The sequence below is a fragment of the Rhodopseudomonas sp. genome (assembly GCF_013377015.1).
GTDB lineage: Bacteria > Pseudomonadota > Alphaproteobacteria > Rhizobiales > Xanthobacteraceae > JARJEH01.
The window spans coordinates 1,283,912-1,385,490 of sequence record NZ_JACABA010000001.1; the positions used below are offsets into that span (position 1 = coordinate 1,283,912).

The window sequence follows — 101,579 nt, forward strand, 5'->3', positions numbered from 1 at the left end:
GGCCAAGGCCGAACGCGAAGCCAAGAAGCGATTCGGCGAAGCCGAAGCCAAGGCTGCCGCCGAAGCCAAGCCCGTAACGACAGCCCGCGCACCCGGCGCCGCCGTGCCTCCGGCACGTGCGCCCGGCGTTGCCGCCGACGCTACCGATGAGGATGAAGGTCCGCGCCAGATCCGCCGCGGTCCCGGCGGCGTCGCCCGTCCGGTCACCCCGCCGAAGACCACCGCCAAGCCGGCGCCTGCCAAGCAGCGCGGCCGCCTGACCCTGGTCACCGCTTTGTCCGCCGACGACGTCCGCGAGCGCTCGATCGCCTCGTTCCGTCGCCGCACCCAGCGCCTCAAGGGCCATCAGTCCAACGAGCCGAAGGAAAAGCTGGTCCGCGAGGTCATCATTCCGGAAGCTATCACCATCCAGGAACTCGCCAACCGTATGGCCGAGCGCGCCGTGGACGTGATCCGGCTGCTGATGAAGCAGGGCCAGATGGTGAAGATCACCGACGTGATCGACGCCGACACCGCCCAGCTGGTGGCCGAGGAAATGGGCCACACCGTCAAGCGCGTCGCCGAATCCGACGTTGAAGAAGGCCTGTTCGATATCGTCGGCGACGACACCGACACCGAACCGCGCTCCCCGGTCGTCACCGTGATGGGCCACGTCGACCACGGCAAGACCTCGCTGCTCGATGCGCTGCGCCACGCCAATGTGGTGTCGGGCGAAGCCGGCGGCATCACCCAGCATATCGGCGCCTATCAGGTCACCTCGCCGGAAAGCGGCAAGAAGATCACCTTCATCGACACCCCCGGCCACGCCGCGTTCACCGCGATGCGTGCCCGCGGCGCCAAGGTCACCGACATCGTTATCCTGGTGGTGGCCGCCGATGACGGCGTGATGCCGCAGACCATCGAGGCGATCAATCACGCCAAGGCGGCGAAGGTGCCGGTGATCGTCGCGATCAACAAGATCGACAAGCCCGACGCCAAGCCGGAGCGCGTCCGCACCGAACTGCTGCAATACGGCGTGCAGGTTGAATCGCTCGGCGGCGACGTCGTCGATGTCGAGGTCTCGGCCAAGAACAAGACCAATCTCGACAAGCTGCTAGAAATGGTGGCGTTGCAAGCCGAGTTGCTCGATCTCAAGACCAACACCAAACGTCCGGCCGAAGGCACCGTGATCGAAGCCAAGCTCGATCGCGGCCGCGGTCCGGTCGCCACCGTGCTGGTCCAGCGCGGCACCCTGCGGATCGGCGACATCATCGTCGCCGGCGCCGAAATGGGCCGCGTCCGCGCGCTGATCTCGGATCAGGGCATCACCCTCACCGAAGCCGGCCCCTCGGTGCCGGTCGAAGTGCTCGGCTTCAACGGCCCGCCGGAAGCCGGCGACCGCATGGCCGTGGTCGAGAGCGAAGCCCGCGCCCGCGAAGTCACCAGCTACCGTGCGCATCAGAAGCGCGAGAAGTCCGCCTCGGCCGTGTCCGGCCTGCGCGGCTCGCTCGAGCAGATGATGAGCCAGCTCAAGACTACCGGCCGCAAGGACTTCCCGCTGATCATCAAGGCCGATGTGCAGGGCTCGCTGGAAGCTATCCTGGGCTCGCTTGAGAAACTCGGCACCGACGAAGTCACCGCCCGCATCCTGCATGCAGGGGTCGGCGGCATCTCGGAATCCGACGTCACGCTGGCGGAGGGCTTTAACGCCGCGATCATCGGCTTCAACGTCCGCGCCCATAAGGAAGCGGCCGCGGCCGCCAAGCGCAACGGCATCGAGATCCGCTACTACAACATCATCTACGACCTCGTCGACGACGTGAAGAAGGCGATGAGCGGCCTGCTCGCGCCGACCTTGCGCGAAACCATGCTCGGCAACGCGCTGATCCTGGAAGTGTTCAACATCTCCAAGGTCGGCAAGGTCGCTGGTTGCCGCGTCACCGACGGTTCGGTCGAGCGCGGCGCAAACGTCCGCTTGATCCGCGACAACGTCGTGGTTCACGAGGGCAAGCTGTCGACCCTGAAGCGTTTCAAGGACGAAGTGAAGGAAGTGCAGTCCGGTCAGGAATGCGGCATGGCGTTCGAGAGTTACGGCGACATGCGCGCCGGCGACGTCATCGAATGTTATCGCGTGGAGACGATCCAGCGCTCGCTGTAAGTCCAAATCTTGCAGCGAGCCGTCGATCGATAATGGGCGTCATGGACGGACTTGGTCCGGCCATCCACGTCTTACCTAAGACAAAGACAGGCGTGGATGCCCGCGACAAGCGCGGGCGTGACGCCAATTTGAGAGACGACAATGCCTCGCCATCACGAAAAGAGCACCAGCCCCGGCGGCTCGCAGCGTCAGTTGCGGGTCGGCGAGTTGGTGCGCCATGCCATCGCCGATATTCTTTCGCAGGGTGGCGTGCACGATCCGGTGCTGGAGACTCACTTGATCACCGTGCCGGAAGTCCGGATGTCGCCGGATCTCAAGCTCGCGACCGTCTATGTGATGCCGCTCGGCGGCCGCGACACCGACATCGTGCTGAAGGCGCTGGCGGCCAATAAGCCGTTCATCCGCACCGCGGTGGCGCACCGCGTTAATCTGAAATTCGCACCCGACCTTCGCTTCCGCATCGACGAGCGATTCGCCGAGGCGGAACGAATAGAGAAATTATTGAGAACACCCGCGGTGCAAAAGGACCTCGAACCGGATTCGGACGGAAATTGATGAACGTGACCACGCCAGACGCCCTTCTCGACGCGCAGCATGTCGAATCGAACGGCGCTGATGAAAATATTTCTTCGCAGCCGATTCGTGCCGATCGTTCGCACAACGATCCGCGCAACAACGGCCAGCGCGGCGGGAAGCAGCGCCAGAACAACCAGCCGCGGCGCGACAAGCGCGATGTCCATGGCTGGGTGGTGCTGGACAAGCCGATTGGCATGACCTCGACCCATGCGGTGGCGGTGGTGAAGCGGCTGTTTTCGGCCAAGCGCGCCGGCCACGCCGGCACGCTGGATCCGCTCGCCTCCGGCGGGCTGCCGATCGCGATGGGCGAAGCCACCAAGACCGTGCCGTTCGTCATGGACGGCCGCAAGCGCTACCGCTTCACGGTGGCGTGGGGCGAGGAGCGCGACACCGACGACACCGAGGGCCAGGTCACCAAGTCGAGCGAGCTGCGCCCGACCCCGGAGGCGATTCGGGCGCTGCTGCCGCAGTTCACCGGGCGGATCGAGCAGACCCCGCCGCAATATTCCGCGATCAAGATCGCCGGCGAGCGCGCCTACGACATGGCGCGCGACGGCGAGGTCGTCCCGCTGGTCCCCCGCCCGGTCGAGATTCACGAATTAATCCTTACGGAACAAACAGATAGTGACCATTCGGTGTTCGAGGCGGAATGCGGCAAGGGCACCTATGTGCGGGCGCTGGCGCGGGATCTGGGGCGGCTGCTCGGCTGCTACGGCCATATTTGCGAGCTGCGGCGGACCCTGGTCGGCCCGTTCCGCGAGGCGGACATGATTCCGCTGGAACAATTGCAGGCTTTGTGCGATAGAGCCGCGTCTGGCGAGGGTAGCCTCGCCGACGCGCTTTTGCCCGTTGAGACCGCGCTGGACGACATCCCGGCACTGGCCGTCACACGGGCTGATGCGGCAAGGCTCCACCGGGGCCAGGCCGTTTTGTTGCGCGGACGGGATGCGCCCAATAGTAGCGGCACAGTCTATGTCACGGTGGCAGGCCGGCTTTTGGCCCTCGCCGAGATTGGCAATGGCGAACTCATCCCCAAGCGCGTGTTCAACCTGTCCGGACTGACCAGTTCGGCACGCAAGGAAAGTATCTGACGATGTCGATTACCGCAGAACGCAAAGCGGAAGTCATCAAGACCAATGCCAACAAGGCCGGCGACACCGGCTCGCCCGAGGTTCAGATCGCGATCCTGTCGGAACGCATCGCCAACCTCACCGGGCACTTCAAGACCCACGGCAAGGACAATCACTCCCGCCGCGGCCTGTTGAAGCTGGTGTCCACGCGCCGTTCGCTCCTCGACTACATCAAGAGGAAGGACGAGGCGCGCTACAAGGCGATGCTCGAGAAGCACAACATTCGCCGCTGATCGAATTTTCGCACGCGTAAACGACGCAGTCTGGAAGCGGAAATCCGTTTCCATTCAAGCTGCGTCCGATTGTACTCCGTACAGGCGGAATCTGATTTGCCTGTACGTTTTTGCTCAGCAGCATTCCGGCCGCTGGGCGACAAACGGGCCAAGTGCCCGCCGCGCGGGTTGATACCCGCACCGGGAGGATCGACGCCATTCTGGACCTGAAGACCATGGCAGGATCGCCGGACGCTGACGCAATCGCTCGCTCAGCGTCTCGCAATCTTGCGCATGGTCTTTTGGTATTTGGCGTCGCTGCCTTTCGTGAACCCATGAAAGAAACACGCAATGTTCAATATTCATTCAGTCGAGATCGATTGGGGTGGTCGTCCGCTCCGGCTTGAAACCGGCAAGATCGCCCGTCAGGCCGACGGCGCCGTGCTCGCAACCTACGGTGAGACTGTGGTGCTCGCCACCGTGGTGGCCGCCAAGACCGCCCGCGAAGGCGTCGACTTCCTGCCGCTGACCGTCGATTACATCGAGAAGACCTACGCCGCCGGCCGCATTCCCGGCGGCTATTTCAAGCGCGAAGGCCGTCCGACCGAGAAGGAGACCCTGGTCTCCCGCCTGATCGACCGTCCGATCCGTCCGCTGTTCGTCGACGGCTGGCGCAACGAGACCCAGGTCATCGTCACCGTGCTGTCGCACGACATGGAGAACGATCCCGACATTCTGGCTCTAGTCGCCTCCTCGGCGGCGCTGACCCTGTCGGGCGCGCCGTTCAAGGGCCCGATCGGCGCGGCGCGCGTCGGCTTCATCAACGACGAATACGTGCTCAATCCGGTACTCGACGAGATGATCGAGACCCAGCTTGATCTCGTCGTCGCCGGCACCGCCGACGCGGTGCTGATGGTGGAATCGGAAGCCAAGGAACTCAACGAAGACATCATGCTCGGCGCCGTGATGTTCGGTCACCGCCACTTCCAGCCGGTGGTGCAGGCGATCATCGAACTCGCCGAGAAGGCCGCCAAGGAACCACGCGACGTCAAGGTCGTCGACGAGAGCGTGCTCGAGAAAGAGATCTTGGGCCTGATCGAGACCGAGCTGCGCGCCGCCTATGCCATTCCGGTCAAGCAGGATCGCTACGCCGCGGTCGGCAAGGCCAAGGAAAAGGTGATGGCGCACTACTTCCCGGAAGGCCAGGAGCCGCAATACGACAAGCTCCGGATCGCCGGCGTGTTCAAGGAGCTGGAAGCCAAGATCGTTCGCTGGAACATCCTGGACACCGGCAAGCGCATCGACGGCCGCGATTCCAAGACCGTGCGCCAGATCATCGCCCAGGTCGGCGTGCTGCCCCGCGCCCACGGTTCGGCGCTGTTCACCCGCGGCGAAACCCAGGCGCTGGTGGTGACCACGCTCGGCACCGGCGAGGACGAGCAGTACATCGACTCGCTGGCCGGCACCTACAAGGAACAGTTCCTGCTGCACTACAACTTTCCTCCCTACTCGGTCGGTGAAACCGGACGCATGGGCGGCACCAAGCGTCGCGAGATCGGCCACGGCAAGCTCGCCTGGCGCGCGATACATCCGGTGCTGCCGCCGCATCACGAGTTCCCCTACACCGTGCGGGTGGTCTCCGAGATCACCGAGTCGAACGGCTCGTCCTCGATGGCCTCGGTCTGCGGCGCGTCCCTCGCGCTGATGGATGCCGGCGTGCCGTTGAAGCGGCCGACCGCGGGCATCGCGATGGGTCTGATCCTGGAAGGCGAGCGCTTCGCGGTGCTCTCCGACATCCTCGGCGACGAGGATCATCTTGGCGACATGGACTTCAAGGTCGCCGGCACCGATGTCGGCATCACCTCGCTGCAGATGGACATCAAGATCGCTGGCATCACCGAAGAGATCATGAAGGTCGCGCTCGGCCAGGCCAAGGACGGACGCATTCACATTCTCGGTGAGATGTCGAAGGCGCTGACCAACGCCCGCGCCGAACTCGGCGAATACGCGCCGCGGATCGAGACCTTCAAGATCGCCACCGACAAGATCCGGGAAGTGATCGGCACCGGCGGCAAGGTGATCCGCGAGATCGTCGAAAAGACCGGCGCCAAGGTCAATATCGACGACGACGGCACCGTCAAGGTGGCGTCCTCCGACGGTGAATCGATCAAGGCCGCGATCAAGTGGATCAAGTCGATCGCGTCCGACCCCGAGCTCAACGCGATCTATGACGGCACCGTGGTCAAGGTCATGGAGTTCGGCGCCTTCGTGAACTTCTTCGGCGCCAAGGACGGCCTGGTCCACATCAGCCAGCTCGCTCCGGGCCGGGTGCAGAAGACCTCCGACGTCGTCAAGGAAGGCGACAAGGTCAAGGTCAAGCTGCTCGGCTTCGACGATCGCGGCAAGACGCGTTTGTCGATGAAGGTGGTCGATCAGGTCACCGGCGAGGATCTCGAGGCCAAGCAGAAGGCCGCCGAGGCCGCCGCGCCCCGCGAAGCTGCCGGCGAGTAACGCGCGCAGCAATTGCCAAATAGCGATGGGCAAGGGGGCGGCCGAAAGGCCGCCCCCTTTTTTGCAGGCGTCCGCGCTATATCGTCGCTTGGCCGCAATCCGATTTCGGTGCGGCAGGCGATGCCGCGGAATAGCGCGGACACTTACCTCGTATGACTACCAGTCATCAAATTATTCCGCCAGCGGTTGCAATGCAACACGACTGATCGGCACTCCATTTGCCATCGAGCGTCATCAATTATCAACTGGGGGTTGCTGGGGGTTGCTGCAAGTTTCGCTTTGGTACACGGCACTACACGTCAATTATCAACCAGGCGCCCACAGCGCATTGGGTGGGGCGGTATTTGAGCTACCCGTGTCATTACGGGGCTAGTTGAAAGTTAAGGCAATTCAAACACACTCAAACCATTGCGAACAGAGCATCTCACGTCATTGCCGAGCGTCGCGAAACCCATCCACTCCCGAGGTCCCAGCCAGATGTACCCGTTCTCGAAACGCGCCGGTGGCGATCACACCGCGGCTATGCTCGATGCGATCAACCGCTCGCAGGCGGTGATCGAATTCGACATGAATGGCACCGTGCTCACCGCCAACGAGAATTTTCTCAATGCGCTCGGCTACACGCTTGATGAGATCAAGGGCAAGCATCACAGCATGTTCGTCGACCCGGCGATGCGCGACAGCGCCGAGTACCGGGATTTCTGGAGCGCCCTGAACGCGGGCAAATATCAAGCCGGGGAATTCAAACGCATCGCCAAGGGTGGCAAGGATATCTGGATCCAGGCGTCATACAATCCGATCCTCGACAAGCAGGGCAAGCCACTCTGCGTCGTCAAATACGCCACTGACATCACCGCGGCAAAGATGCGCAGCATGGAGGATGCCGGCAAGATCCAGGCGATCGGCCGCGCCCAGGCGGTGATCGAATTCGCGATGGACGGCACCATCCTCACCGCCAATGAGAACTTCCTGACGACGCTCGGCTACACACTCGCCGAGATCAAGGGGAAGCACCACAGCATGTTCGTCGAGCCGGCGCTCCGCGACGGCGCCGCCTATCGTGACTTCTGGGCCAGCCTCAATCGCGGCGATTATCTGGCCGCCGAATACAAGCGGATCGGCAAGGGCGGGAAGGAAGTCTGGATTCTTGCTTCCTACAACCCGATCCTCGACGACAGGGGCAAGCCGTTCAAGGTGGTCAAATTCGCCACCGACGTGACGGAGCAGAAGCTGGCGACTGCGGATCTGGCCGGTCAGATCGCCGCGATCGGCAAGTCGCAGGCCGTCATCGAGTTCAACATCGACGGCACAATTATCAGCGCCAATGACAATTTCCTGCACGCGCTGGGATATTCGCTCGGCGAGATCAAGGGCCGGCACCACAGCATGTTCGTCGACCCGGCGGAGCGCGACACGCCGGCCTATCGCGAATTCTGGGCGGCGCTGGGCCGCGGCCAGTACCAGGCCGCCGAGTACAAGCGGATCGGCAAGGGCGGACGCGAGATCTGGATTCAAGCGTCCTACAATCCGATCCTCGACCTCAACGGCAAGCCTTTCAAGGTGGTGAAATACGCCACCGACACCACCAGGCAGGTGCTGACGCGGATGGGCAACGAGCGCGTCCGGGGCATGATGGAGTCGGTCGCCGCCGGCGCCGAGGAACTCAACGCCTCGGTCCGGGAGATCTCGGAAGCGATGACGAAATCGCGGCAGACCGCGCTGTCAGCGGTCAGCGAGGTCGAGGCTGCTGATACCCAGGCGCAGCGGCTCAACGACGCGGCGCAGGCGATGAGCGGCATCGTCGAACTGATCGGTCACATCACCGGTCAGATCAACCTGTTGGCGCTGAACGCGACGATCGAATCCGCCCGCGCCGGCGAGGCCGGCCGCGGCTTCGCGGTGGTGGCCTCCGAGGTGAAAAACCTCGCCAACCAGGCCAAGCAGGCGACCGACAAAATCGGTCAGGAGATCGAGAATCTGAATGGCATTTCCGGCGATGTCGTGGGGGCGCTGAACAAGATCAAGACGGCGATCCAGAACGTCAGCGAATATGTCACCACTACCGCGGCAGCGGTCGAGGAACAGAGCACCGTCACCGCCGAGATGTCGTCGAGCATGCAGCGCGCGGCATCCGAGGCAGCCGCGATCTCGAACGGCTAGGACCTCACCCGCCCGCGCGGCGGGATTCCAGCAAGCACGGGCGGCCGCAAGGTCGCCCGTTTTGCGTCCGCGCGCTGCCGACCGCGGCCGGGCGACCGTCGCGAATTGCGCTCGGCGCGGCCCAATGGCACAACAGCCCGGTAAAAACAAAACAGAAGCCGCGACAAACGGCCGGCAAGGCTGCCCGCCGAAGTGTCGCCGGACTTCCATCCGGAGGAACGATATTGCGTGACGAGCATGCGCCAGGCGTGGTGGGACCGTTTGCTGGCCTTGATGTGCCGTGGTTGCTGCGGATGCAGGCCGAACTGCGCCGCGATCATCCATTCCTGATCTGGGCGCCATTCGACGCACCGGCACGGAGCTGGAGTTACGGCGAGTTTTACGACCGCGTCGGCGCGCTCGCCGCGGGGCTGGCGAAGCGCGGCATCAGGCCCGGCGAATACGTCCTGATCCATCTCGACAATTGCATCGAGGCGATGCTGACCTGGTTCGCCTGCGTCGAACTCGGCGCCGTCGCGGTCACCACCAACACCCGTTCGGCGCCGGCGGAAATCGAATATTTCGCCGAACATTGCGGCGCTGTCGCCGCCATCACCCAGCCGGCCTATGCCGAGCTGGTCGCCGGCAATTGCAGCAAGCTGCGCTGGATCGCGGTGATCGCGCACGACGCCGGCGCGGCGCCGGCGCAAGGCCACGGCGTGCCGCCCGCCGAGCGGTTCGAGGCGCTGTTCGCCGACAGCGCCGACCGGCCGCGCCGACCGATCGATCCGATGGCGCCCTGCAGCGTGCAGTACACCTCCGGCACCACGTCGCGCCCGAAGGCGGTGCTGTGGACCCACGCCAATGCGCTGTGGGGCGGCAAGGTCAACGCCGCGCATCAGACGCTGCGCGCCGACGATGTGCACATGGCCTATCTGCCGCTGTTCCACACCAACGCGTTGGCCTATTCGATGCTGTCGACGCTGTGGGTCGGCGGCTCCTGCGTGATCCAGCCGCGGTTCTCGGCGCGGCGATTCTGGAGCACCGCGCGCGAGCATCGCTGCAGCTGGAATTCGACCATCGGGTTCTGCATGAAGGCGCTGCTGGAGCACGACATCCCGAAACAGCACAGCTTCCGGCTGTGGGGGACGGCGTTCTGCGAGCCAGCGGCGTTTGCGGCGTTCGGCATCAAGATCGTCGGCTGGTGGGGGATGACCGAGACCATCACCCACGGCATCATCGGTGAGGTCGACCAGCCCAACATCCCGATGGCGATCGGCCGTGCCGCCACCGAATATGGCATCCGCGTCACCGACGACGACGGCCGTCCGACCGCGGTCGGCGGCACCGGCAATCTGCTGATCAAGGGCGTGCCCGGGCTGTCGCTGTTCAAGGAGTACCTGCACAACGAGGCCGCCACTCGCGATAGTTTCGATGCGCATGGCTATTTCATCACCGGCGACCGCGTCACCTTGCTGGAGCGCGGCTTCATCAAATTCGGCGATCGCGCCAAGGATATGCTGAAGGTCGGCGGCGAAAATGTCGCGGCGTCGGAGATCGAGCAGGTGGTCGCCACGGTGGCCGGCGTGCGCGAAGCCGCTGTGGTGGCCAAGAAGCATCCGATGCTCGACGAGGTCCCAGTGGTGTTCGTGATCCCGAGCGCCGGGGTGGCCGCGGCGGCGCCTGATCTGCAGGACAGGGTAATAGCCGCGTGCCGCGGCGCACTGGCGGATTTCAAGGTACCGCGTGAAATCCGCCTGGTCGACGAAATGCCGCGCTCGACCTTGGAAAAGGTGGCGAAAGCGGAACTGCGCAAATTGCTGGAGTGAGCACGGCTATGCGGCGGCGCCTCAGGATCCGAACGCGACCGGACGGAATGCCTGCAACAGCCGCTGGTCGATCTTGTCGCCAAGCGATTCCATGCGGGCGAAGGCCCGCGCGCGGGTCAGGGGCTCATGCCCGGCCCGCTTCGCCACCATCGAGGCATAGATGTCCACCACGGTGGTGATGCGGACGATATCGCTGATCTGATCGCCATGCAGGCCATCGGGATAGCCGCTGCCGTCGAGCAATTCGTGATGATGCAGCACGACGTCGAGGGTTTCGCGCGGGAAACTGCCCTGCGCCACCAGTGCGTTGAAGCCGAGCCGCGGGTGTTCGCGGAACGCCGCGAGTTGATCACCGGCCAGATTATCGTAATTGTCGAGCACCGCGACATCGACATACGCCTTGCCGACGTCGTACAGCAACGCCGCGCGGGTCAGCCTGCGCTGATCCTCCTCTCGCATGCCGAGGTGCTGGGCGAACGCGACTGAAAAGCCGGTCGCGAACAGGCATAGCCGATAGCTCTCATTGTGATGCCGGCCGACCGCGGCGAGCCACTCCCGCAGCGACGATTTCTTGATCGCCTTCAGGATATGGCCTTCCGCCTGCTTGATGTCGTCGAAGCTCAGCGCCCGTCCGGCCGGCAGCCGCTCAAACATTTTGACCAGCACGGCATGCGCCGCGGAGACGCCCTTGTTCAACGCCTCGGCGCTGGCGGCCTCGGTGTCTTCATCCGGGTCAGGAAACGCCGCCTGGATCCGCAGCAGGATGTCACGCGCATCGAACGGCCGCGCGATGGTGTCGGTGGCGCCCAGCGCCCAGGCCTGCATCGAGCCGTGATGCAACTCGTCCGCGAGCACGAACAGCCGCGGCACCGGCTTGTAGGCGCCGGCGAGCAGCTTGCGACGAATCTGCTGCACGCTGTCGGCCGATCGCAAATTGATGTCGACCACGATTCCGGAAAGCTGTTTCGAGGGGGCGTCCGGTAGCTCGGCGGTCGGGACCACTTCAACGTCAGCGACGCGCGCCAGAATCCCCGCCAGATCCCGACTGCGATCGCCGCGGTCGGAGGCGAGCAGCAGACGCCGTCGCGCCGCAGGTTGTTTGGCTATTGCAGATTGCTTGGCTAAAGCCGTCATGTCTTCGACCCGATGCAGCAAAACGCTGCCGCACCGTGATAACCACAAATGTGTTCCCGGGGATTAAGACACATCATTAACGCTTGATTGCCCGCCCCTATCAAATGATACCGATCGCGAACCGCACGCGACTCCGTGGAAAACAAATCCGCCGGAGGCAGCGCCTCCGGCGGATCGATTACTGTTTGCGGAGATGCTTTACGCCTTCATACCCGCCTTCACCGCTTCTGCTGTGATCGGCAGCGAGCGGACACGCGCGCCGCAGGCGTTGAAGATCGCATTGCCGAGTGCGGGCGCCACCACCGTGACCGCGGGCTCGCCGACGCCGGTTGCTTTTTCGCCATTGGCGATGACACTGACGGCCACTTCCGGCACCTGACTCATCCGCAGCGGATGGTAGCTGTCGAAGTTGGTCTGCTCGATGGCGCCATGCTTCAGCGTTGCCTTCTCGTACATCGCCAGCGAAAGCCCCCACAACGCCGCGCCCTCGACCTGGGCCCGGACGTTGTCCGGGTGAACCTGGGTGCCGATATCGGTGGCCACGGTGAGCTTCTTCACCTTGACCTCGCCGTTCGACGCGACCGCGACATGTGCAACGCAGGCGGTCCAACTGGCGGTCGCCCGTTCCTGCGACGAGACACAGGCGACGCCCATGCCTTCGCCCTTCGGCAGTTGCCTGGCGCCGTAGCCGGCCATACCCATCGCCGTCAGCAGGGTGTTGCGCAGACGCTGCGCGCCACCGTCCTGTTTGCCCTTGCCGTCCAGCAACGCGATCCGGAACTGCGCCGGATCCTGCCCGGCGGCGTGCGCGAGTTCATCGACCATGCTTTCGACCGCCCAGAACGTCCAGCCCGGTGCGACCGACCGCAGCTGGCCGGACGGGGTGGCGTTCTGCGCCATCTCGTTGAGAATGGCGCGGACGCTGTGATTGGGCACGGAATAAAAGAAGTCCGCGCCGTTCACCGTGAACGCGTCGAGCGCGCCCTTCTTGTCGACCGACGGAGTCAGGAAGTCGGGGATGCCCCAGCGCTTGGTCGGCCACGCACTGACAACATCGTGCTGCATCGCGACGAGCTTACCGTCGCCATCGAGACCCGCCTTGATCTTCTGGAAGGTGAGCGGACGCGAGAAGTCCATCGTCATATCGTCTTCGCGCGAGTAGATCACCTTGACCGGTTTGCCGACCGCTTTCGCGGCCTGCACCGCCGGCACCATCATGTCGGCGTCGAGGCGTCGGCCGAAACCCCCGCCCAGCCAGGTTTGATGCATCACCACGAACTTCGGATCGACTCCGGCGGCGCCGGCCGCGATCGCGCCCGAACGTGTCGCGAACTGGTTGCCGGAATAGAGATGCCAGATGTCGCCCTGCAATTGCGCCGTGGCGTTCATCGGCTCCAGCGGCGCGTGGATATTGATGCTGGTGGTGTACTCCGCCTCCAGCACCTTGGCGGCGGTCCCGAGGGCCGCGGCGGTGTCGCCATCCTTGACGAAGAACAGTCCAGACTCATCCAGCGCCTGCAATCGTTTCGCTTCAGCCAGCAGTGAATCGCTGGACAGTTCGGCGTTCGGGCCGCGATCGTAGCTGATCTTGAGCGCGCGTGCCGCCTTGCGGGCATTGGCATAGGTGTCGGCCACCGCCACCACCCATCCCGTCGTGGTCGCGGTCTTGTCGTCGAGGATGACGGCCTTGATGAAGCCCGGCACCTTCTTCGCCTCGCTGTCGTCGACCGACTTGACGGTGGCGCCATAGCGCACCGGCGGGGTAACGGTCTTGCCGTACACCATGCCGGGCAGCATGGTGTCGATGCCGTATTTGGCGGAGCCGTTGGTCTTCGAGGGGATATCGAGCTGCGGCACCGAGACCCCGATCATGGTGTACTGGTCGGGCGTCTTCAGCTTGATCGCCTTCAGTTCGTCGGGCGTGAAAGTCTTGGTGATCTTGCCGCTCTTGACGATGTCGGCGAAGCTCATCGACTTCTTCGACTTCGGGTGCATGACCATGGAGTCACGAACCACCAGTTCGTCCTTGAAATAGGGCGGCACGCCCATCGCCGCCACCGCGGCGTCGACCAATGCCATGCGTCCCGCGGCACCCGCACGGCTCATCGCATCGAAGTTCATCATCGTGCTCCAGCTGCCGCCGGTGATCTGCGCTCCGAGCACGGGGTCGTTGAACTTCGGATCGTTGGAGGCGAGCTGGACCCGCATGTCTTTCCAGCTGGCGCCGAGCTCTTCGCAGATGATCTGCGCCATGGTGGAGGCGATGTGCTGGCCCATGTCGGCCTTGCCGCAGGTCACCGTGACGAGGCCATCCGGTCCGATCGAGTACCAGACGCTGGGATCGAAACTGGCGGGCGCGGCGAGCGCCTGATCGGCCCCCAGCAGTCCGGGAACGCCGGAATAGCCGAGTGCGAGCCCCGCAGCGGCGGTGCCGACCAGGAACGAGCGGCGGCTGAGATCGGCGGGTTCGGTCGAGGTGATTTTCACGTGCTTGTTCATGTCGCCCTCCGCTCGGTGCCGGTGTTGGAAGCGGTCCGCATTTCGGAAGCCGCGCGCATGATCGCCTTCTGAATCCGCGAATAGGTCATGCAACGGCAGAGATTGCCGTCCATATGCGCCACCACTTCTTCCTTGGTGGGGTTGGGATTCTTGGCGAGCAACGAGGCCGCCTGCATGATCTGGCCGGACTGGCAGTAACCGCATTGCGGCACCTGCTCGGTGATCCACGCCTTCTGCAGCGGATGATCGCCCTTGGCGCTTAGGCCTTCGATGGTGGTGATCTTCTTGCCGGCGACATCGCCCAGTGCTGTCTGGCAAGACCGCACCGCCTCGCCATTGACGTGGACCGTGCAGGCACCGCACAGCCCGGCGCCGCAGCCGAACTTGGTGCCGGTCATCTGCAATTGCTCGCGGATGGCCCACAGTAGCGGCGTGTCGTTGTCCGCCTCGACGGACATGGTTTTCCCGTTGATGTTGAGTTTGAGCATGTCTCTCCCCTGCCGGTGCATGAAGCCGCTTACGGCGGCTGTTCACTCCTGGCTCATGGTCTGACACCCACCGGATCGGCGCCGACCTTGCCGCAAGAATGAGCGAGTTCCGATCCCGGGGCAATGCAAATTGGAATCGATAAATACAAAGTGAGGCGATTAGTAACGCCGCAAGTAGCAGATCAGCTTTGATTTGTGCGACGCGATAAATCGCGCGGGCAATCTCCAGATGTCGTCATGCACTGGCGAACAAGCTGCGAAGACTTGCATTTCCCATCCGGAGGGGGATCGGCTAGAATGCGATCGCAACGCCGCAGTCGGGATCTACCGCAATGCCAGAACGCAACCGCAACAAAATTGGCAGTGACGACGACCTGCGCAGCAGCGGCTCCGCGCCGCCGATGTGGCGGGGCATGGTTGGAGCGCCACGCAGGCTTCGCATCACCAGGCGGCGCATCCATGCGGTCCTGGCCGGAATTGTCGCGGCGGCCACCGTCGCACCGGCGAGCGCGCAACAACCGGCACCGTTCAGCGGCGTCAAGGCGCCACCGTTCACCGCGACATTGTCGAACACTACGCCGCTCGCCTTCGGCATGGATGCGGAGGACGCCGCGCGCGCGCTCGGCATGCCGCTGCACTACATCAGCGGTCGGCCCGGCGATGAGATCTATCTGGTGTTCCGGCCGATCGGCGGCAGCGGATTTTTCAACCGGAGCGACCGGCTCTTTCTGCAATTCCGCCGCGGCCAGCTCGCCGGCTGGAAGGGCGACTGGGGCCGCAACTGGATGTGGCACTAATTCGCGCCGGAACCATCACCCCCCAATCATGATCGCGCAACAAGGATGACCCGTGGGACAACACATCACGCTGACGGTCTCTGACAATTTCAAGCTCGGCGCCTACCGCGCCGATCCCGCTGGCGCTGGGAGCGCCGCGGTGGTGGTGATCCAGGAGATCTTCGGCGTCAATCACCACATCCGTGCGATCTGCGACCGGCTGGCGGCACATGGCTATGTGGCGATCGCGCCGGCAATCTTCGATCGCATCGAGCCCGATTTTCAAAGCGGCTATTCGCCCGACGAAATCGCGGTCGCCCGCAAATTCGTCGCCAATCCGGATTGGCCGGCGATGTTGCGCGATACCCAGGCGGCTATCGACGCGGTGACGGATGTCGGGCCGGTGGGCATCATCGGATTTTGTCTCGGCGGCAGCGTCGCCTATGCGGCGGCGACCCAACTGACCGGACTGCGGGCCGCGATCGGCTATTATGGCGGCGCCATCGTGCGTTTCGCCGACGACCGGCCAAGCGTGCCGACGCAACTGCATTTCGGCGAAAAGGATGCGGGGATTCCGCTTGCCGATGTCGAGACGATTCGCGGCAAACGGCCCGAGGTCGAGATCTTCATCTATCCCGGCGCACAGCACGGCTTCGGCTGCGACGAACGCGCCAGCTACGACAAGCCCAGCGCCGATCTGGCCTGGCAGCGCAGCCTGGCCTTCTTCGACCAGCATCTGAAAGTCTGAGTCAGAGTGCCCGCAACAACGCAATAAGTCGAAGTTCGTCATGGCGAGGAGCGCTTGCGACGGAGCAATCCGGTCTTCGTCCGAAACTTCGGGATTGCTTCGCTTTCGGTCGGCGCCTCGCGCCGACCTCAGCTCGCAATGACGGTGTTCTCAGCGAAGAGTGACAATCAGAACCAGCGTTCGCCGACCAGCACGGTATCGCCGGGGCTGAGCGGGGTGCCGAGCGGAACCACGGCGCGCACCGAGCCGGCGCCCTCGGGATGGGTCACGGTGACGCGGTCGCGCCGGGCACGCGGCGAGAACCCGCCGGCGATCGCCACCGCGCTCTCGACGCTCATATTCGGCACGTAGGGATATTGGCCGGGAGCGGCGACTTCGCCGAGAATGAAGAACGGCCGATAGGTCTCTATCTCGACCGCGACCGAGGGATCGCGGATGAAGCCGTTGCGCAGCCGTCCGGTGATCTCGGAAGCGAGGCCGGCGGGGGTGCGGCCGCGCGCCGGAACGCCGCCGATCAGCGGCATGGTGATCGCGCCGCCGGCGCCGATCGTGTAGGTGTTGGTGAGCCCTTCCTGACCGTAGACCACGATCCGTAGTCGGTCGCCGGCGTCCAGCCGGTATTCTGGATCATAGATCGGCACCACTTGCGGTGCGGCGGCGTAGACCACCGGGAGATCGCTGCGATACGATCGCGACATTCCGGAGCGAAGCGCGGCCAGGGCGCCGTCTGAATTTTGCGTCGGCGCGTAGGCCGGCTGCGGATAGCCGCCCTGGCCGTACGCCATCGAATCGAGATCGCTTTGGGGATTCATCATCGCGACCGGCGCGGAGCGTCGCATACAGCCTGCCAGCGCCAGCGCGGCCAACACCGCAATCATCGACAATCGAAACGCGCGCAGCAACGACACCGGAGCTATCCCTCACAACGAGACAGCTCCGTTAATGCACCATTAGGGTTAATAAACCGTGAGTCCGAATGCGGCAGCCTGCTTCGAATCCGATCCGGTTTCGAAGCAGCCGAACGCCTGCCGGATCAGGCGCCGACGCCAGCGCCAATCGGACACGAAACGCCCGTGCCGCCGAGGCCGCAATATCCGGCGGGGTTCTTCGCCAGATATTGCTGATGATAGTCCTCGGCGAAGTAGAATTCGCGCGACGGCGCGATCTCGGTGGTGATCGTACCCAGGCCTTTCGCCGCCAGCGCCTTGCCATAGGCCGCGCTGGAGGCATCGGCGGCTTCGCGCTGCGCGTCACCGAAAGTGTAGATCGCCGAACGGTATTGCGTCCCGACGTCGTTGCCCTGGCGCATCCCCTGGGTCGGGTTGTGACTCTCCCAGAACGTCTTCAGCAACCGGTCGTAGGAGATCTTGCTGGGGTCGAACACCACCAGCACCACTTCGGTGTGGCCGGTTCGGCCGGAACACACCTCCTCATAGGTCGGGTTCGGGGTGTGGCCGCCGGCGTAGCCGACCGCCGTGGTGTAAACGCCGTCGCCCAACTCCCAGAATTTGCGTTCGGCGCCCCAGAAGCAGCCGAGCCCGAACACCGCCTGTACGAACCCTTCGGGATAAGGCGGCTGGATCTGGTGGCCGTTGACGAAATGAGTTTTCGCGGTCGCGATCGGCGTGGCGCGGCCCGGCAGCGCCTCGGCGGCACTGGGCAATGCGGTGGTCTTGCGCATGAAGAACATCAGATCCTCCCGGCGCGGACAGCAGCGATCCCGCGCATTGAATGTGGACCGAGCGCTCGCGGCCGCACCGAAGGTTCGGCAGCGAGCGCCCGGCTGAAACGTCGATATAGGGATTTACGCGCAAACCGTCAGGGTGTTACGGGCCATACCCCGAATCTGCCGCCGCTGCGGCGACCGGATCAATCGCGCGCATATCCGATCAGCGGCTTGCGGGCCCGAAACAGCAGCATCAGCAGGATTCCGAGGACGCCGAGCACCGCAAAGGTTGGCTGGCCGAGCAGCAGTTTAACCGCATTGTTCCAAAGCCAAGGCGAGGCCCCCTCGACCATCACCTTGAACGCCTCCTGGCTGGATTGATGGATATCGTTCCAGGACTCACCGAGCCGGGTCCAGCGCAAGCTATTGTCCGCCACCGACCGGGCACCGTCGTAGACCAGGAAGATGAACCCCCCGGTCAGCAGCAGCAGTCCGATCAGACGAAAGAAACCGCGGATCATGCGTCACCCCAATTTGCGTTACCGGCCCGCGCCCCGGGATTACCGGGGCGGCCGGCAAAATTCAACCTCGCCAGCAACTTATCGGGGCCCAGGCGATCGCGGCCCGGCCCCTAAGGGGGTTTCGAGGGCGTTGACGCTGGAAACCGGGGGCTCTATAAGACGCGGAATGGCGGTGGGGCGATCCTGCCGCCGCTGTTCTTTTGGCGGCGTTGCGTTCTGAGCCGGTCATTCGAGACCTGTTCGGCTCCAAGATCGGCACCAAGACCAGCTCTGAGAATAGCATTTTCAGGAACACCCGGAACACACCGGTCGCGACATTGAAGCGGCTGCCGTCAATCAGCCCGGTCCTCCGCGAGGGATGGCCGCTGTAGGATTTGAGAGAACATGGCCAATACCACTTCCGCCAAAAAAGCGACCCGCAAGATCGCCCGCCGCACCATCGTCAACAAGTCGCGCCGCACCCAGATGCGCGGCTCGGTGCGGACTGTCGAAGAGGCGATTGCCAGCGGCGACCGCGATGCCGCGCTCAAGGCATTCGCCCTCGCCGAACCGGAACTGATGCAGGCCGCGCAGCGCAACATCATTCACAAGAACAGCGCGAGCCGAAAAGTTTCGCGGCTGTCACATCGGATTGCCAAGCTCGCGAAATAGTTCTTCGCACCATAGCGACCACGCAAGCCCGGCAGTGCCGGGCTTTTCTTTTGTCGGGTGTTTTCATTTACCGCGCCGTCGGTTTCGTCAGGCGCCTTGGTGCACTCGTAGTGTTACGCGAAAGATCCGCCGCGTCGATCGCATTGCTGCGAGAAACATTCGCTCTGCCGTTTTTGCGCTGCGAAAGCTTTTTCTCCGGTCGAAAAAACCGCTGCGGCACAGCCCCGGGTTGACCGCGCTGCACGCGCGACGACGTTTCGAAAATGCAACTGCGCAGAATCCCCATGCGTCTCGTCCGCCGGGAGTTACCCTGTTCGAATGCTCAGGAAAAAACGCGCGCTGCGAACCACTTATTGGCATAGCGAGGATCAGCGCTTTGAAAAAGCGGACGCGCCAGACTCAAAAGTAAACGAATTATGAATTTATTTTGGGCAATCGCAACGAATGTCACACGCCACCGGCGTTTCGAATCTGCGCTTAGATTCAAAACCTTGTCGTTTGTCACAAAAACCGTCGACGGATCTCGCGTCGGCCAAGCGCAAATCTGAGCAGCAGCTGCAAAATCAATTCCGTTGCGGGAAGCAAGGCGTCGTGTATTTCTTAGATCGTTCGCGACGCCTTCGGTTCTTCAGATCAGCGCGGTTTGAGAATCTCGGGCGGACATGCAGATCGGCGGCGGTATGCATGTTGGCGGCGCTTTCCAATCGATGGTCGGGTTGCAACTCATAGCAATATGAGGCGGGTCGTGCTGTGCCAAATTTCTCCAGTGGGCGTTCGCATCGCGAACGGTTCCGAGAAGAGGGATGGTATATGCGATCTGCAAACCGCATCGCGGAACGCGCGGCTGCAGGACGAAACGAACGGGCGACATTCTAGGTGTGACGACCTGAGCAGTTTCGATGCAAGACGCGGGCACAATTATCGAACGGGTTTGACGGCAGCTTGGCGCGAATGATTGCGGCGGGCGGGGGAGGTTTTATGCGCGACGAAATCACGATTTCAATCGATCGAACCGGATTGCGGACAGAGTTGTTTTCTTACTCTTCGGCGTGTTCGCCACCTCCCGAGCGAGTTCCGGACCGACTGTCGAATACGCGCTGACCAGCGAAAGCCATCCTCGAGGTACTGATCTGTTCGCGGCGTTTCGCCGAGCCGACGATCTTTGCCTGATGGGTTCGCCAATGGTCTCGCCGCGGCATCGATCGCAAGACGATCCAGCTGCTCCGACAAGCCGGAAAATTACTCAGTCTGAAAAGTTACCGAAGATGGCAAATATCGAACAGGATCGCTGGTCACGCGTGAAAGGCCGACTGCGCTCAAGCGTCGGAGAAGACGTCTATTCGAGCTGGTTCGCCCGGATGGATCTGGAGAGCGTGCAGCCCGAGAGCGTGCACCTTTCGGTGCCGACGCGCTTTCTGAAAAGCTGGATCCAGACGCATTACTCCGACAAGGTTCTGACCTGCTGGCAAGCCGAGATGCCGGAGGTCCATCGGATCGATCTGACCGTACGGACCGCGATGCGTTGCGCCGCGCCGGTCAAGGAGGCGCCAGCGCCCGTCGAGCAGCGCCGCGACGATGGCCGCCCCGCGCCGGAATTGCGCGCCACGGCGATCGCGCCGGTGTCAGCCAGTCATGACGCGCTCGGCGGTTCGCCGCTCGACCCGCGGCTGACCTTCGGCAGTTTCGTGATCGGCCGCTCCAACACGCTGGCGCACGCCGCGGCCCGACAGGTCGCCGAAGGCCGCCGCGGCGACGCGGTGATGTTTAACCCGCTTTACATCCACGCCGGCGTCGGCCTCGGCAAGACCCATCTGCTGCAGGCGGTGACCTGGGCCGGCAATTCCGGCACCGAGCGCAAGGTGCTGTATCTGACCGCCGAGAAATTCATGTACGGCTTCGTCGCCGCGCTGAAGACCCAGACCGCGCTTGCCTTCAAGGAAGCGCTGCGCGGCATCGACGTACTGGTGATCGACGATCTGCAGTTCCTGCAGGGCAAGACCACCCAGGCCGAATTCTGCCACACCCTGAATGCGCTGATCGACGCCGGTCGCCAGGTGGTGATCGCGGCGGATCGCCCGCCATCGGATCTCGAAAGCCTCGACGAGCGGGTGCGCTCGCGGCTGGCCGGCGGCCTGGTGGTCGAGATGGCCTCGCTCGGGGAAGAATTGCGGCTCGGAATCCTGAAATCACGGGTGCTGGCTGCGCGCGCGCATCACGCCAGTTTCGACGTCCCGGCGCCGGTGCTGGACTATCTCGCCCGCACCATCACCCATAATGGCCGCGACCTCGAAGGTGCGATCAACCGCCTGTTGGCGCACTCAAAGCTGAACGCCCAGCCGGTGACGCTGGAAATGGCCGAACGCGAAGTGCGCGACCTGATCCGGCCGCAGGAGCCGAAGCGGATCAAGATCGAGGATATTCAGCGCGTCGTCGCCAGACAGTACAATGTCAGCCGCTCCGACCTGTTGTCGTCGCGCCGCACCGCCAATGTGGTGCGGCCACGGCAGGTGGCGATGTATTTGGCCAAGACTCTGACGCTGCGCTCATTGCCGGAAATCGGCCGCCGGTTCGGCGGCCGCGACCACACCACGGTGCTGCACGCCGTACGCAAGATCGAGGCGCTGGTGGCCAAGGACGTGGCGCTATCCGACGAGGTGGAGCTGCTCAAGCGGCAACTCCAGGAATAGCCTTGGACAGTTGCGCCGGACCGCGCCACCTCCGGCTAAAATGCGGGGAAATTCGCCTCTGGCCGGTGCGGCGCACTTGCGTCCGCCGGCCATCCACGCCACCTTGCGAACCCCCGCGGGTTTGAGCAAAGTCCACGGGGCCTCAATCGCCGCGGCGCCGCTTCCGGCCGCCGGGCATTTCCATCCCATGATGTGGATTCGGATCAGGCGGATTTTGCAATGAAGGTCACCGTCGAACGCGCGCAACTCTTGAAGTCGCTGGGCCACGTTCATCGCGTGGTCGAGCGCCGCAACACCATACCGATCCTCGGCAACGTTCTATTGCGCGCCGAGAATGCCCGGCTGTCGCTGAAGGCCACTGACCTCGACCTCGAGGTCACCGAGACGCTGCCGGCCGAAGTCGCGACCGGCGGCTCGACCACGGTGCCGGCGCATATGTTCTACGACATCGTCCGCAAACTGCCGGATGGCTCGCAGATCGTGCTGGAAGGCGACGGCGACCGCTCGGTGCTGGCGATCCGCGCCGGGCGCTCGCGCTTCACGCTGCAGACCCTGCCGGAGAACGATTTCCCCGATCTCGCCGCCGGCGAGATGACGCACTCCTTCACGCTGGCGGCTGCCGACGTGAAACGGCTGATCGACCGCACCCAGTTCGCGATCTCCACCGAGGAGACCCGCTACTATTTGAACGGCATCTATCTGCACAGCGCCGGCAGCGCAAAGTCCGCGACGCTGCGCGCGGTCGCCACCGACGGCCATCGCCTGGCGCAGATCGATCTGCCGCTGCCGAAGGGCGCGGAGGGTATGCCCGGCGTGATCGTGCCGCGCAAGACCGTCGGCGAAGTGCAGCGGCTGATCGAGGATGCCGAGGCCGAAGTCGGGATCGAGCTGTCGGTCGGCAAGATCCGCTTCAGCATCGGCGACGTGGTGCTGACCTCGAAGCTGATCGACGGCACCTTCCCGGACTACGGCCGGGTGATCCCGCAGAACAACGATAAGGAACTGATCGTCGACAAAAAGGATTTCGAGGCCGCGGTCGATCGCGTCTCGACGATCTCCAGCGAGCGCGGCCGCGCCGTGAAACTGGCATTGAGCCCGGGCAAGCTGGTGCTGTCGGTAACCAATCCGGATTCCGGCAGCGCCACCGAGGAGCTCGAAGTCGAATATGCCTCCGACGCGCTCGATATCGGCTTCAACTCGCGCTACCTGTTGGACATCGCAGCTCAGATCGAGGGCGAAGTGGCGGTACTGAAACTAGCCGACCCCGGCTCGCCGACCCTGGTGCAGGACCGCGACGCCAAGGGCGCGCTCTACGTGCTGATGCCGATGCGGGTGTAGGGCGTCTACATCATTCCGTCGTCGCCCGGCTTGACCGGGCGACCCAGTATTCCAGAGCGCTTCGGCCTGGCAATGTTGCTCTGGAATACTGGGCCCTCCGCTTTCGCGGAGGGTGACGTCGGAATGTCCCGCGGCTCATTGCGACGACATTAGCAAAGCCCCCGCGCCCATGACCGCCTCCCGCATCCATCGCCTGACGCTGACGCACTTCCGCAATTATCGCGCGGCGACGCTGCAAACCCGCGGCGACATCGTCGTGCTGGTCGGACCGAACGGCGCCGGCAAGACCAATTGCCTGGAGGCGATCTCGTTTCTGTCGCCGGGCCGCGGCTTGCGTCGCGCCACGCTCGACGATGTCGCCGACAACCAGGGCGACGGCTCCTGGGCGGTGTCGGCCGAAGTCGAGGGCGCGCTCGGCCTGGCCACGCTCGGCACCGGGATCGATCCGCCTCAGCCCGACGCCGCGACCACCCGGCGCTGCCGGATCGACCGCGAAAACGTCGGCTCCGCGGCGGCATTCGGCGACCATCTGCGGATGGTGTGGCTGACGCCGTCGATGGACGGCTTGTTCATGGGCGCCGCCTCGGAGCGGCGGCGGTTTTTCGATCGCCTGGTGCTGGCGATCGACAGCCAGCATTCCTCTCGCGTCTCGGCGCTCGATCGCAGCCTGCGCTCGCGCAACCGGCTGCTGGAAGAACGCAATGCCGACTCGCACTGGCTCGATGCGATCGAACGCGAGACCGCGGAGCTCGCGGTCGCGGTCGCGGCGATGCGCGGCCAGACCGCGACAAGGCTTGCGGCCGCGCTGCACGCACGCGGCGCCGCGTCGGCCTTCCCGTCGGCCCTGATCATGCTCGACGGCTGGATGGAAAGTGCGCTGATCAGCGAGCCGGCCACCGCGGTGGAGGATCGCTACCGCCAGATCCTGCGTGACAATCGCGGCCGCGACGCCGCCGCCGGCCGCACGCTGGACGGCCCGCATCTGACCGACCTGCAGGTGGTCTACGCGCCGAAGGCGATGCCGGCGCGCGACGCCTCCACCGGCGAGCAGAAGGCGCTGCTGATCGGTTTGGTCTTGGCGCATGCGCATCTGGTCGCGGAGATGACCGGCATCGCTCCGCTGCTGCTGCTCGACGAGGTGGTCGCGCATCTCGACCCAATGCGCCGCGTCGCGCTGTTCGGCGAACTCACAAACCTCGGCGCTCAGGTCTGGATGACCGGCGCCGATCCCGCGGCGTTCAAGGATGTTGGCCCCGGCAGCGAAATTTTCGAGGTCGAGTCAGGGCGGATCTCGCAGCGCGAGTGAGCCGAATTTCACGGCCTCGAAATGGCCTTTTGCTGCCTTGAAAAACGGCCAAAAAACCCCATTTATTCAATGCGTTGTGAAGCTCGACTTTGCGCTAGGCGCAAGTCTCCTTTCATGGCACAAATGAACGTTGAAATCTGATTTTTGCGCGTTGATTCGACGCGCCTTCGAAGGCCCCCGCATGACAGAACCCGCCCGGCAGCCGATCGCCGAATCCGAGACCGCTCCTCCGATTGAATACGGCGCGGAATCGATCCGGGTGCTGAAGGGGCTTGATGCCGTGCGCAAGCGGCCCGGCATGTATATCGGCGATACCGATGACGGCTCCGGCCTGCACCACATGGTCTACGAAGTGGTCGACAACGCCATCGACGAGGCGCTGGCCGGTCATGCCACCGCGGTCGAAGTGGTGCTGAACGCCGACGGCTCGGTCACGGTGCGCGACGACGGCCGCGGCATCCCGGTCGACATCCACAAGGGCGAAGGCATCTCGGCGGCCGAGGTCATCATGACCCAGCTGCACGCCGGCGGAAAATTCGACCAGAATTCCTACAAGGTGTCGGGCGGTCTGCACGGCGTCGGCGTCTCGGTGGTCAATGCGCTGTCGAGCAAGCTGCAGCTGCGGGTCTGGCGCGACGGCAAGGAGCACTTCATCGAATTCGCCCATGGCGACGCGGTGGCGCCGCTCGTGGTCGTCGGCGACGCCAATGGCAAGCGCGGCACCGAGGTGACGTTCCTGGCCTCGCCGGAAACCTTCACCCACATCGAATATGATTTCGCCACGCTGGAGCATCGGCTGCGCGAGCTCGCGTTCCTGAATTCCGGCGTCAACATCGTGCTGTCCGACATGCGCCACGCGGTCGAGAAGCGCGAACAGATGATGTACGAGGGCGGCGTCGAGGAATTCGTCAAATACCTCGACCGCAACAAGAAGGCGATCGTGCCAGCGCCTATCATGGTCAACGCCGAGCTCAACGGCATCGGCGTCGAGGCGGCGCTGTGGTGGAACGACAGCTACCATGAAAATGTTCTGTGCTTCACCAACAACATCCCGCAGCGCGACGGCGGCACCCATCTGGCCGGATTCCGCGGCGCGCTGACCCGCCAGGTCAACGGCTATGCGGACGCCATCGCCAAGCGCGAGAAGATCGCGCTGACCGGCGACGATTGCCGCGAGGGCCTCACCGCGGTTCTCTCGGTGAAGGTGCCGGACCCGAAATTCTCGTCGCAGACCAAGGACAAGCTGGTGTCCTCGGAAGTCCGTCCGGTGGTCGAGAACGTGCTGAACGAGGCGCTGGCGGCGTGGTTCGAGGAGCATCCCGCCGAAGCCAAGGTGATCGTCGGCAAGGTCGTCGAGGCCGCCGCGGCGCGCGAGGCTGCGCGCAAGGCGCGCGAACTGACAAGGCGCAAGGGCGCGCTCGACATCGCCTCGTTGCCGGGCAAACTCGCCGACTGCCAGGAGCGCGACCCGGCCAAGTCCGAACTGTTCATCGTCGAGGGCGACTCCGCCGGCGGCTCCGCCAAGCAGGGCCGCAACCGCGAATTCCAAGCCGTCCTGCCATTGCGCGGCAAGATTTTGAATGTCGAGCGCGCCCGCTTCGACAAGATGCTGGGCTCGGAACAAATCGGCACGCTGATCACCGCGCTCGGCACCGGGATCGGCCGCGACGATTTCGACATCGCCAAACTGCGCTACCACAAGATCATCCTGATGACCGACGCCGACGTCGACGGCGCGCATATCCGCACGCTGCTGCTGACGTTCTTCTTCCGCCAGATGCCGGCGCTGATCGAGGGCGGCTATCTCTATATCGCGCAGCCGCCGCTCTACAAGGTGACGCGCGGCAAGTCGGAGCAGTACCTGAAGGACGAGCGCGCGCTGGAAGACTATCTGATCGCCACCGGGCTCGACGACTGTGTGTTCAAGCTGGCGTCGGGCGAGGATCGCGGCGGCCGCGATCTGCTGGCGCTGGTGGAGGACGCCCGCGTCATCCGCGGCACGCTGCACAATCTGCACAGCCGCTATAACCGCAAGGTGGTGGAGCAGGCCGCGATCGCCGGCGTGCTGAGCCCGCGGATCACCGGCAATCTGGAGACCGCCAATGCCGCCGCCGGCTACATCGCGCGGCGGCTCGACGCGCTGGCCGACGAGGTCGAACGCGGCTGGATCGGAAGCTTCACCGAGGGCCAGGGCTTCGTATTCGAGCGCACCGTGCGCGGCGTCAAGGACGTCGCGATGATTGACGACGCGCTGCTCGGCTCGGCCGACGCGCGCAAGCTCGACGAATTTGCGGCGAAGCTGCAGGAGGCCTATCCGCGCCCCGGCCTGCTGCGCCGCAAGGACACCGAAACCCCGATCCACGGGCCCGTGAGCCTGTTCGAGGCAGTCACCGACGCCGGCCGCAAGGGCGTCGCCCTGCAGCGCTACAAAGGCCTCGGCGAGATGAACCCGAGCCAGCTCTGGGAAACCACCCTCGACACCAACGAGCGTTCATTGCTGCAGGTGAAAATCCGCGAAGTCGACGAAGCCGACGACATCTTCACCAAGCTGATGGGCGACGTGGTCGAACCGCGCCGCGAATTCATCCAGGAGAATTCGCTGGAAGCGAATGTGGACGTGTGAGTTGATCGTGCTGCGGAGGCAGACGCAACACCATCGCCAGCAGCAACATTGACGCCGGGAAGCTGACGATCCACGGCGCCACGGCGTAGACCAGCCACGGCCACGCCAGCTGGCCGAGGATCATCGGCGCGAACAAGCCATTGACGATCAGGGCGTAACGCAGCCATCGCCGCACCCCATTGCCTGGAAAGGCCGGCGCGAGCAGCAGGCTCGAGGCGCTCATATAGGTGTAACCGAGCAGATCGATCGCGGTGGTCGGCATCCCCGGTGCGCAGCAGGCCGCGAAAGCGGTCTCGTGCCCCTCCCCCCGCAGATCGTGCGGGATCACCACGCCGAGCTGAACCACATAGACCAAGCTGACATCGGCGGCATACAGGATCGCCAACGCCAATGCCGACAAGCTCCACGCCCGCAGCTCTTGCGGAGTCGCCGCATGCGCGGCGGCGATCGTGAGCACGAAGGCCGACGCTAACGCCAGCGACGGCGCAAAGATCAGGATGCGGTCCCAAGGATCGGACAGTACCCCGATCACCTGAAGAATTTGCGGAATGTCGTAGCCTATCGCAGCGATCGCGGCCGCAAGCGCCGCCCCGACTCCGAAACGTCTCGTCAGGTTCGAGCGGCCGTTCATCACCGGCAACTGAGGGTCACGCCGCTTCCATCGCCGGCACCGGCAGCGCGGTCACCGATTTGATTTTCTCCATCGCAAAGCGCGAGGTGACGTTCTTCAGCGCTACCGCGCCGATCAGCTTCTTGTAGAAAATATCGTAGGCCCGCATGTCGGCGACCACGACGCGCAGCATGTAGTCGACGTCTCCGGCCATGCGGTAGAACTCGATCACTTCGGGCATCGCGCTCACCGCGTCGGCGAATTTCTTCAGCCAGGCCTCGGAATGATCGCCGCTCTCGATCGAGACGAACACCGATAGCCCCAGCCCGATCTTGTTCTGATCGACCAGCGCGACCCGACGCATGATGATACCGTCGGCTTCCAGCCGCTGGATTCGCTTCCAGCACGGCGTCGACGACAGCCCGACGCGGTCGCCGATCTCGGCGACCGACAGCGAGGCGTCCTGTTGCAGCACGGTCAAAATCTTGCGGTCGATGGCGTCGATTCGGCGGATCGATTCAATCGCCGGGATGGCAAGGTCGGTCATGCGAAAGAACTTTCTTCCAAATTGGATGCTGTTGCGCACCATATCTGGAAAATTCTTTCTCGCAAACTGGATTTTGACTGGAATAGGGGTCCGAAAGTCGAGCGGGGCTCTGCCCGACCGCGGCGGGCCGCCGGCCCATTCGTCAGGCGGTTTGCAGCCGCGACGAGCGCTCGCCGACCCGCGTGGTCGCGAGCTCCGCGGCATGGCGGATGGCGGCCTTCTGCGCCTCGCCTGGCGAGCTGAAGCCGCGTCCGTCGAGGCCGTTGAAATCATGCGTCGCTGCATGAAAACGGAAGAAGCGGCCGTCGCGCACCACGATCCCGGCGGCCTGCGATTTCACTTCGATGATGAATGCATGTGACATGGCGATCCCGTCGCCTGGCTGATAGCCGGCGCCTGTATCAGTTCGATGAAAGAGAGCTGAAGGTTTTGCTGTGGCCCGCGGCGTCAACAGCAGGACATCGGCGGGAACATCGGCTGCAAGCGCCTCAGCGCGCGCCAGATTCGGATCGACAATCTTCTTACCGACATAGACAGCCCCCGCCCGGACGGCAATGCGACCTCGTCGCTCGCCGCCGCCTCGGCCGTTCGCGTGTCAGCATCACCATCCGCGATCGGCCGCATGCCGCTATCTCGTTCGATCCCACGACCGGAGTCAATTGTGCCCGGAAAATAAGCCGATCCTTCCCCAGCCGACAGCGGGAGCGAAACGGCGTCATCCCGGCGCGCGACCGCCGCGAAATCATATGCTGCGAGGCCGGCGCGCAAACCGCCCTGCAAATCTTCACTCGGCCTGTCGGTGAGTCGGAGCGCGGTCACGTTAGCCTCGTTCGATCTGCGGCGGCGTCGGAGCCGGCGGCAGCGGCGGTAGATCGTCGTCGGCGATCGCGCGCCAGGCGGCGCCTTCGAGATCGTCGTACTGGCCGGTCTTCAGCGACCACAGAAATGCCAGCAGGCCCAGCAGTCCGAGCGCCAGCGCCAGCGGAACGAGAATGACCATCACTTCCATCAGGTAAATCCCCGACGGACTCGGCGGGCCCGCATTGCATTCAGCATCACCAGCAGCGACGAGCCCGACATCGCCAGCGCCGCGATCAGCGGCGTCGCGAGGCCAACAATCGCGATCGGCACGGCTAGGATGTTGTAGCCCACCGCCAGCCACAGATTCTCCCGCATCAGGCTCATCGCCTTGCGGGAGTAATCCACGGCGGCCAACACCGGCGCCAGCTCCTTGCCGAGAAACACCAGATCGGCGGTGGCCTGGCTGAGATGGGTGGCGCTGATCGGCGACATCGACACGGTGGCGGCGGCGAGCGACGGCGCGTCGTTCATGCCGTCGCCGACCATCATCACCTTGCGGCCCTGCCGCTTCAGATCCTCGATATGGGCGATCTTGTCAGCCGGCGTCACGCCGGCGCGCCATACCGTGACGCCCAGCGATTCGGCGGCGTGGCGTACCGCGGCTTCGCGATCGCCGGACAGCAATTCGATGCTGATGCCGCGGCTGCGCAGCGCGGCGATCGCCGCGGCGGCATCCGGCCGCAGCAATTGCCGGACCGCGAAGACGTAGCGCTCCTGGCCACGGCTGAAGGCGACCACCGAGACCTCCGGGTCCTGGCCGAGGATTTCACTGGCCTGACGCTCCGCATCGCAGAATACCGGGCTGCCGAGCCGCAGCTCGACCCCGTCGACGATGGCGCGAACGCCGTGGCCGGGTTGTTCCACCACGTCGCGCAGCGGCGCCTTGGCCTGCGCGGCGCGCGCGACCGCCGCGGCGACCGGATGATGACTGGCGAGCGCGAGGCGTCCGGCGAGTTGAAACACCTCCTCGGGCACGCTGGCGGCGTTGACCACGTCGAGCTCCGGCAAGGTCAGGGTTCCGGTCTTGTCGAACACGATGGTGTCGACCCCGGCGGCGCGCTCGATCGCGTCGCCGGAATTGAGCAGCACCCCGGCTCGGAACATCGCGCCCGCCGCGACGGTCTGTACCGCGGGGATCGCCAGCCCGAGTGCGCAGGGACAGGTGATAATCAGCACCGCGATCGCGGTGACGATGGCGTCGTGCCAGCCGGCGCCAAGCGCTACCCAGCCCAGCATGGTGAGCAGCGCGGTGGCGTGCACCACCGGCGCATAGAGCCGCGAGGCGCGGTCGGCGAGCTTGACGTAGCGCGAGCGCGCCTGCAGCGCATGCTCGAGCAGCCGGGTGATTTCCGCCAGTAGGGTGCCTTCGGCCGCCGCCGACACCCGCACCCGCAGCGTGCCGGACATGTTCAGCGTGCCGGCATAGACCTGGGTGCCGCGCTCGGCATGGACATGCAGGGTCTCGCCGGTGATCAGGCTCTGGTCGATCTCGGAGCGCCCTTCGATCACGATGCCGTCGACCGCGCAGCGTTCGCCCGGCCGCAGCAGCACGATGTCGCCGGCCCGGATCGCTGCGATCGGCACTTCGCTGATCTCCTCCGGGCTGACGAATTTGGTCGCGGTCTCGGCCTTTAGGGCCGCGAGATTGCCGGCGACCGCGCGGGTGCGCTGGCGCATTTTTTGATCGAGAAAGCGCCCGGCCAGCAGGAAGGTCAGCAGCATGACGGCGGCGTCGAAATAGGCATGCTCGGCGTGGTTAATGGTTTCGACCAGCGACATGCCGAGCGCCAGGATCACCCCGATGGTGATCGGCACGTCCATATTGACGCTACGAACGCGCAACGCCTGCCACGCCGACTGGAAGAACGGCTGGCCCGCATAGGCGGCGCAAGGCAGCGCCACCAGCGCGGACAGCCAGTGGAAGAAGTCGCGGGTCACCGGCGTCATGTCGGAGCCGGCCCATACCCCCACCGACAGCATCATCACGTTCATCGCGCCGAACGCCGCGACGCCAAGGCAGCGCAGCAGGAACTTCGAGCGCTCGATCTCCATCGATTCGACGCGCAGCGGTTCGAACGGATAGGCCTTGTAGCCGAGCTCGGCGAGGCGATCGATGAACTGCGCCGGCTCCAGCACGCCCGGCTTCCACTCGATGGCGAGGCGGCGATCGGTCAGATTAACACGCGCCAGCGTGACATCGGGGATCGCCGACAGGCCGCGCTCGATCTTCGACATGCAGCCAGCGCAATTGACGCCTTCGACCGCCAGGTCGATGTGGGAGATCCCGGAATCCAGTTCCTTGACGTAGTGGGAGAAATCCCGCGTCAACAACATGCGCCGTTCCTCTTCACGCAACAGTCGATCAGTTCAGCATCAGGCGGTTCTTCGACAGGAACATCCGGATTCCGGCCTGGTCGCCCTCGAGCACAAGGTCCCATAGTCCGGCGCCGACGCCCGCAGCGTTTCCCCGGTAAATTCCACTGTCCACTTCGGCCAAGGCGACTTCCAAGTCGGCGCGCTTGTCGGCGGGCCGCTCGAGACGGCCGAAGAACTTCAACCCCTGTAGCGGCGCGCCGTTCTTGTCGCGCGCCTCGACCCGCAACAGCGCGGACCCGTCGGACCGGCGCTCGACCTTAGCGTCGACGTTCCAGGCACGTTGGGTTTGCTCGCGCGCCGCCGCGATCTCGCCTTCATAAGCGATGCTCGCCGCATAGGGGCTGTCCACCTCGGTGCCGGGCAGGGTTCTGATCGCGAGCGTCATCATCAGCAGGTTGACGCCGATCACCAGGCCGAAAAACCCGAGCAGCGACGCGAGAACAACTCGCCCTGTCAAAGGCCTTGGCGTGGAGGCTTGGTTGCTCATGAGTCGGCTCCGTTATCGAATTCAGGGCGTGACGAACACGTCCTTGTTGGCGGCGACCTCGCCGAGGCCGATGTCGGTGACGCGAAACGTGATGGGCATCGACTTCGGCAGTTCGGCGTCGGTAGTGGAGGTCACCAGCACCCGCAGCTCGGTACTGGCGTCGCGGCCCAGAATGATCATCGGACGGTCCTGGGTGATCGAGTCGGTGCCGATGACATGGATGATCGCGTTCGGCGGCCCGTCGACATCGACCGCCACGACGCGGTCGAACCCGCGCTTGTTGAGGAAGCGCAGCGTATAGCCATTGCGGATCGAACCGTCGCTCAGCCGCACCGCCAGCGGGTTGCGGTCGTGCAGCACGTTGACGTCGAGCAGGCTGCGGGTCAGCATTGCGTACAGCATGATGCCGCCGACGCACGCGATCAGCGCGCCATAGACCAGCGTTCGCGAGCGCACCGGCTTGAAGATTTCCGGCTTGCCCTCCATCCGGCGATGGATGTTGATGTCGTTGTCGTAGCCGATCAGCCGGGTCTCGCGGCCGACCTTCTTCATCACCGCGTCGCAGGCGTCGATGCAAAGCCCGCACTGGATGCAGTCGAGCTGCGAACCATCGCGAATGTCGATTCCGGTCGGACACACCGCAACGCACTGATTGCAGTCGACACAGTCGCCGACGGTTTCACCCAGCGCCCGGGCCTGCGCGGCCTTCTTCAGCGAAGTGCGCGTTTCACCGCGGTCGTATTTGTAGGTGACGTTGAGCGCCCACTCGTCGGTCAGCGCGGCCTGGATCCGCGGCCACGGACACATATAGACGCAGACCTGCTCGCGCATGAAGCCGGCCAGCAGATAGGTGGTGGCGGTCAGGATCCCGATCCAGATATAGGCGATCATCGGCGCCTGGAAGGTGACCAGGTCCTTGATCAGGGTCGGCGCGTCGCTGAAATACAGCACCCAAGCGCCGCCGGTCCACCACGCGATCAGCAGCCAGATCGAATGCTTCAGCACCAGTTCGGCGCCGCGCTGCATCGACAGGCCTTCGGCGGCCTTCTTCATGCGCTCGCGACGATCGCCCTCGATCATGCGCTCGACGGCGTAGAACAGGTCGGTCCACACCGTCTGCGGACAGAGATAGCCGCACCATACCCGGCCGCCGAGCGCGTTCATCAGGAACAGCGTGATCGCGGCGAGGATCAACAGGCCGGTGAAGTAATAGACTTCCTGCGGCCACAGCTCGATGAAGAAGAAGTAGAATCGGCTGTTCGGTAGGTCGATCAGCACCGCCTGATCCGGCGCGCCGAGTCCGCGGTTCCAGCGGACGAACGGCAGCAGATAGTAGACCCCGAGGCAGAAAGCCATCAGGTACCATTTGATTCGACGAAAGGTGCCGGAGACGCTTTGCGGGTAGATCCTCTTCTGGGCTACGTAAAGCGGCCCATCGTCATCCGGTTGTAGATCGGTTGCCAGCAGTGGTTTGTTCATAACGAGGGTTCATTTCGCTTCTGTCGTTGAGCGCAGGCTCAACCTCATGGGCGCAATTGATTAACCTCAAGTGTCGCACACCCTGCAGGTTTTGTTGCGTCCGGCGGTGGACTTATTTGCCACCGCCGAGCGAATGTACATACACCGCCATCGCCTTGATGGTGGCGAGATCGAGACGGTCGGTCCAGGCCGGCATCACGCCGGCGCGGCCGTTGGTCACGGTTTCGATGATCGTGGCCTCATCCGAGCCGTAAAGCCAGATTTTGTCGGTCAGATTCGGCGCGCCGAGTTCCTGGTTCCCCTTCGCGTTGTCGCCGTGACAGACCGTGCAATTCTCCGTGAAGATGGTCTTGCCGGCGGCGAGATCAACTCCCTGCCTGGTCGATAGGCCGGACAGCGATCTGACGTAATTCGCGACGGTGACGATTTGATCCTTGGTTAAGGTGCCGGATTGGCCGAACGCCAGCATCTGGCCCTCATGTCCCTTGTCGTTGCCGGAGCGGGCGCCGAACTGGATGGTCTGCATGATCTGATCGAGCGTGCCGCCCCACAGCCAGTCGTCGTCGTTGAGGTTCGGGAAACCCTTCGCGCCGGTTGCGCCGCTGCCGTGGCAGGCCGCGCAATTGTCGCCAAACACCACTTTGCCCTTGGCGCGCGCCAGCGCCAGCAGCGCCGGATCCTTCTCGATGTCGGCCAGCGGCGCGGTGGCCAGCGCCACCATCTTGTCGCCGCGGATCGCCTCGAGCTTGGACAATTCGACCGCCACATTGGCGCGTGACGAATAGCCCATCAGGCCCGGGAGATAACTCTGCGCCAGCGGCCAGGACGGGTAGACGAACCAGTAGCCGACCGCCCAGATGATGCAGGCATAGAAGGTCAGGATCCACCACCGCGGCAGCGGCGTGTTCAGTTCCTTGATGCCGTCCCATTCATGACCGGTGGTCGCGGTGCCGGTGTGCTTGTCGATGTCGATGTCAGCCATGATCCTGTCAGTCCTCTCGCAGCGGCATTTCGGCAGCGGCGTCGAATTGTGCCTTGTTACGGGGCCACAGCGCGTACGCTACGATGGCGAAAAAAATGACCATGAACAGCGGTGTCCACCACGTCACGACGAATTCTGACACCCAGCTCTCGGCGTTGATGATTGCTTTCATGTCCCTGCCTCAGCGCAGATTGGCTTTTTCGTTGTAGAGCTTGAAGTCGACCAAGGTGCCGAGCATCTGCAGATAGGCGATCAGCGCGTCGAGTTCGGTGGGATTGCCGGGCTGGCCGTCGAAGTTGCGCACCACTGCCTTCGGATAGCGCTTGGTGAACGCGGCGACATCGGCGCTGTCCGGGTCGGTCTGGGTCTTCAGATCGGCGACCGCATTGGCGATCTCGTCGTCGGTATAGGGCACGCCGACGATGCGGCTGGTGCGCAGATGATCGGGAAGCCTCGAGGCATCGACCTCGGTCCGGGCCAAGAAGGAGTAACCGGGCATCACCGACTGCGGCACGATCGAGCGCGGGTTCTTCAGATGCGTCACATGCCAGTCGTCGGAGTACTTGCCGCCGACGCGGGCCAGGTCGGGTCCGGTGCGCTTGGAGCCCCACTGGAACGGATGGTCGTACATGCTCTCGGCGGCGAGCGAATAGTGGCCGTAGCGTTCGACCTCGTCACGCAGCGGACGGATCATCTGCGAGTGACACAGATAGCATCCCTCGCGGACGTAGATGTTGCGGCCGGTCAGTTCGAGCGGCGTATAGGGCCGCACGCCGTCGACCACCTCGATGGTGCTCTTCAGGTAGAACAGCGGCGTGATTTCGACCAGACCGCCGATCGCGACCACGAGCAGAATTCCAACGATCAGGACGAGCGAATTCGTCTCGAAGATCTTATGCCGATTCCAGATGGACATTTATTCGTTCCTCACTCGGCTGCCTGAAGAGCAACGCGCGGTTGCGCCTCGGATGTCTCGCCGACACGTACCGTCATCCAGAGATTGTAGGCCATGATCAGCGAGCCGATCAGGAACAAGCCTCCGCCAGCAGCGCGGATGATGTAGAAGGGGTGCATCGCTTCGACGGTCTCGATGAAGGAATATTCAAGGAAGCCGAGCGAGGTGTAGGCCCGCCACATCAGGCCCTGCAGGATGCCGGAGACCCACATCGCGGAGATGTAAAGCACGATGCCGAGGGTTGCGATCCAGAAGTGCCAGTTCACCAGCCTGAGGCTGTAGAGCTGCTTGCGGTTCCAGACCCACGGCACCAGGCAGTACAGCGCGCCGAACGAGACGAAGCCAACCCAGCCGAGCGCGCCTGAATGCACGTGGCCGATGGTCCAGTCGGTGTAGTGGCTGAGCGAATTCACCACCTTGATCGACATCATCGGCCCTTCGAAGGTCGACATGCCGTAGAACGCCACAGACACCACCATCATGCGGAGCACCGGATCGGTGCGCAGCTTGTCCCAGGCGCCGGACAGCGTCATCAGGCCGTTGATCATGCCGCCCCAGGACGGCATCCACAGCATGATCGAGAACGTCATGCCCAGCGTCTGGGTCCAGTCCGGCAGCGCGGTGTAGTGCAAATGATGCGGACCGGCCCAGATGTAGAGGAAGATCAGCGCCCAGAAGTGGATGATCGACAGCCGATAGGAATAGATCGGCCGCTCGGCGCGCTTCGGAATGAAGTAGTACATGATGGCGAGGAAGCCAGCGGTCAGGAAGAAGCCGACCGCGTTATGGCCGTACCACCACTGGAACATCGCGTCCTGCACACCGCCCCAGGCGATGTAGGACTTCGAGCCCAGGAACGACACCGGAACCGCAGGGTTGTTGCCGAGATGCAGCACCGCGATGGTGATGATAAAGGCAAGGTAGAACCAGTTCGCCACGAAGATATGCGGCTCCTTGCGCTTCATCAGCGTCGCCAGGAACACCAGCAGATAGGTGACCCAAACCACCGTCAGCAGCAGGTCGGAATACCATTCCGGTTCGGCATATTCTTTCGATTGAGTGACGCCGAGCAAGTAGCCCGTGCCGGCGATCAGGATGAAGAAGTTATAGCCAATCGCCACCACCCATGGCGCGAGGTCGCCGGCGAGCCGCGCCCGTGAGGTCTTCTGCACCACATAGAACGACGTCGCCAGCAAGACGTTACCGCCGAAGGCGAACACCACGGCGGAGGTGTGCAGCGGCCGCAGCCGTCCGAAGCTGGTCCATTGCAGATCGAAATTCAGCGCCGGAAAGGCCAGTTGCGAGGCGATCAGCAGCCCGACGGTAAATCCGGCGATGCCCCAGAACATCGCCATGAACGAGCAAAACTTGACCGGGCCGAAATTGTAATTTGGTCGGCCATCGATTTCCTGAGGCGGCAAGGCCGATCGGCCCCGATACCTCGTGATGATCGCAAAAACGGCCCAGAAACTCACGGCGGCGCCGAGAGCGGTATGGAAGGCGAAGGCGCTATCCAAGGCGTTGATCGCAGCATAGACGCAAAGCAGCGCGGTCAGGGCGAATACGACGGTCAGACCGCCCTCGCCAAGGGTGATCCGTTTCGAATTCAGGGCTTGATTCATTTGATCAATCTTTTTTCGGCGGGCTATCTGGGATGACAAAACCCGGTTTCGCATCTGCACATTTGATCGAAATCAAATTGCACAAAATTACGTCAAACGCACCACTGTTTCGGGAGAGCGGTGAGCTTTCCTTAAATATCAACGATAAACCGGCAAAAGGCGAGGCGCGCCTCGTACGATTACAAAATCTTGGAAATCGAACCTAGACGAAAGTCGTAGTCAGCGCGGCGACATCAGGCAACGCCCCGGCCGACAGGCAGAGTGAAGTGCACCGCAAAGCACACGCCGCGGCTGTCCTGGCCGGCCGAGATCAGCAATTCGCCGGCGATTTGCTGCACCAGCGACTGAACGATTCGCATCCCCAGCCCCTTCTTGCCGGCCAGGTCAAATCCGGCGGGCAATCCCGGCCCCTGATCCGACACCGAGAGCGAATAATTGTTCGGTGACAGCGCTTCCAGCCGGATCGTGATCTTGCCCGCGGCGTATTTCACCGAATTGGTGATCAGCTCGTTAATGATGAAGCTGAGCGGAATGGCGGTCGCGGTTGGCAGCTCAAGCGGAATTGCTTCGATCGCAATCGCGCAACCCGGCTGCTGCCACAGCAGCAGCGCCGAGAGATCCGCGCACAAATGCGCGAGATATTCGCTGAACTCGACCCTGTCCTGATGATCGAGCAGATGCAGCCGGCGATTGACCTGACCGAACGCGACGATTCGGCTGATCGCGATCGACAGTTGAGCGGCGGCTTCCGGCGTCGCCTGCCGGCTCTGCGCCGACAGCAGGCTGGCGATCGATTGCAGGCCATTGAACAGCCGGTGATTCAATTCCCGGATCTGCAGCTCCCGGCGGCTTTCGAGATCGACGATCTTTCGAATCAGCGCCTGCTCGCGCGCCAGCGCGGCGCGCAGGTCGGCGGCCAGCACCGCCTGCTCCGACAGTGCTGTCGGGCTCAAAGCTTCGAGGCCGGGAAAGGGAAATTCGGATTCAGCTGCGTAAGTCTGGAGGTTCATGATGCTCGCTCCGCTGGATAAAGGCAGATCGACGCTTTGACTTACATTACCTTAGTACCAGAAACGCTATGCCCTCCAACCTTTCTGCTTCGCGGTTTCAAAGGGCTTTGCAAAGCGCATCCACCCCACGGGACGCTCTGGATAATCCATAGGATCTCACTTGCCTGCCCCGGCGGCTGATCAATACAGCTCGGATCTGGAGCGAAATTTGGCGCTGTCCTAGTTGGGGCGCGAATGCCCGCGCCGCGGCGTCAGCCGCGTTGCCGCTCATAGGCCTTCAGATGGGTGTAGATCACGCGCAGCCGCGGGACCGGGACTTTCGCGGCGTCGCCGCGCGCGATCAGGTCACCGATGACATGATCCGCCTCGATCGGCGCGCCGCTCTTGATGTCGCGATACATCGAGGCGGTGAGCTTGGAGCCTTCCGCCAACATCATGCCGCGGGAGCGTTCGAGCAGCGCGTCACGCGGCGCGAAGCCGGCGGCGGCGGCCACCGCGGTGCATTCGTCGAGCACGCCGAGCATGAAATCGGCGCCGCCCGGCGACGCCAGGATGTCTCCGGTCGGCGCCCGCATCAGGCTGGTCACGCCCGCCAGCGTCGCCAGGAACGTCCATTTTTCCCACATCTCCTGCAGGATGTCGTCGCTGGGATGAACGTCGAACATCGCGCCACCGAGCGCCGCCGCGATGGCGCGGACCCGGTCCGACAGCTTGCCGGCGCGCTCGCCGAAGGTGATGGCGTGCATCGGGGCGAGCTGAACCACATGGCGTCGCGAATCGAGCGTCGCGGCGACCACGCATTGCCCGCCGATCACCCGCTCGCGGCCGAATCTGGCATCGAGCGTTTCGAGATGCCGCATCCCGTTCAGCAGCGGCAGCACCTTGGTCGTCGGCCCCACGGCGGGCGCGAACGACGCCATCGCATCGGTGAGGTCGAACGACTTGCAGCTCAGCAGCACCAGATCGAAAGGCGTCTTCAGATCGCCGGCCTGCACCGCCGGCGGATCCTTCAAGGTGACGTCGCCGACCGGGCTCTCGATCACCAGGCCGTCGCTGGCCAGTTCGGCGGCGCGTTTCGGCCGCACCAGGAAGGTGACGTCGCGCCCGGCCTGCAACAACCGGCCGCCGAAATAGCCGCCGATCGCGCCGGCTCCCACCACGAGAATCCGCATTGGTCTTTTCCTCTGCTCTTGGGGCGGCTGTCAGCGCCGTGTCCGCTGATCCTGAGATCAGACCAAGGATTCAACCAACACTATCAGGCACCTGATCCAACCCGTCTTAGCGGTACACTTGTCCCATCCAAGACGCCGAGAGCAATCGATTGTTTCCGAAAACTCGTAACCTCACCGTTACCACTTCTCGCCGAACGGACGGATTTCCATCTCGAAGGTCCAGGCGCTTTTCGGCTGCTGGTACAGCTGCCAGTAGGAAGCGGCGACCGAAGATGGCGGCATCAGGAGATCGGGGTTGTTCAGCGCTTCCTTGCCCCACAGCTGCTCGCGGCGTTCGCGCACCCAGGCGGTGTCGACCCCGGAATCAATGATCAGATGAGCGACATGGATATTCTTCGGTCCCAACTCGCGGGCCATCGCCTGCGCCACCGCGCGCAGCCCGAATTTGGCGCTGGCGAAGGCGGCGAAGCCGGAGCCGCCGCGCAGGCTGGCGGTGGCGCCGGTGAAGAAAATGTTGCCCTGCCCGCGCGCCAGCATCAGCCGCGCCGATTCTCGGCCGGCCAGAAAGCCGGCCCAGCACGCCATCTCCCAGACTTTGCGGAACACCCGGTCGGTGGTCTCCAGGATCGGGAAATTGACGTTGGCGCCGACGTTGAAGATCGTAACTTCCAGCGGCGCATGGGCGTCGGCGTCGTTGAGGAATGCGGTGACCTCGTCTTCCTTGCGGGCGTCGAGCGCCCGCGCGACAATTGAGCCGCCGGCCAGCTCGATCTCGCGCACCAGCGGCTCCAGCTTGGCGCCGTCGCGCCGTCCGGCGAACACGGTGAACCCTTCAGCGGCGAATTTCTTCGCGATCTCGGCGCCAATATAGTCGCCAGCGCCGATCACCGCGACGGTAGCATTTCGCTTCAGCAAAGTAATTCTCCCGGATTGAATTGTCAGGACGATTCGGCCGCTACGACGAAAGCCCCTCATCTTGAGCAGCGGCGTCTTCGCCGCGTCTCGAAGGATGAGGAAAGAACAGGCTCATGGTTCGAGACGGCGCAAAAACGCCTCCTCGCTATTAGGCGTCGCGATTCGCAGCTAGGCGTACATCTCCTCAACCTCGCGCAACTGCTCCTTGCCGAAGAACATTTCGTCGCCGACGAAGAAGGTCGGCGAGCCGAACGCGCCGCGCTTCACCGCATCTTCGGTGTTGGCGATCAACCTGGCCTTGACCTCGGGCTCCTGGGCGCGGGCGAATAGTTTTGCCGCATCGAGGCCGGACTCGGTCAGCGCCTTCGCTGCCACCTCCGGATCGTCCATCTTCTTCGGCTCGACCCACATGTGGTGAAACGCGGCATCGACATATTTCTCGAACACGCCCTCGAGTTGCGCCGCGACCGCGGCGCGCATCAGGTTCAGCGTGTTGACCGGGAAATACGGGTTCATGACGTAGGGCTTGACCTTGAAGCGCTTGGTGAAACGCTCGGTCTCGATGGCGTGAAACTCGCGCTTGTTCTTGACCCCGGCCAGGGTTTCGACCGGCGACTTGTTGTTAGTGGCCTTGAAGATGCCGCCGAGCAGCACCGGCAAATAGGCGAATTTCACGCCGATCCGCGCCTCGATCGCGGGAATCGCCTCATGACTGAGAAAGGCGTTGGGACTGCCGAAATCGAACAGGAATTGCGGGGTGGATTTGCTCATGGTCTCTCCCGGACGGCGGCGGATTCGTGGAACGGTCCTGCCTTATATGATTGCTATCATTTCATGCCGGCCGGCGGTTGGCAATCGGCGGATCGGGCGGTGGTCGCGGCCTGATCTGGCGATGGCGCGAACGCCGCCGTCGCCAGCGCGCGCGCGTGATCGCGCACATCGATGGGCCAGCCCGCGGTCCGTTGCGCGAAACGCGCCGCATCGCCGGCGAATAGCGCGCGCACCACCTCCTCATAGTCCGGCTTGTCTCCCGCCAACGCCGCGATGAAGCGATAGGTCGCTTCCTGCGCCTGCCGAATCCTGTCCTTGTCCTTGTTGGCGTGCCGCGCTTCGTCGACCAGCCGGCGCAGCGCCACCGATGCGCCGCCGCGCTGCTGCGCCAGCCACTCCCAGTGCCGCGGCAGCAGCGTGACTTCGCGCGCGACCACGCCGAGTTTCGGCCGGCCCGGGCCGCGCGGCGACGGCGGATCTGGCTCGGGCGGCGCATCTGGATCGCTCGGCACTGCGGCGTTCGGCAATCGTGCCAAAATCTCATCGAGCGAGCCGCGCAGATCCATTTCGACCAGATGGCTGCTGGTACTGTCGAAGATCAGCAGCGAACCGTCGCCATGATCGAGACGCTCCTTGGCGAGTCGCGCCATGTCGCGGAGGTCACCCGAAGCGACGCGGCGATCGCCCTCGAAGGCAATGCAGCTAGGGCTGGCCGACACGGGCATGGCGAACTTCTCCTCGACGGTTCGCCTCCCTTAGCCGGCGCGGTGGACTTCCGTCAATATCACCCGGGTAAAACATCGGGCATCCCTGCTCGCCGACGCTCGACATTCCGGCGGCCGGCTGGCACGACGGAACTTCACTGCGATCCCGAGGTTCAGCATGCTCACCGTCCATCATCTCAACAATTCCCGCTCGCAGCGCGTGTTATGGGTGCTGGAGGAGCTTGGGGTCCCGTACGAGATCAAGCGCTACCAACGGCTGCCAAGCATGTTCGCGCCGCCGGAGCTGCGCGCGGTCCACCCGCTGGGCAAGTCGCCGGTGATTACCGACAACGGCAATACCGTCGCCGAGTCCGGCGCGATCATCGAATACATCATCGACACCTATGGTGAGGGCCGACTGATCCCGCCGCCGAAGACGCCGGAACGGCTGCGCTACACCTATTGGCTGCATTACGCCGAGGGCTCGGCGATGTCGCCTTTGCTGCTGAAGCTGCTGTTCACGATGATCCCGCAGCGCGCGCCGGCGCTGATCCGGCCGCTGGTGAAGCTGATCACCACGCCGGTGCTGGCCACCCTGGTCGATCCGCAGCTGAAGCAGCACATGGCGTTCTGGGAAGGCGAGTTGGCGAAGAGCGAGTGGTTCGCCGGCGGCGACTTCACCGCCGCCGACATTCAGATGAGCTTCCCGCTGGAGGCCGCCTCGGCCCGCGCCGGGCTTGATCAAACCTATCCCAACGCATTGGCCTGGCTGGCGAAGATCCACGCTCGACCTGCCTACAAGCGGGCGCTGGAGCAGGGTGGCCCTTATACGGTGGGCGGCTGAGCGCCAGCCCTACCTGATATTACCCGGGTAAAATTGACAATCCGGCTCGAGCCTGTTACGGACATCGGCAACCAATCCCGCGACAGGACCGCCGATGCAGAAGGACAACCGAAAGGCCGCGATCGCGGCCTACAAGGAGCGCAAGGCCTGCGCCGGAATCTATGCGATCCGCTGCACGGCGTCGGCCCAGGTCTGGGTCGGACAAACCCCGCACCTCGACACGATCCAGAACCGGATCTGGTTCAGTTTGCGTCAGGGCAGTCATCCCAACCGCGCGCTGCAGGCGGCGTGGACCCTGCACGGCGCCGATACTTTCGCATTCGAACCGCTCGAGCAATTGGCCGAAGAGGAATCGCGCTATGTGCGCGATGCGCTGTTGAAGGAACGCGCCGGCCATTGGCAATCGACGCTCGACGCGCGGGCGATGTAACCGCCGACGCCCTACTTCGGCCCGGCCGCTTCCGGAGTCACCGTCGCCGCTATCACCTCGCCGACCAGTCGGCCAAGACCGCGAATGTCGCCGGTCGGATCGACCGCATCGCCGAGCCGCACAATGACCAGATGCTGCGTCGGCAGCACGACGATGCGCTGGCCGAGATCGCCGGACGCGAAGAAGGCATCGCGGGGAATACCGAGCCTCGCCCGCCCCTTGGCATATTGATGCTCGCTGCGATTGGTCCAGAACCCGGCGCCGTAATCGGTGTCGAGGGTCGCGCGCGCGGAAAATTCCACCCAGTCCTCAGGCAGCATACGCTGGCCGCCGACCACGCCATCCTGCAGATAGAGCAAGCCGAACCGCGCCCAGTCGCGCGCACTGGCGTACATGTAGGACGATCCCTGCATTGTGCCGGTCGCGTCGAATTCCAGCGTGACGTTGCGCATCCCGAGCGGATTGAACAATTCGCGCCAGGCGAATTTGAGGGTCTGCTCAGGCCCGCCGGTGAGCTGGTTGATGATTCGCGCCAGCAACTGCGTCGACGGGCTGCTATAGGCCCATCGCGTTCCCGGCGCGGCAATCGGCGGCGCCTTCGCGGCGAACGCGGCCATGTCGTCGTGCAGATAGACCATCTGGCTGGAGGGATCGAGACCGCTGTTGGTTTCGTCGAGTGCTAATCCGGTGGTCATGCGCAGCAGATGCTCGACCTCGATCTCGCGCCGCGGATCGGTGGCGCCGCGCCATTCCGCGATCGGCGCCGGCAGCGACGGCGAGGTGAGGCCCTTCTGGGTGAGAATGCCGATCAGCGCATTGACCACCGACTTGGTCAACGAGTAGCCGAGCAGCGGCGTCTCGGTGCTGACGCCCGTTGCATAGCGCTCGGCAACCACCCGGCCGTCATGGATCACGACGACCGCCTTGGTTCGCCGCAACGGCGGCGCCAGCGGCTCCTCGAAGGCATGATCGAGCGCCGCCTTCAGTCTCGGATCGGCCGGCTCGACCACGGCCGGGCCGGCGATCTCGGCCAGCAGCGACGCTGGACCGGACGCCTTCAGCGCGGCGATGTCGGCCTTCGGCAGATAGGGCTCGGCGTCGGCGTGCAGCAGGATGCAGCCGAATCCCTCGCGATATAGGGCTCGGCTGCTGAACAAGCCCAGCAACGACACCTCGATGGTCTTGCCGACGGCATCGAATTTGTAACGCAGCATCGGGCGAATCGCGCGCACCCCCTCGCGTTCGTTCACCTCCGCATAGGCCGTCGCCGGATCCTGTCCGGACACGAACGCCTTTGCGCAAGTGTTGTGCGCGACCACCGCGGTCGCGACCCGGAGCGCGCGGTCGGGACGATACTTCGTCGCCGACACCGCCAGGAGGACGCCGATCAGGGCGGCCACGACTAACCATCGCGCTCTCATCGGCCGTCTCCCACTATCAGCCCGGCCCGGCGCGCGATTTGCACCACGCTACTTCTTTGCCTGCGCCGCATCGACCGAGGGCAGCGCCATCACGCTGACGCCGGGCGGCGGCACATCGTCGTCGGGGACAAAGAAATCCGACATCAGCGGCACTGTCTTGTCGACCCGGTAATGCTCGAAGTCGGTGACCCCGGCGGCCGCCAGCACCTTGTCGTCGATGCAGAACTGGCCGGTGAAATCGCGCGACGGCTTTGTGAAGATCTCGTAGGCGGCGTCGCCCATGATCGCAGGCGTGCGACTGGCCCGCATCATGGCGTCGCCGCCGAGCAGATTGCCGACCGCGGCGGTGGCGATCGTGGTACGCGGCCACAGCGCATTGACGGCGACGCCGGCGCGACGCAATTCGCCGGACAGGCCCAGCACCACCATGCTCATGCCGAACTTCGCCATGGTGTAGGCGGTGGAGTGCTCGAACCACTTCGCTTTCATATCGAGCGGCGGCGACAGCATCAGGATATGCGGATTGTCGGCCTTCTTCAGATGCGGGATGCAATATTTCGACACCATGAAGGTGCCACGGGTGTTGATCCCCATCATCAGATCGTAGCGCTTCATATCGGTGCGCTGCGAATCGGTGAGACTGATCGCGCTGGCGTTGTTGACGCAGATGTCGATGCCGCCGAATTCCGCCACGGTGGCGTCGATCGCGGCGATCACCTGGGCCTCGTCGCGGATGTCACACAGCACCGGCAGCGCCTTGCCGCCAGCGGCGCGCACCTCCTCCGCCGCAGTGTAGATGGTGCCCTGCAATTTCGGATGTGGCTCGGCGGTTTTCGCCGCGATCGCCACATTGGCGCCGTCGCGCGCTGCGCGCAGCGCGATCGCCAGCCCGATGCCGCGGCTGGCGCCGGAAATGAACAGCGTCTTGCCCTTCAGTGAAGCCATGTTTCGTCCCCTCGTCAGTGGCGCTCTTCGCGCGTCGATAGTGTACAGCCCCGGTGATCCAAATCGAAGCGCTTCGACAGCAGCGCCCGTCTCCGTGTCATGCCCGCTAGTTTCCCACTGCCGCCGCGCCGCGGGTGCGCGGATCGGGCGCGCCGAGCAGGCTGTCCGGCATCACCACGATCGAATTCGCCGAGGTCTGGCCCATTGGTGCGACCACCTTGTGCCCCATCGCCTGCAGCGCCGCGACCGTCTCGGCACTGAACCCCTGCTCAATCCGCACTTCGTCCGGCAGCCATTGATGATGCAGCCGCGGCGCCGCTACCGCCGCGGCGATGTCCATCTGGTAGTCGAGCACGTTGACGACCACCTGCAGTACAGTGGAAATGATCCGGCTACCGCCCGGCGAGCCGGTCACCAGCACGACGCGGCCGTCCTTCAGCACGATGGTCGGCGCCATCGACGACAGCGGCCGCTTGCCCGGCCCCGGCAGATTGGCCTCGAAGCCGACCAGGCCGAACGCGTTGGCGGCGCCCGGCGCCGCGGTGAAATCGTCGAGCTCGTTGTTGAGCAGCACGCCGGTGCCGTCGGCGACCAGGCCGACTCCATAGGAAAAATTCAGCGTATAGGTGTTGCTGACGGCGTTACCTTCGGCGTCGACCACCGAAAAATGCGTGGTGTTCTGGCCCTCGCGTGGCGGCAGCGCCGGCAGCGCTTCGGTCCATGGCGTCGCGCGGTTGGGATCGATCCCGGCGCGCTGCTTGGCGGCGTAGTCCTTCGACAACAATGCAGTCAGCGGCGCAGCGACGAAGGCCGGATCGCCGAGGTAGCGCGCGCGGTCGGCATAGCCGCGCTTCATCGCCTCGATCAACAGATGCAGCGAGGCGGCCGAACCCTGCGGGTTGTCGCGCAGCGCAAAGCCTTCGAGAATGTTCAGCGTCTCGATCAGAACGGTGCCGCCGGACGATGGCAGCGGCATCGCCACGATGTCGTAGCCGCGATAGAGACCATGCACGGGCGCGCGAACGATCGGCTGATAGGCTTTCAGATCGTCGACCGTCACGATCCCGCCGGCCGAGCGAATGCCGTCCGCCAGTTTGCGCGCGACGTCGCCCTGATAGAATCCGCGCGGCCCCTGTGCGGCGATTGCCGACAGCGTCGCGGCGAGATCGGCCTGCACCAGCGCGTCACCACCTTGCAGCGAACTGCCGTCGGCGCGTGAGAAGATTTTCAGCGATGACGGCCAGCGCGCCAGCCGCTTGTGCCATTGCGGCATTGTGTCGGCATTGTCGTCGGCGACAATAAAGCCGTCGCGTGCCAGCGCGATGGCCGGCTGCAAGATCTCCGCCAGCGAAAATTTCCCGGAGCCGTATTTTTCCAACGCCAGCGCCAGACCCGCGATGGTGCCGGGCACGCCGATGCCGAGCGCGGAGTCGCGCGATCGGGCGTTGTCGGGCTTGCCGTCGGGCCCGAGAAACATGTCGCGCGTCGCCGCCATCGGCGCGGTCTCGCGATAGTCGATCGCCACGTCCTCGCCGCGCGCGGCGGCGTGAATCATCATGAAGCCACCGCCACCGAGATTGCCCGCGCGCGGATAAGTGACGGCCATCGCAAAGCCCGTCGCGACTGCCGCATCGACCGCGTTGCCGCCGCGCGCGAGGATATCGGCCCCGACTCGCGCCGCGAGCTTCTCCTGCGCCACCACTATGCCGTGCCGCGCGGCCACTGCCGGCGCCGCGACTATCCGCGCGTCGGCGCCGCCACGGATGTCCTGCGCACCGACAATGCCGATTGCCGCGACCAGCACCGATGCGGCGAGCAGCGCCGTCACCGCTTTGCGACGTAAAAGCGTCATAACGACCATCGAGATTCCCGGCAGTTGTCGCGGCATGCAGACTGCTTCGCCCGCCGGGATGCTATATGGCTTTCGATGCGATAGGCAAAACGCCTGCGGGCGAGGAACGAGAACATGGGGTCAACGATCGCGGCCGACACAAATCGCGCCGCCATACCGACCACCTATCCGCCGCGCCGCGCCGTGGTCGGCTGGATCCTGTTCGACTGGGCGGCGCAGCCGTATTTCACGCTGATCACGACCTTCATCTTCGCGCCGTATTTCGTCACCCACGTCGCGCCGGACCCGGCCACCGGACAATCGATCTGGGGTTTCGCCACAGCGGCTAGCGGAATTGTGATCGCATTGGCGTCGCCGGTGCTCGGCGCCATTGCCGACGCCAGCGGCCGGCGCAAGCCATGGATCGCCGCATTCGGCCTGATGCTGGTGATCGGCTCCTGCCTGATGTGGTTCGGCAAGCCAGGCGACACCGGCGCGATCCTGCCGCTGCTGATCGCCTTCGGCATCGCCACCATCGGCGTCGAATTCGCCACCGTGTTCAACAACGCGATGATGCCGCATCTGGTGCCGCCGGACAAAATCGGCAGGCTCTCCGGCACCGGCTGGGCCACCGGCTACGTAGGCGGGATTCTGAGTCTCGTTCTGGTGCTTGGCTTTCTTGCCGCCAGTCCCGAGACCGGTCGTACGCTGTTCGGTCTCAAACCGCTGTTCGGGCTCGATCCGATGTCGCATCAGGGCGACCGCATCACCGGGCCGCTGACCGCGATCTGGTTCGTGATCTTCGTGTTGCCGATGTTCGTGTTTACCCCGGATTTCCCGGCCAAGCTTGCGGCCGGCGCTGCGGTGCGCGAGGGGGTGCGCGAATTGCGCGAGACGCTGCGGGAACTGCCGCGACATCGCTCAATGGCGGCGTTCCTGCTCGCCAACATGATCTACACCGACGGGCTGGTGTCGCTGTTCGCGTTCGGCGGCATTTATGCTGCCGGAACTTTCGGCTGGCAGACCATCCAGATCGGCAGCTTCGGTATCCTGCTGGCGATCGCCGCCACTTTCGGCGCATGGCTCGGCGGCAAGCTCGACGATGCGCTCGGGCCGAAGCGGGTGATCGCGGGAAGCATGCTGCTGCTGTTGGTCTCGATCATCGGCATCCTGCTGGTCGATCCCGGCCACATCCTGTTCATCGCGGTGCCCCCACCACGGCCGGGCGGCGCGTTGTTCGCCTCTCCCGCCGAGCGTGCCTATCTGCTGCTGGGATGTTTGATCGGCATCGCCGGCGGTCCGCTGCAGGCGGCATCGCGCACACTGCTGATCCACATGGCGCCGAAGGATCGTATCGCGCAGTATTTCGGGCTGTTCGCGTTGACCGGCAAGGTCACGTCGTTCATCGGGCCGCTGCTGATCGGCGTGATCACCGCGATCACCGCGAGCCAGAAGGCCGGCATGGCAGTGCTGGTGCTGTGGGGCATCGGCGGGCTCGTGTTGCTGGGGAGGGTGCGAGATCCCCAGGTTGAATCGATGACCCCAACCTGATGGGTCGCCCCGCCGCGGGCAACTGTTCCGGACAATGTGACTTTGCGCACAGTCGATGAAATCCCCTGCTGCCTATAACGCGGCATCAGGGGGCTCACATGATGCTGACATTGGTCTTGGTTCTCGGCCTGCCGCTCGCGGCCTATTTCTATTTTCGCTATCGGCGCGACATGATCAGCGGGATCGGCCCGGTCGCGCACAGGTGTTCACGCTGCCACGAGGAGCTGCCGCGCTTCCGGATGCCGAAATCCATCAAGCAGGCACTGCTCGGCGGGTGGACCTGCAAGCGATGCGGATCAACGATTGACCGGCACGGATTGGTCAACGAGAGCTGATCAGTGCCGGAAATGCCGGGCGCCGGTGAACACCATGGCGATGCCGGCGTCGTCGGCAGCCTTGATCACCTCGTCGTCGCGCACCGAACCACCGGGCTGGATCACCGCGGTGGCGCCGGCCTCGATGCAGGCCAGCATGCCGTCGGCGAACGGAAAGAACGCATCCGACGCCACCACCGAACCCTTGGTCATCGGCACCGCCAGCTTCAGTTCGGCCGCCGCATCCTGCGCCTTGCGCGCCGCGATCCGCGCCGAATCGACCCTGCTCATCTGCCCCGCGCCGATGCCGACGGTGGCGAGATCCTTGGCGTAGATGATGGTGTTGGATTTCACGTGCTTGGCGACGCGGAACGCGAATTTCAGATCGCGCAGCTCGGCCTCGGTCGGCTGCCGCCGGGTGACGACCTTCAGCGCCATGTCGTCGACCACGGCATTGTCGCGGCCCTGCACCAGCAAGCCGCCGGCGACGGTCTTGTAGGTCAGGCCCGCCGCGCGCGGGTCCGGCAGGCTCCCGGCCAGCAACAGCCGCAGATTTTTCTTTGCGGCCACGATGGCGATCGCCTCCTCGGTCGCGTCGGGCGCGATGATGACTTCGGTGAAGATCTCGGTGATGGCACGCGCGGCCTCGGCGTCGAGCGTCTTGTTCAGCGCCACGATCCCGCCGAATGCGGAGGTCGAGTCGCAGGCCAGCGCCTTGCGGTAGGCGTCGAGCAGGCTAGCGCCCTCGGCGACACCGCAGGGATTGGCATGCTTGACGATGACGCAGGCCGCGGTGCGCGCGGCGTCGAATTCGCCGATGCATTCATAAGCCGCGTCGGTGTCGTTGATGTTGTTGTAAGATAATTCCTTGCCCTGCACCTGCCGCGCGGTGGCGACGCCGGGGCGCTTCTCGGGCGTGCGATAGAACGCCGCGCTCTGATGCGGGTTCTCGCCGTAGCGCAGGCTCTGGATCAGCCGGCCGCCGATGGCGCGGAAATCCGGCGCTTCGGTCTTCAGCTGCAGCGCGAACCAGTTCGAGATCGCCGCGTCATAAGCCGCGGTGCGGGCATAGGCCTTGGCGGCCAGCCGCTTGCGCAACGTCAGCGTGGTTGCGCCAGCGTTGGCGGCGAGTTCGTCGAGCACGGCGGAATAGTCCGACGCCTCGACCACCACCGCGACGTCGTCATGGTTCTTCGCCGCGGCCCGGATCATCGCGGGCCCGCCGATGTCGATGTTCTCGACGCAATCCTCGTAGCCGGCGCCCTTGTCGACGGTTTCCTCGAACGGATAGAGATTGACCACCAGCAGATCTATCGGCGCGATGCCGTGATCCTTCATCGCTTTCGCATGTTCGGCGTTGCCGCGGATCGCCAGCAAGCCACCATGCACCTTCGGGTGCAGGGTCTTGACCCGCCCATCCATCATTTCCGGGAAACCGGTGAGATCGGAGACGTCCTTGACCGCGAGCCCGGCCGCCGCGATCGCCTTGGCGGTGCCGCCGGTCGAGACCAGCTCGACGCCGTGGCCGACCAGCGCGCGGGCGAAGTCGATCAGGCCCGATTTATCGGAAACGGACAATAGAGCGCGGGTCACGCGGCGCGGATGATCGGTCATGGAGGGTCGGTCCTTCGGTAGAAGGACGCCGCCGTAGCACGGTTTGTCGGGACATGAAACCGGGCCGATCGGCGGTCCCGGCCTGGCCACAGCCAGCCTACAGCGGCAATTCCGGTTCGCGGCGGGCGTTGCGGCGGGCAGTGGTCGCGGAGGCCGAGGCGCTGGAGCGGACGAAGCTCCAGCGGACGCTGGAGGCCTGCGTCGCATTCTGCCGGATCACGATCTGGGCGGTGCGGCGCGGACCGTCGTTTCCGGCCAGGAACACGCTGTCCTCGAGATCGACCTTGTCGTCGAGCGCCTCGAAGGTCCAGACGTCGCGGTTCGGCAGCACCAACATGACGCCGCGGGCATCGCTGAGCCGGCTGGCCTTGACCGAAGGGTGCAGATGAAACCGCACCGCATAGTCGGTGTTCGCGCCCTTGATCTTGGCGCCGGGCGCCGGCGACAGCGTGTCCTCACCGTCCAGCCTGCTGCCGTCATGCGCCACCATCAGCACCCGGTGATGCACCACGCCGAAACGGTCGAGATAGCCGTCATGCGAGGTCGTCAGCAGCACGCCGTTGGTCACGATTTCGCGGAAATTCTCCACATTGACCGGGCCGCTGACCACCGGCGCGCCCTGCAGGAACCGCTTCATCGCCGAGCGTTCGACGAACTGGCACGACGAGGTGTCGTGATAGGTGACGGTCGAGTGCGCCGCCGTGCCGCGCGCGAACACCCGCCAGTTGTCGCGGCCGGTCGTCGGCATGCCGCAATTGACCACGATCCGGCTGAGGCCCGAGGACAGTTCGAACGACAGGCAGCCGGCATGGGCGTCGTGGCTGAGATTCGGCGGCGGCGGCGCGCCGGTATCGACGATCACCATCATGTTGCCGGCGTCGATGCGCTGGTAACCGGTGTGCGGCATGCTCGACATCGGACTGCCATGGGTGTCGTCATAGGCCAGCAGCGTCGCCAGCAGGTCGGACGGTGCGCTGCTCATGCCGTTGAACAGCGCGAAACTGCCGTCGCCGTGGCGGAAGAACCGCAGCATCGGCATCATCCGGTCGATCGCATTGAGCAACGCCGGCGGCGGCGCGATATTGCGCGCCGCAAAGGTCTGCCGCAGCGGCAACAGGTCGATCATCAATTCGATCAGCGCGCCGGGATTGCGCGAGATGTGGCCGCCGTCCGGCAGGATCTGGCGCGCCAACTCGTCCGACAACTTGCGGGTCGCGGTGCGGATATGGCGGGCCTGGTTGGCGAGGCAGAGCGAGGCGTAGCACAGCGCGATCAGCACCTGCAGCCGCGGCACGCCGTCCGGAATGTCCAGCATGGTGTAGCGCAGATAGCGAATCTCGCGGGTCAGCCCGCGCAGATAGCGGCGATAGAACTTGCCGTCGGTATCGCTGAGCACCAGGGGCGCCTGCGACAACAGCGAGATTACCCGGCGCGCCAGCACGTCCGGGCGCCGGCCGACCGGCCGATTCCGCGCCTGGTTGGAAATCCAGTCATCGACCAGCGAGCGGGCATTGGCGCGGGTGATCGCAGTATCAGCCGCACGCAGATGCCGCAGCCAGCCGAACCCGAGCAGCGATATTTCCCAATCCTCCGACGGCGGCTCGAGATCGAAGATCGAGCGGCCATGGCAGGTCACGATCTTGCCGGCGAACACGAAGCGGCCGGCATAGATTTCGGCGGCGCGGGTGGCATCGGCGGTGCGCAGATCGTGCGGCGCGATGATCAGCCGGTCGGTGCGGCCCGGCCACAACCGAGACAGCGACACCGAACTGCTCGACGCGCGCGCCATCACGTTCCGCGCGAAGCGGCCCATGACGAGCGACGAGATGCGTCTGCGATAAGCGACCGACACGCGCGCTAGTGCCCCGGATCCAAAGTTCGCGTCACGTTGCGGCACCCTCTGTTGCGAACTTCAGATTCAAAAGGACGTTCGACACCTTCTTGACCCGGTCCGTTTCGACTCAAAAGTTCATCTGGCGTCCCCGACGACGAAGGGACGCCTTGAATCAAAGCAAACCTCAATTTACCGAAAATTCGTTGCAATTCCTTTTAGTCCGGAAATTCGGCTGGCACACCCCGTCGATTGCGATCCATGCAAGATCGAGAACTGGTTCCGACCGGTGTCGGACATAGGGCAGCGCGCCCCTGGCTTGAATCGCCATCGCCCCCGCCAGACCGAAGTATTTAAATTATTTTACAATGACTTAACAAGCCTTGCGGCGAAAAACCCATCGAGCCCGCCGAGCCGCGGGTCAGGATGCGGCAGGTGGCACGGCAGCGTGCGCAGATCGCCGTCGGGGGTCACGATGTCGGCGAGGCCGGCAACTTCGGCGGCGTCGATCGGGACCCGTTTGACGCCGGATTCCGCCGCCAGCAGCGCAGTGATGGCGTGTTCGCCCTCCTCCGGTTCCAGCGAGCAGGTACAATAGACCAGGGTTCCGCCCGGCTTCAGCAGCGTCACCGCCTTCCGCAGCAGCCGCTGCTGCAGCGCCGTCAACGCGCCGATATCGTCCTCGTGCTTGAGCCACGCCACATCCGGATGACGCCTGATGGTGCCGGTCGAAGAACAGGGTGCATCGACCAACACGCCGTCGAAACCGGCGTCGCTGCACTCGCCCTGCCACTCGGTGGCATCGGCGACCGCGGTCTTCACTTCGAGCGACAGCCGCGCGAGATTGTCCTGCAACCGCGCCACTCGCGCGGGCGAGCGGTCGATCGCGGTGACCTGAGCGCCGGCCTGTGCCAGCTGGGCGGTCTTGCCGCCTGGCGCGGCGCAGAGATCGGCGATGGTCTTGCCCCGAAGTTCGCCAAACAGCCGCGCCGGCAATGCCGCCGCGGCGTCCTGCACCCACCACTGGCCGTCGCCGAAACCCGGCAGCATCTTGATCGAGCCTTGCAGCAAGGTGCGCACGGTTCCCGTCGGCAACACTTCGCCATGCAGCCGCGTCGCCCACGCCTCGGCATCCGACTTCACGGTCAGATCCAGCGACGGCTCGTAGCTGATCGCCAGCGCGATCGCGCGTGCGGTGGTCTCGCCGTAATGCGCGATCCAGCGCGCCATCAGCCACGGCGGCACGTCGAGCGTCTGGGCTTGCACTTCGTCGATCAGCGGCTGGCCTTCGCGCGCGCAGCGGCGCAGCACCGCGTTGACGAGGCCGGCATATTTGGCGGCGCGCCGGTCTGATTGTACCAGCCGGACCGACAGGTCGACCGCGGCATGATCGGGAACTTCCATCCACAGAATTTGCGCGGCGCCGATCAACAGTGCGCTTTGCGCCCGCGGCGCGTCGGTCGGAATGCCGCGATCGAGCAGCCGCGACAGCACATGGCCGAGCGTGCCCAGCCGCCGCAGGATGGTGGCGACCAGCCGACGCATCAAGGCGCGGTCGCGATCCGACAGCGTTTTCAGTCCTGGATGCGCGCCCGAGCCTTCAAGCTGCTCGTCCAGCGTCCGGTGCTTCTGCAGGACGCCGTCAAGAATATCGGCGGCGATCCGGCGCGCGGCGAGGCCGGGCACCTCAGTAGGCAAGGCGAATCTTGGAGCTGGCATGACGTGAGAGTATCACAACTGAAAGGATGATGGTTGGCTCGCGCCATTCGTCGCGACATCGGCATTGGTGACATGCGAATATGCCAAATGTAAGAAACGCTCATTTCGCTCCATGCTCTCGTAGTCCTCGCATGCGTGCGACAAATCGAATCGGCCGTGGCCGATCTCGCGACCGGAAATTCGACGATGAAGCATGATCCGCCGCCGCTCCCGACCGCTGCGCCCGAACCCGCGCGCAAGCCACTGCCTGAAGCCGCCAAGCGTGCGCTCGCCGAGGCCGAGGCGCGCCGCGCCGAAGCGGCCAAGCATACAGCCGCGCGCGAGAAGGAATTCCAGGGTCCGAAAGGGCCGGAGCCGACCCGCTATGGCGACTGGGAAACCAAGGGAATCGCCTCGGACTTCTGACGGCCACGACGGCGATCAAAATCGTCAGATACAATCTGAAGTTGTGCATTGACTTGCGCGACACCGCGACTCAGTTTATCATAGGAATATGTACCCATATTCCAGAACAAATGCGGCACGGGCGCAGCCATGGCGCAGCCGGTTATCGGCGGCGCTGCCTTGGGTATTCGTGCTTGGGATGGCGGCAGGAACCATGCTGCCGGCACGGCATTGGCCACATTGGCCGGGCTCGTTGACCGACGCGTCGCAGCCGTCCTCGCGATCCGCCGGCAATGACAGCGACGCGGTCTGGCGCCGCGCCGGCAATCCGAGCGTGCGGCATCCAGTCGACGTTCTACGCACGATCGATGGCGATACGTTCGAGGCGCGGGTGCATCTGTGGCCCGGCCTCGACATGATCACGCGGGTGCGGTTGCGCGGCATCGACGCGCCGGAATTGAAAGCGCAATGCGCGCGGGAATTGCAGATGGCGGAAGCCGCGAGCGACGCGCTGCGCGGCCTGCTGCGGCAAGGCGAGGTGACGATCTACAATATCGGTCCGGACAAGTATCAGGGCCGCGTCGTCGCCGACGCCGCCACCCGGCAGACCCCGAACGTCTCCGCCGCGCTGCTCAGCGGCGGCTTCGCCCGCGCCTATGACGGCGGCCACCGCAACGGTTGGTGCACGGTACGGTAAGCGCGCGTCGGCCGTGGCTTGCGCAGCCGCACCCGCAGGCTCAGCCCTTGTCGTTCTCGAGTTTCGGGATGTGGGAGCCCTCGCCGGCCGACAGCAAGCCCATCTTGACGTAGAGATCCAGCTTGGCGCGGGTATCGGTGATGTCGAGGTTGCGCATGGTGAGCTGGCCGATCCGGTCCGCCGGCGTGAACGGCGCATCCTCGACCTTCTCCATACTCAGCCGCTCCGGCGCATAGGTCAGGTTCGGGCTCTCAGTGTTGAGAATCGAGTAGTCGTTACCGCGGCGCAGTTCCAGCGTCACCTCGCCGGTGATGGCGCGCGCCACCCAGCGCTGCGCGGTTTCGCGCAGCATCAGCGCCTGGGAATCGAACCACCGACCTTGGTAGAGCAAGCGACCGAGCCGCATCCCGCTAATCCGGTACTGCTCGATGGTGTCTTCGTTGTGGATGCCGGTGACGAGACGTTCATAGGCGATATGCAGCAGCGCCATGCCGGGCGCTTCGTAGATGCCGCGGCTCTTGGCCTCGATGATCCGGTTTTCGATCTGGTCGCTCATGCCGAGGCCATGGCGGCCGCCGATCGCGTTGGCCTCGAGGAACAGCGCTACCGGATCGGCGAAGCTCTGGCCGTTGAGCGCGACGGGCTGACCGTCCTCGAACCGCACCACGACCTTCTCGGCCTTGACTGCACAATCGTCGCGCCAGAACGGCACGCCCATGATCGGGTTGACGATGGTGATACCGCAATCGAGGTGTTCGAGATCCTTGGCTTCGTGGGTGGCACCGAGCAGATTGCTGTCGGTCGAATAGGCCTTTTCCGAACTCATCTTGTAGGCGAAGCCGTGCGCGGTCATGAACGCCGACATTTCCGCCCGCCCCCCCAGTTCATCGATGAACTGCTGATCGAGCCAGGGCTTGTAGATTCGCAGGTCCGGATTGGTCAGCAGTCCGTAACGATAGAACCGTTCGATATCGTTGCCCTTGTAGGTCGAGCCATCGCCCCAGATGTTGACGCCATCCTCCTTCATGGCCGAGACCAGCATCGTGCCGGTCACGGCGCGTCCAAGGGGGGTCGTGTTGAAATACGCGATGCCGCCGGTCGAGATGTGGAAGGCGCCGGACTGGATCGCGGCGATGCCTTCGTGCACCAGCTGCGTGCGGCAATCCACCAGGCGCGCCTTCTCGGCGCCGAACTCCATCGCCTTGCGCGGAATCTCGTCGTAGTCGGCCTCGTCGGGCTGCCCGAGGTTCGCCGTGTAGGCATACACGCGGGCGCCTTTCTGCTTCATCCACAGCAGCGCCGCGCTGGTATCAAGCCCGCCCGAAAAAGCGATGCCGACGTTTTCCCCTTTGGGCAGGCTTTTCAGGATCGTCGTCATAGGGCTTCCAATCGGCTGTGTCGGTTTGCGGCCTTGGGGGCGCGAATATCAAACTTCGTGCCGACGGGCACGCGTTTAATCATGTCCGGCATCATCAATTTCGCTCACGTCGCCGGCGCTGGTCCAACATCGCGGCCGCGCCACTTCTTCAGCCGCAGCCGGTACAGCGGCCAGGCGAACCGGGTCAGCGCCGCGTCGACCCGCGCATCGGTCAGCCGCGTCCGCGACCAGCGATAGATCAGCCCGTGCAGCAGCCAAATCACCAGGAAGGTGACCAGGCCGGCGATCGCCACGTCGGTGAAGAAATGCCCGCCGAACGCCATCCGCAGCCCCGAGGTGACGACGCCGAACAATGTGGCGGCGGCGTAGGCGGCGGGCCGCCACGGCGGCGGCGCCAGCGCCGCCGGCGCATAGGTCCAGAACGCGGTGGCGCCCTCGCCGGAGAAGAACGAACAGTTCTTCGGGCACGAGCCGCGCGGGTCCCACCACGGCACGAACTGGTTGGCGCCGGAGAACTCGGTGACGAAGATCGGTCGCGGCCGGCCCCAATGGCTCTTGAAGGTGAGGTTGGTGAGGATGCCGGCGGCGAGCGTGATGCTGATCAGCAGGAACGCCACGGTCCGTCCGGCGACCAGCAGTGGCTTGTCGGGTCGCGCCAGCTTCACGATCAGCGCGACGATCGACGGCGCGGCGAAGCCCCAGGCGATCCACATCGCGGCTTCGCGGGCGAAATTGGCCGCGGTCACCGCCCTGAGCGGAAAGGTTCTGGTGGCAGGGTCGTAGAACAGCCCGGCCAGCCAGAGGTCGAGCCCGGGAAACAGCCCGAACAACAGCCCGACCACGGCGAACAGCCCGAGCGCTATGAAAAGTCCGGTCCGGTTCATGGCGGCGGTTTAGCCGAGGCCACAGCGGATGAAAAGGCTGCGCCCGGGCCAGGACGGGCGCGCCATCCCGGCGGGCCGACCCAATTCGCGACGTCGATCGCGCCTGGTCAGTCGAAAGCCCGTTCGGCCGCTGACGGCCGCTGGTCTCTGGGCCTCGTTCGCGGCGCGCGCCGGCGGCCCTCGGGTGCCGCGGGCACATCCGCCCTCAACGCGCCAATCCGCTTCAGTGCGGCCTCGGCTGTCCGCTCGCCGGAGTCCCAGGCGCCATGGACCGTTCCCCACAGCGTCTCATGGGTGGCTTCACCAGCCAGAAACAGACTGCCGAGCGGCTCGGCCAGAACTTTCCGTGAAGGCTGCCCGCCGGGTGCCGCTGCCGACATCGCGCCGAGCGCGAAAGGCGCCGCGTTCCAGCGTGTCGCGCTGGAGCGCCTAACCGACGCGGCGATGTCGCTGCCGAACAGCTTCGTCAGCCATTCGACCGCGAATGCCCGCATCGCCGCATCGCCTTGGGCCGACAGATCGCGGCCGAACCCGCCGGCGACATCGAGCATGCACAGCGACGAGTCGCCGATGTTGGCAAACAGTGCGGCAGTGCGCGCCCCGGCGCTCTGCTCGATCATCACCTCGTCCTTGGAAAGTCCGAGCGGATCGCCCGACAGTTGCAGCGCGATGCGATCGAAACTGCCGAGGCTGAGCTTCGTGACGGCATCGACCTGCCGCTTCGGAAGCTCAGGTGTGAATTTGATCGCGCCGGAACTGAGCACATTGGTCGACGCCGTCACGATCACGGCGCGCGCGGAAATCTTGCCGGCCGGCGTCTCGACGCTGACCTCGCGTCCGCCCCACACGATCCGCGTCGCCGGCGTCGACAGCGCCACCGGCACCGGCTCCGCGAGCTTTCCGATCAGCGTTCCCACCCCTTGGCGGCACGCGATCAAGGCGCTGCGGTCCTGCGCGCGAGCCTGGTCCATCGCCGACAAGTCCTTCAAGTCCTTGCCGGAGGCATAGGGACCGAGCACGAATTCGACGGTCGCGGCCCAGTTGCCGAGATCCGCCGGCAAGGCCGCGGCGCAGGCGACATCGGCCTTGCCGTGCGATGCCTCGTCGATGGCGCGGTTGGCGCGGACCAGCGTTGCGAGAAAGTCCTCGGTTTCGCTGGCCCTGGCATTGCGTCGACCGACCCTAATCCGTTGTCCCGGCGGCGCCGGAGCGATGTCGAGTCCGACCGAACGCGCCAGTTTGACCATCGGATTGGTGTCGGGATTATGCAGCCATCGCGCGCCGCGATCGAACGGCAGCCCGAAACTGGCGGTATCGGTCTGGCATCGCCCGCCGATTTGCCCGGTGGCCTCGATGACGATCACCTTGCGGTTCGCCGCCATGATCCGCCGCGCCGCGGCGATGCCGGCGGCGCCGGCGCCGACTACGACCACATCGGCCTCGCGCGGCACCGGCACCGCGCGGGTCCGGGTGCCGAACATCGGCGTCAATGCAAGACTCGCGGACGCCGTCAGGAAGCCGCGGCGCGAAATTGTCATGTCATGGTTTCCGAAAATTTGAACATCATGGGAACGCTCTGGTGTCGCGGCTCAGAATTCTCGCTTCGCCCTCGCTGCCAGTCCGTGACGCCAATTTCCGAACCAAACCCGCACCAAGACCTTTGTTTTCCGGTATTTTTCGATTTCCCGTGTCGTTTCGAATCCGAATTTCGCGCAACGACCGTGCCGCAAAGCAGGCAAACTTCCGATTCAGGACACCGAGAACTTGCCGTAACGTCGAAGCCGCCGCAACCGTATTGGTAAATCAATCGCAACCAACGAACCCGGCCAATGAACCAAATTGCAATGGCTTTCGACCATCATGAAAGACGACAGCGGCAGAACGACCGCGGGGGGTGACCATCATGGGCTTCATGCTCGATACGGTCGGGAAACTGATCTCCGGCTACCTTCAGAAGGAGGTGCCGGGATACGAGCCGTTCACGCCGAGCGATCCGGAACATTTGCGCAGCATCATGCAGCCGGGCGACGTGCTGCTGGTGGAAGGCAACAGCCGGATCTCCGGCATCATCAAATATCTGACACAGTCGACCTGGTCACACGGCGCGCTCTATGTCGGACCTATCGACGGCGCGGTCGAGCCGGACGGCGAACCGCACGTGCTGATCGAGGCCAATATCGGCGAGGGCGTCACCTCATCACCGCTGTCGAAGTACTTTCCCTATCACACGCGACTGTGCCGGCCGGTCGGGCTGTCCTTCGAGGACCGCCATACGGTGTGCCGCTATGCCATCAACCGGATCGGCTTCGGCTATGACACCAAGAACATCCTGGACCTGATGCGATATCTGTTTCCGCTGCCGGTTCCGCAACGCTGGCGCCGGCGCATGATCGCGATCGGATCGGGCGACCCCACCAAGATCATTTGCTCGGCGCTGATCGCGCAGGCGTTCGACGCCGTGCGCTACCCGATCCTGCCGAAGATCACCCGCGCCGGCAGCCGCAAGGCGCGCCGCGAGATCCTGCACATCCGCGATTCATCGCTGTACATGCCGCGCGACTTCGACATCTCGCCCTATTTCGAGATCGTCAAGCCGACCATCGTCAGCGGCTTCGACTACACCTCGCTGCATTGGGCCGACAAGCAAAAGCCGCTCGGGGAGGTAGCGGGTCTATTCGATCCGTTTCAGCATGCAGTGGAAGCCGCGCCGCCGCTCGTTCCTGAAGCGCCTGACCCGGAAACGCCGGCTCCGGCCAAAGAAGTGAGCTTCGTCGAGCGGGAGCGGAGCATCGAGGATTTTTCCCGGATCGACCGGGTTTCGGCGCATCAGCCGGATCGCGTCGCCCCATGCGGGCGAGCGCTAGAACGGGTGGCTTGAGCCGCCAAAGACGACCGACGACGCTGCGGCCTGAAATACAACCCGCAGCCCATTCGCGGTGAGTTCGGGAGTCAGGCCACCTGAGCGGGCGCGGTTTCCGCCCCGAATTGGCCGACTGTCGCCGCGCTGCTCTGCAGGCCCAACAATCCGACGATTTCCTCGTTCGGCCGCGCCTGGCTGAATAGAAAACCCTGCGCCTCGTGGCAGCCCTCGGCGCGAAGCCAGCTCAGTTCCGCTTCGGTCTCGACGCCCTCGGCGGTGATGGTGACGCCGAGCCCCATGCCGAGGCTGATAATCGACCGCACGATGGCCTGCGATTCACGATTGCCGCACAGATCACGAATGAACGACTGGTCGATCTTGATCTTGTCGAACGGAAAGCTGCGCAGATAGCTCAACGATGAATAGCCGGTGCCGAAATCGTCCATTGAAATCCGCACACCCAGCGCCCTCAGCGCATGCAGTGTCGCCAGCACTTGGCTGCTCTTTTCCAGCAACAGCGTCTCGGTGATTTCGAGCTCCAGTCGCCGCGGCGGCAGGCCGGAATGCTTCAGTACATCCATCACTACCGACAACAGGTTGCCGACCCGGAACTGCAACGGCGACAGATTGACCGCGACCCGGACTTCGTCGGGCCAGTTCGCGGCATCCTTGCAGGCGGATTTCAGGATCTGGGCGCCGAGCATATTAATCAGCCCTGTGTCCTCGGCCACCGGGATAAATTCCGCCGGCGATATCATGCCTCGCTCGGGATGCGGCCAGCGCACCAGCGCCTCGCAGCCGGTGATACGGCCGTCGGCGAGGCCGATCAGCGGCTGATAATACGGCCGCAACACCTCGTCTTGAATCGCGGAGCGCAAATCCAGCTCGATCTTGCGGCGGGATTGCGCGCGCGCATCCATCCCCGGCTCGAAGAAACTGAACGTCCCTCGCGAATCTTTCTTCGCCCGCGACAGCGCCATGTCGGCGTTCATCAGCAGCTTTTCCGAATCGTCGCCGTCGCCGGGCGCGACTGCGATGCCGATGCTGGCGCCGATCACCACCGATTGGCCGTCCAGCAGATACGGCTCGGCGACCGCGTGCAACAATCGCTTAGCCAGCAGGACCACATCTTCGGGGCGGCTGATCCCGCCCTGAACGATCGCAAATTCGTCGGAGTTGAGCCGGGCGAGCGGGTCCTCCTCGCGCAGCGTAGAGCGCAACCGCCGCGCCACGCCGCGCAGCAGCTTGTCGCCGACCGCGTGACCCAGCGTGTCGTTCACCGCCTTGAAATTGTCGATGCCGAGAAACAGCACCGCGATCTTTTCCGAACTGCGTCTAGTGTGGGCCAGCATTTCGTCGAGACGCTTGCGCAGCGAATTGCGGTTGGGCAGTCCAGTCAGCCCGTCATGCTGGGCCATGAAGGCGAGACGCATCTCGGCGCGCTTGCGCTCGGTGATGTCCATCAGCGCCAGCAACACCGCAGGCTCGTCGCCATAGGTCAACTGCCGGGAATAGATCGCCAGATCGATCAGCGACCCGTCAGCCTTGACGTGCTTCCAGGTCCGCGCGGCGCGCTCGTCGCTGGTCTGATCCCCGGCCCACGGCAGCTCGGTTTCGAAGGCCTGCAGGCGGCGGATCGTGAGCGACGCGAATTCCGAGGACGAATAGCCGTAATGCTCGACGGCCGCGTCGTTGACGGCGAGAATCCGTTCGTCCTTGAGCCCGCAGACGATCATCGGCACCGGATTGCTGTCGAACATCAGCCGGAACGACGCCTCGCGCTGCTTCAGCTCGGTGATATCGACCCGCAGGCCGACGATGCCGCCGTCGGCGGTGACCCGCTCTTCGATCTGGATGCAACGGCCGTCGGCGAGAATTTGCTCATGACGCTCGCCTGGATGAAACAAACGGTCGATCCGTTCAGCGATCCATTCCTCCTCGCGGCCCTTGGCCTCGGGATAGTCGCCGCGCTCGACGCCGATCCGGATGGTGTCCTGGATCCTGGCATCGGGCGCAAATAGATCGGCGCTGCGATTGTAGATTTCGGCGTAGCGCTTGTTCCAGAGGATGTAGCGTCCCTCAGCGTCAAGAAACACGATGCCCTGCGGCAGGATCTCGATCGCCTCGCGCAACCGTTCGTGCGACTTTCTCGCCTCCGCGATCGCGGCATCTGCGGCTGCGCGCTCGCGCACGATGGCGCCGGCTTCGGACTGCAGCGGCCGCGCTCTGATCAGCAATTTCGTGCCTGATTTCAGCAGCCGGCCGCACGTGGTCGCCCGAACCCGCGCCACCCGTTTGAGCAGCTTCTTTCGTTTTGGCCGAACTCTTGGCATTCCCACGCCCCACTCGCATTCTGCCATTCGGTTGTGCGATAAGTGTCTGAAAAAACTGTGAAACACCGCTGCGAACGATTTCCATCGGCAAGCCCAGGCGACGCCATTGCCTGTTTCCAGGGCAGCGAAAGAAGCACAATGCGCGAACAATCGCACGAGTACACGTGACTTGGCTTGAATAACCGTACAATTACGAGGATTGCATTCGGGCCTGCACAGCGCCTAGGCGGCTGTAAGATCCACCGCACGAAATTTTTGCAGCTATCGACAAGGTTACTAATTAGTTACGACGCCGCGCCGGATGCGACTCAGACGGACCGTTGGCGGATTAATTGGATATTTCGATCCGCGTATTACGCGGACCATCACGTTGCACCAGATCGAACAGCGCCGCGGCATGCGCTGGGTGCAGCCGGACGCAGCCGTGCGATGCCGGCCCGCCGAGCCGAGACAGTTCGGTGGTGCCGTGGATGGCGTAGCCATGATGGAAGAAGATAGAATTCGGCATCGGTGAGTTGTAGTACCGGCGCGAAAACCAGCGCCGCGCCATGCTCTGCGGCCGGAATACGCCGGTCGGCGTGCCGAAGCCCCGGCGCCCGGTCGAGACCGGCCAGTTGTAGAGCATCGTCCCGTCGACCATCACCGTCATTTGCTGGGACGACTTGTCGATGTGCACCACCACGCCAGCTCGCGCCGGCGTGATCGCCAACACCGCCATCACGGCGATTGCCAACACGCCGGCAACCATCAGTTGGGGCCGCCACCAGCATGAGTCGTTTTTCGCCATGCTTCACGCCGCCCTGTTGTCGTTGCGGTCATGATGTCGTTGGGAAGGCCGCGCTGTAAAGATCGCGACGCCTTCGCGACGCTGGCAATCGAGGTTAAACTTAACCTCGGCGGTTGAGGCGTCATCGTCACAAGCATCGCGCTGCTCCCGTCAACGCGACCCGGCCCGGCTGATTTCGTCGCCGATTTGCGCTATAGAGGTGGCGATGAGACCTCGTCTGATTCTCACATTGCTGATGTTGCCTGCTGCGGTCGTCACAGCCGCGGTTGCGTTGGCGCAGGACAAGGGAACCATTGATCCGAAGCCGCTGCCGCCGCTGACCAATCCCAACGATCCGAAACTCGCCGCCAAGGAGCTGTTCGGCCGCATGACCAAGCCGACGGCGGCTCCGGCGCAGGCGATCGGCTTCTATGCCAAAGGCTGCCTCGCCGGCGGCGAAGCGCTTCCGATCAATGGCGACACCTGGCAGGTGATGCGGCTGTCGCGCAATCGCAATTGGGCGCATCCGGACGTGGTGACGTTGCTGAAGCGGCTGTCGCGCAAGGCCCACGATCTCGCCGGCTGGCCCGGCATCCTGGTCGGCGACATGGCGCAGCCGCGCGGCGGCCCGATGATCACCGGCCATGCCAGCCATCAGGTCGGACTCGACGCCGATATCTGGCTGACGCCGATGCCGAACCGGCCATTGTCGCGCAACGAGCGCGAGGAGATGTCGGCGGTGATGATGGTGCGGTCGGACCGGCTCGACATCGACCCGAACAACTGGACCCCGAGCCATCTGTCGGTGATCCGTGCCGCGGCGCAGGAACCGGCGGTGGAGCGGATCTTCGTCAACGCCGCGATCAAGAAGGCGCTGTGTCGCGAGGCCAAGGGCGATCGCAGCTGGCTCGCCAAGGTGCGGCCGATGTACGGTCACGATTACCACTTCCATGTGCGGATCAAATGCCCGGCCGGCAGTCCCGAATGCGAGTCGCAGCCGGTGCCGACGACGAGCGAAGGCTGCAGCGCCGGCGACTTCGCCTATTGGTTCAGCGAGCCGGTGCTGCATCCCAAACCGCCCACGACGCCGCCAAAGCCGAAGCCACCGATGACTTTGGCGGAGCTGCCAGCGGCCTGCCGTCAGGTCCTGCAGGCGCGCTGATCGCGGCGCATCGCGATCAAATTCCGATAAGCGACGCCCAAGTTTCCCGAAGCTTGCTCTTGAACGAGGCAATCCGGGTCGGCGGCGGCGCGTCTTCCTCGTCTTCCGGGAGCCTCAGTCCGACGACATTGACCCGACCGCCGCCGATGCTGCGCGCGACCAAAACGATGGAATCCAGCGGCACCGTCGCGCCTTCTTTCGGAGCGCGATCGAGGTGGAGATCGAAATAGTCGGCCAATGTCAGCGCCGACTGCGCCGGGTCGATCGAAACGCCGTAGATGGCGGCGATGTCACCCAGCGTGATTTCCCCGGAGACCACGAAGTCGCCAAGCAGATGCGGATCCGGTGCCGAACTCGGCGGCATGTCGACAAAGAATCGATCCAGCGCTTCGGCCTTTTCGGGCGGCGCCAGCAAATAGACGTAGTCGCCAGCGGCGACCGGTTCGGCCTCGGCGGGCGACAGGATCCGTTCGTCGCGGATCACCAGCGTCGGTTTCGACCAGGAGGGCAGCAGGCCGCGGCGCAGATACAGACTCTTCGGACGGACCGCATAGCCGACGAGTTGCTGTTCGAGCTGACCCGGCAGGTCGAGCTCGACGCGGCGCGGGCCACGGTCGGAGCGCGGCAACGCCACGTGCAGGCGCCGCGCCGCGGCGGCCAGCGTCCAACCCTGCAGCAGCAGCGAGGTGATGACGACGACGAAGGCGACGTCAAAATACAGATAGGCTTTCGACAGTCCCACCAGCATCGGGATCGACGCCAGGAAGATCGCGACCGCGCCGCGCAGCCCGACCCAGGCGATGAACAGCCGCTCGCGCCAGTTGAACCGGAACGGCGCCAGGCAAAGAAACACCGCCACCGGTCTCGCCACCAACATCAGCACCAGCGCGACCAGCAGCGCCGGCCCCATACTGTCGAACAGCCGCTGCGGCGAGACCAGCAATCCGAGCAGCACGAACATCACGATCTGCGCCAGCCAGGTCGCGGCATCGAGAAACGCCACCACCGAATTATGCGCGCGGGTCGGCCGGTTGCCGATAATGATGCCGGCAAGATAGACCGCGAGGAACCCCGACCCGTGCGAAATCTGCGCGGTGCCGAAGATCACCAGCGCCGCAGTGGCGACGAACGGCGCGTGCAGGCCTTGCGGCAGCGCGACGCGATTGAGTGCCAGAACCACCAGCCGGCCGCCGACGAAACCGATGATGGCGCCGAGAATGGCCTGGCGAAGGAATTCGAGGCCGACATGCAGGGCCGAGCTCTCGCCGATCGAAATCAGCTCGACCAGCATCAAGGTCAGGAATACCGCGAACGGATCGTTGGTGCCGGATTCAACTTCAAGGGTGGCGCCGACGCGCGGCCGCAGCCGCAGCCCCTGGGCATGCACCAGCAGAAACACCGCGGCGGCGTCGGTGGAGGCGACCACGGCGCCCGCCAGCAGCGCTTCGGTCCAGTTCAGGTCGAGCGCATATTTGGCCACCGGCGCAGTGATCAGCGCAGTCAGCAAGACGCCGAGGGTGGCGAGCACGATCGACGGCGCCAGCACCGTGCGGATGGTTTGAAATCGTGTCCTCAGCCCGCCGTCGAACAGGATCAGCGCCAGCGCCACCGAGCCGACCAGATAGGTGGTTCCGACATCGTTGAATTGCAGGCCGCCGGGGCCGGAGTCGCCGGCAATCATGCCGACCACGAGGAACACCAGCAGCAGCGGCGCACCGAAGCGCAACGCCAGCAGGCTCGACATGATTCCTGCCATCACCAGGCTCGCGCCGAGAAGAATGGCTATGCTGACCGAATCGAGTGACCCCATTGGTGTTTCGCAATCGCCTGAATAGCCGCTGTCGCATCCTTATCGTCGCCACAGTTCGACGCCAACCCCATTCGCACCCAGGCGCGCTCCTGCTTCCTTGATAAGTCGCCACGCGCAGATGTTCTAACGATGGCGGATGGGTAAGGAAATCTGGCCGAACTCGGAATTGGCGGGTATTGAGAAGCGGCCAACTGCCCGAGGTGAGTCTTTGACCACAGTCGACTTCAACCAATTCTACGAAATGCTGCAGGCCGCGGCCCGTTCGGTCGGCGCGGAAATCACCTCGCCCTGGTTCTATCTACAGCTCGGCATCATTCTCGTCGGCGGCGGCGTCGGCCTCGCCGGCGGAGCCGCGATCCGCTCGCGGCTCGACATGACGTCGCTCGGCATGGGCTGGCCGGCGCCGCTGCGGCTGTTCCTGCGGATTCTGGTCGACAGCGCGTGGACCGCGATCTTTGCCCTGGTGATCAGCCTGACCCGGGTCGGCATGCTGCAATCGACCTGGCCGAGCCGCAGCTACCTGCTCGCGGTGTCGGCCAAGCTGGCATTGGCCTGGCTGGTGATCCGGCTGGTGACCAGCATTCTGCGCAATGAGTTCATCGTCCGGCTGATTTCGCTGTCGGCGTGGTGCGTCGCCGCGCTGAGCATCATCGGCCAGCTCGATTCGACGCTGGAAGCGCTGGACGCGGTCTCGATCGAGGTCGGTGGATTGCGGCTTTCGCCGCTATTGGTGCTCAAGCTCGGCGTCTTGCTGGCGTTCGCGCTGTGGCTCGCCAACATCGCCAGCAACTTCCTGGAAGGGCGAATCAACCAGTCACGTGACCTGACGCCGTCGATCCAGGTGCTGCTGATCAAGCTGATGCGGCTCGGCCTGATGGTGTTCGCGATCGCGGTGGTGATGAGCGCCGTCGGCATCAATTTGTCGGCGCTGGCGATCTTTTCCGGTGCGGTCGGCGTCGGCATCGGTTTCGGGCTGCAGAAGATCTTCGCCAATTTCATCAGCGGGGTCATCCTGCTGGCCGACAAATCGGTGAAGCCCGGCGACCTCGTCACCATCGGCGACAGTTCCGGCCGGATCAGCGCGATGAACACCCGCTACATTTCGGTCGCCGCCGGCGACGGCCGCGAGTTCCTGATTCCGAACGAGGATCTGATCACCCAGAAGGTGGTGAACTGGACCTACACCGACAAGAACACGCTGGTGAAAGTGATCTTCGGCACCAATTATGACGCCGACCCGCGACTGGTCTGCAAACTGGCGGTGACGATTGCAGCAGAATCGCCGCGGGCCACCAAATCCAAGGTGCCGAGCTGTCTGCTGACGGAATTCACCGAGGCCGGGATGAAGTTCTCGCTGACGTTCTGGATTCCCGATCCGGACGGCATGGACAATGTGAAGAGCGACGTGATGCTGGCGCTGTGGGACGCCTTCAAGCGGGAGGGTATCCGGGTCCCCTATCCGGTGCGGGAAATCCGTATCCGAGGCGGCGCATTGCCGGTCGAAACCGTCGTCGAAGTGCAGAATTGATCGATTCTCGCCGGCTTGGCGCAGTGTCGGGCGCTTTGGCTTGCAGGAACCGCTGCGATCACTAAATTGGGGGCTCAGATCATCCCTTTCCGCCGAAGCAGACCCACCCGATGAGCTACGTCGAAGCCTCCGAGACCTCCCAGCGCAAGACCGGACAGATCAAACTGCACGGGCCGTCCGGATTTGCCGGCATGCGCAAAGCCGGGCAATTGGTGGCGCGCTGCCTCGACGAGCTGGTCGACATCGTCAAGCCGGGGGTGCCGACCTCGAAAATCGACGATTTCGTCCGCGAATTCGCCTTCAGCCACGGCGCCTACCCCGCCACATTGATGTATCGCGGCTACCGCTATTCGACCTGCACCTCGATCAACCATGTGGTCTGCCACGGCATGCCGGGCGACCGCCCGCTGAAGGAAGGCGACATCGTCAATGTCGACGTCACCTTCATCGTCGACGGCTGGTACGGCGATTCCAGCCGGATGTATGCGATCGGCCCGATCGCGCGGAAATCAGAACGGCTGATCGACGTCACCTATGAGTCGCTGATGCGCGGCATCGCCGCGGTCAAGCCCGGCGCCACCACCGGCGACATCGGCCACGCCATCCAAAGCTTCGTCGAACCGCAGCAGATGAGCGTAGTGCGCGATTTCTGCGGCCATGGGCTGGGCCGCATGTTCCACGACGAGCCCAACATCATCCACATCGGCAGCCCCGGCCAGGGCGTGGTGCTGAAGCCGGGGATGTTCTTCACCATCGAGCCGATGATCAATCTCGGCAAACCTTATGTGAAGATTCTCTCCGACGGCTGGACCGCTGTAACGCGGGACCGCTCGCTGTCGGCGCAGTTCGAACATTCGGTCGGCGTCACCCCGACCGGCGTGGAGATCTTTACACTGTCACCGAAGAACCTCGACAAGCCGCCGATCTCCGGCTGATTCAGGCCGAGGCCGGTAGCCGCAGTCCGCTCTGCGCGGCGTTTACGACGCGCACCGCATGCGCGAACGGAACCGGCCCGGTCGGCATCGCTATGAACAATCAGGATCGGTGACCGCACCCGCTCCACTGCCAACGTCGGCATGCTGCTGAACTGTGCGATGTCGTTCAGCGTTCCGGGCAGCCGTTGCGCCAGCCGGCTCAGCGCGCTGGATTGCGGTCGGCACGCCAGCGCGGCAGTGTCCGTCGGCCGCGCGCGACCGCTACCTCCGACAATCGAAGATGGCATCTCAATCTACTGACCCTGGGTCAGCAATCTGAAATGGACGTTCGGTCAGCTGGCCTGGCGAAGACTCAGGTGCTGGATCAGCATGATCGCCTCCTGTGGAGGACGCCGCTCGATCCGGCGGTAGTCGCTGCCATCCGCGCTGCGCGACACCAGTTGGTTGTCGAACAACTCGCGGCGCAGCAAGGCGTGGTCGCCGAACAGGTGATTGGCCCGCAACAGCTCACTGATCTGCGATTCCGCCATGCTGCGTCCAGACGGCAGCCGCGACCACAGCGCCCACAGGCAGAGCGCCTGATGGTTTGCCTTCGAGGGCCAGCGAACCAGCAGACCGGCCGCGTCGAAATGCCGGGCGACGCGCTCGACCCGGAGATGGTCGACCGGATCGTGGACCGGCGGCTCCCGTTCAAGCCGCGCCTCGGCCTGGTGCTGGGCGCGGAAATGTTGGAAGTTCTGATAGCCGGCGGAGCGGGTCAGAATATTCAGCAGTTGCAAATGGCCGGGCTTGCTGTCGCAGGCCTCAAGCTCGCGGTGCAACGACCGCGCCAAAGCGGATACATCCTTGGCGGCGAACGGAAAAACGGTTCTGGACATCACTTGATCCTCGACAGTGCCGATGCAAATCGATTGTCGATGGTCGCTGACTTACGACGCGGCACGGGACAAGTGTCTGTCGAACCAAATGGCAGGTTTAGCATCCCTCGCGGGACAGCGACGCCTCGGTGAACTGCCGACCGGCACTGTTCCTACAACGCTGCAGACCGGCTTTCAAGAGCCGGAATGCGCCGAAACCAATACTACCCGGCCTTGCGGGCCTTCGCGGCATTCCGCGCCGGCTTCCCGGCGGCTGCGGCTCTTGCGGCCTTGCTGCCGCTGATCGAGAGCAGCATTTCCTTCTGCCCGGCCGCGGCCTTGCGCGGCTTCTTGCCCTTCTTGGTCGCAGCCGGCTTGGCAACCGCGGCGGGCTTGGCGGACCCGGCTTTGGCCGCTTTGCCGCCGCCACCGGGCAGACTGCGCTTCAGCGCATCCATCAGATCGACGACATTGTCGCCGCGCGGGCGCGGCGTCGCGGCGATCCGCTCACCGTTGCGCTTGCGATTGATCAGTTCGGTCAGTGCGGCCTCGTAGTGATCCTCGAATTTCTCGGGCGCGAAATGCCCGGATTTCTGCTCGACGATATGTTTGGCCAGATCGAGCATATCCTTGGTGATCTTGACGTCCTTGATGTCGTCAAAATAGTCCGCGGCATCGCGCACCTCATACGGATAGCGCAGCAGATTGCCTATTAGCCCGTTGTCGCGCGCTTCCAGCGCGACGACATGCTCGCGATTGGTCAGCACCACCCGCGCCAGCGCCACCTTGTCCATCGAGCGAATGGTCTCGCGGATCACCGCATAGGCGTCGTGACCGACCTTGCCATCGGGCACGATGAAATACGGCCTGATCAGATACAGATCGTCGATCTCGGATCTCGGCACGAACTGGTCGATATCGATGGTGTGGGTCGATTCCAGCGCGATGGTATCAAGTTCGTCCTTGGATACTTCGATATAGGTGTCGGTATCGACCTTGTAGCCCTTGATGATATCGTCGGTTTCGACCTCCTCGCCGGTCTCGGCATCGACCCTGAGGTACTTGATCCGGTGACCGGTCTTGCGGTTGATCTGGTTGAAGGTGATCTTCTCGGAATCCGAGGTGGCCGGATACAGCGCCACCGGGCAAGTGACGAGCGAAAGGCGCAAGAAACCCTTCCAATTGGCGCGGGGGGCCATGACATACTCCACGACAGGAACTCAAGAACTGGAACTCAAGCCGAAGCCCTCGGATTCGTTCCCGGGCGGCCATATATTACCGACGCCAGCGTATCGGAGTTTCCAAAATGGTCAATCGCCCGCGCGACTTAGCCGATCGGATGGCGGACCGAATGGCGAAACGGCGCAGGCCGGCCGACGGCTTCCTGCGCGAGACCTTCACGCTGCCGCGCGCCGCGGCCCGCGCCAAGGCCCGGCAATTTCTCGAGAGCTATCCCAAGGCCGCCTATATGAGCGGCGTCGAGAGCTGGCGCGAACTGCCCGGCGACCGCATCGAATTCACCATGCGCCGGCTGCCGACTGCCGATTGAGCCGCGCGTCGCGCTCCCAAATCCCGGTTGCAAATGCCGCCGGGCGCGGCATGGTTGAAGCTTCCATCAACGGCGTGTTGCAGTGATGTCCGCAAAGACCGACGAACCTGCCAGCCAGCCAGGATTTGCCGACGCGCCGCATTATCATGGCCATCGCGAACGGCTGCGGGAGCGGTTTCGCGATGTCGGCGCCGACGCGCTCAGCGACTACGAACTGTTGGAAATGGTGCTGTTTCGCGCGCTTCCGCGCCGCGACGTCAAGCCGTTGGCGAAGACCCTGATCGGCAAGTTCGGCTCGTTCGCCGAAGTGGTTCACGCCTCCGACGCGCGGCTGCGGGAAGTCTCGGGGCTCGGCGAGGCGGCGATCACCGAGCTCAAGCTGATCGCGGCCGCCGCAGGCCGCGTCGCCAAGGGCCAGGTCAAGAGCCGCACCATGCTGTCGTCATGGGCCGCGGTGATCGACTATTGCCGCACCACCATGGCGTTTGCCGACAAGGAGCAGTTCCGCATCCTGTTCCTCGACAAGCGCAACCAACTGATCGCCGACGAATTGCAGCAGGTCGGCACCGTCGACCACACCCCGGTCTATCCGCGCGAGATCGTCAAGCGCGCGCTGGAATTGTCGGCGACCGCGGTGATCATGGTGCACAACCACCCCTCCGGTGACCCGACGCCGTCGCAGGCCGATATCCAGATGACCAAATCGATCATCGACATCGCCGGCCCGCTCGGCATCTCGGTGCACGACCACATCATTGTCGGCAAGAACGGCCATGCCAGCCTGAAGGGAATGAAGCTGATTTGAGCAACGGAACGATGCGGCGATCCTCATGGTGAGGAGGCGCTTCTTCAGCGCCGTCTCGAAGTCGTGCGGCACCTCCGAGTCTGACTGAAAGAGAAGCCCATAGAATCCAGGTCGATTTCGTCATTGCTAGCCGAGGCCGGCGCGAAGCGCCGTCCGAGAGCGAAGCAATCCAGAGGCGCCAAGCAGAGACTGGATTGCTTCGTCGCAAGAGCTCCTCGCAATGACGAACTTGAAGGCCTGATTTTATTGATCTGTTTTTGAGTCAGACTCCCAGGAAGAGGAACCGCGGCTCATTGCAGAACTACTGCCGCACCAAAATCAGCGGATCAACGCTGTCGGGCACCTTGCGCCATTGCGCGTTGTCGTCGGCCTCGAAGCGCCAGATTTCGCCGGACGCCGACATCAGCAGCAATTCGCCGCGCTCCAGCCGCCACATCTTCGGCGCGAAGCTGGTGACGACCTGGTCGCAGCGCGGCTTCAGAAACACCTCGAAATTGTCCGGCGTCGCTTCGTTGTTGGTCAGCGTCAGGCCGCACAGCGTCCGGCCACTGCGCAGCACCATCGACCAGTCGCCTATCATCTGATCCATCGACTTCGCCAGCGAGCGGGCAGCTGCGAGGTTCTGCAGGATGTAGATGCCCTCATTGGTACGCAGGCCCTCGAAGATGCCGCTTTCGACTTCGGTGAAGTCGATCACCGATTGTCCGGCGGCGTCCTGCAGTCGCACGATATCCAGACCCTTGACGCTCCAGCCGGCGATGTCCTTGGTGAACGGCAGCGCGGCGGCGCAGCCGGGCTCCAGCTCGAGCTTCAGGCCCTGCGGCGTAGCGTCGGGCTTCAGCGTCACCACGCAGGTCTTGCTGCGCTCGGTGGTCGACAGCTCCCACTGCCCGATCATGTCCTTCTTCAGATTGCCGGCATCCTGCGCCCGCGCCGGCGTGACCAGCACGAGCAACGCCGCAACCGTTGCGACCGCGGCATCGGACCAGCGACGCATGGTCAGCGTCCCTTCACCGGGGTTTCGGGAATTGGCGTCAGCGGCGGCTTGCCGGCGAACCAGGCTTTCAGATTGTCGACCACCAGTTGATCCATCGCGTTGCGCGTCACCACCGAAGCCGAACCGATATGCGGCAGCAGGATCACGTTCTGCATCGCGCGCAGTTCATCCGGTACTTTCGGTTCGTTGGCGAAGACGTCGAGGCCGGCGGCCAGAATCGTGCCGGATTTCAGCGCCGCAATCAGAGCGGGCTCGTCGATCACCGAGCCGCGCGCCACATTGATGATGACCCCGCGCGGCCCCAACCCCTGCATAACCTCGGCATTGATCAGATTCGCGGTGGCGGCGCCGCCCGGGATGATGACGACCAGCGTGTCGACATCCTTCGCCATCTCGATCAGGTTCGGATAGTGCTTATAGGCGACGCCCGCGGCCGGATTGCGCGAATGATACACCACCGGCACTTTCGCCGCGTCGAGCCTGCGGCCGATCGCCTGGCCGATTCGTCCCATCCCGACCATGCCGACCTTGCGGTCGCGCAGCGAGCCGACGCTGAGCGGATAGTTCTGGGTCAGCCAAAGCCCGGAGCGCACATACTTGTCGGCCTTAACGAATTCGCGCAGCGTCGCGATCAGCAGGCCGATCGCGGTATCGGCGACTTCCTCGGTCAGCACGTCGGGGGTGTTGGTGACGATCACGCCATGATCGCGCGCCCAGGCGGAATCGATGTGGTCGTAGCCGACGCCGAAGCTGGAGACGATTTCGAGCTTCGGAAACCGCGACAGCACATTGGAGGTCGCCGGCACCAGACCGGTCACCGCGACGCCGCGAATTTTCTCGAATGCCGCCGGGGGCAATCGATCGAGGTCGCCGAGCTGCTCGACCTTGTGCAGCACATAGCGGTCGGTGAAGCCGTCATCCACCACCGGCTTGCTCGGCCCGTAGATCAACAGATCGAACTTCTCCGACGTCGCATTTACCCCGGGCATCAATTGTCCTTTCCAAGCGCACTTTCGTGCCAGCGCCGCAGCAACAGATGCGACGCCAGCGCGAGCAGCACATAAATGACAATCCCGGCAGCGGAGAGCAACAGCAATGCGGCGAACATCCGGGGAATGTTGAGACGGTAGCTGGATTCGGCAATCCGGTAGGCAAGGCCGGAACCGGCGCCGGCGGAGCCCGCCGCGATCTCGGCCACCACTGCGCCGATCAGCGACAGCCCGCCCGCGATCCGCAAGCCGCCCAGGATATAGGGCAGCGCCGCCGGCAATTTCAGCCGCACCAGCGTCTGCATCGGCGACGCGCCGTAGAGCTGAAACAGCCCGGCCAGATTGCGGTCGACCGAATTTAGCCCCAGCGTGGTATTGGCCAACACCGGAAAGAACGCCACGATCCAGGCGCAGACGATCACTGCGGTTTCCTGCGGCAGATAGATCAGCAGCAGCGGCGCGACCGCGATCACCGGCGTCACCTGCAGCACCACCGCATAGGGAAACAGCGAATACTCCAGCCATTTCGACTGGTTGAACAGCAGCGCCAGCGCTATTCCGCCGAGCGCGGCGGCCAAAAACCCCTCCAGCGTGGTCCATAGCGTGGTCACCAGCGACGCCGACAGCACCGGCCAGTCCGCGATCAGCGTGCGCAGCACCAGACCCGGCCCAGGCAGCACATAGGGCGGGATCTGGTTGAGACGTACTGCCAGATCCCACACCGTGACACCCGCGGCGAGCACCACAATCGGAAGCAGAAGGCGCAGCAAGCGAGCGCCGCCGCGGGCGCCTGTTTCGTCCGACGGCAATCGAGGCGCGTTGAGCCCACTCATGCGCGAACCGGTTCGCTGGTTCGCGCCAGCGCCAGCGAGACCTCACGGCATTGCGCGGCGTAATCGGCCGAAGTGCGAAAATCCGCACCGCGCGGTTCCAGCGCCTCGATCCGGAATTCGGCGCCGGTCCGCCCGGGCCGCGGCGTCATCACGATCACCCGCTGCGACAGGTAAACCGACTCGAATACCGAATGGGTGACGAAGATGATGGTCTTGCGTAGCTTACGCCACAGCGCCAGCAGGTCATCGTTGAGGCGAAACCGGGTGATCTCGTCGAGCGCGGCGAACGGCTCGTCCATCAGCAGAATGTCGGGCTCGGTGACCAGTGCGCGCGCCAGCGACACCCGCATCCGCATCCCGCCGGACAATTCGCGCGGGAAAGCGTCGGCGAAATCCAACAGATCGACCCCTGCCAACGCCTCGCTGACGCGCGCTTCGGTATCGGCTCGCGAGGCACGCGCCAACCGCAGCGGCAAGCTGACATTGCCACGCACGCTGGTCCAGGGCATCAGCGTTGGTTCCTGAAACACGAAGCCGATCGAGTGTTCGCCGCGCCGCCGCGGCGCCTGACTCGACACAAGCACGCCGCCGGACGACGGCGCGCTCAGGCCTGCGATCAGACGCAAGGCGGTGGATTTTCCGCAACCCGACGGTCCCAGCAGCGAGACGAACTCGCCGCTCCGAACGTCGAGATCGAACGGTCCCAAAGCGGTCGTGCCGTTCGGATAGGCCTTGGTCACGCCGCGCAGCCTGACCGCGTAGCCGGCCGGAGGGGCGCCGAGATCAAACGAGGCTGCGGAATCGGCCATCGCGCCTGTCCCTAATTCCTCGGCCGCAAGTTCAGGCCGATGCCCTTGTTGGCGAACCGCAGCGTGTAGGCCTTGCGAAAATCGAGGTCGCGGCGCACCGCGCCGGCGCGCGACATCTTGTCGAAGAAACTGGCATAGCGAGCGTCAGACATCGCACCGATACCGTCGCGCAACGCGTCGCCGGAATCGACGATGCCGAATTCCTTCATCTTGGCGACCGAATAGGCCAGCATGTCATCGCTCATTTCCGGATTGAGCATCTTGATCATGGCGTTGCCGGCGGCATTGTCGCCATACAGATAATTGTACCAGCCGATCATCGAGGCATCGACGAAGCGCTGTACCAGATCCGGCTTCTTGTCGGTCAGGTCGCGCCTGGTTTCGATCAGCGTGGAATAGCCGTCGAAGCCGTAGTCTGCGAGCAGCACCACGGTCGGCTTGAACTTGGCCTGCTTCTCGATCACGAAAGGCTCCGAGGTCACGTAGCCCTGCATCGCGCTTTGCTGATCGACCAGAAACGGCTGGGCGTTGAAGGTGTAAGGCTTGACCTTGGCTTCGCTGAATCCGTACTCGGATTTCAGCCACTGGAAATAGCTGGCGACGCCTTCCTTGGACACGAACAGCGTCAACGGCTTCAGGTCGGTCAGCTTCGCGACCTTGGATTCGGGATGCGCCAGCAGCACCTGCGGATCTTTTTGGAAAATCGCGGCGACCGCCACCACCGGCACGTTGTTGGCGACGGCATCGAACGATTGCAGCGTGTTCGCGCTCATGAAGAAATCGAGCTTGCCGGCGATCAGCAGGGCGCGATTATTGACGTTCGGTCCGCCCGGCACGATAGCGACGTCGAGCCCGAAATTCTTGTAGGTGCCGTCGGCCACCGCCTGGAAGAAGCCGCCATGCTCGGCCTCGGCCACCCAGTTGGTCCCGAACGACACCTTGTCGAGTGAATCCTTGTCCGGCTTGGCCGGTTTCCCCGGCATGACCTGCTTCTCCGCCGCAGCCGGCTTGTCCGGCACGGCTGGTTTTTCCGGTGCCGCCGGCTTTGCCGGCGCGCCATGCTCGGACGCTAGCGCCGCCGGCCCGGTCATGATCGCCAGGCAAACGGTTAACGTTCGCAGCAAGAAGCCGGGGCTCATGATTGGACTCCGTCGGTCGTTATGGCGCATGATGCGAGCCTGCGGGGGTGCAGCGGGCTCGGCGTGGCGGATTGATAGCGAAACAATGCAGCCATTTGAACCACCATACTAGCCAACCCGCGCCGCACGAAATCGCAAGGACCCGGCAAATTTCCGCAAGGCAGCGCCGCCGACGATGACCCTCTCCTACCCTCCCCGCAATTGGACCGAGATTCACTGGCCGGAGATCGATGACCCGGCGCGCTGGATTGCGGTCCTGCCGCTGGCGGCGACCGAGCAGCACGGGCCGCATCTGCCGCTCGGGACCGATGTGATGATCGCCGAGGCCTATCTGGCACGGGTCCGCGAATTGCTGCCGGCGGAAATTGCCGCGACCTTCCTGCCGCTGCAGTCGGTGGGATTGTCCACCGAGCACCTCGCCTTCCCCGGCACGCTGACGCTGACCACCGAGACCGCGCTAAGGCAGTGGAACGAACTCGGCGACAGCATCGCGCGCGCAGGCGTCCGCAAGCTGGTGATAGTGACCAGCCATGGCGGCAACAGCGCAGCGATGAGCCTGGTCGCGCAGGATCTGCGCGCGCGGCACGGCATGCTGGCGGTGACGACCGGCTGGGCGCGATTCGGCGCGCCGGAGGGGATGTTCGAGGCGGAAGAATTGCGACATGGCATCCATGGCGGCGCGGTCGAGACCTCGATCATGCTGGCGTCGAATCCGGACCAGGTCCGCCGCGACCGCATCACCGATTTCCGCGCCGCGAGCATCGCGATGGAGCGGGACTATCGCTGGCTGTCCGCGCATCGGCCGGCGCCGTTCGCCTGGCAGACCGAGGATCTGCATCCCAGCGGGGCCGTCGGCAATGCCACCCAGGCGTCCGCCGAGAAGGGCCGGCAATTGATCGATCACGGCGCCCGCGCATTCTGCGAATTGCTCGGCGACGTCGACCGGTTCGATCTGGCGGCGCTCGGCCACTGCCCCAGGGTGTGACCTACCGCACACTCTCCCGATCCGGCTCGAACCGCCCGGCGACTGGCTCCGACGAATGGGCATGCGGACCACACCGGCCGCCTTGCACAGGATGGAGACCTCAGATGTCGATCAAGACCAGAATCGCCGCCTTCGCTCTCACCGCCGTCGTTGCCGCCGGCGCGATCGCCTCGTCCACCCAGGCTGAAGCCAAGGGTCCCGGCCCTGCCTTTGCGATTGGTGCCGGCCTGCTCGGCGCCGCCGTGGTCGGCAGCGCGATCGCCGCCAGCGGCCCGGGTTACTATCATGATGGTTACGGCTATCGCCGCTGCGGCTGGGTCCGCCAGTTCGACGCCTACGGCAACTATGTCGGCCGCGTCCGGACCTGCGACTACTGAGATCGATCGAGGCGTGGATCTGCGTCCGGCACGGGCGCCTCATCCACCCCGTGTCGAACGGACCCACCCGGTCGTCCCCCCGGGTGGGTCTTTTTCATCGATGTCACGTCGGGATCTTGACGGCCGCGCTCAATCCGCCGCGGCGAAAGTCTCGGCTTGCGCCATCGCCCAGGCCTCGCGGTAGCGGACATCGCTGGTGCCGTCGATCAACTCGCCCGGCCGAAGTGACGGGTACAGTCGCGCGAATGACAACACCTCGGTGGTCGAGGTACGCTGCGAAAAGTGGATCGGCTTGATCTGCTGCGGATGATCGAGCCCGGCCGCCGCGATCAGTTCGGCCAGCGCGTGTAGCGTGGCCTGGTGATAATTGTAGACCCGTTCGATCTTGTGCGGCACCACCAGCGCGCGGTTGCGCGTCGGGTCTTGCGTCGTCACCCCGGTCGGGCAGCGGTCGGTGTGGCAGCTCAGCGACTGAATGCAACCCAGCGAAAACATGAAGCCGCGCGCCGAATTGCACCAGTCCGCGCCGATCGCCATGGCGCGAGCCATGTCGAACGCAGTGGCGATCTTGCCGGCGGCGCCGATCCGGATCCGGTCGCGGGCATTGATGCCGATCAGCGCGTTATGGACGAAATTGACCCCCTCCCGCATCGGCATGCCGAGATGGTCCATGAACTCCAGCGGCGCCGCGCCGGTGCCGCCTTCCTTGCCGTCGACCACGATGAAGTCAGGATAGATCCCGGTCTGCAACATCGCCTTGCAGATCGCCAGGAATTCCCAGGGATGGCCGATGCAGAGCTTGAAGCCGGTCGGCTTGCCGCCGGACAGCCGCCGCATCTCGCCGATGAAGCCCATCATTTCCAGCGGCGTCGAAAACGCCTTGTGGTAGGGCGGCGAAATGCAGTCCTCGTCCATCGCGACGCCGCGAATTCTTGAGATCTCTTCCGACACCTTGGCGGCGGGCAGCACCCCGCCATGTCCGGGCTTGGCGCCCTGGCTGACCTTGAGTTCGATCATCTTGATCTGGTCGTCGGCCGCGATCCGGGCGAATTCCTCCGGATTGAAATTGCCGTCGCGGGTGCGGCAACCGAAATAACCCGATCCGATTTCCCAGATCAGGTCGCCGCCATTCTCCTTGTGATACGGACTGACGCCGCCTTCGCCGGTGTCATGGGCGAAGCCGCCCTTCTTGGCGCCGGCGTTCAGCGCGCGCACCGCGTTGGGGCTGAGCGCGCCGAAGCTCATCGCCGAGATATTGAACACCGACGCCGAATAGGGCTTCAGGCAATCCGGCCCGCCGATCAGAACCCGAAACGCTTCGTCGGCGTGCGGCCGCGGCGCCACCGAGTGGTGCATCCACTCGTAGCCCTCGCGGTAGACGTCCTCCTGGGTGCCGAACGGCCGCTTGTCGAGCACCATCTTGGCGCGCTGATAGATCACCGCGCGGGTGTCGCGGCTGAACGGCATGCCGTCCTTCTCGCTCTCGAAGAAATACTGCCGCATCTCGGGGCGGATTTCCTCGAGCAGGAAGCGCAGATGCGCCGAGATCGGGTAGTTGCGCAACACCGCGTGATTCTTCTGTAGCAGGTCGCGGATGCCGAGCAGCGTCAGCGCGCCGAATATCAGTGTCGGCACCAGCACGACGTCGAACACCTTGGTATTGTAGTCGGTGATTGCGATTCCGAGCAGCAGCACCGTGAGGACGCCGCAAATCGTCAGCACGATGAACCGCGGCGAAAACGGAAGCAGAAGCGTTTCCATGAAATCCCTCGGGGCAGAGCCGCCCTGCTTGTTGTGTTGTTCCGCCGCGCCTTGTACCGGCGGCGGCGGGCCAATGCCCAACCGATTCGGTCGTTCGGGCGCTGGGAAGCCCGAACAAGCCATACACCATTTTGGTCACGCCGAGATCACAAGAGGAAGACTACCGAAGCCGCGAGCCCAAAATCAATCGGGTCGATGTCGTCCAGACCGGCGGCTTTTGCGCTGCAATGCGCCCACGCCGGCCGATCGCGCGTCTGCCGGAATCGCTCCCACACCATCGCGGCGATGGAATAGACTTGCGGTGTCGTGCATTGCTGCGGCAATAGCTGCCTGAGCGGGGCGCCCCGCTGCCCCATCCTTGCGACCACCGGAATTCGATGCCTGGCCTCCCCGATTTTCGCGCAGCAATGCCGGCTTCCTATCCGGATCAAACGATCTATGCCGAATATGCCTGCGCGCAGCTGGGGCTCTCGTTCCAGGAGATCGACGGCGGCAGCGGCCTGCTGTTCACCGTTGCCGGATCGGCACGAACGCTGTGCTTCGGCGGCGGCCGCTGCTCGTTCTATCCGCAGAACAACGCAACGGCATCGACGTTGGCCAACGACAAATATCTCGCCAATGCCGTGCTGGAACGCGCCGGCATCGCCACCCTCGGCGGGTGCTACTTCTTCCTGCACCAGCGGCACCGCGCGCTTCGCCCGGCGGGCCACGAGCGCGGCGACGCGCTGGCCTATTTTGCCGCCCTGGGCGGCCGCGCCTTCGTCAAGCCGCTGCTGGGGTCGCGCGGCGATTTTGCGCGGACGATCAAGGGCGATCCCGCGCTGACGGACTATCTCGACGAAGTATCGCGCTATTACGATTCGGTCCTGATCCAACCGGTCGCCTCCGGGACAGAATATCGAACCTTTGTGATCGACGACGAGGTCCTGTATTGCGCGCGGAAGAAACCGCCGTTCCTGCTCGGGGACGGCGTCCGCAGCATCGGCGAATTGCTGGCGCCGCACGATCTGGAATTGCGATCGCGCGGTCTGTCGCCAGCAATTACGGACTCCAATTCGCTCGATATCGTGCTCGGTCGTGGCGAGAGGTGGGAGATTCCCGGTAGAATGAACCTCAGCGCCGGCGGGACCATGGTGATCGAGACGCCCGAGGGGGACCAAGCCGGGGTGGCAAGGGCGGCGGTGCGCGCGCTTGGCCTGCGGCTCGGCGCGGTCGATATCTTCGTCAATCCGGAGCAAGGACCGGCCGGGCTCCGCGTCATCGAAGTGAATTCCAATCCGTCGATACGGTTTCTGGAAGATTGCGGGCGCGACGATCTGATCGTGGCGATCTGGCGGCATACCTTTTCGGCGATGGGACTGCTGTAGTGTTCAAGCTGCCCAAATACGGCGAGGGAGTTTGCCTGGCGCGGCTGGCTGATCTTATGTCCGTGCTGGGGATCGATCGCGCCCGGCTGCAACGCATCAGCGTCGTGGTCACCGGCTCGAACGGCAAGGGCTCCACCGCCGCGTTCTGCGCCGCGATCGGCCATGCCTTCGGCCTGCGCACCGGGCTGTTCACGTCCCCGCATCTGTATCGCTTCAACGAGCGGTTTCAGATCGATGGCACGCCGATCGACGATCCGGCGCTGGCCGAACTGCTGGCGCGAATCGAAACCGCCATCGTCGGCGTTTCACAGCGACGCGGCGAATCCTTCGGCGCGTTCGAGGCACAGTTCGCGCTGGCCTGCCTGTATTTTCAAGAATCGCAGTGCGATTTCGCGGTGTTCGAAGCCGGAATCGGCGGCCGCTATGATCCGGTCCGGCTGGTCGGCGCGCGGACGAGCTGCGTGACCTCGGTGGACTACGAACACGTCGCGCTGCTGGGCGATACGCTTGAGCTGATCGCCTCCGACAAGAGCGACGCCTGCGCCGCCGGCGGAACGATCGTCTACGGCGAGAACTGCCGCGCGCTACGCGACCACCTTGGCGAGTACAATCGCCATCGCGATGTCAAGAATCTCCACGTCGGCGATCAGATCCGAATCGGCCACGCCGTCAGTTCCGCTCGCCAGCAGCATTTCGATCTGGACGTCGGCGACGTCGCATTGCCTGCGCTGGAGACGCATCTGCTCGGCGCATTCCAGTTCAACAACGCCGCGATCGCCGCGACGCTGTTTCTTCTCTGGCTGAAACGCGCCAGGCCAGATGCCTCGCCCACCGCCATCGAATCGGGAATTCGCGCCGGCCTGCGCGATACGCGCTGGCCTGGACGGCTTGAGGTGATCCGGCAACAGCCGCTCACCGTGATCGACGTGGGCCATACGCCCGACGGGATTCGCCAGGCGTTAGCGAGCCTGATGGCGATCCATGGCGCCGGCGACTGGATTCTGGTGCTCGGCGTCTCGCGCGACAAGCGCGCCGACGAGATCGTCGCCGCGCTGGCGCCGGCGTTCGAGCGCATCATTTGCACCTCGGCGCATCACAAGGGCGCCGATGCGTCATCGATCGCCGATGCGGCGCGAAGCGCCAATCCGCGGGCGGCAATCCACATCGCGCCGACGATCGAAGCCGCCGTACGTGACGCCGTCGCGATGGCGACATCACAGAACAGGAAGATCTATGTCGCTGGCGGGCTGTTCCTGGCGATCGAATTCGCTCGCATCGCGTCCGGCGAACGGGCCGAGGATCTGGATTTCTTCTGACGGCGGCGCTTAATTGCTCGCCCCCTGGGTCGCGTCCAGCACCTTGAAGCTTTCTTCCAGCTGCGGCGAGATCGCAACGTTGAGCTTCTCGCCGGTCGGCAGCCGCGCCACGAACCATTTCTGATACAGCGGAATCAGGTCGTGATTGGTGGCGAGCTTGCGAAAGGTGCGTTCGACCACTGCGGCGAGCTGCGGCTCGCCTTTGCGGAACATGATCCCGTAGGGGTCGTAGGACAGATAATCGCCGGTGACGCGAAAGCGGTCCTGCGCCTTGTGCCGCGCGATCAGGCCGTAGAGCAGGATGTCGTCGGTGGCGAAGGCATCGGCCTTGCCGTCCGCCAGCATCTGGAACGATTGCTCGTGATCGGCGCCGACCAGGATATTGAGGCCGAGCGCGAATTTCATATCGAGGTTGCGGATCGCCTGCTCGTTGGTGGTGCCCTTGGTCACCACGATGGTCTTGGCCTTGAAATCGGTCGGCACCGACGCTTTGGAATCCTTCGACACCATCAGCTTAGTGCCGGCGACGAACATCAGCGGCGAGAACGCGACCTGCCTGGCGCGGTCGGCATTCGCGGTGGTCGAGCCGCATTCTAGATCAATCTTGTTCTGCAACACCGCCGGAATGCGGCTGTCGGAGGTGACCTTGACGTATTCGATTCGGAGCGCCGGATCGTCGACCTCGACCCCGATCTCGTCGACCACCGCTTCGCACAGCTCGAGGCTGTAACCGATCGGCCGGCCGGCCTGATCCATGAACGAAAACGGCGGCGAACTTTCGCGATAGCCGAGCCGCACCACATGGCTGTTCTTGATGGCGGCGAGCGTCGGACTGAGACCCTCGCCGGAGGTCGGCGTCTGGGCCGACGCGACCGTGGTCAGCAGGCTCGCCGCAAGCAGCACCACGGCTGCCTGCCGCCATCGGCTCGGAGATCGGGGCATCGGTCTGCCTTTAGGCGTTCTGCATGCCGGGCAATTCGCCCGGAATCAAATCGGGAGGCACGATATCCTCCGGACCGAGCGGATGCTCGGGCGCGAGTTCACCCTCCCATTTGGCCACCACCGAAGTGGCCAGCGAATTGCCAATCACGTTGGTGGCGCTGCGTCCCATGTCGAGGAAAGTGTCGATGCCCATGATCATCAACAGCCCGGCCTCCGGGATGTTGAACTGGCCGAGCGTTGAGGCAATCACCACCAGTGAGGCACGTGGCACGCCGGCGACACCCTTCGACGTGATCATCAAGGTTGCCAGCATCGCGAACTGTGTGCCGAGCGACATTTCGATGTGGTAGGTCTGGGCGATGAAGATGCTGGCGAAGGTGCAATACATCATCGTGCCGTCGAGATTGAACGAATAGCCGAGCGGCAGCACGAAGCTGGAAATCCGCGGCGAGGCGCCGAACCGATTGAGCCCTTCCAGCGTCTTCGGATAGGCCGCCTCCGAACTCGCGGTCGAGAACGCGATCATCAGCGGCTCGCGGATCAGCTTGAGCAAGTGGCTGTATCTCGGCCCGATCACGATGAAGCCGACCACCACCAGGATCGCCCACAGGATCGCCAGCGACAGATAGAAGCCGCCCATAAACACGATCAGCTTCCACAGCACGCCGAGGCCGTTCTTCGACACCGTGGCCATGATAGCCGCCCACACCGCCAGCGGCGCGAACAGCATCACATAGCCGGTGACCTTCAGCATGATGTGACCGAGATCGTCGATCAGCTTCAGCATCAGCTTGGAGCGTTCCGGCATCGCGCCGAGCGCCACCGAGAAGAACACCGCGAACACCACGATCTGCAGGATCTCGTTCTGCGCCATCGCGTCCGCGATCGAGGTCGGAATCAGGTGGGTGAGGAATTTCTCGATCGAGAACGCCGACACCGGCAGGCCCGTCGATTGCGCCTTATCGGGCAGCGTGCCGGGAAAGTTGGCGCCGGGCTGCAGCAAATTGACCATCACCAGGCCGAGCAGCAGCGACACGAACGAGGCGCTGACGAACCAGCCCATGGTCTTGGCGAAAATTCGCCCGAGCCGCGCGCCGCTGCCCATATGGGCGATGCCGCCGACCAGGGTCGCGAACACCAGCGGCGCGATGATCATCTTGATCAGCCGCAGGAACAGCATCGCGATCAGGTTGACGTCGGCCGCGATCTCGACGCGGCTGTCCGGAAGCAGATTGAACACCAAAGTGCCCATCACGATGCCGAGCGCCATCGCGATCAAGATGTATTGCGTAAACCTGTTTGACATTGCGAACTCCGCGGACGCTGACTTGCGTGAGTGTGTCAGATTTCAAACATGACGCAACTCATCGCAGGACGTTCTGTCGCTGTGCGCTGCACTATCTTCGTGAAATGTTCTCGTTGCAGCGCAGTCGTGCCCCGACTAGCGTAACGATGAGGCACAGAAACTATGCAGTTGATCGTTTTCAGTGCGATCAACTTCAAACAACACTCAGGGGAAGCGCGTGAACGACGATATCAATCGCCAAGTATTGTTGGTGGAGAAGCCGACCGGAAAGCTCGGGCCCGAGCATTTCAAGATGTCGGAAGCGCCGATCCCCGAGCCGAAGGACGGCGAGGCGCTGCTGCGGGTCCGCTACATCTCGCTCGATGCGGCCAACCGCGCCTGGATGCACGGCGCGACCTATCGCGCCGCGGTTGAGGCCAATACGGTGATGGCCGGCGGCGGCATCGGCGAAGTGATCGTGTCGAAGGCGCCGGGACTTTCTCCGGGCGACATCGTGTTCGGCGACACCGGCTGGCAGGATTACGCCGCGGTGCCGGCGAAACATCTCAGCAAGATGCCGAAGATCGAACCGATGACGCATCTGCTCAGCGTCTACGGCATCGCCGGGCTCACCGCCTATTTCGGCCTGCTCGACGTCGGCAAGCCGAAACCCGGCGAGACCGTGGTGGTCTCGGCCGCGGCCGGATCGGTCGGCTCGATCGTCGGCCAGATCGCCAGGATCAAGGGCTGCCGCGTCGTCGGCATCGCCGGCGGCAAGGACAAGTGCGACTGGCTGACCCGCGAACTCGGCTTCGACGCCGCGGTCGACTACAAGGACGGCGCTTTGTTCAAGGCGCTGAAGGCGGCGGCGCCGAACGGCATTGACGTCTATTTCGACAATGTCGGCGGCGACATTCTGGAAGCCTGCCTGGCGCAGATGAATCTGCGCGGACGGATCGCCTGCTGCGGGGCGATCTCGCAATATGACGGCGCGCCCTCGGCCACCGGCCCGCGCGGCGTGCCCGGACTGATCGTGGTGAAGCGGCTGATCATGCAGGGCTTCATCGTGATGGACTACATGGACCAGCGCGACCGCGCGCTGGCCGAGCTGCAATCCTGGGTCGCCTCCGGCAAACTCAAGGTGCAGGAGGATGTGATCGACGGGCTGGAGAATACGCCGCAGGCGCTGATCGGATTGCTGGCCGGCGAGAATCGCGGCAAGCGCATGGTCAAGCTGTAGTGTTCCGCGCGAAGCTTCGCTTGACGGACCGCGCCGCCTAAGTCTACTTATGCAAGTCACATCGCCCGGCCGATCCGGGCGATGTCGTGATACTGCGACTGCCGGAAAGGCGGCGCCCAACAAGGGTAGGGAATGCCGGACATCCTCATCTCCCGACAGGACGGCGTCGCGCTGGTCAGCCTCAACCGGCCCGAGTTGCGCAATGCCGTGACCCTGGCGATGTGGCGCGACCTAGCGTCGGTTTTTGCCGATCTCGGTCGCGACGCCGACGTCCGCGCCGTGGTGCTGTCGGGCGCGGGAGCTGACTTCAGCGTCGGCGCCGACATTTCCGAATTCGACCGCATCAGGGACAACAAGCAGCAAAGCGCGGACTACGAGATCGCGGTCGACGCCTGCTCGGCGGCGATTGCCGATCTGGCCAAGCCGGTGATCGCAGCGATTTCCGGCTATTGCCTGGGCGGCGGTTGTCATCTGGCGCTGGCCTGCGATTTCCGCTTCGCCAGTCCCACGGCGCTGATCGGGATTCCGTCGGCCCGGCTCTCGATCGTCTATGGGGTGAACAGCGTGCAGCGACTGCTGGCACTGGTCGGGATCGCCAATGCCAAGCGCCTGCTGTATTCGGCCGACCGCTTAACCGCCGCGCAGGCCCAGGCGATCGGGCTGGTGGACGAGTGCAGCGCCGACGCGGTGGTGGCTGCCGTCGCCTATGCGACGCGGCTCGCCGCCAACGCGCCGCTGTCGATCGCGGGTGCGAAGTTCATCCTCAATGCACTGGCGATGGGCAACGGCGCGCTCGATCTCGCCGCCGCCGCGCGCCTGATCGACCAGGCCTCCGACAGCGAGGATTTTCGCGAAGGCCGCCGCGCCTTCGCCGAGAGGCGGCCGCCCCGCTTCGTGGGGCGCTAGATGAAGCCCGCCGCCTTCGCCTATTGCGCGCCAACCAGCCTCGACGAAGCAGTGCGCGCGCTGCAGGCCGCCGATGGCGACGGCAAGGTGATGGCCGGCGGCCAGTCGCTGATGCCGCTGCTGAACTTCCGGATGACGCGCCCGACCATGGTGGTCGATCTCACCAAAATTCCCGACCTGTCGTTCATCGAACAGCGCGGCGACCGCGTGGCGATCGGCGCGCTGACGCGGCACGCCGATCTGGAATTCTCCGCGCTGATCGCCGAGCGGCTTCCGGTGATGTCGGCGGCGATGCCGCATGTCGCGCATCTGGCGATCCGCAATCGCGGCACCATCGGCGGCAGCCTGTCGCACGCCGATCCGGCCGCGGAGCTGCCGATGCTGGCGGTGTTCTATAGCGCGACAATCCGGGCGCAGGGGCCGGCGGGCCGCCGCGACATCGCGGCCGAGGATTTCTTCGTCTCGGCGCTGGCCACTTGCCTCGACCCCGACGAGATCGTGTTCGAGATCGAATTTCCGGTGCTGGAGACGCACACCGGCTGGGCGTTCGAGGAAGTGTCGCGCCGGTTCGGCGATTTCGCGCTGGCCTGCATCGCGCTGTCGATCGAGACCCGCGACGGCGCGATCGTCGACGCGCGGGTCGCGGTGATGGGCGTCGCGGACACGCCGCTGCGGCTGCGCGACGCCGAACAGGCGCTGCTCGGCGCGCGCGGCGACGCTGCCGCCGCGTTCGGCGCAGTGGTGCGCGGCTGCGTGGCGCCCAACAGCGACATCCACGTTTCGGCCGACTACCGGCGCGCCCTGATCGGCGCGCTCGCCGAGAAGGCCTTCACCCGCGCCTGGCAGCGCGCCGCGGGAGGGCCGAAATGACCATCGATATCACCGTCACCATCAACGGACGCCTCTATCGCGCCAGCGTCGAGCCGCGACTGCTGCTGTCAGATTTCCTCCGCGACACGCTCGGGCTGACCGGCACCCATGTCGGCTGCGAGCACGGCGTGTGCGGCGCCTGCACCGTCATCATCGACGGCGACAGCGTGCGCTCCTGCCTGACGCTGGCGGTGCGCGCCGATGGCGCGACGATCACCACGGTCGAGGGCCTCGGCACGCCGGAGCAGCTCAACGCGCTGCAGCACCAGTTTCGCGAATGCCACGGATTGCAATGCGGCTTCTGCACCCCCGGCATGCTGATGACCGGCATGGATCTGCTGAAGAAATACCCGCTGGCGACCGACGACCAGATTCGCGAGGGGCTGTCCGGCAATCTGTGCCGCTGCACCGGCTATCAGAACATCGTGGCCGCGATCCGCGCCGCCGCCGCATTGCGAAACGAGACCACGCCATGAAGCTGCATTTCCTATCCGCCGGCCGTATCCGGATGCGCAAGAGCATCTACGACAAGAGCGCCGATCGCAGCGAGACCTTCGAGGCGCCGGTCTCGAGCGCGCTGATCCGCCACAGCCAGGGCAATGTGCTGTTCGACACCGGATGCCATCCCTCGGTGGTGGACAACGCCGAGGAACGCTGGGGGCCGCTGGCGAAAGTCATGGTGCCGGTGATGCGCGCGGAGGAGACGCTGCTGCCGAGCCTGGGCGGCGTCGGGCTGCAGCCCGACGACATCGACGTGATCGTGTGTTCGCATTTCCATCCCGATCACTGCGGCTGCAACGCCTTCTTCAGGAAGGCGACGGTGCTGGTGCATGCCAACGAAATGGAGGCCGCGACCGGGCCCGGCGCCGAAGCCGCCGGTTACATGCGCGCCGACTGGGACCATGGCCAGCCGACCGAACTGGTGCATGCCGAAAAAGATGTGTTCGGCGACGGCCGCCTGGTGCTGGTCCCGCTGCCGGGCCACACCCCCGGCACCATGGGCGCCACCGTCAACCTCGATCGCGATGGCTCGTTTCTGCTGACATCCGACGCGGTCAGCCTGCGCGCCAACCTCGATGCCGACACCGCGCCGCGCAACACCTGGAATGTCGACGCGCTGCTGGCTTCGTTCGCCGAGGTTCGGCGGATAGAACAGGCCGGCGCCACGGTGGTATGCGGCCACGACGACGCGCAATGGCAGAGCCTCCGCAAGGGAGCCGAGGCCTATGAGTAAAGGCGACAGCGTCCAGCCTGCGGACCTGTTGCGACCGCGCCATGTCGGGCAACCGATCCGGCGCACCGAGGATCCGCGACTATTGACCGGCAACGGCGAATACACCGCCGACCGCAAGCCGGATCGCGTGCTGCACGTCGCCTTCCGCCGCAGCGAGCAGGCCCACGCCACCATTGTTGCGATCGATACCGCGCAAGCGCGGGCCGCGCCTGGCGTGGTCGCGGTGTTCACCGCAGAGGACGTCGCAGAGCTCTACAAGCCGATCATTCCGGTGTCGCGGATGGCGAATTACTACGCTACGCCGATCGTCGCGCTGGCCACCGGCAAGGTGCGCTACGTCGGCGAGGCGGTGGTCGCGGTCATCGCCGAGGATCGCTACCTCGCCGAAGACGCGCTGGAGCTGATCGAGATCGACTACGCGCCGCTCGGCGTCGTGACCGATCCGGAAGATGCCGCGGCGGCGGACGCGCCGCTGCTGCACGACGAGGCCGGCACCAATGTACTGGTCGCCCGCGAGTTCAAGAAGGGCGACGCCGCCGCCGACATCGCGGCGGCGCATACCAGCGTGCGCGGCCGATTCCGGATGACCCGCAAGGCGCCGCTGGCGATGGAGCCGCGCAGCTATTGCGCAGAATTCGACGGCAGGCGCGAGGCGATCACGCTGTACACCTCGTCCAACATCCCCGGCATCGTGCGCGACGCGCTAGCGGAATCGCTCGACCTGCCGGGCAGCCGGCTGCGCGTGGTCGCCCCCGACGTCGGCGGCAGCTTCGGCTCCAAGGGCTCGCTGTATCCGGAAGAAATCCTGCTGTGCGTGGCGGCGCGCAAACTGCGCCGCTCGCTGAAATGGACCGCGGACCGGCTCGAGGATATCGCCAGTTCCAGCCAGTCCTTCGCTGAAACGATCGAGGCCGAACTCGGCTTCGACGCCGACGGCGTCGCGGTAGCGCTGCAAGCCGACGTGACCGGCGACGTCGGCGCCTATTCGATCTATCCCTGGACCTGCGCGCTGGAGCCGGTTCAGGTCGTCAGCTTTCTGCCCGGCCCCTACAAGATCAAATCCTATCGCGGCGCGGTGCGCGGCGTCGCCACCAGCAAGCCGCCGACCGGCCCCTATCGCGGCGTCGGCCGACCGATCTCCACCTTCGTCACCGAGCGGCTGATGGACATGGCGGCGAAGGCGCTGGGCATCGACCCGCTGGAGATCCGCCGCCGCAATCTGGTCCGCGACGACGAGTTTCCCTATCGGATCGCCTCCGGCATCATCTGGGACAGGACCGGCTTCGTCGCATGCCTCGACGCCGCGGCGGAGGCGGCGAACTACGCGGCGCTGCGACAGCAACAGGCCGCGGCGCGGGCGGCGGGGCGCTGGTTCGGCATTGGCCTTTCGAGCTACGCCGAACTGACCGGGATCGGCTCGCGGATCGCGGTGGCGCCCGGCATGCCGATCAACACCGGCTCGGAGACCGCCAAGATCCGGATCGATTCCACCGGCGCGATCACCGCGACGTTCGGCGTCGCATCGCACGGTCAGGGCCTGGAAACTACGCTGGCACAGGTGATCGCCGATGATCTCGGCGCAAGGTTCGACGACATTCGCGTGGTCCAGGGCGACAGCGACGGCGTGCCGATGTCGACCGGCACCTATGCGAGCCGCAGCGCGGTGCTCGGCGGCGGCGCCGCCAAACACGCCTCCGTGCTGCTGCGCGAGAAGATCAAGCGCGTCGCGTCGCATCTGCTCGAGGCGGCGGTCGACGATATCGACGTCGCCAATGGCTTTGCCCGGGTGGCCGGCACCGACCGAACGGTCAGCTTCAAGCAGGTGGCGAAGGCGGTTTATTCCGACATGAAGACGCTGCCGGTCGAGGCCCGCGAGGAGCTGGAGGCCAGCTACACCTATGACCCGATCAACGGCACCACCGCCTGCGCCACCCATCTGGCGGCGGTCGAGATCGACCCGGCGAGCTGCTTCGTCAAGGTCCTGAAATACGTCGTCGCCGAGGATTGCGGCCGCATCATCAATCCGATGATCGTCGACGGCCAGGTCCATGGTGGCGTGGCGCAGGGCATCGGCGCCGCGCTCTATGAGGAGATGATCTACGACGACACCGGGCAATTGCTGAGCGCCAGCCTGGTCGACTACGTGATCCCTTCGGCGGTCGAGATCCCCCACATCGACGTCGTCCATATCGAGAGCGAATCCGCGGTGGCGGGCGGCTTTCGCGGCATGGGCGAGGGCGGCACCATCGGCGCGCCGGCGGCGATCGCCAATGCGATCGCGGATGCGCTGGCGCCGCTGGGGATCGACGTGTTCGAGCTGCCGGTCACGCCCGAACGCCTGTTTCGCCTGATCGAAATCGCAAGATCGCAACAACAACAATAAGGACACCACGATGGATATGCATCTGAACGGCAAGGTCGCACTGGTGACGGGCGCCGCCCGCGATGTTGGCCGCGAGATCGCCCTGAGCCTCGCCGCCGAAGGCGCCGCGGTGGCGGTGAACTACAACGGCTCGCATGACGCCGCCGCCGAGGTCGTGGCCGAGATCACCCGGAACGGCGGCAAGGCGATCGCCTACAAGGCCGACGTCGCCGACCTCGCCGCGGTCCAGGCGATGGTCGCCAAGGTGGTCGCCGATTTCGGCGGCCTCAACATCGTCATCAACAATGCGGGCGTGGCGCTGCGCAACCGCTTCGTCGAGACCAAGCCGGAGGAATGGAAGCGGCAGATCGACGTCTGCCTGTACGGCGCGATCCATGTCTCGCAGGCGGCGGCGCCGCATCTGGAAAAGGCCGGCGACGGCCGCATCATCGCGATCGTCGGCGATTCGTCGCGGGTCGGCGAATCCGGGCTGGCGATCGTCGGCGCCGCGCGCGCCGGCGTGATCGTGCTGATGAAATCGCTGGCGCGCGAATTCGGCCGGTTCGGCACCACCGCCAACACGCTGGCGCTCGGCCTGATCGAGACCGCGCACGACCGCGCCTGGGTCGACGCCAACCGCGACAAGTTGACCAAGCTGTATCCGCTGCGCCGGCTCGGCATGCCGGCCGACATCGCCCCGATGGTGACGCTGCTGTCGTCGAAGCATGGCGGCTGGATCACCGGCCAGGTGATCAGCATCAGCGGCGGCTTCAGCATGGTCGGATAGCCAGGAGGAACGATGCTTCACACCGACATCATCGCGCCGATCTCCAGCCTGCTGGAACGGCACCGCACTGAACGCCCCGACAAGGTGGCGTATTGGGACAGCGCGCGATCCGTGACCTACGCGCAGCTCGCCGAGCGCACCGCGTCGATCGCGGCGGGCCTTGCCGCGATCGGCCTTTCCGAGGGCGACCGGCTGGCGATCTATTTGCCGAACAGCGTCGACTGGATCGAGACCTGCCTCGCCGGCCTGCGAGCCGGCGCGGTGATCGTGCCGATCAGCTACGACGCTGCCGAGGGCGAGATCGCCTATCGGCTCGCCGACGCCGATTGCCGCACCGTGGTCACCACGCCGGCGCGGCAGGCGCTGGTCGGCAAGCTCGCCACCGGCCTTGGTCATCCACTGGCGATGGTGTTGACGGCAGCGGACAGCGCCGCAACGACGCTCGATAGCCTGGCGACGGGCGCGTCCGGCGCGCCGCGCGATCCGACCGACATCGATCGCACCTCCTTCATCATCTACACTTCCGGCACCACCGGACGGGCCAAGGGCGTGCTGCTGTCGGTGCGCGGCATGCTGTGGATCACCGCGGCATGCTGGGCGCCGATTCTCGGCCTCAACGAGGCCGACGTGGTGCTGTCGCCGCTGCCGCTGTTCCATTCCTATGGCCTCAATCTCTCGGTGCTCAGCGTGCTGGCGGTCGGCGCCAGCGAACACATCATGGAAAAGTTCTCGCCGCAGCAGGCGCTCGAGCTGCTGCAGACCGGCAACTACTCGGTGTTTCCCGGCGTGCCAACCATGTTCCACTATCTGCTGCAGCGCGCGCAGGAGTCCGGGATCGAGCGGCTGGGCAAGACGCGGATGTGTTTTTCCGCCGGCGCCATCCTGCCGGCGACGCTGAACCGGGCGTTCGAGCAGCGCTTCGGCACGCCGCTGATCGACGGCTATGGCATCACCGAGACCTCCACCATGGTGACGGTGAACTGGATGAGCGGCGCCCGGCCGATGGGCTCGTGCGGGCTGCCAGTGCCGGGACTCGCGGTGCGGATCGTCGATCCGGTGACGCTGGTGGACCTGCCGATCGGATCGGAGGGCGAGCTGATCGTGCGCGGCCCCAATCTGATGCAGGGCTATCACAACAAGCCGGCCGAGACCGCGGCGGCGCTGCGGCACGGCTGGTATCACACCGGCGATCTCGCGAAATCTGATCCGAACGGCTATCTGACCATCACCGGCCGGATCAAGGAGCTGATCATCCGCGGCGGTCAGAACATCGCGCCGGCCGAGATCGAGGAGGTGGTGATCCTGCATCCGCAGGTGCTCGACTGCGCCATCGTCGGCGTGCCGCACGCCACGCTCGGCGAGGTGCCGTATCTGTTCGTGGTGGCGCAGGGCGGTGAACTCGACGTCGACTCGCTGCTGACGCATTGCCGCGGCAGCTTGTCGTCCTACAAGATCCCCGAGGCCACCCATATTGTCGCCGAAATTCCGCGCACCGGCTCCGGCAAGATCATGCGGTTCAAGCTGGTCGAGGCGATGAAGCAGACCTGAGCGGCGGCCGGAGGCGTCAGGGCAGCGAGCGCGGTCCGAGCGCGCCGAAGGCTTTCGGGTCATAGCTCAGCCGATACTGCATATCGGCGGCGATGATCGGCTTGTGACACTTGTCGCAGATCACCGAGGCGTGGAAATCGTGACCGCAGCCGAGGTGCCGCAGCAGCAGAGGCGGTTTGTTCTTGGCCAGCCAGCGATCGCCCCAGGCCAGCATGGTGGCGAACGATCCGTACAGATCGCGGCCCATGTCGGTGAGCAGATATTCGTAGCGCTCCGGCGCCTGCTGATAGAGCCGGCGCAGGAACACGCCCTGGCTGACCAGCCGCGACAGCCGGTCGGTCAGGATGTTCGGCGCGATCCCGAGCTCGGCTTGGATCTTGTCGTAGCGGCGGTTGCCGAAAAACGCCTCGCGCACCACCATGAAGCTCCATTTGTCGCCGATGATCTGCAGCGCCCGCGACACCGAGCTCGGCCGTCCCAGCACGAACCGGCTTTCGTCCGAGGCCCGCCTGGTGTTGCGCCCCGGCTTCGACGGCGTGCGGCCGGCGCCGGGGCCGTCGCGATACTCCACTTCCCTGGCGTTGAGCGCGGCGGCGCAGGCCGAGCAGGCGATGATCGGGTGGCTTTCGCAGCCGCATGCCATGTGCACCAGCGTCAGCGGTGGCGGCTTGCCGCCGGCCAGCCAGCGATCGCCGAACTGCATCAGCGCCATGAAACTCGGATAGAGATCGAATCCCATCTTGGTCAGTCGATATTCCTTGCGCTGCGGCACGTGGGTCGCGACCTGACGAAAAATCGCGAGCCGCGTCAGCTTGCGCAGCCGGTCGGTCAGTGTGGCGCGCGGAATGCCGAGCGCGGCGCGGAATGCCTCGAAGCTGTGGGTGCCGAAGAACGCTTCGCGGATGATCAGAAACGCCCAAGCGTCGGACACGATATCCAGCGTGCGCGCCACCGAGCAATTGCGTTCGCCGCGGACCTGGCCGGGGCTGGCGCGCGGCGGTCGTGGCCGCGACGCTGTGCCGCGTCCCGCGGGAAGCTTTGCCGTGGCCAACCGCGTCATGGAGATGGACATCCGCCTTGTCGGACGAGCGTAGCGCGCGCCGGGTTGCATCGATTGTTGTTAGTCATCCGGCATCGCCGTCGGATCAGCGCGTGCACTCTACACCACCAGGATTGACATGAGAAAAAATGTCAGTCTAGTTATGCATGTCAAAAAAAATGGAGCGGAAAATCCGCTCCGCCAAGACCTGGGCGCAGCCCAGGTCAACCAGGGAGGTACACAATGCGAACCGCTCGTCGATCGGCGCTCGCCGTGACGTTGGCCGCCGGCATGGGATTCGGATTGGCAGCCGCGCATGCCGACGGCATATCCGCGAATGTGGTGAAGATCGGCGTGCTGACCGACATGTCCGGTCAGTTCTCGCATGAATCGGGCGAAGGCTCGGTGACCGCCGTCCGCATGGCGATCGAGGATTTCGGCGGCAAGGTGCTCGGCAAGCCGATCGAACTGGTGGTCGCCGACCACCAGAACAAGCCGGACGTCGCCTCGACCATCGCGCGCAAATGGTTCGATGTCGAGAACGTCGACATGATCGCCAATTTGATCAATTCGTCGATCGCGCTGAGCGTCGCCCAGCTCGCCAAGGACAAGGACCGGATTGCGATCGTCAACGGCTCCGGCTCCTCGCGCCTGACCGGCGCCGGCTGCACGCCGAACAGCATCCACTACGCCTACGACACCTATTCGCTGGCCAAGGGCACCGGCGCCGCGCTGATGAAGGCCGGCGGCACCAGCTGGTACTTCCTGACCGCGGACTACGCGTTCGGCCACGCGCTCGAAGCCGATACCACGGCGGTGGTCAAGGCGCTGGGCGGTACGGTGCTCGGCGCCAGCCGCTACCCGATCGAAACTTCGGACCAGTCCTCGTTCCTGCTGCAGGCGCAGGCGTCGAAGGCGAAGGTCATTGGCCTCGCTGGTTCCGGCACGGTGTTCGTCAATGCCGTCAAGGCCGCGCAGGAATTCGGCATCCCGCAGGGCGGCCAGACTCTGGCGGGACTGCTGGTGTGGATCACCGACATCAAGGGCCTTGGGCTGCAGACCGCGCAGGGCCTGGTGCTGACCAATGCCTTCTATTGGGACCGCGACGACGAGACGCGGGCCTGGTCGAAGCGGTTCGCCGAACGGATGAAGCGGATGCCGCATATGGGCGATGCCGGCGACTATTCGTCGACCATGCATTACCTGAAGGCGATCCAGGCCGCCGGCACCGACGACGCCAAGGCGGTGATGGCCAAGATGCGCGAAACGCCGATCAACGACTTCTTCGCCAAGAACGGCCGTATCCGCGAGGACGGCCGCATGGTCCACGACATGTACGTCTATGAGGTCAAGAAGCCGTCGGAATCGAAGGGCGAATGGGACTACTATAAACTTCGCGCCGTGATCCCCGGCGACGAGGCGTTCCGCTCGCTGAAGGACAGCGACTGCCCGCTGGTCAAGAAGGGCTGAGCCCAGCCATCGTGACACCACGGCATTGGGCCGCCGCACCCTGAACGGGCGCGGCGGCCCGTTGCGTTTCGGCGCAGATAGCGCGCAGGGCGGCGATCCGGCGGCGCCGGGCCGGCGTTCAGAAATGCACGTCGTGTTCGCATTATTGACCGCCTTGGACCGCCATGCCATCGTTGCCGCCCGAGGCGACCGCGAAGGCGACCCGATGAGTGCAGCGGACAGACCCAGGCGCACGCAGCAGCCGAGCAAGCAGGCCACCTCGCCGCGCTCGGTGACGCGGCTGGTGCAGATCTTCGACGATCTGTGCTCGCGGCCGACCGGCGCCTCGCTGGCGACGCTGAGCCAGAGCATGGGGATCCCGAAAAGCAGCCTGCTCAACCTGCTGCGCGGGCTGATCGACAGCGGCCACCTTGCCTTCGTCGACGGCCTCTACCAGCTCGGCCCCGAGGCGTTCGGGATGGCGCAGGCGATCATGGCGACACGGCGGTTTCTCGGCTTCGCCGAACTGGCCCGCCCGGTGCTGCGCCAGCTGGTCGAGACCACCCAGGAGACCGCGGTGCTGGCGGTGATGTCCGGCGACAAGAAATCGGCGGTCTATGTCGAGAAGCTTGAAAGCCCGACCGCGATCCGCTTCACCGCGACGGTGGGCGATTCCCGGCCGCTGCTGTGGTCGGCGGTGGGCCGGGTGCTGCTGGCGTTTCAGCTCGACCACTGGCTCAACGAATACATGCGCACCGTGAAGATGGTGCAGCACACGCCGGAAACCGAAATGAACCGCAAGCGGCTGCGCGCTTTGCTCGAAGAGGTGCGGGCCACCCATGTGGCGGTGACCCGCAACCAGGGCACCATGGGCGTGGCCGGCTTCGCGGCGCCGATCTTCGACAGCTCCGGCGTGATCGTGGCGGCGATCGGGCTGGCGGCGCCGACCGAACGCGCGATGGCGCACAGCGCCGAACTGAGCGCCGCCGCCAAGGACGCCGGCGTCGAAATCTCCCGGCTGATGGGCTATCGGCCGTTCATCGTCGACGCCAAGCCGCGCCGCCGCCCGACCGGATTGCCCGGCTGAAATCCCCGACGGTCCCGGCATGCCGCGGTCGCCGTTCCTCCCGTCGCAGCGTTCAATTATGTGAACAGTATCGCAATTTCTGAATTGCAGGACGATCCGAGACCCGCTAGGTTTGTCGCCAACGCATGCCGGTCGGCGACGTCTCGCTGCCGACCTACTCACAACAACCGATCGCCCGGCATCGGCGGTCGGCACAGGGCTGGCTCATGGGACCGCTTCAAGGCATCAGGATCATCGACATGACGTCGGTCCTGATGGGGCCGTTCGCGACCCAGACGCTGGGCGACTATGGCGCCGACGTCATCAAGGTCGAATCGCCCGACGGCGACATCACCAGGCAGATCGGTCCGACGCGGAACCCCGAGATGGGGCCGATCTATCTCAATGCCAATCGCAGCAAGCGCAGCATCGTGCTCGACCTCAAGACCGAGGCCGGCCGCGACGTGCTGCTGCGGCTGGTCGCGACCGCCGATGTGCTGGTCTACAATGTGCGGCCGCAGGCGATGGCGCGGTTGCGGCTCGACTATGCCAGCGTCGCCGCGGTCAATCCGCGGATCGTCTATGCGGGGATGTTCGGCTTCGGCCAGGACGGCCCCTATGCGGCGAAACCGGCCTATGACGATCTGCTGCAGGGCGGCTCCGGCCTGTCGCATCTGATGGGCCGCGCCGGCGACGGCACACCGCGCTACGTGCCGACCGCCCTGGCCGACCGCGTCGTTGGCCTGTCGGCGGTGGGCGCGATCCTCGCCAGCCTGCTGCATCGCGACCGCAGCGGCCGCGGCCAGCGCGTCGATATTCCGATGTTCGAGACCATGGTGGGCTTCGTGCTCGGCGACCATCTCGGCGGCCTGACCTATGAGCCGCCGCTGGATCAGGGCGGCTATGCCCGGCACATGTCGCCGGATCGGCGGCCCTACCGCACCAGCGACGGCTACATCAGCGTCATCGTCTATACCGACAAGCAATGGAGCGGGTTCTTCACCGCGGCCGGGCGCGAGGATCTGCGCAGCGATCCGATGTTCGCCAGCTTTCCGGCGCGGCTCGCCAACATCGACAAGGTCTATGCCGAACTCGGCCGCATCTTCGAGACCCGCCCCACCGCGGAATGGATGGCGCTGCTCGACGCCGCCGACGTTCCGGTGATGCCGATGCACGATCTGCAGAGCGTATTGCAGGATCCGCATCTGGTCGAGACCGGATTCTTCCCGATCGCTGAACATCCGAGCGAAGGTCCGATCCGCAGCATGCGGGTGGCGGCGACCTGGTCGGAGACCCATGCCGAACCGTCGCGGCTGGCGCCGCGCCTCGGCGAGCAGAGCGTCGAGATTCTCGGAGAGGCCGGCTACAGCGCCGACGAGATCGCCCAACTCCTCAGCGACGGCGTGGCGCGCGCCGCGCCGCCGCTTTCATAACGACAGGACCAGACTCATGGATTTTGCGCTCAGCGACAGCCAGGAAGCGATCAGGGACGCGGTGCAGAAGACCTGCGCGCCGTTCGACGACGCCTATTGGCTGAAGAAGGACCGCGAGGGCGGCTTTCCGCACGACTTCCACAAGGCGATGGCGGATGCCGGCTGGCTCGGCATCTGCATTCCGGAACAATTCGGCGGCTCCGGGCTCGGCATCGTCGAGGCGTCGATCATGATGCGCGCCATCTCCGAATCCGGCGCCGGCATGTCGGGCGCCTCGGCGGTGCATATCAACGTGTTCGGACTCAATCCGGTGGTGGTGTTCGGCACCGACGAGCAGCGGATGCGGATGCTGCCGCCGATGATCGCCGGCCGCGAGAAATCCTGCTTCGCCGTCACCGAGCCCAACACTGGGCTCAACACCACGCAGCTGAAAACCCGCGCGGTGGCGAAGAACGACCGCTACATCGTCAACGGCCAGAAGGTCTGGATCTCGACCGCGCAGGTCGCGCACAAGATCCTGCTCTTGGCGCGGACCACGCCGCTCGACGAGGTGAAGAAGCCGACCCAGGGCCTCAGCCTGTTCTACACCGATTTCGACAAGCAGCGCGTCAAGGTCCACGAGATCGAGAAGATGGGCCGCAAGGTGGTCGACTCCAATGAATTGTTCTTCGAGGATTTCGAGATTCCGATGGAAGACCGGATCGGCGAGGAAGGCCGCGGCTTCGAATATATCCTGCACGGCATGAATCCCGAGCGGATACTGATCGCCGCCGAAGCGGTCGGGCTCGGCAGACTGGCGCTGAAGAAGGCCACCGACTACGCCAACAGCCGGATCGTGTTCAACCGCCCGATCGGCAAGAACCAGGCGATCCAGCATCCGCTGGCGAAGAACTGGATGGAGCTGGAGGCGGCGTGGCTGATGGTGCTGTCGGCGGCCTGGCAATACGACAACAACCTGCCCTGCGGCGCCGCCGCCAACGCGGCGAAGTACCTCGCGGGTGAGGCCGGCTTCCAGGCCTGCGAGCAGGCGGTGATGACCCATGGCGGCTTCGGCTACGCCAAGGAATATCATGTCGAGCGCTATCTGCGCGAAGTACTGATCCCGCGGATCGCTCCGATCAGCCCGCAGCTGGTCCTCAGCTTCATCGCCGAGAAAGTCCTCGGCCTGCCGAAATCCTATTGAGCGGCATGACGCCGGTCGACGACCTCGATTTCGCCGGCCTGATCAGGGCCGGCGATATCGTGGTCTGTGGCCAAGCCACCGCGGAGCCGCGGACGCTGACGCAGGCGCTGGTGGCGCAGAAGCATCTGCTGCCGCCCTGCACGATCATCATCGGTCCGCTGTTCTCCGACAGCTTCGCGCCGGACAAATCCGCCGGCCTGCAATTCGAAAGCTACGGCGTGATCGGCGCCGCGCGGGCGCTGGCGAAATCCGGCCAGCTCGACATCATCACCAGTCACTACAGCGCGTTCTGTGCCGATTTCGCCAGCGGCCGGCATCGCGCCGATGTGGTGCTGCTACAATTGTCGTCGCGCGCGCCGGAGCGCGGATTGAACCTTTCGCTGTCGAACGACTATGTGGGCGCCGCCGCGGCCCGTGCGCGCTGCGTGATCGCCGAACTCAATCCGGATGCGCCGTGGAGCTTCGGCGCGGAGTGGCCGGCGGGTCGCGAGCCGGACATCAGCGTCGCGGCGACGCTGCCGCCGCTCGAACTGGCGTCCGGCGCCGGCGACGCGGTGGCGCAACGGATCGCCCAGCATGCCGCCACGCTGATCCCGGACGGCGCCACATTGCAATTCGGCGTCGGCACCATTCCGGACGCGATCCTGGCGGGGCTGCGGCATCTGCGCGGCCTCGGCATCCATTCCGGGCTGATCAACGACGCGGTGGTCGAGCTGATCGACTGCGGCGCCGTCAGCAACAGCCGCAAGGGCATCGACGACGGCGTCAGCATCACCAATCAGTTGATCGGCACCAGGCGGCTGTACGACTTCGCGCATCTGAACCCGGCGGTGGCGGTGCGGCCGGCGTCCTACACCCACGCCCATGGCGTGCTGGCGCGGATCAGCCGGCTGGTGGCGATCAATTCGGCGCTCGAGGTCGGGCTCGACGGCAGCGTCAACGCCGAGACCATCGACGGCATGGCGATCGGAGCGATCGGCGGCCAGGTCGATTTCGTCCGCGGCGCCAACGCCTCGGCCGGCGGCCGGGCGATCATCGCGCTGCCGTCGACCACCGCCAAGGGCCGCAGCCGGATCGTGCCGCGGGTCGAGACCGTCACCACCACGCGCGGCGACGTCGACGCCGTGGTCAGCGAATGGGGCGTCGCCGAACTGCGCGGCCACAGCCTCACCGAGCGGGCGCTGCGGATGATCGCGATCGCGGCGCCGCAGCACCGCGACGAATTGAGCCGGGCGGCGCACGCGATGGCGCGGCCGTCGGCGCGAACGGATATTTGATTCAATGCCAACCAGGAAAGGACACGACATGGCAGGATTGTATTTCGAGGAATTCGAGGTCGGCCGGGAATATCACCATGAATTCAGCCGCACCGTCACCGAGATGGACAACACCATGTTCAGCCTGCTGACGATGAATCCGCAGCCGCTGCATATCGACGCGCATTTCTCCGAGAACACCGAATTCGGCCAGCGGCTGTTCAACAGCCTGTACACGCTCGGGATCATGATCGGGATGAGCGTCTACGACACCACGCTCGGCACCACGATCGGCAATCTGGGCATGACAGACGTCAAGTTTCCGAAGCCGGTGTTTCACGGCGACACCCTGAAGTCGCACACCAAGATCATCTCCAAGCGCGCCAGCAAATCGCGCCCGACCCAGGGCATCGTCGAATTCGAGCACACCGCCACCAACCAGCGCGGCGAGGTGGTGGCGAGCTGCCGCCGCACCGGGCTGATGCACTGCAAGCCG

At 64.6% G+C, this 101,579-nt stretch carries 89 protein-coding genes; 44 read left to right on the plus strand and 45 right to left on the minus strand.

What is annotated here, in order from left to right; genetic code table 11:
• The 7 genes from infB to HXX15_RS06195 all read left to right on the plus strand — a co-directional run.
• The coding region (gene infB, locus HXX15_RS06165; RefSeq protein WP_296513739.1) for a translation initiation factor IF-2 at positions 1-2,137 on the plus strand (2,137 nt) is incomplete at its 5' end.
• A 141-nt stretch (positions 2,138-2,278) separates the two neighbouring features.
• On the plus strand, positions 2,279-2,692 hold the full coding sequence (gene rbfA / locus HXX15_RS06170; RefSeq protein ID WP_296513741.1) for a 30S ribosome-binding factor RbfA: 414 nt from the start codon (positions 2,279-2,281) through the stop codon (positions 2,690-2,692).
• Positions 2,692-3,804, plus strand: coding sequence for a tRNA pseudouridine(55) synthase TruB (gene truB, locus HXX15_RS06175; RefSeq protein ID WP_296513743.1), 1,113 nt, complete (start codon positions 2,692-2,694; stop codon positions 3,802-3,804). The genes rbfA and truB overlap by 1 nt, the downstream gene beginning before the upstream one ends.
• A 2-nt stretch (positions 3,805-3,806) precedes the next feature.
• On the plus strand, positions 3,807-4,076 hold the full coding sequence (gene rpsO, locus HXX15_RS06180; protein WP_296513745.1) for a 30S ribosomal protein S15: 270 nt from the start codon (positions 3,807-3,809) through the stop codon (positions 4,074-4,076).
• 330 nt (positions 4,077-4,406) lie between these two features.
• Positions 4,407-6,566 carry a polyribonucleotide nucleotidyltransferase gene (gene pnp, locus HXX15_RS06185; RefSeq protein WP_296513747.1) on the plus strand — a complete coding sequence of 720 codons (2,160 nt, stop codon included), beginning with the start codon at positions 4,407-4,409 and terminating at the stop codon, positions 6,564-6,566.
• A gap of 477 nt (positions 6,567-7,043) precedes the next feature.
• A complete protein-coding gene (locus HXX15_RS06190; RefSeq protein ID WP_296513750.1) occupies positions 7,044-8,726 on the plus strand; it encodes a PAS domain-containing methyl-accepting chemotaxis protein in 1,683 nt (560 codons plus the stop codon).
• A gap of 221 nt (positions 8,727-8,947) precedes the next feature.
• A complete protein-coding gene (locus HXX15_RS06195; protein ID WP_296514863.1) occupies positions 8,948-10,534 on the plus strand; it encodes an AMP-binding protein in 1,587 nt (528 codons plus the stop codon).
• A gap of 21 nt (positions 10,535-10,555) precedes the next feature.
• Here the strand turns inward: HXX15_RS06195 and HXX15_RS06200 are convergent, their stop codons facing one another.
• From HXX15_RS06200 to HXX15_RS06210, 3 genes are all read right to left on the minus strand, one after another.
• Positions 10,556-11,668, minus strand: a complete 1,113-nt coding sequence (locus HXX15_RS06200; RefSeq protein WP_296513752.1) for an HD domain-containing phosphohydrolase — start codon at positions 11,666-11,668, stop codon at positions 10,556-10,558.
• Positions 11,669-11,866: 198 nt separating this feature from the next.
• Entirely contained in the window at positions 11,867-14,167 is a 2,301-nt protein-coding gene (locus tag HXX15_RS06205; RefSeq protein WP_296513754.1) for a molybdopterin cofactor-binding domain-containing protein, read from the minus strand.
• Positions 14,164-14,655, minus strand: coding sequence for a (2Fe-2S)-binding protein (locus HXX15_RS06210; protein WP_296513756.1), 492 nt, complete (start codon positions 14,653-14,655; stop codon positions 14,164-14,166). Before HXX15_RS06210 ends, HXX15_RS06205 begins: the two co-directional genes overlap by 4 nt.
• Before the next feature lie 413 nt (positions 14,656-15,068).
• On the opposite strand from HXX15_RS06210, the gene HXX15_RS06215 reads away from it, so the two are divergent.
• A complete protein-coding gene (locus HXX15_RS06215) occupies positions 15,069-15,452 on the plus strand; it encodes a hypothetical protein (protein WP_296514866.1) in 384 nt (127 codons plus the stop codon).
• Between the two features lie 52 nt (positions 15,453-15,504).
• The gene (locus HXX15_RS06220; RefSeq protein ID WP_296513758.1) at positions 15,505-16,179 is read left to right on the plus strand and encodes a dienelactone hydrolase family protein; all 675 of its coding nucleotides are present in this window, start codon (positions 15,505-15,507) and stop codon (positions 16,177-16,179) included.
• Positions 16,180-16,346: 167 nt separating this feature from the next.
• Here HXX15_RS06220 and HXX15_RS06225 read toward each other — a convergent pair whose 3' ends face one another.
• From HXX15_RS06225 to HXX15_RS06235, 3 genes are all read right to left on the minus strand, one after another.
• Positions 16,347-17,087 (minus strand): polysaccharide biosynthesis/export family protein, encoded by a 741-nt coding sequence (locus tag HXX15_RS06225; protein WP_296513760.1) that lies wholly within the window; start codon positions 17,085-17,087, stop codon positions 16,347-16,349.
• 125 nt (positions 17,088-17,212) lie between these two features.
• The gene (gene msrA / locus HXX15_RS06230) at positions 17,213-17,869 is read right to left on the minus strand and encodes a peptide-methionine (S)-S-oxide reductase MsrA (RefSeq protein ID WP_296513762.1); all 657 of its coding nucleotides are present in this window, start codon (positions 17,867-17,869) and stop codon (positions 17,213-17,215) included.
• A 179-nt stretch (positions 17,870-18,048) separates the two neighbouring features.
• The gene (locus tag HXX15_RS06235; protein ID WP_296513764.1) at positions 18,049-18,366 is read right to left on the minus strand and encodes a hypothetical protein; all 318 of its coding nucleotides are present in this window, start codon (positions 18,364-18,366) and stop codon (positions 18,049-18,051) included.
• 384 nt (positions 18,367-18,750) lie between these two features.
• On the opposite strand from HXX15_RS06235, the gene rpsT reads away from it, so the two are divergent.
• The 5 genes from rpsT (at position 18,751) to gyrB (ending at position 26,971) form a co-directional block, all read left to right on the plus strand.
• Positions 18,751-19,017 carry a 30S ribosomal protein S20 gene (rpsT, locus tag HXX15_RS06240; protein ID WP_296513767.1) on the plus strand — a complete coding sequence of 89 codons (267 nt, stop codon included), beginning with the start codon at positions 18,751-18,753 and terminating at the stop codon, positions 19,015-19,017.
• Between the two features lie 1,265 nt (positions 19,018-20,282).
• The gene (dnaA, locus tag HXX15_RS06245; RefSeq protein ID WP_296513769.1) at positions 20,283-21,704 is read left to right on the plus strand and encodes a chromosomal replication initiator protein DnaA; all 1,422 of its coding nucleotides are present in this window, start codon (positions 20,283-20,285) and stop codon (positions 21,702-21,704) included.
• Positions 21,705-21,923: 219 nt separating this feature from the next.
• A complete protein-coding gene (dnaN, locus tag HXX15_RS06250) occupies positions 21,924-23,042 on the plus strand; it encodes a DNA polymerase III subunit beta (RefSeq protein ID WP_296513772.1) in 1,119 nt (372 codons plus the stop codon).
• 169 nt (positions 23,043-23,211) lie between these two features.
• A complete protein-coding gene (gene recF, locus HXX15_RS06255; RefSeq protein WP_296513774.1) occupies positions 23,212-24,348 on the plus strand; it encodes a DNA replication/repair protein RecF in 1,137 nt (378 codons plus the stop codon).
• 181 nt (positions 24,349-24,529) lie between these two features.
• On the plus strand, positions 24,530-26,971 hold the full coding sequence (gene gyrB, locus HXX15_RS06260; RefSeq protein WP_296513775.1) for a DNA topoisomerase (ATP-hydrolyzing) subunit B: 2,442 nt from the start codon (positions 24,530-24,532) through the stop codon (positions 26,969-26,971).
• On the opposite strand, the gene HXX15_RS06265 is transcribed toward gyrB, so the two are convergent.
• The 16 genes from HXX15_RS06265 to HXX15_RS06340 form a co-directional block, all read right to left on the minus strand.
• Positions 26,931-27,602 (minus strand): hypothetical protein, encoded by a 672-nt coding sequence (locus tag HXX15_RS06265; protein ID WP_296513777.1) that lies wholly within the window; start codon positions 27,600-27,602, stop codon positions 26,931-26,933. The two genes, gyrB and HXX15_RS06265, sit on opposite strands and share 41 nt — an antisense overlap.
• Positions 27,603-27,618: 16 nt before the next feature.
• Positions 27,619-28,128: an Lrp/AsnC family transcriptional regulator gene (locus HXX15_RS06270; RefSeq protein ID WP_296513779.1), complete on the minus strand. Its 510-nt coding sequence runs from the start codon at positions 28,126-28,128 to the stop codon at positions 27,619-27,621.
• 142 nt (positions 28,129-28,270) lie between these two features.
• Positions 28,271-28,492 carry a hypothetical protein gene (locus HXX15_RS06275; RefSeq protein ID WP_296513781.1) on the minus strand — a complete coding sequence of 74 codons (222 nt, stop codon included), beginning with the start codon at positions 28,490-28,492 and terminating at the stop codon, positions 28,271-28,273.
• Positions 28,493-28,948: 456 nt separating this feature from the next.
• On the minus strand, positions 28,949-29,137 hold the full coding sequence (ccoS, locus tag HXX15_RS06280; RefSeq protein ID WP_296513783.1) for a cbb3-type cytochrome oxidase assembly protein CcoS: 189 nt from the start codon (positions 29,135-29,137) through the stop codon (positions 28,949-28,951).
• Positions 29,137-31,323, minus strand: coding sequence for a heavy metal translocating P-type ATPase (locus HXX15_RS06285; protein WP_296513786.1), 2,187 nt, complete (start codon positions 31,321-31,323; stop codon positions 29,137-29,139). The genes ccoS and HXX15_RS06285 overlap by 1 nt, the downstream gene beginning before the upstream one ends.
• A 28-nt stretch (positions 31,324-31,351) precedes the next feature.
• Entirely contained in the window at positions 31,352-31,852 is a 501-nt protein-coding gene (locus tag HXX15_RS06290) for a FixH family protein (RefSeq protein WP_296513788.1), read from the minus strand.
• A 21-nt stretch (positions 31,853-31,873) separates the two neighbouring features.
• Entirely contained in the window at positions 31,874-33,331 is a 1,458-nt protein-coding gene (gene ccoG, locus HXX15_RS06295; RefSeq protein WP_296513791.1) for a cytochrome c oxidase accessory protein CcoG, read from the minus strand.
• Between the two features lie 112 nt (positions 33,332-33,443).
• Positions 33,444-34,313 (minus strand): cytochrome-c oxidase, cbb3-type subunit III, encoded by an 870-nt coding sequence (ccoP, locus tag HXX15_RS06300; protein ID WP_296513794.1) that lies wholly within the window; start codon positions 34,311-34,313, stop codon positions 33,444-33,446.
• A 7-nt stretch (positions 34,314-34,320) separates the two neighbouring features.
• A complete protein-coding gene (locus HXX15_RS06305; protein WP_296513797.1) occupies positions 34,321-34,485 on the minus strand; it encodes a cbb3-type cytochrome c oxidase subunit 3 in 165 nt (54 codons plus the stop codon).
• 9 nt (positions 34,486-34,494) lie between these two features.
• Entirely contained in the window at positions 34,495-35,229 is a 735-nt protein-coding gene (gene ccoO / locus HXX15_RS06310) for a cytochrome-c oxidase, cbb3-type subunit II (RefSeq protein WP_296513799.1), read from the minus strand.
• A gap of 11 nt (positions 35,230-35,240) precedes the next feature.
• Complete coding sequence (ccoN, locus tag HXX15_RS06315; RefSeq protein ID WP_296513801.1) at positions 35,241-36,890, minus strand: cytochrome-c oxidase, cbb3-type subunit I; 1,650 nt, start codon at positions 36,888-36,890, stop codon at positions 35,241-35,243.
• A 233-nt stretch (positions 36,891-37,123) separates the two neighbouring features.
• Complete coding sequence (locus HXX15_RS06320) at positions 37,124-37,900, minus strand: sensor histidine kinase (RefSeq protein ID WP_296513802.1); 777 nt, start codon at positions 37,898-37,900, stop codon at positions 37,124-37,126.
• Between the two features lie 251 nt (positions 37,901-38,151).
• Positions 38,152-39,072: a 2-dehydropantoate 2-reductase gene (gene panE / locus HXX15_RS06325; RefSeq protein WP_296513804.1), complete on the minus strand. Its 921-nt coding sequence runs from the start codon at positions 39,070-39,072 to the stop codon at positions 38,152-38,154.
• A gap of 177 nt (positions 39,073-39,249) precedes the next feature.
• Positions 39,250-39,987, minus strand: coding sequence for an SDR family oxidoreductase (locus tag HXX15_RS06330; protein ID WP_296513807.1), 738 nt, complete (start codon positions 39,985-39,987; stop codon positions 39,250-39,252).
• A gap of 168 nt (positions 39,988-40,155) precedes the next feature.
• Positions 40,156-40,758, minus strand: coding sequence for a 2-hydroxychromene-2-carboxylate isomerase (locus HXX15_RS06335; protein ID WP_296513808.1), 603 nt, complete (start codon positions 40,756-40,758; stop codon positions 40,156-40,158).
• Between the two features lie 56 nt (positions 40,759-40,814).
• On the minus strand, positions 40,815-41,483 hold the full coding sequence (locus HXX15_RS06340; RefSeq protein ID WP_296513810.1) for a DUF2239 family protein: 669 nt from the start codon (positions 41,481-41,483) through the stop codon (positions 40,815-40,817).
• A 157-nt stretch (positions 41,484-41,640) separates the two neighbouring features.
• Here HXX15_RS06340 and HXX15_RS06345 point away from each other — a divergent pair, with 157 nt between their 5' ends.
• Positions 41,641-42,306 (plus strand): glutathione S-transferase, encoded by a 666-nt coding sequence (locus tag HXX15_RS06345; RefSeq protein WP_296513813.1) that lies wholly within the window; start codon positions 41,641-41,643, stop codon positions 42,304-42,306.
• A gap of 94 nt (positions 42,307-42,400) precedes the next feature.
• Positions 42,401-42,736, plus strand: a complete 336-nt coding sequence (locus tag HXX15_RS06350; RefSeq protein WP_296513815.1) for a GIY-YIG nuclease family protein — start codon at positions 42,401-42,403, stop codon at positions 42,734-42,736.
• Between the two features lie 11 nt (positions 42,737-42,747).
• Here the strand turns inward: HXX15_RS06350 and HXX15_RS06355 are convergent, their stop codons facing one another.
• The 3 genes from HXX15_RS06355 to ggt form a co-directional block, all read right to left on the minus strand.
• Entirely contained in the window at positions 42,748-44,157 is a 1,410-nt protein-coding gene (locus tag HXX15_RS06355; protein WP_296513817.1) for a serine hydrolase, read from the minus strand.
• Positions 44,158-44,205: 48 nt separating this feature from the next.
• Positions 44,206-45,102 carry an NAD(P)-dependent oxidoreductase gene (locus HXX15_RS06360; protein ID WP_296513820.1) on the minus strand — a complete coding sequence of 299 codons (897 nt, stop codon included), beginning with the start codon at positions 45,100-45,102 and terminating at the stop codon, positions 44,206-44,208.
• Between the two features lie 106 nt (positions 45,103-45,208).
• Positions 45,209-46,954, minus strand: a complete 1,746-nt coding sequence (ggt, locus tag HXX15_RS06365) for a gamma-glutamyltransferase (RefSeq protein WP_296513822.1) — start codon at positions 46,952-46,954, stop codon at positions 45,209-45,211.
• Between the two features lie 114 nt (positions 46,955-47,068).
• Here ggt and HXX15_RS06370 point away from each other — a divergent pair, with 114 nt between their 5' ends.
• Complete coding sequence (locus tag HXX15_RS06370; protein WP_296513825.1) at positions 47,069-48,484, plus strand: MFS transporter; 1,416 nt, start codon at positions 47,069-47,071, stop codon at positions 48,482-48,484.
• A gap of 98 nt (positions 48,485-48,582) precedes the next feature.
• Positions 48,583-48,819 carry a hypothetical protein gene (locus tag HXX15_RS06375; RefSeq protein WP_296513827.1) on the plus strand — a complete coding sequence of 79 codons (237 nt, stop codon included), beginning with the start codon at positions 48,583-48,585 and terminating at the stop codon, positions 48,817-48,819.
• Here HXX15_RS06375 and purH read toward each other — a convergent pair whose 3' ends face one another.
• The 3 genes from purH to HXX15_RS06390 all read right to left on the minus strand — a co-directional run bounded on the left by purH (position 48,820) and on the right by HXX15_RS06390 (position 53,962).
• Positions 48,820-50,412 (minus strand): bifunctional phosphoribosylaminoimidazolecarboxamide formyltransferase/IMP cyclohydrolase, encoded by a 1,593-nt coding sequence (purH, locus tag HXX15_RS06380; RefSeq protein WP_296513829.1) that lies wholly within the window; start codon positions 50,410-50,412, stop codon positions 48,820-48,822.
• Between the two features lie 97 nt (positions 50,413-50,509).
• Complete coding sequence (locus HXX15_RS06385; RefSeq protein ID WP_296514868.1) at positions 50,510-52,225, minus strand: heparinase II/III family protein; 1,716 nt, start codon at positions 52,223-52,225, stop codon at positions 50,510-50,512.
• A gap of 381 nt (positions 52,226-52,606) precedes the next feature.
• The gene (locus HXX15_RS06390; protein ID WP_296513831.1) at positions 52,607-53,962 is read right to left on the minus strand and encodes an RsmB/NOP family class I SAM-dependent RNA methyltransferase; all 1,356 of its coding nucleotides are present in this window, start codon (positions 53,960-53,962) and stop codon (positions 52,607-52,609) included.
• A gap of 186 nt (positions 53,963-54,148) precedes the next feature.
• Between HXX15_RS06390 and HXX15_RS06395 the strand changes: the two genes are divergently transcribed.
• Positions 54,149-54,367: a DUF1674 domain-containing protein gene (locus HXX15_RS06395; RefSeq protein WP_296513835.1), complete on the plus strand. Its 219-nt coding sequence runs from the start codon at positions 54,149-54,151 to the stop codon at positions 54,365-54,367.
• Positions 54,368-54,455: 88 nt separating this feature from the next.
• Positions 54,456-55,043 (plus strand): thermonuclease family protein, encoded by a 588-nt coding sequence (locus tag HXX15_RS06400; protein ID WP_296513838.1) that lies wholly within the window; start codon positions 54,456-54,458, stop codon positions 55,041-55,043.
• A gap of 40 nt (positions 55,044-55,083) precedes the next feature.
• Here HXX15_RS06400 and argG read toward each other — a convergent pair whose 3' ends face one another.
• The 3 genes from argG to HXX15_RS06415 all read right to left on the minus strand — a co-directional run bounded on the left by argG (position 55,084) and on the right by HXX15_RS06415 (position 58,843).
• A complete protein-coding gene (gene argG, locus HXX15_RS06405) occupies positions 55,084-56,421 on the minus strand; it encodes an argininosuccinate synthase (protein ID WP_296513840.1) in 1,338 nt (445 codons plus the stop codon).
• A 104-nt stretch (positions 56,422-56,525) separates the two neighbouring features.
• Positions 56,526-57,305, minus strand: coding sequence for a phosphatase PAP2 family protein (locus HXX15_RS06410; protein WP_296513843.1), 780 nt, complete (start codon positions 57,303-57,305; stop codon positions 56,526-56,528).
• A gap of 107 nt (positions 57,306-57,412) precedes the next feature.
• Positions 57,413-58,843, minus strand: a complete 1,431-nt coding sequence (locus HXX15_RS06415) for an NAD(P)/FAD-dependent oxidoreductase (RefSeq protein WP_296513845.1) — start codon at positions 58,841-58,843, stop codon at positions 57,413-57,415.
• Positions 58,844-59,208: 365 nt separating this feature from the next.
• Between HXX15_RS06415 and HXX15_RS06420 the strand changes: the two genes are divergently transcribed.
• On the plus strand, positions 59,209-60,183 hold the full coding sequence (locus HXX15_RS06420) for a YiiX/YebB-like N1pC/P60 family cysteine hydrolase (protein ID WP_296513849.1): 975 nt from the start codon (positions 59,209-59,211) through the stop codon (positions 60,181-60,183).
• Between the two features lie 71 nt (positions 60,184-60,254).
• On the opposite strand, the gene HXX15_RS06425 is transcribed toward HXX15_RS06420, so the two are convergent.
• On the minus strand, positions 60,255-62,498 hold the full coding sequence (locus HXX15_RS06425; RefSeq protein ID WP_296513851.1) for an EAL domain-containing protein: 2,244 nt from the start codon (positions 62,496-62,498) through the stop codon (positions 60,255-60,257).
• 328 nt (positions 62,499-62,826) lie between these two features.
• Entirely contained in the window at positions 62,827-63,285 is a 459-nt protein-coding gene (locus tag HXX15_RS06430) for a L,D-transpeptidase (protein ID WP_366558560.1), read from the minus strand.
• A 205-nt stretch (positions 63,286-63,490) separates the two neighbouring features.
• Here HXX15_RS06430 and mepA point away from each other — a divergent pair, with 205 nt between their 5' ends.
• Positions 63,491-64,426, plus strand: coding sequence for a penicillin-insensitive murein endopeptidase (mepA, locus tag HXX15_RS06435; RefSeq protein ID WP_296513853.1), 936 nt, complete (start codon positions 63,491-63,493; stop codon positions 64,424-64,426).
• Positions 64,427-64,442: 16 nt separating this feature from the next.
• Here mepA and HXX15_RS06440 read toward each other — a convergent pair whose 3' ends face one another.
• Entirely contained in the window at positions 64,443-66,236 is a 1,794-nt protein-coding gene (locus tag HXX15_RS06440) for a potassium/proton antiporter (protein WP_296513855.1), read from the minus strand.
• Positions 66,237-66,477: 241 nt separating this feature from the next.
• Here HXX15_RS06440 and HXX15_RS06445 point away from each other — a divergent pair, with 241 nt between their 5' ends.
• Positions 66,478-67,764 (plus strand): mechanosensitive ion channel domain-containing protein, encoded by a 1,287-nt coding sequence (locus HXX15_RS06445; protein ID WP_296514872.1) that lies wholly within the window; start codon positions 66,478-66,480, stop codon positions 67,762-67,764.
• Between the two features lie 110 nt (positions 67,765-67,874).
• On the plus strand, positions 67,875-68,699 hold the full coding sequence (map, locus tag HXX15_RS06450; RefSeq protein ID WP_296513857.1) for a type I methionyl aminopeptidase: 825 nt from the start codon (positions 67,875-67,877) through the stop codon (positions 68,697-68,699).
• Between the two features lie 332 nt (positions 68,700-69,031).
• On the opposite strand, the gene HXX15_RS06455 is transcribed toward map, so the two are convergent.
• Positions 69,032-69,520 carry a DUF2087 domain-containing protein gene (locus HXX15_RS06455; protein ID WP_366558561.1) on the minus strand — a complete coding sequence of 163 codons (489 nt, stop codon included), beginning with the start codon at positions 69,518-69,520 and terminating at the stop codon, positions 69,032-69,034.
• Between the two features lie 260 nt (positions 69,521-69,780).
• On the minus strand, positions 69,781-70,755 hold the full coding sequence (locus tag HXX15_RS06460; protein ID WP_296513862.1) for a Ku protein: 975 nt from the start codon (positions 70,753-70,755) through the stop codon (positions 69,781-69,783).
• A 107-nt stretch (positions 70,756-70,862) separates the two neighbouring features.
• Here HXX15_RS06460 and HXX15_RS06465 point away from each other — a divergent pair, with 107 nt between their 5' ends.
• Positions 70,863-71,105, plus strand: a complete 243-nt coding sequence (locus tag HXX15_RS06465; RefSeq protein ID WP_296513864.1) for a hypothetical protein — start codon at positions 70,863-70,865, stop codon at positions 71,103-71,105.
• 85 nt (positions 71,106-71,190) lie between these two features.
• The gene (gene radC / locus HXX15_RS06470) at positions 71,191-71,910 is read left to right on the plus strand and encodes a DNA repair protein RadC (protein WP_296513866.1); all 720 of its coding nucleotides are present in this window, start codon (positions 71,191-71,193) and stop codon (positions 71,908-71,910) included.
• Positions 71,911-72,211: 301 nt separating this feature from the next.
• On the opposite strand, the gene HXX15_RS06475 is transcribed toward radC, so the two are convergent.
• From HXX15_RS06475 to HXX15_RS06495, 5 genes are read right to left on the minus strand one after another with little or no spacing between them, the layout of a single operon-like run.
• Positions 72,212-72,907 carry an AprI/Inh family metalloprotease inhibitor gene (locus HXX15_RS06475; RefSeq protein ID WP_296513868.1) on the minus strand — a complete coding sequence of 232 codons (696 nt, stop codon included), beginning with the start codon at positions 72,905-72,907 and terminating at the stop codon, positions 72,212-72,214.
• Positions 72,908-72,909: 2 nt separating this feature from the next.
• Positions 72,910-73,896, minus strand: coding sequence for a 2-hydroxyacid dehydrogenase (locus HXX15_RS06480; protein WP_296513871.1), 987 nt, complete (start codon positions 73,894-73,896; stop codon positions 72,910-72,912).
• Positions 73,896-74,729 (minus strand): ABC transporter permease subunit, encoded by an 834-nt coding sequence (locus HXX15_RS06485; RefSeq protein WP_296513874.1) that lies wholly within the window; start codon positions 74,727-74,729, stop codon positions 73,896-73,898. Before HXX15_RS06485 ends, HXX15_RS06480 begins: the two co-directional genes overlap by 1 nt.
• The gene (locus HXX15_RS06490) at positions 74,726-75,538 is read right to left on the minus strand and encodes an ABC transporter ATP-binding protein (RefSeq protein WP_296513877.1); all 813 of its coding nucleotides are present in this window, start codon (positions 75,536-75,538) and stop codon (positions 74,726-74,728) included. Before HXX15_RS06490 ends, HXX15_RS06485 begins: the two co-directional genes overlap by 4 nt.
• A gap of 11 nt (positions 75,539-75,549) precedes the next feature.
• Complete coding sequence (locus HXX15_RS06495; protein ID WP_296513879.1) at positions 75,550-76,677, minus strand: ABC transporter substrate-binding protein; 1,128 nt, start codon at positions 76,675-76,677, stop codon at positions 75,550-75,552.
• Between the two features lie 175 nt (positions 76,678-76,852).
• Between HXX15_RS06495 and HXX15_RS06500 the strand changes: the two genes are divergently transcribed.
• Together HXX15_RS06500 and HXX15_RS06505 are read left to right on the plus strand one after the other, a co-directional pair.
• Positions 76,853-77,662: a creatininase family protein gene (locus HXX15_RS06500; RefSeq protein ID WP_296513881.1), complete on the plus strand. Its 810-nt coding sequence runs from the start codon at positions 76,853-76,855 to the stop codon at positions 77,660-77,662.
• Positions 77,663-77,766: 104 nt separating this feature from the next.
• Positions 77,767-78,039: a hypothetical protein gene (locus HXX15_RS06505; RefSeq protein ID WP_296513883.1), complete on the plus strand. Its 273-nt coding sequence runs from the start codon at positions 77,767-77,769 to the stop codon at positions 78,037-78,039.
• 129 nt (positions 78,040-78,168) lie between these two features.
• On the opposite strand, the gene HXX15_RS06510 is transcribed toward HXX15_RS06505, so the two are convergent.
• Complete coding sequence (locus HXX15_RS06510) at positions 78,169-79,800, minus strand: FMN-binding glutamate synthase family protein (RefSeq protein ID WP_296513886.1); 1,632 nt, start codon at positions 79,798-79,800, stop codon at positions 78,169-78,171.
• 377 nt (positions 79,801-80,177) lie between these two features.
• Between HXX15_RS06510 and HXX15_RS06515 the strand changes: the two genes are divergently transcribed.
• Positions 80,178-81,167 (plus strand): hypothetical protein, encoded by a 990-nt coding sequence (locus HXX15_RS06515; protein WP_296513889.1) that lies wholly within the window; start codon positions 80,178-80,180, stop codon positions 81,165-81,167.
• The gene (locus HXX15_RS06520; RefSeq protein ID WP_296513891.1) at positions 81,167-82,483 is read left to right on the plus strand and encodes a cyanophycin synthetase; all 1,317 of its coding nucleotides are present in this window, start codon (positions 81,167-81,169) and stop codon (positions 82,481-82,483) included. The genes HXX15_RS06515 and HXX15_RS06520 overlap by 1 nt, the downstream gene beginning before the upstream one ends.
• A gap of 9 nt (positions 82,484-82,492) precedes the next feature.
• Here the strand turns inward: HXX15_RS06520 and HXX15_RS06525 are convergent, their stop codons facing one another.
• Together HXX15_RS06525 and HXX15_RS06530 are read right to left on the minus strand one after the other, a co-directional pair.
• The gene (locus tag HXX15_RS06525; RefSeq protein ID WP_296513893.1) at positions 82,493-83,425 is read right to left on the minus strand and encodes an amino acid ABC transporter substrate-binding protein; all 933 of its coding nucleotides are present in this window, start codon (positions 83,423-83,425) and stop codon (positions 82,493-82,495) included.
• Between the two features lie 10 nt (positions 83,426-83,435).
• Positions 83,436-84,731: a dicarboxylate/amino acid:cation symporter gene (locus HXX15_RS06530; RefSeq protein ID WP_296513895.1), complete on the minus strand. Its 1,296-nt coding sequence runs from the start codon at positions 84,729-84,731 to the stop codon at positions 83,436-83,438.
• A 217-nt stretch (positions 84,732-84,948) separates the two neighbouring features.
• On the opposite strand from HXX15_RS06530, the gene HXX15_RS06535 reads away from it, so the two are divergent.
• The 8 genes from HXX15_RS06535 to HXX15_RS06570 all read left to right on the plus strand — a co-directional run bounded on the left by HXX15_RS06535 (position 84,949) and on the right by HXX15_RS06570 (position 93,657).
• Entirely contained in the window at positions 84,949-85,950 is a 1,002-nt protein-coding gene (locus HXX15_RS06535) for an NADP-dependent oxidoreductase (RefSeq protein WP_296513897.1), read from the plus strand.
• Between the two features lie 132 nt (positions 85,951-86,082).
• The gene (locus HXX15_RS06540) at positions 86,083-86,856 is read left to right on the plus strand and encodes an enoyl-CoA hydratase-related protein (RefSeq protein ID WP_296513899.1); all 774 of its coding nucleotides are present in this window, start codon (positions 86,083-86,085) and stop codon (positions 86,854-86,856) included.
• Positions 86,857-87,726 carry a xanthine dehydrogenase family protein subunit M gene (locus HXX15_RS06545; RefSeq protein ID WP_296513902.1) on the plus strand — a complete coding sequence of 290 codons (870 nt, stop codon included), beginning with the start codon at positions 86,857-86,859 and terminating at the stop codon, positions 87,724-87,726.
• Positions 87,723-88,202, plus strand: a complete 480-nt coding sequence (locus HXX15_RS06550) for a (2Fe-2S)-binding protein (protein ID WP_296513904.1) — start codon at positions 87,723-87,725, stop codon at positions 88,200-88,202. The genes HXX15_RS06545 and HXX15_RS06550 overlap by 4 nt, the downstream gene beginning before the upstream one ends.
• Positions 88,199-88,960 (plus strand): N-acyl homoserine lactonase family protein, encoded by a 762-nt coding sequence (locus HXX15_RS06555; RefSeq protein ID WP_296513906.1) that lies wholly within the window; start codon positions 88,199-88,201, stop codon positions 88,958-88,960. Before HXX15_RS06550 ends, HXX15_RS06555 begins: the two co-directional genes overlap by 4 nt.
• Positions 88,953-91,343 carry a xanthine dehydrogenase family protein molybdopterin-binding subunit gene (locus HXX15_RS06560; RefSeq protein WP_296513908.1) on the plus strand — a complete coding sequence of 797 codons (2,391 nt, stop codon included), beginning with the start codon at positions 88,953-88,955 and terminating at the stop codon, positions 91,341-91,343. Before HXX15_RS06555 ends, HXX15_RS06560 begins: the two co-directional genes overlap by 8 nt.
• A 10-nt stretch (positions 91,344-91,353) precedes the next feature.
• A complete protein-coding gene (locus tag HXX15_RS06565) occupies positions 91,354-92,109 on the plus strand; it encodes an SDR family oxidoreductase (protein ID WP_296513910.1) in 756 nt (251 codons plus the stop codon).
• 12 nt (positions 92,110-92,121) lie between these two features.
• The gene (locus HXX15_RS06570; protein ID WP_296513912.1) at positions 92,122-93,657 is read left to right on the plus strand and encodes a class I adenylate-forming enzyme family protein; all 1,536 of its coding nucleotides are present in this window, start codon (positions 92,122-92,124) and stop codon (positions 93,655-93,657) included.
• 16 nt (positions 93,658-93,673) lie between these two features.
• Here HXX15_RS06570 and HXX15_RS06575 read toward each other — a convergent pair whose 3' ends face one another.
• Positions 93,674-94,717, minus strand: a complete 1,044-nt coding sequence (locus HXX15_RS06575) for a helix-turn-helix domain-containing protein (RefSeq protein ID WP_296513914.1) — start codon at positions 94,715-94,717, stop codon at positions 93,674-93,676.
• Positions 94,718-94,987: 270 nt separating this feature from the next.
• On the opposite strand from HXX15_RS06575, the gene HXX15_RS06580 reads away from it, so the two are divergent.
• From HXX15_RS06580 to HXX15_RS06605, 6 genes are all read left to right on the plus strand, one after another.
• Positions 94,988-96,166, plus strand: a complete 1,179-nt coding sequence (locus HXX15_RS06580) for an ABC transporter substrate-binding protein (RefSeq protein WP_296514874.1) — start codon at positions 94,988-94,990, stop codon at positions 96,164-96,166.
• A 205-nt stretch (positions 96,167-96,371) separates the two neighbouring features.
• The gene (locus HXX15_RS06585) at positions 96,372-97,232 is read left to right on the plus strand and encodes an IclR family transcriptional regulator (RefSeq protein ID WP_296513917.1); all 861 of its coding nucleotides are present in this window, start codon (positions 96,372-96,374) and stop codon (positions 97,230-97,232) included.
• Positions 97,233-97,438: 206 nt separating this feature from the next.
• On the plus strand, positions 97,439-98,644 hold the full coding sequence (locus HXX15_RS06590) for a CoA transferase (protein WP_296513920.1): 1,206 nt from the start codon (positions 97,439-97,441) through the stop codon (positions 98,642-98,644).
• A gap of 16 nt (positions 98,645-98,660) precedes the next feature.
• Positions 98,661-99,827, plus strand: coding sequence for an acyl-CoA dehydrogenase family protein (locus HXX15_RS06595; protein ID WP_296513922.1), 1,167 nt, complete (start codon positions 98,661-98,663; stop codon positions 99,825-99,827).
• A gap of 5 nt (positions 99,828-99,832) precedes the next feature.
• Positions 99,833-101,104, plus strand: a complete 1,272-nt coding sequence (locus HXX15_RS06600) for an acetyl-CoA hydrolase/transferase C-terminal domain-containing protein (protein ID WP_296513924.1) — start codon at positions 99,833-99,835, stop codon at positions 101,102-101,104.
• Between the two features lie 28 nt (positions 101,105-101,132).
• Positions 101,133-101,579 (plus strand): MaoC family dehydratase (locus HXX15_RS06605; RefSeq protein ID WP_296513926.1); only part of this gene is annotated, 447 nt, incomplete at its 3' end.

Bases quoted from the DNA above. Each gene is read 5' to 3' on its own strand.
- rbfA (WP_296513741.1), top strand. From the start codon at position 2,279: ATGCCTCGCCATCACGAAAAGAGCACCAGCCCCGGCGGCTCGCAGCGT.
- truB (WP_296513743.1), top strand. From the start codon at position 2,692: ATGAACGTGACCACGCCAGACGCCCTTCTCGACGCGCAGCATGTCGAA.
- rpsO (WP_296513745.1), top strand. From the start codon at position 3,807: ATGTCGATTACCGCAGAACGCAAAGCGGAAGTCATCAAGACCAATGCC.
- pnp (WP_296513747.1), top strand. From the start codon at position 4,407: ATGTTCAATATTCATTCAGTCGAGATCGATTGGGGTGGTCGTCCGCTC.
- HXX15_RS06190 (WP_296513750.1), top strand. From the start codon at position 7,044: ATGTACCCGTTCTCGAAACGCGCCGGTGGCGATCACACCGCGGCTATG.
- HXX15_RS06200 (WP_296513752.1), bottom strand. From the start codon at position 11,668: ATGACGGCTTTAGCCAAGCAATCTGCAATAGCCAAACAACCTGCGGCG.
- HXX15_RS06205 (WP_296513754.1), bottom strand. From the start codon at position 14,167: ATGAACAAGCACGTGAAAATCACCTCGACCGAACCCGCCGATCTCAGC.
- HXX15_RS06210 (WP_296513756.1), bottom strand. From the start codon at position 14,655: ATGCTCAAACTCAACATCAACGGGAAAACCATGTCCGTCGAGGCGGAC.
- HXX15_RS06215 (WP_296514866.1), top strand. From the start codon at position 15,069: ATGGTTGGAGCGCCACGCAGGCTTCGCATCACCAGGCGGCGCATCCAT.
- msrA (WP_296513762.1), bottom strand. From the start codon at position 17,869: ATGTTCTTCATGCGCAAGACCACCGCATTGCCCAGTGCCGCCGAGGCG.
- HXX15_RS06235 (WP_296513764.1), bottom strand. From the start codon at position 18,366: ATGATCCGCGGTTTCTTTCGTCTGATCGGACTGCTGCTGCTGACCGGG.
- rpsT (WP_296513767.1), top strand. From the start codon at position 18,751: ATGGCCAATACCACTTCCGCCAAAAAAGCGACCCGCAAGATCGCCCGC.
- dnaA (WP_296513769.1), top strand. From the start codon at position 20,283: ATGGCAAATATCGAACAGGATCGCTGGTCACGCGTGAAAGGCCGACTG.
- dnaN (WP_296513772.1), top strand. From the start codon at position 21,924: ATGAAGGTCACCGTCGAACGCGCGCAACTCTTGAAGTCGCTGGGCCAC.
- recF (WP_296513774.1), top strand. From the start codon at position 23,212: ATGACCGCCTCCCGCATCCATCGCCTGACGCTGACGCACTTCCGCAAT.
- gyrB (WP_296513775.1), top strand. From the start codon at position 24,530: ATGACAGAACCCGCCCGGCAGCCGATCGCCGAATCCGAGACCGCTCCT.
- HXX15_RS06265 (WP_296513777.1), bottom strand. From the start codon at position 27,602: ATGAACGGCCGCTCGAACCTGACGAGACGTTTCGGAGTCGGGGCGGCG.
- HXX15_RS06270 (WP_296513779.1), bottom strand. From the start codon at position 28,128: ATGACCGACCTTGCCATCCCGGCGATTGAATCGATCCGCCGAATCGAC.
- HXX15_RS06275 (WP_296513781.1), bottom strand. From the start codon at position 28,492: ATGTCACATGCATTCATCATCGAAGTGAAATCGCAGGCCGCCGGGATC.
- ccoS (WP_296513783.1), bottom strand. From the start codon at position 29,137: ATGGAAGTGATGGTCATTCTCGTTCCGCTGGCGCTGGCGCTCGGACTG.
- HXX15_RS06285 (WP_296513786.1), bottom strand. From the start codon at position 31,323: ATGTTGTTGACGCGGGATTTCTCCCACTACGTCAAGGAACTGGATTCC.
- HXX15_RS06290 (WP_296513788.1), bottom strand. From the start codon at position 31,852: ATGAGCAACCAAGCCTCCACGCCAAGGCCTTTGACAGGGCGAGTTGTT.
- ccoG (WP_296513791.1), bottom strand. From the start codon at position 33,331: ATGAACAAACCACTGCTGGCAACCGATCTACAACCGGATGACGATGGG.
- ccoP (WP_296513794.1), bottom strand. From the start codon at position 34,313: ATGGCTGACATCGACATCGACAAGCACACCGGCACCGCGACCACCGGT.
- HXX15_RS06305 (WP_296513797.1), bottom strand. From the start codon at position 34,485: ATGAAAGCAATCATCAACGCCGAGAGCTGGGTGTCAGAATTCGTCGTG.
- ccoO (WP_296513799.1), bottom strand. From the start codon at position 35,229: ATGTCCATCTGGAATCGGCATAAGATCTTCGAGACGAATTCGCTCGTC.
- ccoN (WP_296513801.1), bottom strand. From the start codon at position 36,890: ATGAATCAAGCCCTGAATTCGAAACGGATCACCCTTGGCGAGGGCGGT.
- HXX15_RS06320 (WP_296513802.1), bottom strand. From the start codon at position 37,900: ATGAACCTCCAGACTTACGCAGCTGAATCCGAATTTCCCTTTCCCGGC.
- panE (WP_296513804.1), bottom strand. From the start codon at position 39,072: ATGCGGATTCTCGTGGTGGGAGCCGGCGCGATCGGCGGCTATTTCGGC.
- HXX15_RS06335 (WP_296513808.1), bottom strand. From the start codon at position 40,758: ATGAGCAAATCCACCCCGCAATTCCTGTTCGATTTCGGCAGTCCCAAC.
- HXX15_RS06340 (WP_296513810.1), bottom strand. From the start codon at position 41,483: ATGCCCGTGTCGGCCAGCCCTAGCTGCATTGCCTTCGAGGGCGATCGC.
- HXX15_RS06345 (WP_296513813.1), top strand. From the start codon at position 41,641: ATGCTCACCGTCCATCATCTCAACAATTCCCGCTCGCAGCGCGTGTTA.
- HXX15_RS06350 (WP_296513815.1), top strand. From the start codon at position 42,401: ATGCAGAAGGACAACCGAAAGGCCGCGATCGCGGCCTACAAGGAGCGC.
- HXX15_RS06355 (WP_296513817.1), bottom strand. From the start codon at position 44,157: ATGAGAGCGCGATGGTTAGTCGTGGCCGCCCTGATCGGCGTCCTCCTG.
- HXX15_RS06360 (WP_296513820.1), bottom strand. From the start codon at position 45,102: ATGGCTTCACTGAAGGGCAAGACGCTGTTCATTTCCGGCGCCAGCCGC.
- ggt (WP_296513822.1), bottom strand. From the start codon at position 46,954: ATGACGCTTTTACGTCGCAAAGCGGTGACGGCGCTGCTCGCCGCATCG.
- HXX15_RS06370 (WP_296513825.1), top strand. From the start codon at position 47,069: ATGGGGTCAACGATCGCGGCCGACACAAATCGCGCCGCCATACCGACC.
- HXX15_RS06375 (WP_296513827.1), top strand. From the start codon at position 48,583: ATGATGCTGACATTGGTCTTGGTTCTCGGCCTGCCGCTCGCGGCCTAT.
- purH (WP_296513829.1), bottom strand. From the start codon at position 50,412: ATGACCGATCATCCGCGCCGCGTGACCCGCGCTCTATTGTCCGTTTCC.
- HXX15_RS06385 (WP_296514868.1), bottom strand. From the start codon at position 52,225: ATGGGCCGCTTCGCGCGGAACGTGATGGCGCGCGCGTCGAGCAGTTCG.
- HXX15_RS06390 (WP_296513831.1), bottom strand. From the start codon at position 53,962: ATGCCAGCTCCAAGATTCGCCTTGCCTACTGAGGTGCCCGGCCTCGCC.
- HXX15_RS06395 (WP_296513835.1), top strand. From the start codon at position 54,149: ATGAAGCATGATCCGCCGCCGCTCCCGACCGCTGCGCCCGAACCCGCG.
- HXX15_RS06400 (WP_296513838.1), top strand. From the start codon at position 54,456: ATGTACCCATATTCCAGAACAAATGCGGCACGGGCGCAGCCATGGCGC.
- argG (WP_296513840.1), bottom strand. From the start codon at position 56,421: ATGACGACGATCCTGAAAAGCCTGCCCAAAGGGGAAAACGTCGGCATC.
- HXX15_RS06410 (WP_296513843.1), bottom strand. From the start codon at position 57,305: ATGAACCGGACCGGACTTTTCATAGCGCTCGGGCTGTTCGCCGTGGTC.
- HXX15_RS06415 (WP_296513845.1), bottom strand. From the start codon at position 58,843: ATGACAATTTCGCGCCGCGGCTTCCTGACGGCGTCCGCGAGTCTTGCA.
- HXX15_RS06420 (WP_296513849.1), top strand. From the start codon at position 59,209: ATGGGCTTCATGCTCGATACGGTCGGGAAACTGATCTCCGGCTACCTT.
- HXX15_RS06425 (WP_296513851.1), bottom strand. From the start codon at position 62,498: ATGCCAAGAGTTCGGCCAAAACGAAAGAAGCTGCTCAAACGGGTGGCG.
- HXX15_RS06430 (WP_366558560.1), bottom strand. From the start codon at position 63,285: ATGGCGAAAAACGACTCATGCTGGTGGCGGCCCCAACTGATGGTTGCC.
- mepA (WP_296513853.1), top strand. From the start codon at position 63,491: ATGAGACCTCGTCTGATTCTCACATTGCTGATGTTGCCTGCTGCGGTC.
- HXX15_RS06440 (WP_296513855.1), bottom strand. From the start codon at position 66,236: ATGGGGTCACTCGATTCGGTCAGCATAGCCATTCTTCTCGGCGCGAGC.
- HXX15_RS06445 (WP_296514872.1), top strand. From the start codon at position 66,478: ATGCTGCAGGCCGCGGCCCGTTCGGTCGGCGCGGAAATCACCTCGCCC.
- map (WP_296513857.1), top strand. From the start codon at position 67,875: ATGAGCTACGTCGAAGCCTCCGAGACCTCCCAGCGCAAGACCGGACAG.
- HXX15_RS06460 (WP_296513862.1), bottom strand. From the start codon at position 70,755: ATGGCCCCCCGCGCCAATTGGAAGGGTTTCTTGCGCCTTTCGCTCGTC.
- HXX15_RS06465 (WP_296513864.1), top strand. From the start codon at position 70,863: ATGGTCAATCGCCCGCGCGACTTAGCCGATCGGATGGCGGACCGAATG.
- radC (WP_296513866.1), top strand. From the start codon at position 71,191: ATGTCCGCAAAGACCGACGAACCTGCCAGCCAGCCAGGATTTGCCGAC.
- HXX15_RS06475 (WP_296513868.1), bottom strand. From the start codon at position 72,907: ATGCGTCGCTGGTCCGATGCCGCGGTCGCAACGGTTGCGGCGTTGCTC.
- HXX15_RS06480 (WP_296513871.1), bottom strand. From the start codon at position 73,896: ATGCCCGGGGTAAATGCGACGTCGGAGAAGTTCGATCTGTTGATCTAC.
- HXX15_RS06485 (WP_296513874.1), bottom strand. From the start codon at position 74,729: ATGAGTGGGCTCAACGCGCCTCGATTGCCGTCGGACGAAACAGGCGCC.
- HXX15_RS06490 (WP_296513877.1), bottom strand. From the start codon at position 75,538: ATGGCCGATTCCGCAGCCTCGTTTGATCTCGGCGCCCCTCCGGCCGGC.
- HXX15_RS06495 (WP_296513879.1), bottom strand. From the start codon at position 76,677: ATGAGCCCCGGCTTCTTGCTGCGAACGTTAACCGTTTGCCTGGCGATC.
- HXX15_RS06500 (WP_296513881.1), top strand. From the start codon at position 76,853: ATGACCCTCTCCTACCCTCCCCGCAATTGGACCGAGATTCACTGGCCG.
- HXX15_RS06505 (WP_296513883.1), top strand. From the start codon at position 77,767: ATGTCGATCAAGACCAGAATCGCCGCCTTCGCTCTCACCGCCGTCGTT.
- HXX15_RS06510 (WP_296513886.1), bottom strand. From the start codon at position 79,800: ATGGAAACGCTTCTGCTTCCGTTTTCGCCGCGGTTCATCGTGCTGACG.
- HXX15_RS06515 (WP_296513889.1), top strand. From the start codon at position 80,178: ATGCCTGGCCTCCCCGATTTTCGCGCAGCAATGCCGGCTTCCTATCCG.
- HXX15_RS06525 (WP_296513893.1), bottom strand. From the start codon at position 83,425: ATGCCCCGATCTCCGAGCCGATGGCGGCAGGCAGCCGTGGTGCTGCTT.
- HXX15_RS06530 (WP_296513895.1), bottom strand. From the start codon at position 84,731: ATGTCAAACAGGTTTACGCAATACATCTTGATCGCGATGGCGCTCGGC.
- HXX15_RS06540 (WP_296513899.1), top strand. From the start codon at position 86,083: ATGCCGGACATCCTCATCTCCCGACAGGACGGCGTCGCGCTGGTCAGC.
- HXX15_RS06545 (WP_296513902.1), top strand. From the start codon at position 86,857: ATGAAGCCCGCCGCCTTCGCCTATTGCGCGCCAACCAGCCTCGACGAA.
- HXX15_RS06550 (WP_296513904.1), top strand. From the start codon at position 87,723: ATGACCATCGATATCACCGTCACCATCAACGGACGCCTCTATCGCGCC.
- HXX15_RS06555 (WP_296513906.1), top strand. From the start codon at position 88,199: ATGAAGCTGCATTTCCTATCCGCCGGCCGTATCCGGATGCGCAAGAGC.
- HXX15_RS06560 (WP_296513908.1), top strand. From the start codon at position 88,953: ATGAGTAAAGGCGACAGCGTCCAGCCTGCGGACCTGTTGCGACCGCGC.
- HXX15_RS06565 (WP_296513910.1), top strand. From the start codon at position 91,354: ATGGATATGCATCTGAACGGCAAGGTCGCACTGGTGACGGGCGCCGCC.
- HXX15_RS06570 (WP_296513912.1), top strand. From the start codon at position 92,122: ATGCTTCACACCGACATCATCGCGCCGATCTCCAGCCTGCTGGAACGG.
- HXX15_RS06575 (WP_296513914.1), bottom strand. From the start codon at position 94,717: ATGACGCGGTTGGCCACGGCAAAGCTTCCCGCGGGACGCGGCACAGCG.
- HXX15_RS06580 (WP_296514874.1), top strand. From the start codon at position 94,988: ATGGGATTCGGATTGGCAGCCGCGCATGCCGACGGCATATCCGCGAAT.
- HXX15_RS06585 (WP_296513917.1), top strand. From the start codon at position 96,372: ATGAGTGCAGCGGACAGACCCAGGCGCACGCAGCAGCCGAGCAAGCAG.
- HXX15_RS06590 (WP_296513920.1), top strand. From the start codon at position 97,439: ATGGGACCGCTTCAAGGCATCAGGATCATCGACATGACGTCGGTCCTG.
- HXX15_RS06595 (WP_296513922.1), top strand. From the start codon at position 98,661: ATGGATTTTGCGCTCAGCGACAGCCAGGAAGCGATCAGGGACGCGGTG.
- HXX15_RS06600 (WP_296513924.1), top strand. From the start codon at position 99,833: ATGACGCCGGTCGACGACCTCGATTTCGCCGGCCTGATCAGGGCCGGC.